This is a genomic window from Rhodococcus pyridinivorans (assembly GCF_900105195.1).
Classification (GTDB): domain Bacteria; phylum Actinomycetota; class Actinomycetes; order Mycobacteriales; family Mycobacteriaceae; genus Rhodococcus; species Rhodococcus pyridinivorans.
In genome coordinates this window covers 4,361,278-4,474,339 of sequence record NZ_FNRX01000002.1, presented here as the reverse complement: position 1 = coordinate 4,474,339, position 113,062 = coordinate 4,361,278, and the positions used below count along the sequence as shown (strand labels likewise).

At 68.5% G+C, this 113,062-nt stretch carries 113 protein-coding genes and 2 tRNA genes (1 of these 115 cut by a window edge); 69 read left to right on the top strand and 46 right to left on the bottom strand.

The features are described 5' to 3' along the window. Positions 1–582: the beginning of a hypothetical protein gene (locus tag BLV31_RS21200; protein WP_064060191.1), read on the bottom strand. It extends 810 nt beyond the left edge of the window; 582 of the gene's 1,392 nt are visible here — the first part of the coding sequence; its start codon is at positions 580–582; its stop codon lies beyond the left edge, outside the window. A 197-nt stretch (positions 583–779) separates the two neighbouring features. On the opposite strand from BLV31_RS21200, the gene BLV31_RS21195 reads away from it, so the two are divergent. From BLV31_RS21195 to BLV31_RS21185, 3 genes are all read left to right on the top strand, one after another. Beyond that, positions 780–1,229 carry a DUF6325 family protein gene (locus tag BLV31_RS21195; RefSeq protein WP_033096760.1) on the top strand — a complete coding sequence of 150 codons (450 nt, stop codon included), beginning with the start codon at positions 780–782 and terminating at the stop codon, positions 1,227–1,229. A 32-nt stretch (positions 1,230–1,261) separates the two neighbouring features. Then, positions 1,262–1,564, top strand: coding sequence for an SHOCT domain-containing protein (locus BLV31_RS21190; protein ID WP_033096945.1), 303 nt, complete (start codon positions 1,262–1,264; stop codon positions 1,562–1,564). Between the two features lie 74 nt (positions 1,565–1,638). Next, positions 1,639–1,845, top strand: a complete 207-nt coding sequence (locus BLV31_RS21185; protein ID WP_033096759.1) for a hypothetical protein — start codon at positions 1,639–1,641, stop codon at positions 1,843–1,845. A gap of 80 nt (positions 1,846–1,925) precedes the next feature. Here the strand turns inward: BLV31_RS21185 and BLV31_RS21180 are convergent, their stop codons facing one another. After that, complete coding sequence (locus BLV31_RS21180; protein WP_248846175.1) at positions 1,926–3,377, bottom strand: MFS transporter; 1,452 nt, start codon at positions 3,375–3,377, stop codon at positions 1,926–1,928. Positions 3,378–3,498: 121 nt separating this feature from the next. Between BLV31_RS21180 and BLV31_RS21175 the strand changes: the two genes are divergently transcribed. Both BLV31_RS21175 and BLV31_RS21170 read left to right on the top strand, forming a co-directional pair. Next, positions 3,499–5,301 carry a glycoside hydrolase family 15 protein gene (locus BLV31_RS21175; RefSeq protein ID WP_033096758.1) on the top strand — a complete coding sequence of 601 codons (1,803 nt, stop codon included), beginning with the start codon at positions 3,499–3,501 and terminating at the stop codon, positions 5,299–5,301. Between the two features lie 312 nt (positions 5,302–5,613). Continuing rightward, positions 5,614–5,814, top strand: a complete 201-nt coding sequence (locus BLV31_RS21170; RefSeq protein ID WP_033096757.1) for a cold-shock protein — start codon at positions 5,614–5,616, stop codon at positions 5,812–5,814. Positions 5,815–6,436: 622 nt separating this feature from the next. On the opposite strand, the gene BLV31_RS21160 is transcribed toward BLV31_RS21170, so the two are convergent. Then, a complete protein-coding gene (locus BLV31_RS21160) occupies positions 6,437–6,766 on the bottom strand; it encodes a hypothetical protein (protein WP_033096756.1) in 330 nt (109 codons plus the stop codon). A gap of 124 nt (positions 6,767–6,890) precedes the next feature. Between BLV31_RS21160 and BLV31_RS21155 the strand changes: the two genes are divergently transcribed. The 8 genes from BLV31_RS21155 (at position 6,891) to BLV31_RS21120 (ending at position 15,199) form a co-directional block, all read left to right on the top strand. Beyond that, positions 6,891–9,269, top strand: coding sequence for an ATP-dependent DNA ligase (locus tag BLV31_RS21155; protein ID WP_064060190.1), 2,379 nt, complete (start codon positions 6,891–6,893; stop codon positions 9,267–9,269). Between the two features lie 43 nt (positions 9,270–9,312). Beyond that, positions 9,313–9,990, top strand: coding sequence for a response regulator transcription factor (locus tag BLV31_RS21150; RefSeq protein ID WP_006551596.1), 678 nt, complete (start codon positions 9,313–9,315; stop codon positions 9,988–9,990). Further along, on the top strand, positions 9,974–11,197 hold the full coding sequence (locus BLV31_RS21145; protein ID WP_024103133.1) for a sensor histidine kinase: 1,224 nt from the start codon (positions 9,974–9,976) through the stop codon (positions 11,195–11,197). The genes BLV31_RS21150 and BLV31_RS21145 overlap by 17 nt, the downstream gene beginning before the upstream one ends. Further along, on the top strand, positions 11,194–12,216 hold the full coding sequence (locus BLV31_RS21140; protein ID WP_064060189.1) for a DUF8320 family protein: 1,023 nt from the start codon (positions 11,194–11,196) through the stop codon (positions 12,214–12,216). Before BLV31_RS21145 ends, BLV31_RS21140 begins: the two co-directional genes overlap by 4 nt. A 148-nt stretch (positions 12,217–12,364) precedes the next feature. Beyond that, positions 12,365–12,637 (top strand): LuxR C-terminal-related transcriptional regulator, encoded by a 273-nt coding sequence (locus BLV31_RS21135; protein ID WP_016692216.1) that lies wholly within the window; start codon positions 12,365–12,367, stop codon positions 12,635–12,637. Beyond that, positions 12,634–13,848, top strand: coding sequence for an ATP-binding protein (locus tag BLV31_RS21130; protein ID WP_039583976.1), 1,215 nt, complete (start codon positions 12,634–12,636; stop codon positions 13,846–13,848). Before BLV31_RS21135 ends, BLV31_RS21130 begins: the two co-directional genes overlap by 4 nt. After that, complete coding sequence (locus tag BLV31_RS21125) at positions 13,845–14,858, top strand: DUF8320 family protein (RefSeq protein WP_081263360.1); 1,014 nt, start codon at positions 13,845–13,847, stop codon at positions 14,856–14,858. Before BLV31_RS21130 ends, BLV31_RS21125 begins: the two co-directional genes overlap by 4 nt. An 11-nt stretch (positions 14,859–14,869) precedes the next feature. Next, on the top strand, positions 14,870–15,199 hold the full coding sequence (locus BLV31_RS21120) for a YnfA family protein (protein WP_006551592.1): 330 nt from the start codon (positions 14,870–14,872) through the stop codon (positions 15,197–15,199). A 42-nt stretch (positions 15,200–15,241) separates the two neighbouring features. Here the strand turns inward: BLV31_RS21120 and BLV31_RS21115 are convergent, their stop codons facing one another. The 3 genes from BLV31_RS21115 to BLV31_RS21105 form a co-directional block, all read right to left on the bottom strand. After that, positions 15,242–15,694, bottom strand: coding sequence for a hypothetical protein (locus tag BLV31_RS21115; protein WP_064060187.1), 453 nt, complete (start codon positions 15,692–15,694; stop codon positions 15,242–15,244). A gap of 94 nt (positions 15,695–15,788) precedes the next feature. Beyond that, a complete protein-coding gene (locus BLV31_RS21110) occupies positions 15,789–16,562 on the bottom strand; it encodes an amidohydrolase family protein (RefSeq protein ID WP_064060186.1) in 774 nt (257 codons plus the stop codon). 55 nt (positions 16,563–16,617) lie between these two features. Beyond that, positions 16,618–17,601 (bottom strand): helix-turn-helix transcriptional regulator, encoded by a 984-nt coding sequence (locus tag BLV31_RS21105; protein WP_064060185.1) that lies wholly within the window; start codon positions 17,599–17,601, stop codon positions 16,618–16,620. Between the two features lie 99 nt (positions 17,602–17,700). Between BLV31_RS21105 and BLV31_RS21100 the strand changes: the two genes are divergently transcribed. Beyond that, positions 17,701–18,072: a VOC family protein gene (locus BLV31_RS21100; protein ID WP_230826417.1), complete on the top strand. Its 372-nt coding sequence runs from the start codon at positions 17,701–17,703 to the stop codon at positions 18,070–18,072. Between the two features lie 21 nt (positions 18,073–18,093). On the opposite strand, the gene BLV31_RS21095 is transcribed toward BLV31_RS21100, so the two are convergent. Both BLV31_RS21095 and BLV31_RS21090 read right to left on the bottom strand, forming a co-directional pair. Further along, positions 18,094–18,909, bottom strand: a complete 816-nt coding sequence (locus BLV31_RS21095) for a DUF5602 domain-containing protein (protein ID WP_006551587.1) — start codon at positions 18,907–18,909, stop codon at positions 18,094–18,096. A 170-nt stretch (positions 18,910–19,079) separates the two neighbouring features. Next, positions 19,080–19,152: transfer RNA gene (locus BLV31_RS21090), tRNA-Arg, on the bottom strand. A 236-nt stretch (positions 19,153–19,388) separates the two neighbouring features. Between BLV31_RS21090 and BLV31_RS21085 the strand changes: the two genes are divergently transcribed. Both BLV31_RS21085 and BLV31_RS21080 read left to right on the top strand, forming a co-directional pair. Then, positions 19,389–20,210 carry a M23 family metallopeptidase gene (locus BLV31_RS21085; RefSeq protein ID WP_006551574.1) on the top strand — a complete coding sequence of 274 codons (822 nt, stop codon included), beginning with the start codon at positions 19,389–19,391 and terminating at the stop codon, positions 20,208–20,210. A 145-nt stretch (positions 20,211–20,355) separates the two neighbouring features. Further along, positions 20,356–21,864 (top strand): glutamate-cysteine ligase family protein, encoded by a 1,509-nt coding sequence (locus BLV31_RS21080; RefSeq protein ID WP_039957993.1) that lies wholly within the window; start codon positions 20,356–20,358, stop codon positions 21,862–21,864. A 5-nt stretch (positions 21,865–21,869) separates the two neighbouring features. Here BLV31_RS21080 and BLV31_RS21075 read toward each other — a convergent pair whose 3' ends face one another. The 3 genes from BLV31_RS21075 to BLV31_RS21065 form a co-directional block, all read right to left on the bottom strand. Next, positions 21,870–24,182 (bottom strand): M28 family peptidase, encoded by a 2,313-nt coding sequence (locus tag BLV31_RS21075; protein ID WP_072740561.1) that lies wholly within the window; start codon positions 24,180–24,182, stop codon positions 21,870–21,872. A gap of 74 nt (positions 24,183–24,256) precedes the next feature. Further along, positions 24,257–25,480 carry a globin domain-containing protein gene (locus tag BLV31_RS21070; RefSeq protein ID WP_019289865.1) on the bottom strand — a complete coding sequence of 408 codons (1,224 nt, stop codon included), beginning with the start codon at positions 25,478–25,480 and terminating at the stop codon, positions 24,257–24,259. A gap of 54 nt (positions 25,481–25,534) precedes the next feature. Then, positions 25,535–25,978: an RrF2 family transcriptional regulator gene (locus tag BLV31_RS21065; protein ID WP_006551570.1), complete on the bottom strand. Its 444-nt coding sequence runs from the start codon at positions 25,976–25,978 to the stop codon at positions 25,535–25,537. A 146-nt stretch (positions 25,979–26,124) separates the two neighbouring features. Between BLV31_RS21065 and BLV31_RS21060 the strand changes: the two genes are divergently transcribed. The 3 genes from BLV31_RS21060 to BLV31_RS21050 all read left to right on the top strand — a co-directional run bounded on the left by BLV31_RS21060 (position 26,125) and on the right by BLV31_RS21050 (position 29,084). Further along, positions 26,125–27,033 (top strand): universal stress protein, encoded by a 909-nt coding sequence (locus tag BLV31_RS21060; protein WP_006551569.1) that lies wholly within the window; start codon positions 26,125–26,127, stop codon positions 27,031–27,033. 73 nt (positions 27,034–27,106) lie between these two features. Beyond that, on the top strand, positions 27,107–28,147 hold the full coding sequence (locus BLV31_RS21055; RefSeq protein ID WP_006551568.1) for an LLM class F420-dependent oxidoreductase: 1,041 nt from the start codon (positions 27,107–27,109) through the stop codon (positions 28,145–28,147). 25 nt (positions 28,148–28,172) lie between these two features. Then, positions 28,173–29,084 carry a universal stress protein gene (locus BLV31_RS21050; protein WP_006551567.1) on the top strand — a complete coding sequence of 304 codons (912 nt, stop codon included), beginning with the start codon at positions 28,173–28,175 and terminating at the stop codon, positions 29,082–29,084. A gap of 27 nt (positions 29,085–29,111) precedes the next feature. On the opposite strand, the gene BLV31_RS21045 is transcribed toward BLV31_RS21050, so the two are convergent. Both BLV31_RS21045 and BLV31_RS21040 read right to left on the bottom strand, forming a co-directional pair. Beyond that, positions 29,112–29,381, bottom strand: coding sequence for a hypothetical protein (locus BLV31_RS21045; protein WP_006551566.1), 270 nt, complete (start codon positions 29,379–29,381; stop codon positions 29,112–29,114). Positions 29,382–29,398: 17 nt separating this feature from the next. After that, positions 29,399–30,322 carry a nitroreductase family protein gene (locus tag BLV31_RS21040; protein WP_039583966.1) on the bottom strand — a complete coding sequence of 308 codons (924 nt, stop codon included), beginning with the start codon at positions 30,320–30,322 and terminating at the stop codon, positions 29,399–29,401. A 184-nt stretch (positions 30,323–30,506) separates the two neighbouring features. On the opposite strand from BLV31_RS21040, the gene BLV31_RS21035 reads away from it, so the two are divergent. Next, positions 30,507–31,154 carry a response regulator transcription factor gene (locus BLV31_RS21035; protein ID WP_033096942.1) on the top strand — a complete coding sequence of 216 codons (648 nt, stop codon included), beginning with the start codon at positions 30,507–30,509 and terminating at the stop codon, positions 31,152–31,154. Positions 31,155–31,179: 25 nt separating this feature from the next. Here BLV31_RS21035 and BLV31_RS21030 read toward each other — a convergent pair whose 3' ends face one another. Genes BLV31_RS21030 through BLV31_RS21010 form a run of 5 tightly spaced genes read right to left on the bottom strand, consistent with a single transcriptional unit; the run spans position 31,180 to position 35,899 of the window. Continuing rightward, positions 31,180–32,838, bottom strand: coding sequence for a sensor histidine kinase (locus tag BLV31_RS21030; RefSeq protein ID WP_006551563.1), 1,659 nt, complete (start codon positions 32,836–32,838; stop codon positions 31,180–31,182). After that, entirely contained in the window at positions 32,835–33,482 is a 648-nt protein-coding gene (locus tag BLV31_RS21025; protein ID WP_019289864.1) for an alpha/beta hydrolase family protein, read from the bottom strand. Before BLV31_RS21025 ends, BLV31_RS21030 begins: the two co-directional genes overlap by 4 nt. Then, positions 33,479–33,973 (bottom strand): hypothetical protein, encoded by a 495-nt coding sequence (locus BLV31_RS21020; RefSeq protein WP_039583964.1) that lies wholly within the window; start codon positions 33,971–33,973, stop codon positions 33,479–33,481. The genes BLV31_RS21025 and BLV31_RS21020 overlap by 4 nt, the downstream gene beginning before the upstream one ends. Further along, the gene (locus BLV31_RS21015; protein WP_064060182.1) at positions 33,970–35,022 is read right to left on the bottom strand and encodes a tellurite resistance/C4-dicarboxylate transporter family protein; all 1,053 of its coding nucleotides are present in this window, start codon (positions 35,020–35,022) and stop codon (positions 33,970–33,972) included. The genes BLV31_RS21020 and BLV31_RS21015 overlap by 4 nt, the downstream gene beginning before the upstream one ends. A gap of 10 nt (positions 35,023–35,032) precedes the next feature. Further along, positions 35,033–35,899: an Fpg/Nei family DNA glycosylase gene (locus BLV31_RS21010; protein WP_006551556.1), complete on the bottom strand. Its 867-nt coding sequence runs from the start codon at positions 35,897–35,899 to the stop codon at positions 35,033–35,035. Between the two features lie 73 nt (positions 35,900–35,972). Between BLV31_RS21010 and BLV31_RS21005 the strand changes: the two genes are divergently transcribed. From BLV31_RS21005 to BLV31_RS20995, 3 genes are read left to right on the top strand one after another with little or no spacing between them, the layout of a single operon-like run. Continuing rightward, positions 35,973–36,773, top strand: coding sequence for a thymidylate synthase (locus tag BLV31_RS21005; protein WP_039583962.1), 801 nt, complete (start codon positions 35,973–35,975; stop codon positions 36,771–36,773). Then, complete coding sequence (locus BLV31_RS21000; protein WP_033096739.1) at positions 36,773–37,258, top strand: dihydrofolate reductase; 486 nt, start codon at positions 36,773–36,775, stop codon at positions 37,256–37,258. The genes BLV31_RS21005 and BLV31_RS21000 overlap by 1 nt, the downstream gene beginning before the upstream one ends. A 35-nt stretch (positions 37,259–37,293) precedes the next feature. Then, complete coding sequence (locus BLV31_RS20995; protein WP_006551553.1) at positions 37,294–37,620, top strand: cupin domain-containing protein; 327 nt, start codon at positions 37,294–37,296, stop codon at positions 37,618–37,620. A gap of 58 nt (positions 37,621–37,678) precedes the next feature. Here BLV31_RS20995 and BLV31_RS20990 read toward each other — a convergent pair whose 3' ends face one another. Beyond that, entirely contained in the window at positions 37,679–39,205 is a 1,527-nt protein-coding gene (locus tag BLV31_RS20990) for a carboxylesterase/lipase family protein (RefSeq protein WP_033096738.1), read from the bottom strand. Between the two features lie 55 nt (positions 39,206–39,260). After that, on the bottom strand, positions 39,261–40,484 hold the full coding sequence (locus BLV31_RS20985; RefSeq protein WP_064060181.1) for a hypothetical protein: 1,224 nt from the start codon (positions 40,482–40,484) through the stop codon (positions 39,261–39,263). A 59-nt stretch (positions 40,485–40,543) separates the two neighbouring features. Between BLV31_RS20985 and BLV31_RS20980 the strand changes: the two genes are divergently transcribed. The 3 genes from BLV31_RS20980 (at position 40,544) to BLV31_RS20970 (ending at position 43,722) form a co-directional block, all read left to right on the top strand. Then, positions 40,544–41,206 (top strand): TetR/AcrR family transcriptional regulator, encoded by a 663-nt coding sequence (locus BLV31_RS20980; protein WP_024103164.1) that lies wholly within the window; start codon positions 40,544–40,546, stop codon positions 41,204–41,206. A gap of 4 nt (positions 41,207–41,210) precedes the next feature. Continuing rightward, positions 41,211–42,833 (top strand): acyl-CoA dehydrogenase family protein, encoded by a 1,623-nt coding sequence (locus tag BLV31_RS20975; protein ID WP_019289855.1) that lies wholly within the window; start codon positions 41,211–41,213, stop codon positions 42,831–42,833. A 97-nt stretch (positions 42,834–42,930) separates the two neighbouring features. Continuing rightward, on the top strand, positions 42,931–43,722 hold the full coding sequence (locus BLV31_RS20970) for an FAD:protein FMN transferase (protein WP_033096735.1): 792 nt from the start codon (positions 42,931–42,933) through the stop codon (positions 43,720–43,722). 19 nt (positions 43,723–43,741) lie between these two features. Here the strand turns inward: BLV31_RS20970 and pgi are convergent, their stop codons facing one another. Next, a complete protein-coding gene (pgi, locus tag BLV31_RS20965; protein WP_074853068.1) occupies positions 43,742–45,379 on the bottom strand; it encodes a glucose-6-phosphate isomerase in 1,638 nt (545 codons plus the stop codon). Between the two features lie 119 nt (positions 45,380–45,498). On the opposite strand from pgi, the gene BLV31_RS20960 reads away from it, so the two are divergent. Beyond that, positions 45,499–46,950 carry an NAD-dependent succinate-semialdehyde dehydrogenase gene (locus BLV31_RS20960; protein WP_006553757.1) on the top strand — a complete coding sequence of 484 codons (1,452 nt, stop codon included), beginning with the start codon at positions 45,499–45,501 and terminating at the stop codon, positions 46,948–46,950. Positions 46,951–47,054: 104 nt separating this feature from the next. Here BLV31_RS20960 and BLV31_RS20955 read toward each other — a convergent pair whose 3' ends face one another. Continuing rightward, a complete protein-coding gene (locus BLV31_RS20955) occupies positions 47,055–47,390 on the bottom strand; it encodes a chorismate mutase (RefSeq protein ID WP_006553758.1) in 336 nt (111 codons plus the stop codon). A 234-nt stretch (positions 47,391–47,624) separates the two neighbouring features. Between BLV31_RS20955 and pcrA the strand changes: the two genes are divergently transcribed. Continuing rightward, a complete protein-coding gene (gene pcrA, locus BLV31_RS20950) occupies positions 47,625–50,003 on the top strand; it encodes a DNA helicase PcrA (RefSeq protein ID WP_064062116.1) in 2,379 nt (792 codons plus the stop codon). A gap of 110 nt (positions 50,004–50,113) precedes the next feature. On the opposite strand, the gene BLV31_RS20945 is transcribed toward pcrA, so the two are convergent. Then, the gene (locus tag BLV31_RS20945) at positions 50,114–51,103 is read right to left on the bottom strand and encodes a M23 family metallopeptidase (protein WP_006553760.1); all 990 of its coding nucleotides are present in this window, start codon (positions 51,101–51,103) and stop codon (positions 50,114–50,116) included. 442 nt (positions 51,104–51,545) lie between these two features. Here BLV31_RS20945 and sucC point away from each other — a divergent pair, with 442 nt between their 5' ends. Together sucC and sucD are read left to right on the top strand one after the other, a co-directional pair. After that, on the top strand, positions 51,546–52,715 hold the full coding sequence (gene sucC / locus BLV31_RS20940; protein WP_006553761.1) for an ADP-forming succinate--CoA ligase subunit beta: 1,170 nt from the start codon (positions 51,546–51,548) through the stop codon (positions 52,713–52,715). 16 nt (positions 52,716–52,731) lie between these two features. Then, the gene (sucD, locus tag BLV31_RS20935) at positions 52,732–53,634 is read left to right on the top strand and encodes a succinate--CoA ligase subunit alpha (RefSeq protein ID WP_006553762.1); all 903 of its coding nucleotides are present in this window, start codon (positions 52,732–52,734) and stop codon (positions 53,632–53,634) included. 68 nt (positions 53,635–53,702) lie between these two features. Here the strand turns inward: sucD and BLV31_RS20930 are convergent, their stop codons facing one another. After that, on the bottom strand, positions 53,703–54,326 hold the full coding sequence (locus tag BLV31_RS20930) for an IMPACT family protein (protein ID WP_064062115.1): 624 nt from the start codon (positions 54,324–54,326) through the stop codon (positions 53,703–53,705). A gap of 83 nt (positions 54,327–54,409) precedes the next feature. On the opposite strand from BLV31_RS20930, the gene BLV31_RS20925 reads away from it, so the two are divergent. The 4 genes from BLV31_RS20925 to purH are packed head-to-tail and all read left to right on the top strand — an operon-like array spanning position 54,410 to position 59,422. Next, positions 54,410–55,519 (top strand): DUF5336 domain-containing protein, encoded by a 1,110-nt coding sequence (locus tag BLV31_RS20925; RefSeq protein ID WP_064062114.1) that lies wholly within the window; start codon positions 54,410–54,412, stop codon positions 55,517–55,519. A 49-nt stretch (positions 55,520–55,568) separates the two neighbouring features. Continuing rightward, positions 55,569–57,170, top strand: a complete 1,602-nt coding sequence (locus BLV31_RS20920; RefSeq protein ID WP_064062113.1) for a cell division protein PerM — start codon at positions 55,569–55,571, stop codon at positions 57,168–57,170. A 55-nt stretch (positions 57,171–57,225) separates the two neighbouring features. Then, positions 57,226–57,873, top strand: a complete 648-nt coding sequence (purN, locus tag BLV31_RS20915) for a phosphoribosylglycinamide formyltransferase (protein WP_230826464.1) — start codon at positions 57,226–57,228, stop codon at positions 57,871–57,873. After that, positions 57,860–59,422 carry a bifunctional phosphoribosylaminoimidazolecarboxamide formyltransferase/IMP cyclohydrolase gene (gene purH, locus BLV31_RS20910; RefSeq protein ID WP_006553767.1) on the top strand — a complete coding sequence of 521 codons (1,563 nt, stop codon included), beginning with the start codon at positions 57,860–57,862 and terminating at the stop codon, positions 59,420–59,422. Before purN ends, purH begins: the two co-directional genes overlap by 14 nt. A gap of 39 nt (positions 59,423–59,461) precedes the next feature. Here the strand turns inward: purH and BLV31_RS20905 are convergent, their stop codons facing one another. The 3 genes from BLV31_RS20905 to BLV31_RS20895 form a co-directional block, all read right to left on the bottom strand. Then, positions 59,462–59,704 (bottom strand): hypothetical protein, encoded by a 243-nt coding sequence (locus tag BLV31_RS20905; protein WP_064061768.1) that lies wholly within the window; start codon positions 59,702–59,704, stop codon positions 59,462–59,464. A 309-nt stretch (positions 59,705–60,013) separates the two neighbouring features. Then, positions 60,014–60,979 (bottom strand): alpha/beta hydrolase, encoded by a 966-nt coding sequence (locus BLV31_RS20900; RefSeq protein ID WP_064061769.1) that lies wholly within the window; start codon positions 60,977–60,979, stop codon positions 60,014–60,016. Positions 60,980–60,991: 12 nt separating this feature from the next. Then, positions 60,992–61,621: a DUF4126 domain-containing protein gene (locus tag BLV31_RS20895; RefSeq protein WP_006553770.1), complete on the bottom strand. Its 630-nt coding sequence runs from the start codon at positions 61,619–61,621 to the stop codon at positions 60,992–60,994. A gap of 72 nt (positions 61,622–61,693) precedes the next feature. On the opposite strand from BLV31_RS20895, the gene BLV31_RS20890 reads away from it, so the two are divergent. Then, positions 61,694–63,082 carry an ATP-binding protein gene (locus BLV31_RS20890; RefSeq protein ID WP_024103175.1) on the top strand — a complete coding sequence of 463 codons (1,389 nt, stop codon included), beginning with the start codon at positions 61,694–61,696 and terminating at the stop codon, positions 63,080–63,082. Then, positions 63,079–65,016 carry a vWA domain-containing protein gene (locus BLV31_RS20885; RefSeq protein WP_064061770.1) on the top strand — a complete coding sequence of 646 codons (1,938 nt, stop codon included), beginning with the start codon at positions 63,079–63,081 and terminating at the stop codon, positions 65,014–65,016. Before BLV31_RS20890 ends, BLV31_RS20885 begins: the two co-directional genes overlap by 4 nt. 27 nt (positions 65,017–65,043) lie before the next feature. Here the strand turns inward: BLV31_RS20885 and BLV31_RS20880 are convergent, their stop codons facing one another. From BLV31_RS20880 to rpmB, 7 genes are all read right to left on the bottom strand, one after another. Continuing rightward, on the bottom strand, positions 65,044–66,216 hold the full coding sequence (locus BLV31_RS20880; RefSeq protein ID WP_064061771.1) for an MFS transporter: 1,173 nt from the start codon (positions 66,214–66,216) through the stop codon (positions 65,044–65,046). Between the two features lie 3 nt (positions 66,217–66,219). After that, on the bottom strand, positions 66,220–66,642 hold the full coding sequence (locus tag BLV31_RS20875) for a hypothetical protein (protein WP_019288797.1): 423 nt from the start codon (positions 66,640–66,642) through the stop codon (positions 66,220–66,222). 32 nt (positions 66,643–66,674) lie between these two features. Beyond that, positions 66,675–67,601 (bottom strand): AEC family transporter, encoded by a 927-nt coding sequence (locus BLV31_RS20870; protein WP_064061772.1) that lies wholly within the window; start codon positions 67,599–67,601, stop codon positions 66,675–66,677. 173 nt (positions 67,602–67,774) lie between these two features. Continuing rightward, a complete protein-coding gene (rpsR, locus tag BLV31_RS20865; protein WP_006553776.1) occupies positions 67,775–68,032 on the bottom strand; it encodes a 30S ribosomal protein S18 in 258 nt (85 codons plus the stop codon). A gap of 10 nt (positions 68,033–68,042) precedes the next feature. Next, entirely contained in the window at positions 68,043–68,348 is a 306-nt protein-coding gene (gene rpsN, locus BLV31_RS20860) for a 30S ribosomal protein S14 (protein WP_064061773.1), read from the bottom strand. A gap of 2 nt (positions 68,349–68,350) precedes the next feature. Continuing rightward, positions 68,351–68,518 (bottom strand): 50S ribosomal protein L33, encoded by a 168-nt coding sequence (rpmG, locus tag BLV31_RS20855; protein ID WP_006553778.1) that lies wholly within the window; start codon positions 68,516–68,518, stop codon positions 68,351–68,353. Continuing rightward, positions 68,518–68,754: a 50S ribosomal protein L28 gene (rpmB, locus tag BLV31_RS20850; RefSeq protein ID WP_006553779.1), complete on the bottom strand. Its 237-nt coding sequence runs from the start codon at positions 68,752–68,754 to the stop codon at positions 68,518–68,520. Before rpmB ends, rpmG begins: the two co-directional genes overlap by 1 nt. 101 nt (positions 68,755–68,855) lie before the next feature. Between rpmB and mrf the strand changes: the two genes are divergently transcribed. From mrf to BLV31_RS20800, 10 genes are all read left to right on the top strand, one after another. Then, positions 68,856–70,073, top strand: coding sequence for a ribosome hibernation factor-recruiting GTPase MRF (mrf, locus tag BLV31_RS20845; protein ID WP_064061774.1), 1,218 nt, complete (start codon positions 68,856–68,858; stop codon positions 70,071–70,073). Further along, on the top strand, positions 70,070–70,321 hold the full coding sequence (locus tag BLV31_RS20840) for a type B 50S ribosomal protein L31 (protein ID WP_064061775.1): 252 nt from the start codon (positions 70,070–70,072) through the stop codon (positions 70,319–70,321). The genes mrf and BLV31_RS20840 overlap by 4 nt, the downstream gene beginning before the upstream one ends. A 32-nt stretch (positions 70,322–70,353) precedes the next feature. Next, positions 70,354–70,527 (top strand): 50S ribosomal protein L32, encoded by a 174-nt coding sequence (rpmF, locus tag BLV31_RS20835; RefSeq protein WP_006553782.1) that lies wholly within the window; start codon positions 70,354–70,356, stop codon positions 70,525–70,527. 69 nt (positions 70,528–70,596) lie between these two features. After that, positions 70,597–71,286, top strand: coding sequence for a response regulator transcription factor (locus BLV31_RS20830; RefSeq protein ID WP_006553783.1), 690 nt, complete (start codon positions 70,597–70,599; stop codon positions 71,284–71,286). 8 nt (positions 71,287–71,294) lie between these two features. Continuing rightward, on the top strand, positions 71,295–72,698 hold the full coding sequence (locus BLV31_RS20825) for a HAMP domain-containing sensor histidine kinase (RefSeq protein ID WP_050993447.1): 1,404 nt from the start codon (positions 71,295–71,297) through the stop codon (positions 72,696–72,698). 167 nt (positions 72,699–72,865) lie between these two features. Beyond that, on the top strand, positions 72,866–74,080 hold the full coding sequence (locus BLV31_RS20820; protein WP_174556320.1) for a S1C family serine protease: 1,215 nt from the start codon (positions 72,866–72,868) through the stop codon (positions 74,078–74,080). 74 nt (positions 74,081–74,154) lie between these two features. After that, positions 74,155–74,652, top strand: a complete 498-nt coding sequence (locus BLV31_RS20815) for a MogA/MoaB family molybdenum cofactor biosynthesis protein (protein ID WP_006553786.1) — start codon at positions 74,155–74,157, stop codon at positions 74,650–74,652. A 7-nt stretch (positions 74,653–74,659) separates the two neighbouring features. Then, a complete protein-coding gene (locus BLV31_RS20810) occupies positions 74,660–74,869 on the top strand; it encodes a hypothetical protein (RefSeq protein WP_064061777.1) in 210 nt (69 codons plus the stop codon). Positions 74,870–75,443: 574 nt separating this feature from the next. Continuing rightward, positions 75,444–76,253, top strand: coding sequence for an MspA family porin (locus BLV31_RS20805; protein WP_064061778.1), 810 nt, complete (start codon positions 75,444–75,446; stop codon positions 76,251–76,253). Positions 76,254–76,306: 53 nt separating this feature from the next. Then, on the top strand, positions 76,307–76,945 hold the full coding sequence (locus BLV31_RS20800) for an MspA family porin (protein WP_064061779.1): 639 nt from the start codon (positions 76,307–76,309) through the stop codon (positions 76,943–76,945). Positions 76,946–77,034: 89 nt separating this feature from the next. Here the strand turns inward: BLV31_RS20800 and mscL (BLV31_RS20795) are convergent, their stop codons facing one another. From mscL (BLV31_RS20795) to BLV31_RS20780, 4 genes are all read right to left on the bottom strand, one after another. Then, positions 77,035–77,466, bottom strand: coding sequence for a large-conductance mechanosensitive channel protein MscL (mscL, locus tag BLV31_RS20795; RefSeq protein WP_006553790.1), 432 nt, complete (start codon positions 77,464–77,466; stop codon positions 77,035–77,037). A 125-nt stretch (positions 77,467–77,591) separates the two neighbouring features. Then, entirely contained in the window at positions 77,592–78,317 is a 726-nt protein-coding gene (locus BLV31_RS20790) for an SAF domain-containing protein (RefSeq protein WP_064061780.1), read from the bottom strand. A gap of 103 nt (positions 78,318–78,420) precedes the next feature. Beyond that, positions 78,421–78,708, bottom strand: a complete 288-nt coding sequence (locus tag BLV31_RS20785) for an FmdB family zinc ribbon protein (protein ID WP_006553792.1) — start codon at positions 78,706–78,708, stop codon at positions 78,421–78,423. Between the two features lie 84 nt (positions 78,709–78,792). Beyond that, positions 78,793–79,395, bottom strand: coding sequence for a 5-formyltetrahydrofolate cyclo-ligase (locus tag BLV31_RS20780; protein ID WP_024103191.1), 603 nt, complete (start codon positions 79,393–79,395; stop codon positions 78,793–78,795). A gap of 61 nt (positions 79,396–79,456) precedes the next feature. Between BLV31_RS20780 and BLV31_RS20775 the strand changes: the two genes are divergently transcribed. From BLV31_RS20775 to BLV31_RS20750, 7 genes are all read left to right on the top strand, one after another. After that, positions 79,457–80,368: a UTP--glucose-1-phosphate uridylyltransferase gene (locus BLV31_RS20775; RefSeq protein ID WP_006553794.1), complete on the top strand. Its 912-nt coding sequence runs from the start codon at positions 79,457–79,459 to the stop codon at positions 80,366–80,368. A 31-nt stretch (positions 80,369–80,399) separates the two neighbouring features. Next, positions 80,400–81,653 (top strand): molybdotransferase-like divisome protein Glp, encoded by a 1,254-nt coding sequence (gene glp, locus BLV31_RS20770; protein WP_019288788.1) that lies wholly within the window; start codon positions 80,400–80,402, stop codon positions 81,651–81,653. Then, positions 81,653–82,288 carry a GNAT family N-acetyltransferase gene (locus tag BLV31_RS20765; RefSeq protein ID WP_019288787.1) on the top strand — a complete coding sequence of 212 codons (636 nt, stop codon included), beginning with the start codon at positions 81,653–81,655 and terminating at the stop codon, positions 82,286–82,288. The genes glp and BLV31_RS20765 overlap by 1 nt, the downstream gene beginning before the upstream one ends. A gap of 256 nt (positions 82,289–82,544) precedes the next feature. Continuing rightward, entirely contained in the window at positions 82,545–83,363 is an 819-nt protein-coding gene (gene sepX, locus BLV31_RS20760) for a divisome protein SepX/GlpR (protein WP_064061781.1), read from the top strand. Between the two features lie 163 nt (positions 83,364–83,526). Further along, positions 83,527–83,599, top strand: a tRNA-Ala gene (locus BLV31_RS20755). A 101-nt stretch (positions 83,600–83,700) separates the two neighbouring features. Continuing rightward, a complete protein-coding gene (locus tag BLV31_RS25140; RefSeq protein ID WP_153811617.1) occupies positions 83,701–83,844 on the top strand; it encodes a hypothetical protein in 144 nt (47 codons plus the stop codon). Positions 83,845–84,004: 160 nt separating this feature from the next. After that, on the top strand, positions 84,005–84,853 hold the full coding sequence (locus tag BLV31_RS20750; RefSeq protein WP_064061782.1) for an SDR family oxidoreductase: 849 nt from the start codon (positions 84,005–84,007) through the stop codon (positions 84,851–84,853). Between the two features lie 61 nt (positions 84,854–84,914). Here BLV31_RS20750 and BLV31_RS20745 read toward each other — a convergent pair whose 3' ends face one another. Further along, positions 84,915–85,382, bottom strand: a complete 468-nt coding sequence (locus tag BLV31_RS20745; protein WP_006553798.1) for a heme-binding beta-barrel domain-containing protein — start codon at positions 85,380–85,382, stop codon at positions 84,915–84,917. A 100-nt stretch (positions 85,383–85,482) separates the two neighbouring features. On the opposite strand from BLV31_RS20745, the gene arcA reads away from it, so the two are divergent. Continuing rightward, positions 85,483–86,694: an arginine deiminase gene (arcA, locus tag BLV31_RS20740; protein ID WP_006553799.1), complete on the top strand. Its 1,212-nt coding sequence runs from the start codon at positions 85,483–85,485 to the stop codon at positions 86,692–86,694. A gap of 7 nt (positions 86,695–86,701) precedes the next feature. Here arcA and arsC read toward each other — a convergent pair whose 3' ends face one another. Then, complete coding sequence (gene arsC / locus BLV31_RS20735) at positions 86,702–87,049, bottom strand: arsenate reductase (glutaredoxin) (RefSeq protein ID WP_006553800.1); 348 nt, start codon at positions 87,047–87,049, stop codon at positions 86,702–86,704. A 151-nt stretch (positions 87,050–87,200) separates the two neighbouring features. Between arsC and mscL (BLV31_RS20730) the strand changes: the two genes are divergently transcribed. The 5 genes from mscL (BLV31_RS20730) to BLV31_RS20710 all read left to right on the top strand — a co-directional run bounded on the left by mscL (BLV31_RS20730) (position 87,201) and on the right by BLV31_RS20710 (position 91,082). Further along, positions 87,201–87,650: a large conductance mechanosensitive channel protein MscL gene (gene mscL / locus BLV31_RS20730; protein ID WP_006553801.1), complete on the top strand. Its 450-nt coding sequence runs from the start codon at positions 87,201–87,203 to the stop codon at positions 87,648–87,650. 12 nt (positions 87,651–87,662) lie between these two features. Beyond that, positions 87,663–88,025: a GntR family transcriptional regulator gene (locus BLV31_RS20725; RefSeq protein ID WP_006553802.1), complete on the top strand. Its 363-nt coding sequence runs from the start codon at positions 87,663–87,665 to the stop codon at positions 88,023–88,025. Between the two features lie 114 nt (positions 88,026–88,139). Further along, positions 88,140–89,750, top strand: a complete 1,611-nt coding sequence (locus tag BLV31_RS20720) for a BCCT family transporter (RefSeq protein WP_006553803.1) — start codon at positions 88,140–88,142, stop codon at positions 89,748–89,750. Then, the gene (locus BLV31_RS20715) at positions 89,747–90,193 is read left to right on the top strand and encodes a hypothetical protein (protein WP_019288786.1); all 447 of its coding nucleotides are present in this window, start codon (positions 89,747–89,749) and stop codon (positions 90,191–90,193) included. Before BLV31_RS20720 ends, BLV31_RS20715 begins: the two co-directional genes overlap by 4 nt. Before the next feature lie 88 nt (positions 90,194–90,281). Then, a complete protein-coding gene (locus BLV31_RS20710; RefSeq protein ID WP_064061785.1) occupies positions 90,282–91,082 on the top strand; it encodes a T3SS (YopN, CesT) and YbjN peptide-binding chaperone 1 in 801 nt (266 codons plus the stop codon). 31 nt (positions 91,083–91,113) lie between these two features. Here BLV31_RS20710 and BLV31_RS20705 read toward each other — a convergent pair whose 3' ends face one another. Continuing rightward, the gene (locus BLV31_RS20705) at positions 91,114–92,691 is read right to left on the bottom strand and encodes a dolichyl-phosphate-mannose--protein mannosyltransferase (RefSeq protein WP_064061783.1); all 1,578 of its coding nucleotides are present in this window, start codon (positions 92,689–92,691) and stop codon (positions 91,114–91,116) included. Positions 92,692–92,714: 23 nt separating this feature from the next. Between BLV31_RS20705 and rsmI the strand changes: the two genes are divergently transcribed. From rsmI to BLV31_RS20690, 3 genes are all read left to right on the top strand, one after another. Continuing rightward, positions 92,715–93,602 carry a 16S rRNA (cytidine(1402)-2'-O)-methyltransferase gene (gene rsmI, locus BLV31_RS20700; RefSeq protein ID WP_051424886.1) on the top strand — a complete coding sequence of 296 codons (888 nt, stop codon included), beginning with the start codon at positions 92,715–92,717 and terminating at the stop codon, positions 93,600–93,602. Positions 93,603–93,854: 252 nt separating this feature from the next. Further along, entirely contained in the window at positions 93,855–95,258 is a 1,404-nt protein-coding gene (locus tag BLV31_RS20695) for an alanine/glycine:cation symporter family protein (protein ID WP_041803560.1), read from the top strand. 286 nt (positions 95,259–95,544) lie between these two features. Then, positions 95,545–99,519, top strand: a complete 3,975-nt coding sequence (locus BLV31_RS20690; RefSeq protein WP_064061784.1) for an nSTAND1 domain-containing NTPase — start codon at positions 95,545–95,547, stop codon at positions 99,517–99,519. Here BLV31_RS20690 and BLV31_RS20685 read toward each other — a convergent pair. The 5 genes from BLV31_RS20685 to metG all read right to left on the bottom strand — a co-directional run bounded on the left by BLV31_RS20685 (position 99,483) and on the right by metG (position 105,818). Next, entirely contained in the window at positions 99,483–100,835 is a 1,353-nt protein-coding gene (locus BLV31_RS20685; RefSeq protein ID WP_071934493.1) for an aminodeoxychorismate synthase component I, read from the bottom strand. The two genes, BLV31_RS20690 and BLV31_RS20685, sit on opposite strands and share 37 nt — an antisense overlap. Positions 100,836–100,847: 12 nt before the next feature. Further along, a complete protein-coding gene (locus tag BLV31_RS20680) occupies positions 100,848–101,729 on the bottom strand; it encodes an RNA polymerase sigma-70 factor (protein WP_024103206.1) in 882 nt (293 codons plus the stop codon). Continuing rightward, positions 101,726–102,877, bottom strand: coding sequence for an NAD(P)/FAD-dependent oxidoreductase (locus BLV31_RS20675; protein WP_081263403.1), 1,152 nt, complete (start codon positions 102,875–102,877; stop codon positions 101,726–101,728). Before BLV31_RS20675 ends, BLV31_RS20680 begins: the two co-directional genes overlap by 4 nt. 134 nt (positions 102,878–103,011) lie before the next feature. Continuing rightward, complete coding sequence (locus tag BLV31_RS20670; protein WP_051121661.1) at positions 103,012–104,151, bottom strand: DUF2786 domain-containing protein; 1,140 nt, start codon at positions 104,149–104,151, stop codon at positions 103,012–103,014. A gap of 86 nt (positions 104,152–104,237) precedes the next feature. Next, positions 104,238–105,818 (bottom strand): methionine--tRNA ligase, encoded by a 1,581-nt coding sequence (gene metG / locus BLV31_RS20665; protein WP_006553813.1) that lies wholly within the window; start codon positions 105,816–105,818, stop codon positions 104,238–104,240. 22 nt (positions 105,819–105,840) lie between these two features. Between metG and BLV31_RS20660 the strand changes: the two genes are divergently transcribed. The 7 genes from BLV31_RS20660 to BLV31_RS20630 all read left to right on the top strand — a co-directional run bounded on the left by BLV31_RS20660 (position 105,841) and on the right by BLV31_RS20630 (position 113,032). Continuing rightward, the gene (locus tag BLV31_RS20660) at positions 105,841–106,671 is read left to right on the top strand and encodes a TatD family hydrolase (RefSeq protein WP_064060577.1); all 831 of its coding nucleotides are present in this window, start codon (positions 105,841–105,843) and stop codon (positions 106,669–106,671) included. Between the two features lie 40 nt (positions 106,672–106,711). Next, positions 106,712–107,788: a maleylacetate reductase gene (locus BLV31_RS20655; RefSeq protein ID WP_019288775.1), complete on the top strand. Its 1,077-nt coding sequence runs from the start codon at positions 106,712–106,714 to the stop codon at positions 107,786–107,788. A gap of 79 nt (positions 107,789–107,867) precedes the next feature. Further along, the gene (locus tag BLV31_RS20650; protein WP_019288774.1) at positions 107,868–108,296 is read left to right on the top strand and encodes a DoxX family protein; all 429 of its coding nucleotides are present in this window, start codon (positions 107,868–107,870) and stop codon (positions 108,294–108,296) included. 141 nt (positions 108,297–108,437) lie between these two features. Beyond that, positions 108,438–110,117 carry a sulfatase family protein gene (locus tag BLV31_RS20645; RefSeq protein ID WP_024103212.1) on the top strand — a complete coding sequence of 560 codons (1,680 nt, stop codon included), beginning with the start codon at positions 108,438–108,440 and terminating at the stop codon, positions 110,115–110,117. A 392-nt stretch (positions 110,118–110,509) separates the two neighbouring features. Further along, positions 110,510–111,637 (top strand): resuscitation-promoting factor, encoded by a 1,128-nt coding sequence (locus BLV31_RS20640; protein ID WP_064060578.1) that lies wholly within the window; start codon positions 110,510–110,512, stop codon positions 111,635–111,637. Positions 111,638–111,690: 53 nt separating this feature from the next. Beyond that, positions 111,691–112,599 carry a 16S rRNA (adenine(1518)-N(6)/adenine(1519)-N(6))-dimethyltransferase RsmA gene (gene rsmA / locus BLV31_RS20635; protein WP_006553819.1) on the top strand — a complete coding sequence of 303 codons (909 nt, stop codon included), beginning with the start codon at positions 111,691–111,693 and terminating at the stop codon, positions 112,597–112,599. A 226-nt stretch (positions 112,600–112,825) separates the two neighbouring features. Then, complete coding sequence (locus BLV31_RS20630) at positions 112,826–113,032, top strand: cold-shock protein (protein ID WP_006553820.1); 207 nt, start codon at positions 112,826–112,828, stop codon at positions 113,030–113,032. Positions 113,033–113,062: the final 30 nt, after the last annotated feature.

Here is a 113,062-nt window from a genome sequence, read left to right as displayed (position 1 = left end):
GACCAATGCGTTGTGGGCGGCGCGGTGGGCCTGGATCCACAGATCCTCGAACTGCTCGCTCTGCACGAGCGACAACACCGTCTCGTTGACGAAGTTTCGTGCCTGCCCGGTGATCACCGGTGCCAGTCCCTCGACGGCGCGGTCGACGCGCGGCGCGTTCTCCGTGGCCGGAACGGCATCGGTGAGAGCAACGAGAGCGTCGGTCGTCAGACCTTCGACGTCGACGCGTGTGAAGATCTCGTCGGTAACGGAATTCGCGATCTGTGTCTGGACGGCGGGATTCGAGCCCAGTGGGGCGACGGTGGTCACGTACCGGTCGGTGTCGAGGATCTCGCTGCGCACGAACCGTGCGGTGATCGAGAGGACGGCCAGAACCGCGACCAGCACGGTGAGCAGCGCAACCGCAGCCCAGCGCCATCCGTGTCTCGCGGGCCGCGGCTCGGGAACGGGCTCGACCCCGACAGCGGCTCGCTCCCGAAGCGTGGCGACCTCCGCACGCAACCGGTCGAGTTCGGCGCGTTCGTCGTCGCTCAGCCGGCCCGGTCGGGGCTCTTCACCGCCCGCGCCGATGTTCGTGGTCATCCCGGCATCGCCCCCTTTCGGGGCCGGATCCAGTATGCGCCGCTGCGGATCGCTCCGGCAGGAATTCGAACCGTATTCCCTTCAGAAGTGGCCGTCGGGCGGTCATACTCGACGGGAGGGGGATCTGTTCTCGACGACACCGACGGAAGTCGGCTCCCGGCTTCCGTGAACGATCTTTCATCGAAACGAGGCTCCAGGTGACCGATTCGGATATAGACGAGATGGGCCCGGTCGACTATCTCGTCATCGAATTCCCTGCCGACCGACCACCGAACGGCTCTGCGCTACCGCTGCTGCTCGACCTCGTCGAGCGAGGCATCATCCGGGTGCTCGATCTCGCGTTCGTCCGCAAGGACACCGACGGTTCGGTCACCGGGATCGACATCTCCGAGGTCGGACTCGAAGGAGAAGTCGACGTGACGTTGTTCGCGGAGGCGTCGTCGGGCCTGCTCGGCGACACAGATTTCGACGAAGCGGGGGCGGCGCTCGAGCCGGGCTGCTCGGCGGCCGTGCTCGTCTACGAGAACACCTGGGCTGCTCCGCTGGCGCGGGCACTGCGTCGCAACGGCGCCGAACTCGTCGCGTCCGGGCGTATCCCGGTTCAGAGCATCCTGGCTTCGCTGGAGAAGCTCGACGTCGAAATGTGATTCCAGCGAACGAAATACAGGAGGAGATCGACATGCCAGGATTACTCCGTGGGGTGGCTCGCACCGCAGTGGTAGCGGGGACGGCGACGGCCGTCTCCAACCGCGTCTCCCGTCGGCAGGGAGAGCGATGGGCATCGCAGGGGCAGGCCGTCTACGGTCGTCCGGCGCAGTACGCGCCCGAACCCGAACCCGTGCCCACGCCTCCTCCGGCCGCCCCACCTCCGGGTGGAACGGACCGCATCGCCGCGCTGAAGGACCTCGCCGAACTGAAGGCCCAGGGCGTGCTCACCGAGGCCGAGTTCGAGAGGGAGAAGGCGCGAATTCTCGCATCCTGAAATACGAGTGCGGCATCCGGTGCGAGTGACTACGACCGTTCCGACGCGACGATCGATGCGATGGGACCGGGCTCGTGGGCGACTGGAGGTGCACGGTACACCGGATCGGCGAGCCGGCCGACCGTCTGGCGAGGCTGTCGTTGGTGCTCGCGGACGAACTCACCTCGGCGGAGGTACGGGATCGTGCGCGTGCGCTCGCCCGTGAGCTCTTCGGGCACGACGTGGACGTCGGGGAGGTCGAGCCGGAGAACTGGTCGACCCGTCGGCCGCCGTCGACCTGAGATCGTAACGGTGACGCACTGCATCTGTTGAAAGAGAGCGTATTCCGTGTGTCTCGGGCCCTCTCCTCGCGACACGGTCGTCACTGGGCTCCGGAGGCGGAAGGCGTGGCACTCGAGGTCGCGGGAAGGAGCGCGGACGCGACGAGTCCGACGAGCCCGATGCACGCCAGCACGATCATCGCGGCCGCATACGACCGGTCCGGCGTGGCGAGGCCGACGACGAGGACGGTGCCTGCCACGGCGGTGCCCAGGGACGAACCCAGATTGGACACGCACCGCGACAAGCCGGAGATCTCACCCTGCTGTTCCTCTGGGAACGCCGACTGCACGACGTTCACGGACGGAGTGAGCATCGCACCCAGTCCGACGCCGATGAGCAACAGGCCCGGGGCGAACGCCCATGCGCTGGTCCATGCACGGACCAGCAGGAGCAGCACCACGATGCCGCCGAGGGTGACGACGAAGCCGCTCATGATGAGGGCACGCTGTGAATGCCGGGCGGCCAATCGTTCCGCCAGCAATGAGGCACCGAGAATGCCGGCGGTGGCGGCGGTGAAGATGATGCCCGTCTCGATTGCGTTGTAGCCGCGGACCACCTGCAGGAATGCCGAGACGACGAACGCGACGCCCATCAGCAGCAGCCACTGGATGTTCTGGGTGACGAGCGCGAGATTCGATGTGCGATTACGGAACAGGTCGGTCGAGAGGAGTGGCACTCTGCCGGACCGTTCGAAGCGTCGTACGTGCAGGAAGAACCCGACGACGAGCAGGATTCCGATACCGATGAGGCCGGCGGACACCGAGAGTGCGTTGTCCGCCTGGAGAATCCCCATGACGATACAGACGAGACCCGCGGCGGACAGGACGGCACCGATCCCGTCGAAGGGTGTGGTCGGATCCGGGGGCAGGGGATCCTCGAGCCCTCGGCTCAGAACGACGATGGCGGCGACGATCAGTGCCTGGAAGACGAAGGCAGCCCGCCAGTCGATCGCGGTGGTGATCAATCCACCGATCAACGGCCCCGCTGCGGCGCCGATCCCACCCATGCCGGTGATCACGCCGAAGGCCCGTGCCCGGGACTTCATGTCGGTGAAGAGCATCGTCGTGAGGATGTACACGGGTGGGATGAGCAGTGCGGTGCCGATTCCTTCGAAGATCGAGTTGCCCAGGATCAGGATTCCCAGACCCGGTGCTGCCGCACTCAGGAGGGCTCCCACGCCGTACAGGACGAGCCCGGCGACGAAACATCGCTTGCGACCCCATCGATCCGTCAGCTTCCCACCCGGAATCATGAACGCCGCCATGACCAGAAGGAACACGGTGATCGCGGTCTGGACGCCTTGCACCGTGGTGTCCAGATCGACGCTGATGTCGTTGATCATCACGTTCATGTTCGAACCTGCGAAGCTGCAGATGAACTGAGCGAGGGCGAGCGGGAGCAACATTCGCCGGACGGGGGCGGACGGTCTCGCCACCGGATTGTCGGTCATCTCGTACTTCCCGTCGCGAAGGACGTCGCCGAAACTCTGCACGTCATGATCCACCGCGGTGGTGCACAGTGGCGTCGACGAGTCGAAACCGTGACCTTGACCTCGCATCCGAGACCAGAGGAGGATCGAAGGACTCGACTCCTCTTCTAGCGGGGGTACCGCCATGCTTCTCGAGGACTACGGCTTCATCGGTGACCTGCAGACCTCCGCGCTCGTCGGCCGGAACGGCTCGATCGACTGGCTGTGCATGCCCGCCTTCGACTCCGGATCGTGTTTCGCAACTCTGCTCGGCGGCCCGGAGCACGGACGCTGGCTCGTCGCGCCCGAGGCGGAACCCGCGGCGGTGAACCGCCGCTACGCCGACGGCACCCTGGTGCTCGAGACCGACTTCGAGACCGCGGACGGTGCCGTCCGCCTGATCGACTTCATGCCTCGCCGGGGGTCGGGTCCGCCTCGGTTGGTCCGCATCGTCCAGGGTCTGCGCGGTCGGGTGCCGATGCGGATGCATCTGTCCTTGCGTCCCGACTATGCGGCCGTCACTCCATGGGTCGAGGCGGTGGCCGACGGTGCCGTCGCGACGGCCGGCCCGGATGCCTTCCATCTGTGCACGACGGTACCGTTGGAGATCCGTGCCGGGACCGTCGAATCCGAGTTCGTCGCCGTGGAGAGCGGCCGATACCGATTCGCTCTGGACCGGTACGCATCCTTCGAACCGGCCCCCGTCGTCGAGGATGCCGAATCCGCGCTCGCGCGCACCGTGGAGTGGTGGCGCGAGTGGACCGGCCGGTGCACCTACAAGGGGGCGTATCGCGACGAGGTGATCCGGTCTCTGATCGTCCTCAAAGGGATGACCGACGAGACGACCGGCGCGATCGTGGCGGCCCCGACCACTTCCCTGCCCGAAGCTCTCGGCGGGGTACGCAATTGGGACTACAGATACTGCTGGCTGCGCGACTCGGTGCTGGCACTCGAGGCGCTGCTCGCCGGCGGATACACCTCCGAGGCCCTGGCCTTCCGTGACTTCCTGCTCCGGGTGGGGACGGGTGATCCGGCCGATATCCAGATCATGTACGGGATCAGGGGCGAACGCCGGCTGACCGAGTTCGAGGTGGATCATCTGCCCGGTTATGAAGAGTCGGCACCTGTGCGGGTCGGTAACGCCGCTGCCGAACAGTTCCAACTCGATGTGTACGGCGAAGTCCTCAGCGTGGCGTACAAGGGGGCCGAGGCGCTCGGCAGGATCGAGGCGCACATGTGGCCCCGATGGCAGGCGGTGATCGAGCACGTCGAGAAGATCTGGCGGGATCCTGACGACGGGATCTGGGAAACACGCGGTCCCCGCCGGGATTTCACGCAGTCCAAGGTGATGGCCTGGGTCGTCTTCGATCGCGCCGTCCGGATCGCGGAGGGATTCGGCCTCGACGCTCCGCTCGAGCGGTGGAAGCGGGCTCGCGACGAGATCCACCACGAGATCTGCGAACGTGGATACGACCCCGTCCGCGGCACGTTCACGCAGTACTACGGCTCCACGGAACTCGACGCCAGCGTGCTGCTCATACCGCTCGTCGGCTTCCTCCCGCCGACCGACGACCGGGTCACCTCCACGATCGACGCGATCCGGAACGAACTCGGTCGCGACGGCTTCGTATCCAGGTATTCCACGACGCACACCGACGACGGGCTTCCCGGCGACGAAGGGCAGTTCCTCGCCTGCTCGTTCTGGCTGGTGAGCGCTCTGGCGCTCAACGGCCGGGTCGACGAGGCCCGCGCATTGTTCGAGAGGTTGCTCGGACTCACCAATGACCTCGGACTGCTCGCCGAAGAGTACGACGTGCCGGCGGGACGGCAGGTCGGCAACTTCCCCCAGGCATTCAGTCACCTCACCCTCGTCGGCGCGGCCTGTGCGATCACTGTCGCCGAACGGGCACAGGCAGTGGATCCGGTCGACGGAGCACCGGCCGTATGACCCGACGTCATCCGAATGTCATGTGTCCGTAAGCTCTTCACACAAATGCGTGCGTGCTGTATGTATCCTGTCGGCACCCACAGCCCGGATACGCCCCCACGATCGTCGGTGTCTGTCCATCGAACGAACTACATTGGCACGCCGTGAAATCGGTAGAAATCGTACGAATGTCGCCGATTCGGCGTGGACACTTCCCCGGACCCGCCGGGCACGTTTCAATGACAGGTGCAGAGGGGCTGTCGGGAGCGCAGGGGATACGCTTCCGCGTCGCTGCTCCGTCGGGACAACGCGAACGGTGGCAGGGGAGCGACAATGGAACATGGTGTTGTGCTGTGGTTCGACGCCGGTCTGGGTCACGGGTTCATCCGTGACGACGACGGTACGGAGATCCTGGTGCACTACTCACAGATAGATGGGAGCGGCTACCGCTTCCTGACCGGTGGCCAACAGGTCCGTTTCGAGATCGGTTACGGGATCTTCGGTCGACATGCGGTCAACGTGCAGGTGTGCTGACATACGGGACGTTCGGATGGTGGGATCGGGAGATGGACACACGGGAGAACGAGTGGGCGGAGGAGACCCACCTCGCTGCTGCAGCTCCGACCGAGGAGCAGATGTGGGCCTCGCGGGCCAAGATCTGCAGGCCGCCGACCCGAACGATGAGACGGTCGCGTCGATCGCTGCGCGGTGGGGCTTCTCCTCGCCCGGACGATTCGCGACGCAGTACCGGTCCGTCTACGGCCGGGCGCCTCGTGGGACCCGGTCGGGCAGGCTGTGGTCCGATCGAACTACTGCCGATCCTGTAGAAAACGAATAGACTGCACCGGAAGCGAACGATGCGTTCGCTGTCGACTCTGTCGGCGGGGCGCGAGACTTCCGACGCAGGGGGTCGGATCTGCCGACCTGCCCCGTCGGCAGTGCCTCGAGTACGCACAATCGGTCCCGGTGAGGGCATTTCGGCGTATGCTCAGGACATCGGTGATCGCCTGTCACCCCCTGCGCGGACGATCGCCGGCGCCGGGTGGATCAGAGGTAGGCCACTCGGGCGATGCCGAACCCTGTCGCCCATTTCCCCCTGCTCGGGTGGCAGGGTTTCGGCGCGCCGCAGGTCGTTCGGCGCGCGGGCGTCATCACTTCAGCGGTCGGAATCCGGCCCCGTTCCTCGTGATTCGCCGGGATCGTCGTCGCCGTCGTCCACTTCGGGGAGGGACGCGGGGAGTTCGGCTGCATAGGGTGCACGGGGTGGGGCGATCTCGTCGAGGCGTTCGTTGATCGCATGGGTGATCAGATCGTGTTGCACACGGGAGAGCGGAAGCAGGCCGTCGAGATACGCCTCGATCTCCATCTTCCCCACCTCGCCGCCGAGCGCGAAGTGGCGGAGCCACAACTCCTCGACACCGGGTTCGGAAGCGCGGAGCGCAGCGAGGAGTTGCCGGCGATGCTCGCCGTCGGGGAAATAGTTCATCGCCGCGTCAGACCGACTCTCCGAACCTACCTCCTTTCGAAGCTCGGCGTTCCCGGACGTGCAGTCCCGATCGTCACCCTTCGACACCGCACCCGAACGCGTCCGAATTGGCAGAATTCGAGATATGCCGACCCGGACGATCGACGGTCACCGCATCACCCTGACGAACCTCGACAAGGTGCTGTATCCGCGCACCGGGACGACGAAGGGCGAGGTCGTCGAGTATTACGAAGCCGTCGCCGAGGCGATGCTTCCCCATATCGTCGGCCGGGCCGCGACCCGCAACCGGTGGCCGAACGGTGTCGGCGAACAGTCCTTCTTCGAGAAGAACCTCCCCGACCACGCACCGGCCTGGCTCGACCGTCGCACCCTGCATCACAAGGACCGGCGGGTCACCTACCCGCTGTTCGATTCCGCCGCCGGGCTCGTCTGGCTCGGGCAACAGGCAGCCCTCGAACTCCACGTGCACCAGTGGCGTTTCGACGGAGAGAAGGCCGGACCCGCGACCCGCATCGTCTTCGACCTCGACCCGGGGCCCGGCGTGGGCCTGGCCGAGTGTGCGGAGGTCGCGCGCCATGTGCGCGACACCGTCGCCGAACTCGGGTGGTCGGCCTATCCGGTCACCAGCGGCAGCAAGGGCATCCACCTGTACGTCCCGCTCGATCGGATGCTGTCGTCGTCGGGGGCGTCGAAGGTCGCGAAGCAGGTCGCGCGCAATCTCGAGACCACCCTTCCCGACCTGGTGACCGCGACGATGGCGAAATCGGCGCGCGAGGGCAAGGTCTTCGTCGACTGGAGCCAGAACAACAGTTCCAAGACGACGGTCGCGCCGTACTCGCTGCGCGGTCGCGACGAGCCGTGGGTAGCGGCGCCGCGCAGCTGGGACGAACTCGACGACCCCGACCTCGCGCAACTGCAGTTCCGGGAGGTCCTCGCCCGCATCGAGGAGTTCGGGGACCTGCTCGCCGGTCTCGACCCGCCCCTCGGCAAGGCCGGGTCCGGAGATTCCGGAGATAAGGCCGGGTCCGGCGGTAAGGCCGGGTCTGGAGACGCCCTGGACACCTACCGCGGCAAGCGCGACGCGTCGCGCACCCCGGAACCGGTACCCGACCGCGTCCCCGAGGACGGCCCCGGCAACAGGTTCGTCATCCAGGAGCACCACGCGCGTCGCCTGCACTACGACCTGCGCCTCGAACGCGACGGTGTGCTGGCCTCGTGGGCCGTACCGAAGAACCTGCCGGACACCTCGGGGCGCAACAATCTCGCGGTACGGACCGAGGATCACCCGATCGAGTACCTCACCTTCCACGGGACGATCCCGAAGGGCGAATACGGCGCCGGCAGCATGACCGTGTGGGACACCGGCACCTACGACACCGAGAAGTGGCGGGACGACGAGGTGATCGTGCGGTTCCACGGCGACCGGATCGAGGGACGGTACGCGCTGATCCGCACCGAGAAGAACCAGTGGCTGGCGCACCGCATGAAGGACCAGTCGTCGCCGAGCACCGAGTCGTCCGATGCCGATCCGGCCTCCCTCGTCGGATCGTCGGGGTCCAAGGCCTTCCCGCGCGATCTCGCGCCCATGCTCGCGACCTCCGGTGACGTCTCGGGTCTCGACGCCGAAGACTGGGCGTTCGAAGGCAAATGGGACGGATACCGCGCCATCGCGGAGATCGAGGACGGCACCGTCAGGCTCCGCAGCCGATCCGGTCGCGATGTCACCGGCGACTACCGGAAGCTCGTCGAACTCGCGACGATCCTCGACGGTCGCCGGGCGGTGCTCGACGGGGAGATCGTCGCCGTCGACCGCTCCGGGGTGACGAGCTTCTCGATGCTGCAGCGGGGCGTGAACTACGAGTACCGCGTGTTCGACGTGCTGTATCTCGACGGGGTGTCGCTGCTGCGCAAGACCTACGACGATCGCCGACGGGTCCTCGAGGCGCTCGCCGCTGCCACGGACGGACTGATCGTCCCGGATCTGCTCTCGGGTGACGGCTCGAAGGCTCTCGCGCGCAGCCGCGCGAAGAACTGGGAGGGCGTGGTCGCCAAACGCCGGGACTCCGTGTATCTGCCGGGTAAGCGCGGCGCCGGATGGATCAAATCGAAGAACTGGCTCACCCAGACCGTCGTGCTCGGCGGATACCGCCGTGGCAACGGCAACCGTGCCTCGACCTTCGGCTCCCTGCTGCTCGGCGTCTACGACGACGACGGTGAGTTCGTGTACGTCGGCAAGGTCGGCACCGGTTTCGACGACGAGACGCTCCTGTCGGTGGCGAAGGCTGTGAAAGGGCGCACGAGCCGCACGAACCCGTTCGCGAACGAAGTGCCGGCCGCCGAACGCCGCGATGCGGTGTGGTTGCGGCCCGAACTCGTGGGGGAGGTGCGGTTCGGAGGATGGACGGAAGGAGACCGGGTGCGGCACGCGAGCTGGCGTGGTCTGCGCGACGATGTGGACGCGTCGAGTGTGGTGCGAGAAGAGGAAACAGGCGCTGACTGCTAACGTTCGTTCGAAGTCGGGTGATCGGGCATTAGGGGAGGCATCAATGGCCGAGGGCTCGCGTGGCGTCGTCCGTCGGATCGGTTTGGTCGAGGATCACGAGTCGGTCGCGCTCGGGTTCGCAGCGATGCTCGCCGATCAACCCGATCTCGAGCTCGCAGGTACCGCCACCACCGTCTCGGGTCTGCTCGAGCAGGTCACCGACCTCGACCTCGCCGTTCTCGACCTGCGCCTGTCCGACGGATCCTCCCCGAAGAGCAACGTCGAGCAGCTGCGCGCGGCGGGCCTCGAGACCCTGGTCTTCACCGGCGCCGAGAACCCGTATCTGCTGCGTTCGGCCGCCCGCGCCGGTGTGCTCGGGGTGGTGCGGAAATCCGAGCCCGCTGCCGTGGTGATCGAGGCGATCCGCGTGGCCGCCGCCGGAGGGCAGGTCGCCAGCACCGAGTGGGCCGCGGCGATCGACGGTGATCCCGAACTCGACGACGTCGGCCTGAGTCCGCGGCAGCTCGAAGTGCTCGAACTGTATGCATCGGGGGAGAAGCTCGACCGGGTAGCCCGGCTGACGGGCCTCGCTCCGCAGACCGTCAACGACTACCTGCAGCGGATCCGCCAGAAGTACGCGGAGGCAGGTCGTCCCGCACCCACGAAGACGGATCTGTACAAACGTGCCGTCGAGGACGGGTGGCTGCCGATGCCCGAACGGTCGGATGTCCGCCGTCGCTGACGAGCCGGCCGGGGACACCGGGGAGAAGTCGCACGATCGCAGCACGGCGGCTGCCGACCGACTTCTCCGGATGTTCGCGCGATTCGTCGCGATCGGATATCTCTGCTACTTCGCGTTGCTCGTGCCGGAGATCCTCGAAGTGTCGGCACTCGTCGCGTGGTGGTGGACTCCCACTGCGGCCGTCCTCATGTTCGGATCCGGGGTCGCGCTCGGCTTCGCCTCGTTCCGCGGCACGGTGTGGATGCAGCGGACCGCGACCGTCAATGCGCTCGCCTACGTCGTGATGGTCGCATTGTGGTTCGTGGCGTGGAACGGGACGCAGATCCCGCAGGACCAGTCGTTGTGGTTCACCGCCTTTCCCGGCCTCGCGTCGCTCGCGGCGGCGGTCGCGTGGAGACCCCGGCGGGCGTTCGTCCACATGATCCTCGTGGTTCTGCTCGCGCAGTGCGCGAATCACCTCGCCCGCGACGCCCCCTTCGGATACTTCCTGGCACCCGACCTGGCGTTCGCGTTCGTCTTCTGCACGGTCTTCCTCGCGGCCGCGGTGGTGGGACTCGGCACCGGCCGCACCCTCGACGAGACCATCGCTGCCACCCAGGCCACGGCGGCCGCCGCGGCCGCAGCGGAAGCACGGAACGCCGAGCGCGCACGGTTCGATGCCCTGGTCCACGACCGCGTGATGTCCACCCTGCTGGCGGTGTCACGCAACGCACCCCGAGAGTCGCTCGTCGAGCAGGCCGAACGAGCGGTCGCCGAACTCGACGAGTTGCGGCGCGGCACCGATCGGGAGTCGGCGCTCGATGCCGCCGCGGTCGTGGCGCGGCTCCGATCGGCGGCGACCGAGGCCGACGAGGATGTCGTCTTCACCGGCCGTGTCGCCCCGGGATCCGGCGACGTTGCGTTCCCACCCGAACCCGCGCGCGCGACCGCCGCTGCCCTCGCCGAGGCGGTACGCAACAGCGTGCGGCATGCCGGAAAGGACGCGTCCCGCACGGTCGAGGTCGACGTGGCACCGAGATGGATCTCCGTGCAGGTCGTGGACGACGGCAGAGGCTTCGAACCCGAGGCCGTCGACCCGCACCGGCTCGGTCTGGAAGTGAGCATCCGAGGACGTATGCGCCGGGTGTCCGGGGGCCGGGCGGTCGTGCAGTCCGCTCCCGGCGCCGGGACCCGGGTGTTGTTGTACTGGCGGGATCCGGCCGCATGAACACTGCGAATTCGACCGTCTCCGATCTGCTGCGGATGCACAGCAAGCCCGCGCGGGCCTTCGCCGTCCTGTACGCGGTGACCTGCGTGGTGCTCGCCCTGAACACCGCGCCCCATGCGGAGGTCCGCTGGCCCCTCGCGATCGCCGTGATCGTGTGTGTGGCCGCCGCCTACGCGCTCGTCGCAGTCGAGGGGGACCCACTACCGGTGCGACCCGCACTGGCGATGACGTTCTCGGGCGCGATCGCATCGGCGTCGGTGCTGTGGGTGGTGCCCGCCGATCCGGCACCGCACCCCATCGAGTTGTGGCCGTTCGGGATGTCCACGACGATCCTCGTGTTCATGTGCGTGCGGGGACGCACGGGGTTCGCCTGGTGCGGGATGCTCCTCATGCTCGTCGTCGCCGCGCTGTGGTCGCATCTCACGGGCCCCGGGATGGGCTACGGACTGGGGCTGACGATCACGAGCGCGGGACCTGTGCTCATGGGCACCGTCTGCGCCTACACGATCCGCCCGCTCGCGCGGTCGATCTACCTGCTGCGCGCCCGGTCGATGCAGCGGATCGCGGCGGAGTCCGCGGCCGCCGCGGCTCTGGAGGAACGTGACGTCCGCCTCGGAAGCCTCGACGCGTCGGCGCGTCCGTTGCTCGAGCGGATCGTCTCGGGCGAACCCCTCGACGAGAACGAACGGATCGAGTGCGGACTCGTCGAGGCACGACTGCGCGACGGTCTGCGTGCGCCCGTACTCCAGGTACCCGAGGTCGACCGGGCCGCCGCTACGGCCCGCCGGCGCGGCGTCGAGATCGTTATGCTCGACGACCACGCCATGGACTCGGCATCTCCCGAGGTTCGGCGCGCCGTCTACCGGGAGGTGGTGGACGCGCTCGATTCGGTGAGAGAAGGGTCGGTGACCGTGCGTGTGTTGCCGCCGGCCCGCGCGGCGATGGTGACGATGCTCGTGAAGGGCGAGGATGTGCGCCGAATCGAGATCGGACACGACGGCCGGCGCACCGGTAATTAGACGAAACACCGATGCCCATATTTTCTTGGGCAGAGAAAAATCTGTCTGGGTAGTTGTCGGTTTCAACCGTTAAGTTGTAGGCACTCGAAACGGAGTTCGTCGGGGGACTCGGTTCGATCCCATGTATTCATCTCGGTAGGGACGCGCTATGACGACGATGCTCGAACATTCCCCGGCACAGAAGCCTGCGCCTCAGAAGCCCGCACTCTCGGCTCGCGAGATCGAGATCCTGCGGGCCTGGCTGCTCTGCGAGTCCAAGTCCGAGGCGGCTGCGAGCCTGTTCGTCACCGCAGCCACGGTCAGCACCCACATCGTCCGCATCCGTGAGAAGTACGCCCGCGTCGGGCGTACGGCGACCACGAAGACGGCACTGCTCGCCCGCGCTCTGCAGGACGGTGTGGTCTCCATCGACGAGCTGTGACCCGTCGGCCTGCCACCACACAGGGTGGACACACGACGGATCCGACGAGCGCGGCCGACCGGATCCACCGGGTCTTCGGTCGGTTCATCAGCGCGGGCTACGTGTTCTACCTGCTGTTCGTCGTCCCCACAGCGGTGTCGCAGGCCCACCTCACGGCATGGTGGTGGTTGCCGACGGCACTGCTCGCGATCTTCGGCACCGGGATCGCGCTCGGGGTGGCGACCTTCCTGAGCGATGTCCGGTGGGTCGGACGACTCGCAGCCGCCAACGCCGTCGCCTTCCTGGTCGCGGCGGTCCTGTGGTTCCCGGCCTGGACGGGTGAGGTTTCCACGAACACGGCCTGGCAGGCGCTCTTCCCCGGAGTGGCAGGACTGTCCGCGGCGGCAGCGTGGCGGCCGCGGACGGCGCTCGCCTACCTCACGGTGGTGGTGCTCGTCGTGCAGACCACCAACTATCTGCTGGTGAACACCACGACGGGATACCGCTTCGTCCCGGAACTCGCGTTCGCGCTCATGTTCTGCGGGGTCTTCGCCGCCGCGGCGATCGTCGCCTTCCGCACGGGCGACGTCCTCGATTCCACCGTCGCGGCCACGGAGAAATCCGTCGTCGCAGCAGCGGCGGCCGCGGCCAGGACGGTCGAACGCGAGCGGTTCGACGCACTCGTCCACGACCGGGTGATGTCCACCCTGCTCGCCTCGGGTCGCGGCGCATCCGACGGTCCCGTCGCGGCCCAGGCCCGTCGTGCGCTGGAGATGTTCGACTCCCTGCGGCGCGGCGACGACACCGAGAGCAGCTTCGACGCCGACCGGGTGGCAGCCCAGTTCCGCTCGGCAGCCTCCGAGGTCGACGAGGACGTCGAGTTCACGACCACGACGAGCACCGATGCCGGACCGCACTACCCGGCCGACGTGATCAGAGCGGTCGCAGCCGCACTGGCCGAGGCCGTGCGGAACAGCGTGCGCCACGCCGGCCCGGGCACGCAGCGGGCCGTGCACGTCGACCTCGGGCCCGGATCGGTCCGGGTGGTCGTCCGCGACGACGGCCACGGATTCGACCCCGCCCAGATTGACCCCTACCGGATGGGCATCCGCGCGAGCATCCACGGACGCATGCGCGGCATGGCCGGGGGCGACTCGGAGATCACCTCGGGTCCCGCGGGCACGACGGTGACGCTGCACTGGTGCGATCCGGCCGAGCGTCGCGCGCCGTGACCGCCGAACCCACCCGCGACGTGCGCGACCTGCTGGGGATGCGCACCACGGCCGCACGTGCGCTCGTGAGCCTCTACGCCCTGGTCTGCCTCGTGCTGGCGGCGTTCGGGGCCGAGCACACGTCCGCGAGCTGGCCTCCCGCCCTCGCCGTGCTCGTGTGCACGTTCGCGGCATTCACCCTCATCACCGTTCCGGGCGACCCGCTGCCGATGCCGGCGACGATCTTGCTCGCCGCCACCGGGACGGTCTCCTCGGCGCTCGTGTTCTCGGTGCTGCCGGTGCCGTCTCCGGGAGGCATCGCGACCTGGCCGCTCGGGATGTCCACGGTCGTCTTCACCTTCATGTGCGTGCGCGGACGCACCCTCGCGGCGTGGATCGGGTTGGCCTGCATGATCGCGACCGCGACCTTCTGGACCTACGCCACCGGGCAGGGGATCGGCCCCGGCCTGTCGCTGTCGGTCGTCAACGCAGCGCCGGTCCTCATGTCCACCTTCTTCGCCTTCACCCTGCGACCCCTCGCCGGATCCATCTACCTGCTGCGGGCGATGTCGTTGCAACGCAGCGCGGAACAGGCCGCCTCGGCTGCAGCCCTCGAGGAGCGCGACGCGCAGCTCGACCGGCTCGACTCCCTGGCCCGGCCCCTGCTCGAACGCATCGCGACCGGGGAGCTGCTCGACGCGGGGGAGCGACGCGCCGGTGTGCTGCTCGAAGCGCGTCTGCGGGACGGCCTTCGAGCGCCGGCCCTGCAGGATCCGCAGGTCGTCGAGGCGGCCGACGCCGCGCGCCGACGTGGCGTGGACGTGGTGATGCTCGACGATCACGGCCTGGACGGGGTACACCCCGACGAACAGGCCCGCCTCCGCTGCGCGGTCGCCGACGAACTCGACTCGGTGTCACACGGTTCCGTCACGGTGCGGGTCCTGCCTCCGGGACGCCGGGCCCTCGTGACGATCCTCGTGCGGGGGGACTCCGTGCGCCGCATCGAGCTGGGCAAGGCGTCGCAGGGTTAGAGTCACACCTCGTGACCGTGCTGAAGTCGTTGCTGCTGTTCGCCGTTGCCGCCCTGTTCGAGATCGGCGGCGCGTGGCTGGTGTGGCAGGGCGTGCGTGAGCACCGCGGCTGGATCTGGATGGGCCTGGGCGTGATCGCTCTCGGCGCTTACGGTTTCGTCGCCACGCTCCAGCCCGACGCGAACTTCGGTCGCATCCTCGCGGCGTACGGCGGTGTGTTCGTGGCGGGTTCCCTGGTGTGGGGCATGGTGATGGACGGCTTCCGGCCGGATCGGTGGGATGTCGCGGGCGCGCTCGTGTGCCTTGCCGGCGTCGCCATCATCATGTATTCGCCCAGGTGAGGAGGCATCCGGCACCCAGGTGCCGGATGCCTCGTCCGGGCGTCACGGCACCATGACGCTGCCGACTGCGGGGGTCGAGTTGCACAGCGGTCCACTGCCGAGATTCACCGAACCGAAGACCGTCGCCACGACCTCGCCCGGACCGGTGTCGACCAGGGTCGACAGGTTCGGGTACGCACCGACCAGATCGACGATGCCGGTGCGGCCGTTGTTGCGGTTGAGCCATGCGACGCTGACCTGCCCCGCTGCCGGGACCGGCCACAGGGCCTCCCGTGTGGAGAACAGGACGTGGCCACCGGGGATGCCCTCGTCCGGTCCGGGTTGCGCCGTGACCGAGGTGAACGACGCCAGGCTGCCCTGGTTGATGCAGCCGATGGTGATCGCCGTGCCCAGAGGCTGAGGGGGTGCAGCGGTGGCCACACCGGTGAATGCGATTGCGGCGGCGACGGGTGCCGCCAGGGCGAGAACTCGACGTGGAATTCGCAGTGCAGGCATGGTGCTGCTCCTCGGAAAGGGAAGGTCACGTCCGGGAGCCGACCGCAGCGAGGAATACCGCGGCGCGTCCCGCGCACCGATGACGTGCGTGAGTCTATCGAGACACCGAAGACCCAGGAGCGGTTTCGGTCTCGATCCGATACAGCTCGGAAGCATTGCGGCGCAGTACCGCGTCGGAGAGCTCGTCGCCGAGGACGTCCTCGACGAGGGTGATGTCGCTGTCCCGGAACGGTCGCGGTGCGCGGGTCGACGGCAGGTCGGTGCCGAACACGAGTGCCCCGGGATTCACATCGGCAACGGCGCGAAGCGCGTCGGCCACCGGGAGATCGACGCGCCCGAACCCTGTTGCCTTCACGTGGATACCGCTCTCCACCAGCCGCAACAGTGACGGCAAGCCGTCCTGCGACAGGCCCAGGTGGTCGACGGAGACGGCGGGCAGTGCCGCGATCGTGGTGTGCAGCTCGGCCAGATCGCGCGAATCGACGTACAACTCGGCGTGCCAGCCGACGAGATCGTGGACCCGCCGGGCGAGTCGGTCGAGGTCGGACAGCGTGGCCGATCCGCCACGGCGGACGTTGAATCGCACGGCCCGCACTCCCGCCGCGTCGAGCCGGGTGATCTCGTCGTCCGAGGCGGTGGCCGGAAGTTGTACGACGCCGACGAAAGTGGGCCCGAGCCGGTCGAGCGCGTCGAGGAGATAGCCGTGGTCGAAAGCCTGGAACGACCCCGACACCACCGTGCCTCCGGTGACACCCAGATGCGCGACCCGCGCGAGATAGTCGTCGACGGTGAACGGTTCGGGCAGATAGCCGTCGTTCTCGACGAGGGGGAAACGCGGATCGATGATGTGCAGGTGGGCGTCGAACATCTCCCCACGATAGGAAGCCCGGTCCGAGCGGAACAGGGTTCGGATCAGCGGGAGTTCACTCGCGGCGGCGATGCGCGGTGTGACGGCGGAGGAGGGATTCGGCCAGTTCCGCCACGAGGTTCCGTGCCTCGGGTGGCCCGACGATCTCGATGTGCTCACCGAACTGCAGCAGTTGCCGCACACCGTCGATCGAGTCGTAGGCCACCGTGATCCGCGAGACGTCCGGTCGCGGCCCTGCGGTGCTCCCGCGCAGGCGGGCACCGAGGATGCGCCGGGCGAGATCGAGGCGGTTCGCCGCGAGATCGGCGGTGACGACGACGTCCTCGCGTCGTTCGAGTGCGTCGCCGAGTTCGCGTGCCAGCGCGGGCAGGGTGCGGCCGGGGGACAGGCGGCGCGGCCGGTCGAGCACTGTCCACGCACTCAGGCGGGTCAGTGCGAACAGTCGTGGTCGCCCCTCGTCGTCCGCCACGAGATACCAACGGCCGGCGCGGGAGAGCACACCGTAGGGATCGACGACGATCTCGCGTTCGCCGCGGTGCCCGCTCGACCGGTACGTGATGGCGAGTTGCCGTCCGCGCCGCAGGTCGCGGGTGAGGGCAGCGACGTCGGCCCGGTCCTCGGTGGCGAACCATCCCCGATTGTCGACGGTGACCACCTCGGTCAGTGGCAGCAGGTCGTTCTCGCGTGCGGTGGAGGGCGTGCGCCGGGCGCGTGCGGTGAGCTTGTGGACGGCGTCCCGCGCGGCGGCGTCGACACCGAGTTGGCGGGCCCGGCCCATGTCGACACCCAGGGCGCGCAGGACATCCACCTCGGACGCGTTGAGCCGGTTCAGGTCGGTCTGCCGGCCGGGGAGCATCACGATGCCGCCGTATCTGCCGCGTTCGGCGACCACCGGAAGGTCCGCAGCAGCAAGCGTTTCCACATCGCGCAACACGGTGCGCTCGGAGACGCCGAACTCCTCCGCGAGTTCGGCGGCCGTGACCCGGCTGCGGGCCTGCAGGACGGCCAGCATGCTCAGCAACCGCTGCGGCCGGTTCATCGGATGCGCGATCTCCTTTCGAAAACACGACAGGAACTGTCGGGTTTCAGTGTCACGGTAGTCCTCGAAGTCTTCACCGCCTACCGGAAGGAGGGACCGATGACCGTGTCGTCGCCCAACCTGTTCCTGATCTACGTGACCGACGTCGAACGCGCGACCCGCTTCTACAGCGACCTGTTCGCCATGACCCCGCAGATGACGACCCCGCGCTACGTCTCCTTCGAAGTGGCGCCGGGAGTGCTGTTCGCACTGTGGTCGGGTCGCGCGGAGACCGTGGATGCGACCGCTCCGCGGTTCTCCGAGGTGGGCGTGATGGTGCCGGGCTCGACCGCCGCCGTCGATGCGATCCACGACGAGTGGGCCGGTAAGGGGGTGACGGTCGTGGAGGCGCCGCACGACGAGGTGTTCGGGCGGACGTTCGTGGTCTCGGACCCGGACGGGAACCTCATCCGCGTCTCCCCGCTGGACTGAGCCTCCGCTCGACCGACCGGCCTACGACGCCTCGCGCATCGTGAGCCCACCGAGTTCGACCGTGTACGTCTGCGACGCCTCGTCCCACCACACGGAGTAGGTGGTGGGGTAGAGGCCCTCGCGTTGGTACGCCTCGGGCAGTCGGAGTTCCTCGTGGTGCGCCGGCCGCGTCGCGAGCCACTCCCGGCTCAGCATGGGTTCGATGAACGCCTGCCGTCCGTCCCACGTGCCGTAGAGCACGGTCTCGGTGAGGTGGTGTCCCGCTGCCGGATCGTGCTCCGCCTCGGTGGTGTCCACCCAGTGCAGTCCCATGCCCGCGACGGTCGACGTCAGCGGATCCCCGGACGGTGCGTACCCCTCCGGCACGTAACGCGGGTCGGGCACGCGGGCCGCGGCCGGGATGTAGCCGGGGGCGAAGGGATGGATCGACTCCACCGTGGGCCGATCCAGGAGATAGAAGTGGACGTCGAAGTGCGGGACGTCGAAGCCGTGCTGGGGGTCGTGGCCGTGCGAGTTCCAGTCGACCGTGACGTGGTCGAACGCGGTGGCGGCCGCCTCCTCGGGCAACTCGAGCACGTAGGCCTCGGTGACCGGCAGCAGCGCACCGGGCAGGTCGTCGAGGGCCGCCGCATCGAGTCGCACCCCGATGGTGGCCGGCGTGCCCGCCTCGTCGACGGTGACGTACGTGCGGGCGTTGCCCGCCCCGACGGGATGAGCGGGTCCTTCGACCAGGCCGGAGACTCCCCCGGCTCCTGCGGGAGCAGGAGTGACGAACAATCCGAGGACCGCCGCCGAGACGATCACGGCGAGATGTCGGGCACGAGGCCGAATGTCCATGCGGGGTCCTCGATTTCCGTCGTCGTCGAGCGGCATCGTTGTGGATGCTAACTGTCGCGCGAACGGTGGAGGGCCGACTAGATCGAACCGTGATGCGTGGACGGGACGGTGCCCGTGACGTTCCGGGGGTGGGGTCCGGGAGTGCTCGCGGAGCCGGCGGACCCGATGTGTGCCCCCGGCAGGATTCGAACCTGCGACACCCGCTTTAGGAGAGCGGTGCTCTATCCCCTGAGCTACGGAGGCGTCCGGCCGGGCGAAGCCGACCTTGGCGCGTTGTGAGTGTAGCCGCCGGGCGCGTGCCGTAACCAAGCGCCCGTTCTCGAGGCTCTCGAGGCCGGGCGTACGACCTGCAGGTTCCCGCCGATTGAGATCGAGGAAAGGTAACACTGGCCTTTCCCTATACCGTTTTGTTACCTTGGGTCGCCAGGAGCGGCCGGGGGGATACCCGGTCGAAGTCGGGACGAAACAAGGGACACACTGTGGGACGCCATCAGCGCACACGCGAAGACGAAGCATTCGACCTCGAGACGATTCGTGTGCCGTCCTCCGGCAAGGGCCGTCACCGCGTCGAGCCCACCGGTACGTCCGCTCCGGTCAAGGCCGCCACCGTCGCCGCTGCCACGGGTGCCTTCTTCGCCGTCGGCTCGCAGATCGGCGCCGGCACCGCTGCCGCGCATCCCGGCCACGACCACGTCCAGGCCGAGGCCCCCGCGCCCAGCCTGCCCTTCGAGCTCCCCGCGGGCCTGCTGCCCGAGGGTGTCGAGATCCCGGCCATCCCCGGCATCACCACCCCGGCCGAGCAGGGCGCACCCGAGCTTCCGGCCGAGGTCACCGGCTTCCTCGATCAGTTCTCGGGTCCCAGCTGGCTCGACCAGCTCAACCCGGCTTCTCCCTCCGCCGTCCAGCCCGTCTCCGGCACCCTCACCTCCGACTGGGGTCCGCGCTGGGGCGCCCACCACGGCGGCATCGACATCGCAGCCCCGATCGGAACGCCCATCAAGTCCGCGGCCAACGGCACGGTCCTCGACGCCGGACCGGCTTCCGGCTTCGGCCAGTGGGTCCGCGTCCTCAACGACGACGGCACCACCGCCGTCTACGGTCACGTGAGCACCTACCAGGTCTCGGCCGGTCAGCGTGTCAACGCCGGCCAGCAGATCGCCACAGTCGGCAACGAGGGCTGGTCCACCGGACCGCACCTGCACTTCGAGGTCTGGGACACCGAAGGCACCAAGATCAACCCCAACGCGTGGCTGAGCGATCGCGGCGTCGTCACCGACTGGGGCGGCTACCGCGCCGTCTGATCCCACCGCAGTGTTCGATCCCACCGCAGTGTTCGATCCCACCGCAGTGTTCGATCCCACCCGACGGCACGCCGTCGATCCCACCCGCAGCGTGAGCGCGCGCTAGGCTTGGCTCGACAGACCGCGCGCCGACCCGGGGGTTCCATTGGGAGCTGAGATATCCGCACGTTCGTTCACCGGGGAAGACCGGCGGATGTTCCGGAGCAAGGTTCGCGACTGCATGAAGGCGCTCGAGCGGATGCTTCGAGAGGACGTCTTCGTCGACGTGCACTCGTCACCCGAACCGCATCTCGGCATGGAGATCGAGTTCAACCTCGTCCGCGACGACATGTCGCCCGCGATGTCGAACCTCGAGGTGCTCCAGGCGATCGACGATCACGCGGTCTTCCAGACCGAACTCGGCCAGTTCAACGTCGAGATGAACGTCGAGCCGCGACGTCTCACCGGCGACGAACCCTTCGAACTCGAAGAGTCGCTGCGGTCGTCGCTGCGGCGCGCCGACGAGCGGATGCACCTGCACGACGCGCAGCTGGTCATGATCGGCATGCTGCCCACGCTCGAACTCGACGATCTCGAACGGGGCCGGATCACCGCCAATCCCCGCTACGAAGCGCTCAACGAGCAGATCTTCGCGGCGCGCGGCGAGGACATCGAACTCGATCTCGACGGTGTGCCGTTGCCCGGCAGCGATGTCGTGGAAACCCTTCGCGCAGACATGAATTCGGTGGTTCCCGAGGCGGCCTGCACGTCCCTGCAGCTGCACCTGCGGATCGCCCCCGAAGATTTCGCGACGCACTGGAACGCCGCCCAGTGCCTGGCCGGAGCGCAGGTCGCGCTCGCGGCGAACTCGCCCTTCCTCGCCGGCAAGGCGCTGTGGCACGAGAGCCGGATCCCGTTGTTCGCGCAGGCCACTGACACGCGTCCGCTCGAACTGCGGAACCAGGGCGTCCGTCCCCGCGTGTGGTTCGGTGAGCGGTGGATCGACTCCGTCCTCGACCTGTTCGAGGAGAACTCCCACTACTTCACGGCTCTCCTTCCGGAGGTCTCGGACGTCGATCCGATGGCCGAACTCGACGCCGGCCGGATTCCCGAACTGCGCGAACTGCAGATGCACAATGGCACCATCTACCGGTGGAACCGGCCCGTCTACGACATCAGCGACGGCCATCCGCACCTGCGCGTCGAGAACCGTGTGCTCCCTGCAGGACCGACCGTCCTCGACACCATGGCCAACGCCGCCTTCTACTACGGGACGCTGCGCGCCCTCACCGACGCCGACGAGCCGCTCTGGCGCGACCTCAGCTTCGACGCCGCCGAGCGGAACCTCGTGCTCGGTGCGAAGTTCGGTCTCGACGCGAAGCTGTACTGGCCGCGCACCGGATGGGTCGGCGCCGACGAACTCGTGCTGCGGTGCCTGTTGCCGCTTGCGCACCAGGGCCTCGAGGCATACGGACTGTCGGCGGCGGTCCGCGACCGCTATCTCGGCATCGTCGAGGGGCGTGCACTGACTCGGCAGACCGGGGCAGCGTGGCAACGACGGCAGGTGGCCCGACGCGAGGCTGCCGGCGAGAACCGTCGCACCGCCCTGCTCGGGATGATGAAGGACTACGTGCAGAACATGGCCTCGGGTACTCCCGCTCACGAGTGGGAGTGACGGCCCTACAGTTGTAGGGTCCGCGTCACGGCCACCGTCGGCTGGACGACGACGCGATCCGCGGGTGGCTCGAAGCCGGCTACTTCGCCGAGATCGTCACCGAGATCGGCGACGCGGACGCCTAGGCGGCTCTCGAGCATGCTCAACGTCAGCTCGACCTCGATCCCGTCGGCACCGGGAGCCCAGAACAGGAAACCGAAGTCGTCGGACGGTTCGGCGCGGAAGCCGTCCACCGTCGCGCCGTGGACGTGGGCGGTGGTGTTGTCGATCCACAACCCGACAGCCTGGGCGTTCCTCGGTGAGCTCAACCGCAGTCGTATCTTCCGGGCGCTTCCGCCGGTCGTGTCCTCGAGGATCTCGACCTCGGGCGCCTCGAGGTCGGCGACCGGAGCGGGCCCGTGGTACATCGGCCGGTGCTCCCGCCACGGGAAGGCGGTGGGGAGCGATTCGGGACCGGTGGTGAGCAGCCCTTCGCTCCAGTCGGATCTCGGGCCGTCCGGCGATCCCCACACCGCGGCACCCCGATCGGCGTCGAGCGAGTACCAAAGGTATTCCTGCCGGGGATCGGTCGCCCCGTCCCGGTTGAGGTAGCCGGCGAGCAGCGTGCCCACCACGACGATCGCGATCGTGCCGGTCGCGGAGACGACGAGCCCGCGGCTGGTCGACGCGAACGGCTCGCACAGCGGGAGTACCGCGGCGAACGTGAATGCGACGAACAGACCGGTCACCGGTGCCCCGTAGAGGAGTCCGGCGTCGAACGACACCAGCACGGCGGGCAGGCCGAAGATCAGCGAGCCGAGCGCGCCGAGGGCGATCGCGACGAGCGGCCACACCGTGTCGTCCTGCGGGAGAAGCAGCGCCACCAGCAGACCCAGCGCCGTCGGCAGGACGAGTACGAGCATTGTCAGCGGCACACCGGCGAAGGGGATACCGGCGAGAGCGAGCACCGCGACGAGCGTGAACGCTCCGCACGTGAGCGCGGCGGCCGGACGGCCGCGACCCCACCACGATCGCGCGACCAGCAGTACACCGAGGGCCGCGACGACCGCCGCGAACTGGAAGACACCCGGCCGGTAGGGCTCGTCGGCGACCGGCGCGGCCATGCCCGGATCGACGGTCTGCACGATCCACCACGGCAGCCACGCTGCGCCCGCCGCGAGGACGGCGGCGAGCAGCGACACGGCCACGGCAGCGCCGGCCTGCCAGGCCGACGTCTGGCCGCGGCGCACCCGCAGCACGACGATCGCCCCCACGACGCCTGCCAGCACGATCGCCCCGACGACCTCGGCCCACCGCGGCAGGTGGAGCAGTCCCCAGGGCGCGGTCGTCACGACCTGGTCGCCGCCGTCGTCGACCGTCGTGAGATCGGATCCGGCGAGGGTGCAGGCCGTCGCGAGGGAGGTGTCGCCCATGTGCTGCAGCGACGTCCGGCTGAGACGGTCGGGGGTGTCGAGAGGGCTGTGGTAGTACGCCGATCCCGCGGAGATCGCGGTGTCGAGGGCGTGGTGGCCGTGCTCGGCGAAGCGGCGGAAATCGGTGTCGTTCGGCAGCGCCTCGAAGATCAGTTCGGTGAGGGAGTCCGCGTTCGCTCCCGGTGCCCCCGCCAGACTGTTGATCAGGACGCCGTTCGGTGAGGTGATCCGGAAGGTCGTCGGTGTACCGGCGTTCCCGCGGGCCTCGTGGTTGAGCACGACGACCGGACCGGCCCGCACGGACTCCGTGCCCACGAACCGGTGGGCGCCGAGCAGACCGTTCTCCTCACCGTCGGTGAGCAGGACGACGACGTCGTTCCGCGAGGGAGGACCGGACTCGATGGCACGGGCGACCTCGAGGACCGTGCCGACGCCGATCCCGTCGTCGCTCGCGCCGGGGGAGCCCCGGACCGTGTCGTAGTGCGCGGCGAGCACGACGGTGCCGGTGGGATCGGTACCGGCTCGGGTCGCCACGATGTTCTGCACGCGGGCACCGCGCTGGGTCGCCTCACCGGACCGCGCCATCCATCCCACGCCGGAGTCGACGCGGGTGGACCACCCGAGATCCTCGAGGACGGCGACGAGATGGTCGCGGGCGGCGGCGTGGGCGGTCGACCCGGGCGGTCGTGGGCCGGTGGCGATCGCGTCGATGTGTTCACCGGCGCGGGCGGCGCTGAAGACATCGGCGGGTGCATCGGTTCCGAGCGGCTCGTCGGACCCGGGGAACAGCGCAACGAGGCCCGCCATGAGAAGGACTCCGATCAGCGCGAGGACACTGCTACCCAGTGCCTGGAATCGGCTACGCGGGGACGGGGCCGGGTGGCGAACAGCCGCGGCGGAGTCCATGGGTGCAGCCTAGCCGCGAATGCAGCGGTGCCCCGGCAGACTCAGCCGGGGCACCGCGATCGGATCGGGTCGGATCAGGAGGCAGGCGCCCAGCTGTCGGGTCCGAACACCTCGTAGTGGATGTTCTCGGCCGGGACGTTGCGCTCGATCAGGGCCTCGCGCAGCGAGAGCATGAACGGCAGCGGGCCGCACAGGTAGGCCTGGGTCTTCGGATCGAGCGGCAGATCGGAGATGTCGGCACGTCCGACGCGGACCGTCTCGAGCGGCCGGCGGTTGCCGAGGTCCTCGTACCAGCGGTACAGCTGGGCCGACGGGATCTTCTCGGCAAGGGTCTCGAGCTCGCGGCGGTGGGCGTGGCTCGCGACCGACCGGTCGGCGTGCAGGACCGCGACGGGACGCTCGTCGCCGACGCCGGCGAGATGATCGAGCATGCCGATCATCGGGGTGCATCCGATGCCGGCGGACGCCAACAGGATCGGGGTGTCGTCCTCGGTGAGTACTAGATCGCCGAAGGGAGTGGTGACTTCCAGCTCGTCGCCCTCGAAGACGTTGTTGTACAGGAAGTTCGACACCTCACCGGCGGGAAGCACGGTGCCGTCGGGTGCGGTGGTCTCCAGGACCCGCTTGACGGTGATACGCCAGTCGCCCTTCGCGGGTGCGCTCGACAGGCTGTACTGACGGATCTGGCGGGCGCCGTCGGGGAGGCGGACGCCGACCGAGAGGTACTGGCCCGGACGGAAGGTGGGCAGCGGGGAACCGTCGAGCGAGGTGAGCACGAACGAGACGGTGTCGGCGGACTGGTGGACGCGGTCGGCGACGCGGACGGTGCGCCAGACGTCGCCGGCCTCGACACCTGCGGCCCGGTACAGATCGGCCTCCATCGAGATGAGGGTATTGGCCATCAGCCAGTACAGCTCGTCCCACGCCTTCGCGACTTCCGGAGTCACTGCCTCTCCGAGGATTTCGACGATCGCCTCGAAGAGGTGCTTGTGGACGATCCAGTACTCGTCGGGCTTGATGCCGAGCGAGGCGTGCTTGTGGGCGATGCGGGACAGGATCGCCTCGACACGGGCGGGATCGGGATCGAGCTGGAGCGTCGCGAAGGCCGCGATCGATCCGGCGAGTGCCTTCTGCTGCTCACCCTGCTTCTGGTTGCCGCGGTTGAACAGATCGCGTTCGAGCTCGGGATGGGCGGCGAACATCTTGCTATAGAACAACGGGGTGATGTCGCCGATGGCGGCTCCCACCGCCGGGAGGGTCGCGGCGATGACGTCCTTGGATTCGGGTGAGAGCGGCATGGTGTGTCTCCTCGTGTGTGTCGTGACGGGCTGCACCGGCAGCCTCGCCGTGGGTCAGCGGCCGGTGGGTGGTTCGAGGGTGAGCAGGACCGGACCGGCGTCAGGGGTCGCCAGGTCGGCGATCGTGACGTCGTCGAGAGCGGCGTAGAAGGCGTCCTGTGCGGTACGCAGCTTCGAGCGCAGGGTGCAGCCGTGACGCAGGGGGCACGGCTTCGCTCCTTCGCACTCGACGACTTCTTCTTCACCTTCGAGGGCTCGGGTGAGCCATCCGAGGCTCGCCGTGCGGCCGAGTTCGGTGACGGTCAGGCCTCCGCCGCGTCCGCGGCGGGTGGCCACCACCCCGAGCTCGCCGAGTCGGGCGACGACCTTCGTCGTATGTGCGTACGACAGATCGAGCTGGTTTGCAATCGTTCTGGTACCGGGCATACTCCCCGCCGGGCCGGCGACGAGATGCATCACAACTCTCAGTCCGAGATCGGTGAACCGGGTGAGTTGCATGGCCCTACGCTAGTAAATTCGCATTCGCGATGACAATTTTATGTGACGCACATCGCTGTCGATGGAATGCATTGCCACCGAAGGAATCCCGATGTGATGACCAAAGTCCGTATCCGGACGTACCGGATCCGACTAGCCTCACGGACGTGAAACCTCTCGGTGAAGCACCCCGCGACCACAACCACGTAACCGTCGGTGCCGACGGTTCCCCGGCCTCCGAGCGGGCGGTGAGGTGGGCTGCCGCCACCGCGGCCGGCCGGAAGATCCCACTGCATCTCGTCCACGCGGTGGACTTCGCACCCTCGGGTTGGACGAAACTTCCCTTCTTCCGCCCCTCGCAGGTCTTCGAATGGAGCGAGGCCGAGGCTCAGGCACTCCTGAAGGAGGCTGCAGAGACCGCCGAGGCGGTGGCGCCGGACCTCGAGATCACCGCCGAGCTCGCCCTCACCGGAAGCGCCAAGTGGCTCGTCGAACTGTCCCGCACGTCGCGCATGATCGTCCTCGGGGCCACCGGCAGCACCAAGATGGGGGAGGCCTTCCTCGGTTCCACCCCGGTCTCCGTCGCCGGTCATGCCGAATGCCCGGTCGTCGTGGTGCGAGGACCGGAAGGGCCCGTCCCCGACGAGCGACCCGTCGTCGTCGGCGTGGACGGCAGCCCCGCGAGCCGCCAAGCGGTCGATCTGGCGTTCGAGGAGGCATCCTGGCGCAGGGTCGACCTCGTCGCCGTCCACGTCTGGAGCGACCTGAAAGTCGGGGAGATCGACGAGTCGCCCCTCGACTTCGATCCCCGCGCGTTCGAGGAGTACGAGCACTCCCTGCTGTCCGAGTGCCTCGCGGGCTACGGCGAGCGCTATCCGGACGTGACGGTCCACCGGAAGGTCTACGTCGACGGCCCCCGCGCCCATCTGCAGTCCTGGAGCGAGAAAGCCCAGCTCGTCGTGGTAGGGACTCGCGGCAGGGGAGGCTTCAAGGGGATGGTGCTCGGTTCTACCGGAAACGCGCTCATGCGCGAGGCGCGCTGCCCGGTGATGGTGGTGCGACCGGTCACCTCCTGACGGCGGTAGTGTGCGGGGCACATGGACGATCGCGCCCCCGAACGGGGGTGTGCAGCAGGGACGAAGGTGGCGCATGCGCATCGGGATGGGACTGAACTACAGCGGAGGTTTCGCGGAGACCGCGGCGGAGGTGGCCGACCTGGAGAAGGCCGGCCTCGACATCGTGTTCGTACCCGAGGCCTATTCGTTCGATGCGGTGAGTCAGCTCGGCTATCTGGCGGCGAAGACCTCCCGGGTCGAACTCGCCTCCGGCATCCTCCAGTTGTTCACCCGGACACCGACGCTCACCGCCATGACGGCGGCCGGTCTGGACTTCGTCTCCGACGGCCGATTCGTGCTCGGTGTCGGCGCGTCGGGCCCTCAGGTCATCGAAGGTTTCCACGGCGTTCCCTACAACGCGCCGCTGGGTCGCACCCGCGAGATCGTCGACATCTGCCGGCAGGTGTGGCGCCGCGAGAAGGTGGACCACCAGGGCAAGTACTACCAGATCCCGCTGCCCGAAGACCGCGGCACCGGACTCGGCAAGCCGCTGAAAATCATCAACAAGCCTGTGCGCGAACGTATCCCGATCATCATCGCGTCGCTCGGCCCGAAGAACGTCGAGATGACCGCCGAGATCGCCGAGGGCTGGCAGCCGCTGTTCTATTACCCGGAGAAGGCCGCCGACGTGTGGGGCGAATCGATCGCGAAGGGCAAGGCCAAGCGCGATCCCGCACTCGGCGACCTGCAGATCTACGCGCAGACCCCGCTCGCCATCGGCGACGACGTCGACCACATGCTCGACTGGGTCCGGCCCATGGTCGCGCTGTACGTCGGCGGCATGGGCGCCAAGGGCAAGAACTTCTACAACGACCTCGCGATCCGCTACGGCTACGCGAAGGAAGCCGAGACCATCCAGGAGCTCTACCTGGCCGGCAAGAAGGAGGAGGCGGCCGCGGCGGTGCCCGTCGAACTGCTCCGCTCGATCTCCCTGATCGGTTCGGAGGGCTTCGTGCGGGAGCGAGTCGCTGCCTTCGCGGAGGCCGGGGTCACCACCCTCAACGTCACCCCCTTCGCGGCCGACACCGCAGGTCGTGTGCGACTGATCGAACAGCTGCGGCAGATCTGCGGCTGACCCACCGAGAAAGGTTCCTCGTGCGATGACCGAGAACAAGCCGATCGTCGTGGCCGTCGACGGATCCGACGCGTCCACGACCGCGGTGCACTGGGCGGCACGGACGGCTGCGATCCGCGGCCTGCCGTTGCGCATCGTCACCGTCGTGCACATCCCCGCCTTCTACTACTCCGAGCCCTACCTCGCGCAGAGCTTCCACGAGGAGATGAAGGCGACGGCCCGCGACCGGCTCGACAACGCGGCCGTGCTCGCCCGGCAGATCATCGACGAGAACCGTCACGGGAACGTCGAGATCACCACCGAACAGCTCGAAGGCAAGGTCGTTCCCACGCTCATCGCACAGGCCGAGCACGCCGACCGGCTCGTCGTCGGCTCGCGCGGCCTCGGCGAGGTGAAGGGCCTGCTCGCCGGTTCGGTCTCCACGGCGGTCGTCTCGCACGCGATGGCGCCCGTCGTCGTGGTGCGGGGCCGCACCTTCGACGGTGCGCCGCCGACAAAGGGGCCCGTCGTCGTCGGTGTCGACGGCTCGGTCTCGTGCCGCGACGCGGTGGAGGTCGCGTTCGAGGAGGCATCCGCACGCGGCGCGACGCTCGTCGCGGTGAACGTGTGGAGCGACGTGAGCGTCCAGCCCTCGCTCGGCGCCGTCCCGGAGGACCCGCACTGGAGCCGGATCCAGACCGGTGAGGAGATCGTGCTCGCCGAACGTCTCGCCGGATACCAGGAGCGGTACCCGGACGTCACCGTCGAACGTGTCGTCGCCCGCGACCGGCCGGTGCGAGTGCTCAGCGAATACGCCGAGGCCGCACAGCTTCTCGTGGTCGGAACCCGCGGACGCGGCGGCTTCAAGGGGTTGCTGCTCGGCTCCACGAGCAATGCGCTGATCCAGACCGCGGACTGCCCGGTCCTCGTCGTCCGGTCGAAGCAGACCGAGGACTGATCCCGGACGAGGGAGCGATGCGGGGCGTCACCCGAAGTCGTCGACGCCCCGCTCGCGCAGTTCCCTCCACGCGTCGGCCGGATGCACGCCGCGGCTGATCGCGCCGTTCTCGATGAGCACCCCGAGCATCTGCGAGAGTACGAACGCGACGTCCTCGACGCGCCCGCACTCGTAACGGGCGGACAGCCACCCGGAGACGTTGCCGGCCTTGGCGGCCTGTGCCATGTCCAGGGCCGTGCGGAACAACTCGCGGGTCGGATCGTCGATCGGATCCTCGGTCGGTGCGCTCATCGTCACCTCGATCTCTCTTCTCGTCAGAAACCCACGCGCAGGATCACCAGCGGCACGACCGGCAGGTCGAGCATCTCTGCCAGGCGCGAACCGGCGTCCTCGACCCGCAGCGGATGCGTCACGACCGACGCCGACAATCGCGCATCGATGGCCGCGAGCCAGCACCGCTCCACCGCCGCGCCCACCCGGACCAGATCCGCCGGCGAGGTGGACGGGGCGGAGAACAGCAGCACCGATTCGCGCGCGATCGCCGCCGCCAGCGCATCGACGTCGGGGATCCCCGACGTGACCATGGCCTCGCCGGCCGCGCCGTGTTCGTCGAGGGTCGCGCTCCAGGTGGTGACCACCTCGGCGTTGCCGCGCGGCTGCCAGTGGGAGGTCCACGAGAACATCTCCCGCTGGTAGTGCGGGTGACGCCGGCGGGCCTCCGCCGCATAGGCGAGCACCTGCGCCAGGGCGACGGCCTCGTCGGCGGCGAGCAGACGCACGTCGACGTCGGGTATCTCCCCGGCCGCGGCGACGACGTCTGCGAGCGTCGCCGTCGGCACCGGGATGTCGGTGAACGATTCGCGATGGCTGCGCCGATGCGAGATGGCGGCGTACAACCGCAGGTCGCGGCTACTCGGGGTACCCGAGCCGAGCGTCTCGATCCGGGCGATGAGCTCCGGACGTTGCGGATCGGGCAGCACCGAGGTGCGCGATCGGTTGCCGAGGACCCGGATCGCGAGCTCGAGATTCGCGAGGGCCGTGCCACACGAGATCAACCGGTCGACGCGCAGCGGGTCCGGTCCCGGCTCGGCGAACTCGAGGCGTTCCTCCAGTTCGGCGCTGTGATCGGGCAGTCGCAGATTCCACGGTTGCGTGTCGTGTACCGAGGGTGCCTCCACCACCGCACGCGCAATGATCTCGGTGTCACCGAGCGACCAGGTTCCGGCATCGACAGTCACGACATCCTCCGCGTCGGCTCGTTCGCCCTACATGTCCACCTCTGCCCTTCCAGCGTCTCCCGAGCGGCGCCCGCGGGGCAGGGGGAGAAGGTCCCCAGATGGGTGTCGAACGGCCCCGAGGACGTGGGTATCGCGGTACACCTGGGACAATGACGGGACAGCATGTCAACGAAAGGTGCCCGAGATGACCCGCGTGTTCCTCGTCGACGATCACGAGATCGTGCGGCGCGGCCTGGTGGATCTGCTGAGCAGCGTGCCCGACTTCACCGTCGTCGGTGAGGCCGCCTCGGTGGGCGAGGCCCTGGCCCGCGTGCCCGAGAGCGGCGCCGACGTCGCGGTGCTCGACGTGCGGCTTCCCGACGGCAACGGTGTCGAACTGTGCCGCGAGCTGCGTACCCGCATGCCGGGTCTGCGCGCCCTGATGCTCACCTCCTACGCCGACGACGAGGCACTCTTCGACGCGATCATGGCAGGCGCCTCCGGGTTCGTGCTCAAGCAGATCCTCGGCACCGACCTCGTCTCGGCGATCCGCACCGTCGGCGAGGGCGGCTCGTTGCTGGACAGCCGCGCCACCGCCGCCCTCATGGAGCGGATCCGGGCGTCGCGCACGGCCGATCCGCTGGCCGAGCTGTCGGAGCAAGAACGCGCCGTCTTCGAACTCATCGGTGAGGGCCTGACCAACCGGGAAATCGCCGAACGGCTGTTCCTCGCGGAGAAGACTGTGAAGAACTACGTCTCGCGGCTGCTGGCGAAGCTCGGCATGCAGCGCCGCACGCAGGCCGCGGTGCTCGCCACCGAGCTGCGCAACGAGCGCGGCAAGCCGACGTCCTAGTCCGACGCGGGCGGGACCCGTTCCGTCAGAGCGGGACCGCCCACAGCACCCGGGTGCCGCGCGGGTGGGCCGGACCGATCTCGCACGACCCGCCGCACTGCACGGCGCGCCGCTCGAGGTTCGCCAGCCCGCTGCGGCGAGGCATGTCGGGCAGACCCGTGCCGTCGTCGAGGATCTCGATCCGGAAATCGTCCTGAACCGAGACCGACACCGAGATGTTGTCGGACTGGGAATGGCGCAGCGCGTTGCTCAGCCCCTCGCGGAGCACAGCCTCGGCATGCGGGTGGATGCGCATCGGCACCAGCGTGTCGATGGGTCCGACGAACTGCACGTTGGGCGCCACCGAGGAGTGGATGCTCAGGTCGCCCACCACGTCCAGCAGTCTCCGGCGCAGACTGTTCGACGCCGCCGCGCCGGTGGTGTGCAGATCGAAGATGGTCGTGCGGATCTCGCGCACCGTCCGGTCGAGCTGTTCGATCGCGTGGCGGATCACCTCCACGACGCGTTCGGTACCCGCACCGTCCGCGGTCGCGCTCTGCAAGCTCATACCCGTGGCGAACAGGCGCTGGATGACGTTGTCGTGCAGGTCCTGTGCGATGCGATCGCGATCGGCCAGCACGTCGAGCAACCGCTTCTTGCGTTGCTGTTCGGCGAATTCGAGGGCCACGGCCGCGAGGTTCGCCATGGATTCGAAGCGGGCCACGTCCTCGTCGTCCCACGGTTCGGTACCGGCCTCGCGGGTCGCGACGAGCACACCCGTGACCGTCGACGTCGCCGACAGCGGCAGCACCACCGCGTGTCCTTCGTCGCCCTGCTCCATCGGTGGCAGTCCCTCGAGGGTATCGAGGTGCATCGGCTGCCTGCTCTTGAGCGCTTTCAGCACAGGCGATCCGGTGAGATCGAAACGCTTGTCCTTCCCGCACGGCGCTGCGGGGGACGCGGCCTGCAGGCGGCCGTGGTGGCCGTCGACGAGCATCACATAGGCGCCCGCACACCGGGCGAGTTCGCGGACCTGGCCGGTGAGCATCGACAGCGTCTCGTCCACCGACCCACCCATCAGCAGCCGGGAGTTGATGGATGCCATTGCGGTAAGCCATCTCTCGCGGTCGAGGGAGCCCTCGAACAGGCGCGCGTTCTCGACGGCCACACCGGCGGACATCGCGAGCACCTTGAGGATCACCTCGTCCTCTTCGGTGAACTCGGGTGCGCCCAGTTTCTCGGTGAGGTAGATGCTGCCGAAAACCTTGCCGCGCACCATGATCGGAGTTCCGAGGAAGCTCTTCATGGGCGGATGGTTGGGCGGGAAACCGATGGAGGCGGAATGCTTCGACAGGTCGCCGAGACGGACCGGCCGGGGATCGTTGATGAGCAGACCCAGGATGCCCCGGCCCTCGGGCAGATGGCCCATCACCTCGCGCTGCGTCGGATTGATCCCGACGTACACGAACTCCGACAGACCACCGTCGGCGGCGCGCACGCCGAGCGCGCCGTAGCGGGCGTCGAGAAGGGCGGTCGCGGCGGAGACGATGCGCTGGAGCATGGAGTCGAGTTCGAGACCCGACCCCACCACGAGCACCGCTTCGAGCAGTCCGCGCAGGGTCGTCGGGGCGTCGACGGAATCGTCGAGCCGGTCGCGGAGCTCGGCGAGCAGCGTGTCGATGGCGACGTCGGTGGGTTCGATCATGACTTCTTCTCTTCCAGCAGGTGCAGCGCGGCGGACACGGCGGATTCCGAGGGATCCGTCTTCGCGCGGCTCAGGTCGTGTGCGGCCCCGGTGACCTCGATGAGAGTCGTGGCCGCGGGCAGGAGATCGAGTGCCTCCCGCAGTTCGTCGAAGGTACCGAAGGGGTCGCGGTCGCCGTGGACGAACACCGTGGGCACCGATATCTTCGGCAGGTGCTCGGTGCGCAGCTTCTCCGGCTTGCCCGGGGGATGGAGGGGATAGGACAGCAGGACGAGGGCGTCGGCGATGCCGGGTTCGTCGGCCGCGAGCATCGACGTCTGCCGGCCGCCGTAGGAGACGCCGCCGAGCAGTAAGGGCCCGGACACGCGGTCGCGCAGCTCCGCGGCCGCGGCGGACACACCCTCGCGGTCCTCCGCGGCGCGGGACGGCTGCGGGGGTCCCTTGGGCTTGCGACGGCGAAACGGCAGGTCGTAGCGCAGGGCGAGGAAGCCGGCATCGGCGAACCGGGAGCACATCAGCTGCAGGATCCGGGCGTCGCAGTTGCCGCCGGCGCCGTGCGTCAACGCGACGGCACCCCGCGGACTGCCCTCGGGAAGATGCAGGTGACCGGCCACGGTGCCGGTGTCCAGCGGTTCGACATTCACACCGATACGGTAACCGCCGCGTCGGCGACGGCACCGGTGACGAAGCCGTAGACGCTCTTGTGGAGGACGTCGATCGCCAGCTCGGAACGGGGCCACGTTTGCGGGGGTGCTCCCACGCCGGTCGCGTTCTCGAGGATCTGGTCGTTGGTCAGACGGACGACGGTGAACTTCGACGATGCGAGCGGCCCCCGCAGGCCCACCTCGGCCATGACCGAACGCAGGACGCCGAGGGCGATATCCTGCCCGAAGTGCATCGCCCAGTTCAGGGCGGTCGAGCGCTGTCCGGCCGATTCCGAGGCGCCCGTCAACCGTGCGAGTACGCGGCCCGGCACGTGGGAGTTCGGTCGCCCGGTGACGGCCTGCTCGATCTTCTCCCCGATGGTCATGGCGGCCACGCCGGCCGCACCGGCGACCAGGCCTGTGGCCCTGGCTGTCGTGCTCGCCGTCCGCTGGTACGGCGGGATGGGGCGGGCCCGAGCACGGGCGGTCACCGTCGGTCGCGCTCGACCGGCCGTATGAGCCGTACCCACATGCGGTGCAGCATCGCGGCGAACACCGCGACCCAGGCCGCCACCGCGACCCACAATTCGGCGGCGCCGATCGCGCCGACCAGTGGCAGATCGTCGGCGCGACCCAGATACATCCCCGCGATCGCGTACATGCCGAGCGGGAAGACGATCGACCACAGGGACGAGTCGTAGTCCAGCCGCACCCGGTGGACGCGGTGTCGCCACCAACCGGCCGCGACGAGCGGGGGGAGCAGCCACGTCGCGAAGACCCAGATGACGACGGCGAGGCCCGCGATCAGTCCGCGGGTCGCGTCGACCATCGGTGCGTCGTCCATCTCGACGATCCGTGAACCCGCCACGACGGTGATCGAGCACGCTCCCATCGACACCCAGTAAGGGGCGGTCAGGTCGGTGGGTCGCAACGGGTACTGCAACATCCGCACCGCGACGAAGACACCGGCCGCCGCGTACAGGAACAGCCCGACGCCCCAGGTGAACACCGCGAGGGCGGCGAGGAGCCGGTCCAGTTCGCGGTAGACCGGTTGGAGCGTGGCCGCGGCGATGGCCACCGACTCGCTGGCGACGACCCAGATGAACCACGTTCCGTTCGCCTTCGCGAGGACGGGACGCTCCGCCGTGCCGAGCACGGCGGTCCACGGGACGACATATCCGAGCACCAGCCACGTCGCCGCCGCGCCCACGAGTAGTACGGCCGCGGTGGAATGCCAGCCGTCCATCATCAGGCGTACGCCGAGCACGTTGCTGCCCGCGACGAAGGTGAAGAAGCCGAACGCCCGTCCGGAATCGGCGAGATCGGCGCGGACCTCGTCGCGGAACGCGAAGAACCGCCACACCGACAGGGCCACCAGCGTCGCGTATCCGATCGCGGACACGATCAGCAGCACGGCCGATGCGAGGTGGAAACCGCGGAGGTGGAGTCCGGTGGACACGATTCCGCCGGCCATGACGAAGGCGAAGTAACCCGGCGCGAGGATGCGGACTTCTTCGCGGAGACGGGAAGGGGCCTGCACTGCGTGCCCGCTACTTCAGCAGGCGGGACATCCGCCGGTCGGCGAGGACCTTCCCTCCGGTCTGGCAGGTCGGGCAGTACTGGAACGAACGGTCGGTGTAGGAGACCTCGCGGACGGTGTCGCCGCACACCGGGCACGGCTCACCGGTGCGGCCGTGCACGCGCAGCCCCGACCGTTTCTCGCCCTTGAGGCGCGCCGCGTCCTGCCCGACCGAGCGCGTGACGGCATCGGTCAGCACCGACCGCATCGCCCCGTACAGCGCGGTCACCTCGTCGTCGGTCAGCCGTCCGGCGGTCGCGAACGGTGACTGCTGCGCGACGTGCAGGATCTCGTCGGAGTAGGCGTTGCCGATGCCCGCGAGAATCTTCTGGTCGATCAGCAACGTCTTGAGGCGCGAGGTGCTGTCGGTCAGGAGCTCGGCGAACTCGTCGCGGGTGAGGGCGAGCGCGTCGGGGCCGAGGCGGGCGATGCCGGGCACCTGCTGCGGATCGTCGACAATCCAGACCGCGAGGCGCTTCTTCGTGCCGGCCTCGGTGAGATCGAAGGCCGGTGTCGTCGCGTCGGGGGCGAACAGGTGCACGCGGAGGGCGAGCGGACCGCGACCGAGTTTCGGGGGAGTCTGCGACGGTTCGTCGAGCCAGCGCAACCAGCCGCCGCGCGACAGGTGCGTGATCAGGTGCAGCCCCGAGCAGTCGATCGCGAGGAACTTGCCGAAGCGCACCGCTCCGGTGATGTCGCGTCCCTGCAGCGCCGTGATCGGCGGGTCGGCCGTCTGCAGTACGTTCAGCGCCGCGACGTCGATGCGTCCGATGACGCTGCCGACCGCGTGCTCGCGCAGGAACACCGCAAGTGCTTCCACCTCGGGGAGCTCGGGCATGGGAACAGGCTACGGTCGCCGGGCCGTTCGCGGGTGGCGACGGACACCTTCGACCCACCGATAGACTGCGCTCGTGACTGTGTCGACGCCCTACGAAGACCTGATGCGCCTGATCCTCGAGACCGGCGCGGAGAAGGCGGACCGTACCGGAACCGGCACGCGGAGCCTGTTCGGCCATCAGATGCGCTTCGATCTGTCCGAGGGCTTCCCGCTGATCACCACGAAGAAGGTGCACCTGAAGTCCATCGTCTACGAGTTGCTGTGGTTCCTGCGCGGCGACTCCAACGTCAAGTGGCTGCAGGAGCACGGCGTGACGATCTGGGACGAGTGGGCCGCACCCGACGGCGATCTGGGCCCGGTCTACGGCGTGCAGTGGCGCTCGTGGCCGACCCCCGACGGGCAGCACATCGACCAGATCGGCCAGGTGATCGAGACCCTGCGCACCGACCCCGATTCGCGGCGCATCCTCGTCTCGGCGTGGAACGTGGCCGAGCTCGACAAGATGGCGCTCATGCCGTGCCACGCCTTCTTCCAGTTCTACGTGGCCGACGGCAAGCTCAGCTGCCAGCTCTACCAGCGCAGCGCCGACATGTTCCTCGGCGTGCCGTTCAACATCGCCAGCTACGCGCTGCTCACCCACATGGTCGCGCAGCAGACCGGACTCGAGCCGGGAGAGTTCATCTGGACCGGCGGCGACTGCCACATCTACTCGAACCACATCGAGCAGGTCACGGAGCAGCTCACCCGTGATCCGTATCCCTACCCGACGTTGAAGCTGCACCCGCGCGACTCGATCTTCGACTACCGCTACGAGGACGTCGAGGTGGTCGGCTACCGGCACCACCCGGCGATCAAGGCGCCGGTGGCCGTCTGATGGGGGATGTCACCCTCGTCTGGGCTCAGGCACGTGGTGGTGTGATCGGCCGGGAGAACACCATCCCGTGGCACATCCCCGAGGACATGGCGTTCTTCAAGGACGCGACGATGGGAAAGCCGGTGATCATGGGCCGGCTCACCTGGGATTCACTGCCGCCGAGGTTCCGGCCGCTACCGGGACGCCGGAACATCGTCGTCACCCGCAACGTCGAGTGGTCGGCCCAGGGCGCCGAGACCGCGACGAGCCTCGAGGACGCACTGACACTCGCCCGTGAGGACGAGGTCGTCGTCATGGGTGGGGGCCAGATCTACGCGCAGGCGATGCCGTTCGCGAAGCAGCTGCTCGTGACCGAGGTCGACCTCGACGTCGCAGGAGATGCGACCGCACCTCCGATCGGCGCCGAGTGGGTGGCGGATCCCGGAGAATGGCTGACGTCCACCAAGGGAATCAGGTTCCGCTGGATCCGGTACGCCCGAAGCTGAGTTCTCGCGGCGGCATCTGAGCGATACTGCGGTACATGGACAAGCTCTCCTTGACCGCCATGGCACGGCAGCAGCTCAAACTCGCAGCGACGTCCAGCAGCGGACGCAGCTCCCAGACGGTTTTCGGTGGGCATACCAAGCACCTGCGGCAGACCGTCGTCGCGTTGCTGGCGGGGCACGAACTCGGCGAGCACGACAGCCCGGGCGAGGCGACCCTGCAGGTGCTGTCGGGTCAGCTCCAGCTCGTCGCCGGCAACGACGTGTGGAAGGGTTCGGCGGGCGACATGATCATCATCCCGCCGGTCCGGCACAGCGTCAGCGCCATCGAGGACGTCGCCTTCCTGCTCACCGTCGCCAAGTAGCGTCGCTCACTGCACGCGCCGAGTAGCGACGCTCATTGCGCGCGTCGAGAAGCGGCGCTTACTGAACAGGTGCCGGAGCGGCGTACCCGCGGTAGCCCTCCCACGCGAGGCGGCGCTCGCGACGCGGATCGTGCTCGATGCGCGTGACCTCGTCGAAAATCACTGTCGCGCGGTCCTTCTCGTCGTAGGGTGGCCACGACGGCAGTGGTTCACCGTGCCGGGCCACGTTCAGCCACTGGCGCTGCATCGCCCCGGCGGCCGTCCGCAGGCCGCGTCGCCCACCGAGTGCCGTGAGCGCCCGGCCGAGCGGTTCGTCGGTCTGGTCGAAGACCGCGAGCAACTCCACCGCGTGCGTCGCGTCGAAGCCCGTCCAGCGCAGCACTCGCGGCGCGAGATCGAAGCGGTACATGAAGGTCGGCGCGAAACGCGAATGTGCCTGCGCGAACTGCACGGACGGATACCAGAAGGTGAGGTCGCCGCCGAGATCGATCGCGGCACGCTCGTCCGGATATCCCGGATAGATCCCCGTGATGCGATCCTTCGCCTCGGGATCTGTCGCGGCGAACAGTGCGTCGATCCGCCGAGGGTTCGTCGGCAGCGCGTCGAGGAACTTCGGGAACAGTGCACCTTCGCGGTCGTTCGTCCCGAGCACGAGCGGAACGGGATGCGCCGCGCCCGTCTCGTACGCCTCGAGCGGTTGGAGCGGAACGAAATCGCCGTCGACGACCGGGCCGAAGGGATGCAGACCGGGAGTCGCGCGCAGTACCTGCGCCCCGAGGCGCGATCCCACCCGCCCGAGTTCGACGGGGGAGGTGTCGAGCAGCGCCTGCGCGGCGGTATCCGGATCGGCACCGAGCAGTTCGACGAACTTCCGGCCCCATTCGGCCGAGCGGTCGGAGGTGACGACGAGATTCGGCGCCGGGCTCTGTGCGATCGCGGCGGAGAACAGTCCGCGCGCGGCGGGTGTCGCGAGCAGGGTCGTCACCGAGGTGCCGCCGGCGGACTCGCCGAAGATCGTCACGTTGTCGGGGTCGCCGCCGAAGGCCGCGATGTTGCGCTGGACCCATTCGAGCGCCGCCACCTGGTCGCGCAGACCGAGATTGGAATCGAATCGGACCGAATCGGTGGAGAAGGACCCGAAGTCGAGATAGCCGAGCGCTCCGAGACGGTAGTTGATCGACACGTAGACTACGTCGCCGCGTCGGACCAGCGACTCGCCGCCGTAGACCGACAGGGCACTCGTGCCGAGGGTGAAGGCGCCGCCGTGGATGAACACCATGACCGGTCGCGGTGCATGGACCCGACCGGCGGGGGCGAGCACGTTGAGGGTCAGGCAGTCCTCGTCGGGACGCACTCGCACCCCGCGACGACCGGTCTCGGCGTAGCGCGGACGCTGCGGGGCGGCATTTCCGAACTGCGTCGCATCGCGCACTCCCGTCCAGGGCTCGACCGGTTGCGGCGCCCGCAGCCGCAGCGGGCCCACCGGGGGAGCGGCGTAGGGAATGCCGCGCCAGGCGAGGAGGCCGTCGAGCCGGGTGCCGCGGACGGTTCCGTCGGCGAATGTGACGTGGGTCTCGGGCGTCATGCTCCGCACTGTACGTGACGGGGCGTCACGGTAGCCGCCGTGTCCACCGTCGACGTCACCAGAAGTGGGGCTCGAGGCCTCGGCCCGCGAGCTCTGCCCGTACGTAGGTGTGCAGCGTCGCGGTGTCGGGGAAGCGCTCCTCGTCGAGGGCGACGAACGCGAGTGTGTACCGCTCGTCGGTGTGGCAGGCGTAGACCGACAGGCGGGTCGTGGTGCGGGCCGGCCGGGTGTCGAGTCCCGGGTGCATAGCGCGCATCGCGATCCCGGTGGTGCGGTACGGGCCCAGCGTGGTGAGCTCGCGGGGCACCGCGCCGATGTTGGAACACAACAGGTCCCGCTCACCGGCACCGCGCGCGACGCGGGCGGCGATCCGGTCGGGGAGGAGTTGCAGGATCTCGGCCGGCATGTTGTGCGGCGCGCCCTCCCGCGGCTGCGAATAGGCGTGCGCGGCGCGGGCCCGGATGGAGGCGAGCGTGTCGCCGTCGTCGACGGTGATCCCCACCATCGACACGCCGTTGGAGACGGTTCCCTCCTTCCGGTCGTCGACCGGAACGGAGATGCGCACGGGGAACGGGATGCGGGCGCGCCGGGCGACACCGGCGGACACGGCGAGCAGCAGGGCGTTCGGGCTGCCGTCCTCCGCGGCCGCGACGGCCTTCCACTGCGCCGCGTCGACGTCGACGAGCGCGGTGCGCGGTCGCGAGTGCACCGACTGCGGCGCGGTCGGTTTCTCCGTGCGAGGTGTGTACTTCACGCGGCGCAGCCCGCTGCCGACCTTCCGGAACAACTGCATCGCATCGCGTAGGTCGGATTGGCGACCGGGGTCGGGTCGTCGCGGCCGGTCGGCGAGCGCGTCGGCGACCGCGCGGACGAATCCCCGCGCGTCGGTCAGGACGTGCGAGCACACGATCGACAGTGCGGTGCCGCCGCTCGTGAGTCGGGTCGCGGCGACCGCCCAGCCGGGACCGAGCTCGGGATCGACGTCCACGTTCGCGTGCTCGTCGGCCCAGGCGAGGAGCTCGTCGTCGGGGATGGGGGTCGCGGGATAGCGCAGTGGATGGACGTGCGTGTTGGGTTCGAAGCGGGGGCGTGCACCGGGAACCCGGGGACGGACCACACGGCGACCGAGCGGGCCTTCGGACAGCACGTCGTGCAGGGACAGCAACAGGGTCGCGTCCACGGTCTCGTCGGTGCGCCACAGACCCTGCATCACCGACGGCAGGCCGGTTCCTTTGTGGCGGTGGAGGAACATCTCGTCCACGACGCTCAGGCGATTCACAGTCCCGACCGTAGCGCCGACCGTTGACCGAAGCACTGAACCGAGGTTCAATCCTTGGTGTGGCGTACCGGCGGACACCCGCAGTGCAGGAGCGACTCGACGCGCAGCGCGAGGCGATCGCCGCTGCCGCCGTGACTCTGCTCAGCGAACGCGGATACAGCGGACTGTCCGTCTCGGCGGTCGCCGAACGGGCCGGCGTCGCCACCGGCAGCGTCTACCGGCACTACGTCGACAAGTCCGATCTCATGGTGCGGATCTTCCGGGAACTGTGCGAGCGGGAGGTCGAGGCCGTGACGTCCGCGGCCGCAACCGGATCCGGTGCCGACCGGGTGACCGCGGTGGTCGACACCTTCTCCCGCCGTGCGCTGCGCAATCCCACCCTCGCCTACGCCCTGCTCGCCGAACCGGTCGACGCCGCGGTCGACGCCGAACGACTCGTGTTGCGCCGCGCCTTCGCAGCGGCCTTCGCGAACGCCGTGCGCCACGGCGTCGAGACCGGTGAATTCCCCGAACAGGACGTCGAGCTCACCGCCGCGGCGCTCGTCGGGGCTGTCGGTGAGGTGCTCACCGGTCGCCTCCCCGGCGCGGCCGACGGTCGCCTTCGAGACAGTGCGGCCGACGGTCGCCTTCGAGACAGCGCGGCCGGATCCACCGTCCCCGACCTCGTCGTCCTCGTACTGCGAGCGGCGGGGCATCTGCCTTCCGGAACGACTCAGGAGTGAAGCCGTGAATTTCCCCGCCACCCACGAAGTGTTCAACCAGGTACCGGACCTCGAGCCCTACGGGGCCGCCGACGACCCCGCCCTCCTCGAAGGACTGCGCCGCGAAGGGGCGAGTTGGGCCGAGGACGAGGTCCGCGAACTCGGCGCCCTCGCCGGCACCGCCCGTGCCCAGGACTGGGGGCGGCTCGCCAACGAGTATCCGCCCGTGCTGCACACCCACGACCGCTACGGCCACCGCGTCGACGAGGTCGAGTTCCATCCGCACTGGCACGACCTGATGACCGTCGCCGTCGAGAACGGCCTGCACGCGGCACCCTGGCGCGACCCGCGTCCCGGCGCGCACGTTGCCCGTGCCGCGAAGTTCTACGTGTGGGGGCATACCGATGCCGGGCACATGTGCCCGATCTCGATGACCTACGCCGCGATCCCGGCGCTGCGCCACAACGCCGAACTTGCCGAGCGCTACGAGCCGCTGCTGGCCGCGCCGCACTACGACTTCGGGCTGCGCGAACCCTCCACGAAACGTGGCCTGATCGCCGGGATGTCGATGACCGAGAAGCAGGGCGGTTCCGACGTCCGCGCCAACACCACCACCGCGACCCCCAACGCCGACGGTTCGTACACGATCGTCGGGCACAAGTGGTTCACGTCCGCGCCGATGTCCGACCTGTTCCTCACGCTCGCGCAGACCGAGCACGGACCGTCGTGCTTCCTGCTCCCGCGGGTCCTGCCCGACGGCACCCGCAACGCCATCCGCATCCAGCGGCTGAAGGACAAGCTCGGCAACAAGTCGAACGCCTCCTCCGAGATCGAGTACGAGAACGCGATCGGCTGGCTCGTCGGCCCGGAAGGTCGCGGCATCAACACCATCATCGAGATGGTGAACATGACGCGACTCGACTGTGTCATCGGCTCGGCCGTGAACATGCGGATCGCGACGTTGCGCGCGGTTCACCATGCCCGTCACCGGAAGGCGTTCGGCGCGTTGCTCGTCGACCAGCCGCTCATGCGCAACGTCCTCTCCGATCTCGTCGTCGAGTCCGATGCCGCGACGACGATGATGATGCGTCTGGCCGGGGCGACCGACCGCGCCGCCGGGGACGAGCAGGAGGCCGCCCTGCGCCGCATCGCGCTGGCCGTCACCAAGTACTGGGTGTGCAAGCGGGCACCCGCGGTCGCCGCCGAAGCCCTCGAATGCCTCGGCGGCAACGGCTACGCCGAGGAATCGGGCATGCCGCGGCTCTATCGCGAGTCGCCGCTCATGTCGATCTGGGAAGGATCCGGCAACGTCGCGGCACTCGACGCGCTGCGTGCAATGGCGCGGCAACCCGACACCGTCGAGGCGTTCTTCACCGAGGTCAGGCTTGCGGAAGGTGCCGATCCGCGGCTCGATTCGGCCATCGCCCGGATCGGCAAGGAACTCGCCGACCTCGAGGACGCCGAGTACCGGGCACGGCGGGTCGTGGAGCTCATGGCCCTGGCCCTGCAGGGCGCGCAGCTCGTCCGGCACGGACATCCCGCCGTTGCGGAGGCGTTCTGCCGCAGTCGGCTCGACGACGACTGGGGCATCGCGATGGGCACACTGCCGACCGGCGTGGACACCGCCGCGATCCTCGACCGGGTCTGACGAGGGCGGGTCCGATCCTGCGGCGCTGTCACCCGTCTCAGGTCGAGGGCATACTGGAATACGTCCTGCGAGGAATCGACTACGGGTGGAGCCCGTCATGATCGGCAGCAACGAATGGTGGGAGTGGGGTCGGCAGATCGCACTCGCGGTGACCGAGCCGCATGCACTGCACCGTGCCCGCATGATCGTGCGCGGCGTCGTCGCCGAATCCGAGGCGGTGAGCGACAGCCGCCGGGGCGACGCCGAGATCCACTCCGTCAACCTCGCGCAGGGCACTCCGGTCACGATGAGCCCCCGACTGGCATCGATGGTGCGGTCGGCGCTGTGGGCGGCCCGCATGACGGGCGGGACCATCACCCCGGTCGACTCCGACGACGCCTCCGTCGATGCCGGAGCCATCCCGCCGATCCATCCCATCCCCACCTACCGCGACGTGCAGATCGACGGAGACATCGTGCTCGCTCCTTTCGGGGTGAGTCTCGAACTCGGCGCGACGGCCGTGGCCGACACCGTCGACTACTCCGCGGCGCTCGTCGCGAATCTGCTCGAATGCGGGGCGCTCGTGCGCATCGGCGACGTGATGGCCACCGCGGGGCACGCGCCTGCCGGGGGATGGCAGGTGCCGCTCCCGGACCGGGGCTCGGTCGAACTGCCGGCCGGATCGGCGATGGCGTCGCACACCAGCGACGTCGCCGACCCCGAGCGGTGGCGTCTCGTCAGCGTCATCGCTCCCGACGCGGTGTGGGCTCATGCGGCCGCGGCGACGGCGTTGCAGCGGGGCATCGGAGCCCTGTCGTGGCTCGAACAGTACGACCTGCCGGCGCGTCTCGTCGACACGCACGGACGGGTCCGGACCACCACGGCCTGGTCCGATCCGAAGGCTGCTTGATCTCTCGAGCAGGATGCGATCAGGCTCCGTCGCGCAGGGTGCGGTAGACCTCGATCAGGTGGTCGGTGGACGCGTCGCCGGTGTCGGGGATCTCGTCGCCGGCGAGCACCGTCTGCAGGGCGGTGGCCTGGGTCTTGCCGAGTTCGACGCCCCACTGGTCGAACGAGTCGATCCCCCACACGACGCCTTGGACGAAGGTCTGATGTTCGTAGAAGGCGATGATCTGCCCGACCACCGACGGGGTCAGTTCCGGGGCGAGGATCGTCGTCGACGGCCGATCCCCGGGCATCACCTTGTGCGCCACCAACGCCTCGTCGACGCCGTCGGCGCGGACCTCGTCGGCATCACGCCCGAAGGCCAACACTTTGGCCTGGGCGAACATGTTCGCCAGCAACAACACCTGCATGCTGGTCTGCCCGTCGCGGGCGGGCAGGTCGTCGCCGCTACGGGCGAGGCCGAGAAAGTCGACGGGGACGATCTCGGTGCCCTGGTGCAACAGCTGGAAGAAGGCGTGCTGACCGTTGGTACCGGGCTCACCCCAGAACACCTCCCCGGTCGGACACACCACCGGTGTGCCGTCGGCGCGCACGGATTTGCCGTTCGATTCCATGGTCAGCTGCTGCAGATAGGCCGGCAGCCGCGCCAGATCCTGCGCATAGGGCACCACCGCGCGCGACCGATAACCGAGGATGCTCGCATTCCACACCCCGATCACCCCCGCCAGCAACGGTGCGTTCCGGGCCGGGGCGGTGGTGGCGAAGTGGGTGTCGATGGTGTGCATGCCGGCGAGGAACTCGGCGAACCGCTCGCGTCCGATGGCGCACATCACCGCCAGCCCGATCGCCGAGCCGACCGAATAACGGCCGCCGACCCAGTCCCAGAATTCGAACATGTTCGCCGGGTCGATGCCGAACTCGACCACCCGCTCGGTGTGCGTCGACACCGCGACGAAATGCTTCGCCACCGCATCTTCCCCGAGGGCGTCGACGAGCCAGCGGCGGGCGGCGGTGGCGTTGGAGAGGGTTTCGAGGGTGGAAAACGTCTTCGACGCGACGATGAACACGGTCGTCGCCGGGTCCAGGTCGGCCAGTGCCGCGGTCAGATCGGCGGGGTCGACGTTGGAGACGAACCGCGTCGCCGGCCCGTCGTGGAAGCGCCGCAGTGCGCGGGTGACCATCGCCGGGCCGAGATCGGAGCCGCCGATGCCGATGTTGACCACCGTGGTGATCTGCTGCCCGGTGGCGCCGCGCCAGTCGCCGCTGCGGAGGCGGTCGGTGAACTCGCCCATCCGGTCGAGCACGGCATGGACATCGGCGACGACATCGACCCCGTCGACGATCAACTGCGCATCGCGGGGCAGACGCAGGGCGGTGTGCAGCACCGCCCGATCCTCGGTGACGTTGATGTGCGCACCCGAGAGCATCGCCTCCCGAGCCGCGGCGATCCCCGCGGTGTCGGCGAGCTCGAGCAGGGCCTGCACGACCGGGGTGTCGAGGCGTTGTTTGCTGAAATCGATCACCAGATCCCCGGCAGGGACCGTCAACGCCGAGACCCTGTCGGGTTCGGTGGTGAACAACTGCCGCAGCGACACCGATTCGAGCCGGTCGCGATGGTCTTCCAGAGCTTTCCACGGTGCCGTTGCGGTTACGTCGCTCATGTCGTCGACAGTAGTGCGCCCCGACACGGTGCGCCCGGTGTGCAACTGGGCCCCGGTGTGTGACGAAGGGATCCCTCGGTTTCCCACAGCGAGCGACCGCGACGCGCATGATGGGGCATATGGATGCTGCAGAACTGATTCGGTCCGTCCCCACCGACCTGTTCCTCGGCGGTGAGTGGGTGGCGGCCGAGAACGGAGCCACCTTCGGAGTCCACGATCCCGCGACCGGTGACGAACTCACCCGTGTCGCCGATGCCGCGCCCGGTGATGCCTTGCGGGCCCTCGACGCGGCCGTCGCGGCCGGTCCGGAATGGGCTGCGACCCCGCCGCGAGAACGCGCCGAACTGTTGCGGACGGTGTGGCGGAAGATCACCGAACGCGCCGACGACTTCGCGCTGCTCATGACACTCGAGATGGGTAAGGCACTACCGGAGAGCCGATCGGAGGTGACCTACGGCGCCGAATTTCTGCGATGGTTCTCCGAGGAGGCGGTCCGCATCGCCGGTCGCTACACGCCCGCCCCTGCCGGCACCGGTCGCGTTCTCGTGACGAAACAACCCGTCGGTCCCTGCCTGGCCATCACACCGTGGAACTTCCCGCTCGCGATGGGAACCCGCAAGATCGGTCCCGCCCTCGCGGCGGGATGCACGATCATCGTCAAGCCCGCGTCCGAGACGCCCCTCACGATCCAGCTGCTCGCGCAGCTCTTCGACGAGGCAGGACTACCCAAGGGTGTCCTGTCGGTGCTCCCGTCTTCACATGCCGGTGAGGTCACCGGGCCGCTCCTCGAGGATCCCCGGCTGCGCAAGCTCACCTTCACCGGCTCCACCGAGGTCGGGCGCATGCTCGCCGAGAAGGCCGGTCGTTCGCTGCTGCGCACCTCGCTCGAGCTCGGAGGCAACGCGCCGTTCGTCGTCTTCGAGGACGCCGACCTCGACGCCGCGGTCGAGGGCGCGGTGGCAGCCAAGCTGCGCAACGGGGGAGAGGCCTGCACGGCCGCGAACCGCTTCCACGTCCACAACTCGGTGCGCGACGCCTTCGTCGCCAAGCTCACCGAACGCATGGCGTCGTACAAGCTCGGGCCGGGAACGGACCCCGACGCGACGCTGGGCCCCCTGGTCAACGAGAACCAGAAGAAGACCGTGATCGAACTCGTGCAGGACGCGGTGTCGGCGGGTGCCTCGGTGCGCCTGGGCGGTGAACCCGCGGACGGACCGGGATGGTTCTACCCGGCCACCGTGCTCGACGACGTGCCGAAGCAGGCCCGCATCCTGCAGGAAGAGGTCTTCGGGCCGGTCGCGGCCGTCACCGGCTTCGACACCGAGGAGGAAGCCCTCGCAGCGGCGAACGATACCCGCTACGGGCTCGCTGCCTACATCTTCACGCGCGACCTCGACCGGGCCCTGCGCGTGTCGCATGCGCTCGAAACGGGCATCGTCGGTGTGAACCGCGGTGTCGTCTCGGATGTCGCGGCCCCCTTCGGCGGAATCAAGGATTCCGGGCTGGGACGCGAGGGCGGTACCGAAGGCATCGAGGAATTCCTCGAAACCAAGTACATCGCCCTGCAGTAGGGAACTCGGCGATGGTCGGGACGGCCTCGCCGTCAGTGACGCGGACGGCCACGCCGTCAGTGACGCGGACGGCCACGCCGTCAGTGACGCGGACGGCCACGCCGTTAGTGGCCCAGGCGGCCACGCCCGAGGCGGAGCAGCAGCATCGCCAGGGTGTGGCCTTCCTGGCCCAACTCGCTGAACCGCTCGAGGACCTTCATCTCGCGGCTGTGCACGAGACGGGTACCGCCGGACGCCATGCGGGTACGCCCGATCATGCGGGAGACCTCGGTGCGGCGCTTGACCGCGGCCAGGATCTCGGCGTCGAGACGATCGATCTCCTTGCGGAGCTCCTCGATCTCGGCCTCGGTGGGCACTGCGGTGTCGTCGGTCGCGGCCGGTGTTCCGGCGTTCGCCTGGTCCGGCTCGCCGGAAAGGGAAGAATCGATGTGCGTGCTCATGTCGTCTCCTCGCATCTGCTCTGAAGGATCGCCCGTATGGGAGCGGCTGTTACCGGTATCGGGTCGGGCCGGCAGTCGGGAATCGACAGCGACAACCGGAACTCGATCCGAGCCTGCAAAGGACAGAAGACATGGTCTCCAGTTTGCCACTCACCATGTAGGCCCTGCCACTCGGCTTGATCGACTGTGTGGTCCGGATCCGTTGTCCGAACGGTCCGGTAGTTTGGTGAAACGATGAACACTCCCGTCGCGCTCGCAAACTCCCGCCCCGGATCCGATGCTCTTCTCGAAGGGCTCAATCCGCAGCAGCGGGAAGCGGTCACGCACGAAGGAGCCCCGTTGCTGATCGTCGCGGGCGCGGGCTCCGGCAAGACTGCGGTGCTCACGCGTCGCATCGCCTATCTGCTGGCCGAGCGCGGCGTCGTCCCTGGTCAGGTGCTCGCCATCACGTTCACCAACAAGGCCGCCGCCGAGATGCGCGAGCGGGTGGCGGCTCTGGTGGGGCCGCGCGCGAATGCGATGTGGGTCTCGACCTTCCACTCGAGCTGCGTCCGGATCCTGCGCGCGCAGGCGGGTCTGCTGCAGGGCATGAATTCGAATTTCACGATCTACGACGCCGACGATTCCCGTCGTCTGCTCACGATGATCGCGAAGGATCTCGAACTCGACAGCAAGAAGTACTCCGCCCGGCTGCTGTCCACACAGATCTCGAACCTGAAGAACGAATTGATCGGGCCGGAAGAAGCCGTCCACGAGGCGGAGACCGATTCGGCGGCCACCGAACTCACCCGCGTCGTCGCTCGGGTCTACGCGCACTACCAGCAGCGCCTGCGCACGGCGAACGCCTTCGACTTCGACGACCTCATCGGCGAGACGGTGGCGCTGCTGCAGGCTCATCCGCAGGTCGCCGAGTACTACCGGCGCCGGTTCCGTCACGTCCTGGTCGACGAGTACCAGGACACCAACCACGCGCAGTACGTGCTGGTGCGCACCCTCGTGGGCGATCCGGAGGAGGAATCCGCCGTCCCCCCGAGCGAACTGTGCGTGGTGGGCGACGCCGACCAGTCGATCTACGCCTTCCGCGGCGCCACGATCCGCAACATCGAGGAGTTCGAGCGCGACTATCCGCAGGCGCGCACGATCCTGCTCGAACAGAATTACCGCTCCACCCAGAACATCTTGTCGGCGGCCAATTCCGTCATCTCCAAGAACACGGGTCGCCGCGAGAAGCGGCTGTGGACCGATTCGGGTGAGGGCGAACTCATCACCGGCTACGTCGCCGACAACGAGCACGACGAGGCGCGGTTCGTCGCCGCCGAGATCGACCGGCTCGTCGACGGCGGCGACACCACCTACTCCGACATCGCGGTGTTCTACCGCACCAACAATGCCTCCCGCGCGTTCGAGGACGTCTTCATCCGGCACGGTGTGCCCTACAAGGTCGTCGGCGGTGTGCGGTTCTACGAGCGCAAGGAGGTGCGCGACGTCGTTGCGTACCTGAAGGTGCTCGACAACCCCGACGACACGGTGAGCCTGCGCCGCATCCTCAACACCCCTCGCCGCGGTATCGGCGATCGTGCCGAGGCGTGCGTGGCGGTGCACGCCGAGCGGCTCGGTGTGAGCTTCGGGCAGGCCCTCGCCGACGCCGCGGCCGGCAAGGTCGCGCTGCTGAACACGCGGGCGCAGAAGGCGATCGCCGGTTTCGTCGAGATGATGGACGGCCTGCGGGCGATGCTCGTCGCGAGCGACGCCGACGGCAACGACATGGTGGACATCGGCGACGTCGTCGAGGCGATCCTCGATCGCACCGGATACAGCGCCGAGTTGTCGGCGAGCGACGACCCGCAGGACGGCGCCCGTCTCGACAACCTCCACGAACTCGTCAGCGTGGCAAGGGAATTCAGTGCCGACGTCCGTAACGCGGCCGGGATCGTCGACGACGAACGTGAAGAGGGGGATCCCGAACCGGGATCGCTCGCGGCGTTCCTCGAGAAGGTCTCGCTCGTCGCCGACGCCGACCAGATCCCGGAGAACGAGGCCGGTGTGGTCACGCTGATGACGTTGCACACCGCGAAGGGCCTCGAGTTCCCGGTTGTGTTCGTCACCGGTTGGGAGGACGGCCAGTTCCCGCACATGCGTGCCCTCGGCGATCCGGCCGAGCTGTCCGAGGAACGGCGACTCGCGTATGTCGGCATCACGCGCGCCCGGCGTCGTCTCTATCTCACGCGGGCCGTGTTGCGTTCGTCCTGGGGGCAGCCGCTCACCAATCCGGAATCTCGTTTCCTGCAAGAGATTCCGCAGCACCTCATCGACTGGCGACGCCTCGAGCCCACGCCCGCCCGTGGTCAGGCGATCGGCTCGGGCACTGGTTCACGGTTCGGTGCGGGCGAGCGGCGCGGATCCTCGGGAACACCGAGTTTCGGTGCGGCGCGCGGACGCAACAACCACTTGGTGCTCGACGTCGGCGACCGCGTCAGCCATGACAAGTACGGTCTCGGAACGGTTCTCGAAACTCGGGGCTCGGGCCCCACGGCCACCGTCGTGATCGACTTCGGCAGTGCCGGCAAGGTGCGGTTGATGCTCGTCGGCGGTGTGCCGATGATCAAACTGTGATGCCCTGAAAGCCTGTGTCAGGCGCGGATTCGCACGAAAGAGCGGGTCCGCACCGAAGCGGGAAAGAGGGCGGAACGTGACGCACGCCGAACGTGCGGCGGCGAGGTCGGTCAGTCGCGCTGGATGCCGAGGGCGATACCCCGGGTGGCGAGCCACGGGACGGGATCGATCTTGTCGACGCCGTTGAGGTGCACCTCGAAGTGCAGGTGCGGGCCGGTGGAGAAGCCGCGGTTGCCCATGGTGGCGATCTGGTCGCCGGCCATGACGTGTTGACCCACGGTCACCAGGGACTGGTCGATGTGCCCGTACACGGTGATGGTGCCGTCGGCGTGGAGGAGGCGGACCCACATGCCGAAGCCGGAAGCCGGGCCGGAATCGATGACCTCACCGTCGGCGACCGCGAGGATCGGGGTGCCGATGGGGCCTGCGATGTCGACGCCGGCGTGGAGGGTGCCCCAGCGTGCGCCGAAGTTCGAGGTGAACGACCCCGCGGCGGGGAGGACGAACAGCGGGCGACGGGCCGCGGCCTCGCGCGCAGCGCGTTCCTCGCTGAATCGCTGGCCCTTGGCCAGGAGATTCGAGAACTGCGACAGGTCGTTCGGGTCGGCGATGTTGAGCACCTGCGGGGCCTGCGACGGCTCGGCGTCGGCGCTCGGCGCGAACTGTGCGGCCTGCGGCACTGCGGTGGCCGTGATGATCGAGGAATCGGCTTCGCCGGCGGCGAGAGCGACCTCGGAGTGCTCGGTGTTCTGTCCCGGACCACCATTGGCTGCGGCCTGGCCCGCGGCGACCACGGCGCCTGCGGCGACCGCGAAGACTGCGGCGCGGCCCTTGAGGGCAGTGGGGGGAGTGGGAAGTCGATGGGCTCCACCGCGGGATGCGGGAGCGGTGACGTCGGTGCTCTCGTCGCGACGATCCTGCGCGAAGCGGTCGTCGCGGACGGCGTGGCCGAAGGAGTCGGAGTAGTAGGTGGGCTCGGAACCGGGGCCGGTGTTACGGAAGTCCATCGTGGCGGCTTCCCAGGCATTCCAGTCTTCGGGTGCCGATTCGGGACGGCGGGTTCGGCTCTCGGCACTCGGGTTACCAGAGCGCATCGCCATCCTCCGTTCGTGACCTCATCGTTACTTCGACCAGGCGACGGTAACGAAGTGATCGCGGGGGTGGCAAGCCGTAGTTCGTCCGGCGGACGTTATGTGAGTGGCATCACAGTGCAAACCGGGGCAAATTGGGACATGCCCCAGCGGCCGGAGTTCCAAACACTGTTTTCCGACACGTCACGAGTCTGTTGCATCGCGGCAGCGTGGGATCCGGTGTCGGGGAGCGAGTGGGTACCTGTCATTCTGAACCGAGTGCTCCGCTCGAACGTGGCGCCCGCCACGTCCCGGGAGGGGAACTGTGAAGTCGTTCCCGGACCTACGCGCGCGTGACCTGTGCCACATGGGACTGCCGCGCGTGATCCGCGGCCCGGCCGAGAAACTAGAGTCCGAAACGACCCGCTCGATACCCCGGAGCGGGCGTGAACGCAGACGAGACGGTGAGCAGATGGATCTCTTCGAATATCAGGCGAAGGAACTCTTCGCCAAGCATGACGTGCCGACGTCGGCCGGCCGTGTTACCGACACTGTCGCCGGTGCCCGCGAGATCGCGGAGGAAATCGGCAAGCCGGTCATGGTCAAGGCCCAGGTCAAGGTCGGCGGCCGCGGCAAGGCCGGTGGCGTGAAGTACGCCGCCACCGCAGACGACGCGCAGACCCACGCCGAGAACATCCTCGGGCTCGACATCAAGGGTCACATCGTCAAGAAGCTCCTGGTCGCCGAGGCCAGCGACATCGCGGAGGAGTACTACATCTCCTTCCTGCTCGACCGCACCAACCGCACCTACCTGGCGATGTGCTCGGTCGAGGGCGGCATGGAGATCGAAGAGGTCGCCGCCACCAAGCCGGAGCGCCTCGCCAAGGTCCCCGTCGACGCCGTCAAGGGTGTCGACCTCGCGTTCGCGCGCGAGATCGCCGAGAAGGGCCACCTGCCCGCCGAGGTCCTCGACGCCGCAGCCGTGACCATCCAGAAGCTGTGGGAGGTCTTCGTCAAGGAAGACGCTCTTCTCGTGGAGGTCAACCCCCTCGTCCGTACCCCGGACGACCAGATCCTCGCCCTCGACGGCAAGGTCACCCTGGATGCCAACGCCGACTTCCGTCAGCCCGGCCACGCCGAGTTCGAGGACAAGGACGCCACGGATCCCCTCGAGCTCAAGGCCAAGGAGAACGACCTCAACTACGTCAAGCTCGACGGCGAGGTCGGAATCATCGGTAACGGCGCCGGCCTGGTCATGTCGACCCTCGACGTCGTCGCCTACGCAGGCGAGAAGCACGGCGGCGTCAAGCCCGCCAACTTCCTCGACATCGGTGGCGGCGCCTCTGCGGCCGTCATGGCTGCCGGTCTCGACGTCATCCTGAACGACGCTCAGGTCAAGAGCGTGTTCGTCAACGTCTTCGGTGGCATCACCGCGTGCGACGCGGTCGCGAACGGCATCGTCAAGGCCCTCGAGATCCTCGGCGACGAGGCCAACAAGCCGCTGGTCGTCCGCCTCGACGGCAACAACGTCGACGAAGGTCGCCGCATCCTCGCCGAGGCCAACCACCCGCTGGTCACGGTCGTCGCCACCATGGACGAGGCTGCCGACAAGGCGGCCGAACTCGCCTTCGCAGCGAAGTAAAGGGACACACAGAACAATGGCAATCTTCCTTACCAAGGATTCCAAGGTCATCGTCCAGGGCATCACCGGCGGCGAGGGCACCAAGCACACCGCGCTCATGCTCAAGGCCGGCACCCAGGTCGTCGGCGGCGTGAACGCCCGCAAGGCCGGCACGACGGTCTCGCACACCGACAAGGACGGCAACCCGGTCGAGCTCCCCGTCTTCGGCTCCGTCGCCGAGGCCATGAAGGAGACCGGCGCCGACGTCTCGATCGCGTTCGTTCCCCCGGCCTTCTCGAAGGACGCCATCGTCGAGGCCATCGACGCGGAGATCCCGCTGCTCGTGGTCATCACCGAGGGCATCCCGGTGCAGGACTCCGCCTACGCTTGGGCGTACAACGTCCAGAAGGGCAACAAGACCCGCATCATCGGCCCCAACTGCCCCGGCATCATCACCCCGGGTGAGGCGCTCGTCGGCATCACCCCGGCGAACATCGCCGGCAAGGGTCCGGTCGGCCTCGTCTCGAAGTCGGGCACCCTGACCTACCAGATGATGTTCGAGCTGCGCGAGTACGGCTTCTCGACCGCCATCGGCATCGGCGGCGACCCGGTCATCGGCACCACCCACATCGATGCCATCGAGGCGTTCGAGAAGGACCCGGAGACCAAGGTCATCGTCATGATCGGCGAGATCGGCGGCGACGCCGAGGAGCGCGCGGCCGATTACATCAAGGCCAACGTGACCAAGCCCGTCGTCGGCTACGTCGCAGGCTTCACCGCTCCCGAGGGCAAGACCATGGGCCACGCCGGCGCCATCGTCTCGGGCTCCTCGGGCACCGCTCAGGCCAAGAAGGACGCTCTCGAGGCGGCTGGCGTGAAGGTCGGCAAGACGCCGTCCGAGACCGCTGCGCTCGCTCGCGAGATCCTGCAGTCGCTCTGACAGCAGCGTCGCCTTCCGTGCGCGCCTTCCGGTGGCGTTCCGCCATCGGGAGGCGCGCACGCGCCGTTTCAGGAGTCGATCCAGTCGACTCCCGCGGGTTCGAGTTCGCCCGCCCCGGACGTCAGTGACGCCACCCAGCCCTCCAGTTCGCTCCGCGCGCGCCCCGCGACGGTGAGGACCACCCGGTCCGCATAGGTCACGTCGAGCACTGCGACCCCGCGGCCGCGCAGTTCCGCCTCCACGCGACCCGCTTCGCCGTGATCGATCGCGAGGGTGAACTTCTCCTGCTGCCTGCGCTCGACGAGGGGCGCCTCGTCCAAGGCCGTCGCGACCGCACCCGAGTACGCGCGCACCAGCCCGCCCGCGCCGAGCTTGATCCCTCCGAACCATCGGGTTACCACCACCGCGACGTTCACCAGATCCCGGTGGTGCAGGACCTGCAGCATCGGGATGCCGGCCGTGCCGCCCGGCTCCCCGTCGTCGCTCGACCGCTCGGCACGCGCCGACGGGTCGTCACCCACCACGAACGCCCAGCAGTGGTGTCGGGCATCGGGATACAGTCGGCGTTGTTCGTCGACGAAGGCGAGCGCGGCGTCGGCCGTGTCGACACGACGAACCGCGGCGAGGAAACGCGAGTGCTTCACCTCCGTCTCGACCACGACGTCGGGGCCCGGGGCGAGAGTGTGCGGCATGGACCCCATTCTCTCGGGTAGTCCCTAGGCTGTTGACTGCAGGACGAGTGACCGACACACACCGATCGACGGCAGGAGAATCGATGACATTCCCCGCAGGCGCATCCGCCCAGAGCAAGGTGGTGCCGTTGTTGCTGCCACTCGCGGTGGCCGTGCTCGGTGCCGTGAACTTCCTCCTCGGCCTCACGCCCTTCGTGAACATCACCTTCGGCTCGCAGGTGGCGCTCACGTCCTTCGATTTCGGCTTCGCCGTCGTGCCGCTGGCCTTCCTGCTCTTCGGCGGTGTGAGCGCGGCGCTGTCGCTGCTCCCCGGCCAGGACCTGCGTGCGGTGGCCGTCGCGGCGTCGGGCGTCGGTTTCGTGACATCCCTGTTCCAGCTCTTCCATCTGCCCGAGGACACCGGGATCGCGTGGGGCGGCGTGACGATCCTCGTCCTCGGTTTCCTGCAGTTCGCGCTGGCGCTCGTCGCATTGCTGTTCGGCCTCGGCATCCTCGTGTCCGGCCGGTCGGGTGAGCGGAGTTCCTTCGGGTCGCCGCAGAGCGCCGGGCAGTACCAGGGATTCGGGACCGGTGCGGGAACAGGTCAGCCCCAGGGCTCCGGTTCGCCGCAGATTTACGGTCCGCAGGGATACGGCCAGCCCTACGGCTCGCAGCAGGGAGCCGTCGGGCAGTCCCAGTTCGGTGCGCCGCATCCCGGACACCAGGCGTATCCCGGACAGCAGACGTCGGGGGAGTACTCCGGCGCGCAGCAGTATTCGGGGTCGCAGCAGTACGGCGGGTCCCAGCAGTATCCGGGCGCCCAGCAGTACGGCGGGCAGCAGTACAGCGGAGCCCAGCAGTTCCCCGGTTCCCAGCAGTTCCCGGGCGCTCAGCAGTTCCCGGGCGCTCAGCAGTTCCCGGGCGCTCAGCAGTACGGCGGGGGAGCACAGTATTCCGGTGCCCAGCAGTACGGCGCCGGCCAGCAGTACACGGGTGCGCAGCCGACCCAGCAGTACCCGGTCCAGGAACCGCACGGCGCTCAGGACTCGACGGACCACACCGACACCCGGGCGGACGGCCCAGCCACCCGGGCGGACGGCACAGTGTCCGATGACGACACGACGGGCACGGAACGTCGCGAGGAGACCGGGACCACTGCGACCGGCGACCAGGACGCCACGCAGGCCTTCCGCGCACCGGACGACCAGCGGTGATCGGCGCGCCTGACACCACGATCGCCGTGTCGGTGACACTCTCGAACCGATGACTTCGACGCTCGGCCGGTCCACCCGGCACGTTCCAACCGACGACGACAGCCTGGACCCGGAGCGGTTTCGCATCCTGCTCGGCACCGCGGCCCGCGTTCCGGCGGTGACGCTCGCCGTCGTGGCCACCATCGTGGTGACGACGATGGTCGTCGCCAACAGCGACCTCACCGGCATCTACGCTGCGATCGCCGGCACGTGGCTCGCACTGCACCAGGTGACGCTCACGATCGACGGCACGTCGCTCGGTGTGCTGCCGTTGCTGCCCACCGCGGTCCTGGTGTGGCAGGCGGCGCGCGGGTGTGCGTCCGCGGCCGACGCGCTCGTCGAGAACAGTGGGTACGCCCTCGACCGTCAGGATGTCTCGCGCATCACCGTCGCCGTCCTCGCCGGCCCGCTACTGGTGACCGCGGCGTCGCTGATCGTGCTGCAGGATGCGGCGAGCGTGCTGCCGGTGACGCCTCCGAATGCAGCTGCCGCGCTCGCGTGGGTCACCGCCATCTACCTGGCCGCGGCTCTCATCGGTATCGGCTCCCGTGTGTGGAAGCCGCTGGTGCGCTACTACTCGGCTCCCGATTGGCTCGTGCTCGCCTTCCGTCCGGCACTGCGGGTGCTGCTGGGGATGTTCGCCCTCGGTGGGGTGGCGGTCGTCGCCGGACTGTTGTGGTCGTGGAACGTCGTCGGTGAACTGCTCGCGCGCGGGGATCACTGGACCGGCGTGCTGGGGCTGACGGTGATGTCGATCCTGTACCTGCCCAACGTCATCATCGGTGCCGCGGCCGTTCTGGCGGGCAGCACCGTGCACTTCGGCGACATCCACCTGAGCCTGTTCGAGGCGACGGGCGGTGACCTCCCGGCGCTGCCGGTGCTCGCGGCGGTCCCCTCGGGTCCGGCCGCAGCGTTCTGGCCGGTGCTGCTCGCCGTTCCGGCGACGGTCGGTGCGCTGCTCGGACGTTTCGCCGCGCAGCGAACCCTGCAGGCGAAGGCCGACGGTGCCCCGGTGGGCAGCGCCGACGCTTCATGGACGGTGCTCGCTGCCGCAGCGGGCGCCGGACTCGTCACGGCGCTGGCGACCTGGGTCGCGGGCGGCCCGCTCGGCGTCTTCGGCACGGTCGGCGCCAACTGGTGGCTCGCCGGCATCCTCGTCTTCGCCTGGTCGGGCCTGCTCGGCATCATCACGGCGCAGCTGCTCGTGTGGCGCGAAGGACGATTGGCCGCGGTGGCACTGCGCGCCGACACCGAGGTGGACGAGGAGACCTCGGAGGATGCGGCGGACGCGGCCGAGGCCGACGACGCCGCTGATGCAGGAGCCGACGGAGAACTCGAGGCGGCCGAGAGCGAGACCTCGGCACTCGAAGCTCCTGTGGCCGAGGACACCACCGCCGCCGAGCGCGAGGTCGCAGAAGTCGACGGGGACGAAGCCGCTGCAGTCGACGAGGGCGAGGCTGCCGAGGACGACGCGGAGAGCCTCGAAGAGGATGCGGACGCCGACGACGTCATCGACGCCGAGGTGGTCGAGGTCGTCGACGAGGATGACGCCGAGGACGACGACGAGCCCGACAAGGAGGTCGCGAACAAGGCCGAAAAGGGCGCCGACTAGGCTCTCCTACGGCCGGTCGATCGGCCGACCCACCTCGACTTCACAGGAGTGGACCCTGACTGCCTCGCGTGACCAGCTGCCGCCCACCGCGCCGGCGCGGCTCGTCGTCCTCGCTTCGGGCACGGGCAGCCTCTTGCGTTCGCTGCTCGACGCCACCCGGACCGACGGATATCCCGCGACAGTCGTCGCTGTCGGTGTCGACCGCGAATGCCCCGCCGAAGGGCACGCCGCCGACGAAGGGATCCCCTCGTTCCGCGTCGCGTTGCGCGACTTCGAGGACCGCACCGCGTGGGACCGCGCGCTGACCGACGCGGTCGCCGCCCACGAACCCGACCTCGTGGTGTCCGCAGGCTTCATGAAGATCCTGGGTTCGGCGTTCCTGGAACGGTTCGCCGGCCGCATCATCAACACTCATCCCGCGCTGCTGCCGTCGTTCCCCGGCGCGCACGCCGTCGCCGACGCCCTGGCCTACGGCGTCAAGGTCACCGGTTCGACGGTGCATCTCGTCGACGGGGGAGTCGACACCGGACCGATCCTCGCGCAGGAATCCGTGCAGGTGCTCGACGACGACGACGAGGACACCCTGCACGAGCGCATCAAGGTTGTGGAGCGGCGGCTGCTGGCCGAGATGGTCGCCGCCGTCGCCACCCGTGGAGTTGTTTCCGATGGACGAAAGGCCGTGATCCCCGGTGACCGAACGTAAGACTGTGCGCCGCGCGCTGGTCAGCGTGTACGACAAGAGCGGGCTGGTGGAGCTGGCGACAGGGCTCCACGCGGCAGGTGTCGAGCTGGTCTCGACCGGCTCCACGGCCAAGACCATCGCCGACGCAGGCGTGCCGGTGACGAAGGTCGAGGAACTGACCGGCTTCCCCGAGTGCCTCGAGGGCCGGGTGAAGACCCTGCACCCGCGCGTGCACGCCGGCATCCTCGCCGACACCCGCAAGCAGGACCACCTCGATCAGATCGCCGATCTGGGCATCGAGGCGTTCGAACTCGTCGTCGTGAACCTCTACCCGTTCACGCAGACGGTCGCCTCGGGTGCGAGCCCCGACGAGTGCGTCGAGCAGATCGACATCGGTGGCCCGTCGATGGTGCGTGCCGCGGCGAAGAACCACCCGTCGGTCGCGGTCGTCGTCGACCCGGCCGCCTACGGTGACGTGCTCGCCGCCGTCGAGGGTGGCGGTTTCACCCTCGAGCAGCGAAAGCGTCTTGCCGCGCAGGCGTTCCAGCACACCGCCGCCTACGACGTCGCGGTGGCGAGCTGGATGAACAGCGATTACGCGGCGCCCGAGGGCGACGAGTCGCAGTTCCCGGCGTGGACCGGCGCTACCTGGACCCGCGCGAATGTCCTTCGCTACGGCGAGAACCCGCACCAGGCCGCGGCCCTGTACGTGAACGAGGCCGGTGAGCCGGGGCTCGCGCAGGCCGAGCAGTTCCACGGCAAGGAGATGTCCTACAACAACTACCAGGACGCCGACGCCGCCTGGCGCGCCGCGCACGACCACAGCGAGCCGTGCGTCGCGATCATCAAGCACGCCAATCCGTGTGGCATCGCGATCGCCGACGACATCGCCACCGCGCACCGCAACGCGCACGAGTGCGATCCGGTCTCGGCCTTCGGTGGCGTCATCGCCGCCAACCGTGAGGTGAGCGTCGAGATGGCGGAGCAGGTCGCCGAGATCTTCACCGAGGTGATCATCGCCCCGTCGTACGCCGACGGGGCTGTCGACGTGCTCTCCCGCAAGAAGAACATCCGCATCCTGCGCGCCGATTCGCCGAAGTCGGCTCCGGTCGAGATCCGTCAGATCTCCGGCGGGCTGCTCCTGCAGGAGCGCGACGTGCTCACCGCGGACGGCGACTCCACCACCAACTGGCAGCTCGCGTGCGGCGAGGCAGCCGACGAGGCCACGCTGCGCGATCTCGAATTCGCCTGGCGCGCATGCCGTGCAGTGAAGTCCAACGCGATCCTGCTGGCCTCGGGCGGCGCGACCGTCGGTGTCGGCATGGGTCAGGTCAACCGCGTCGACTCGGCGCGACTCGCCGTCACCCGTGCGGGTGATCGTGTCGCCGGGTCGGTGGCCGCGTCGGATGCCTTCTTCCCGTTCGCCGACGGTCTACAGGTGCTGACCGAGGCCGGCGTGAAGGCGATCGTGCAGCCGGGTGGCTCGGTGCGCGACAACGAGGTCATCGAGGCCGCTCGCGAGGCCGGCGTGACGCTGTACCTCACCGGCGCGCGGCACTTCGCGCACTAGTCACGAACACACACGCGCGGCACCCACGCGCATCGTCGCTCAGGCGGCGTGCGCGTGGGTGCCGTTGTCGTGCGCGGTGGGTTCGACGGTGCGCTTGCCGCGCCCCTCGGAGATGACGAGCTTGGCAGCGCCGCGGTCGAGCAGCTCGCGGATGAGATCCGCGGAGGCGGCGCCGCTCTCGGTACCGCCGACCCGGCTCAGGTCGATGGTGATGGCGTGACCGGTGAGGTCTTCGGGCAGTTCGGTCGACACGGTGCCGCCGGATTCGATTCTCAGTTTCATGGTGCTTCTCCTGTCGAGGTGATCTTGTACGGGTCGCGGTCGGGGATAGAGAAAGGGCACCCGGGGCGTATGTGCCCCGAGTGCCCGAGAACGAGTCGTCGTGTGACTTCTATTCTCGGGATCGCTCCGCCGCGAAGTGGAAGAAGAAGTGAGAAAACGGTACGGAACAACCGGCTACGTACATGTGCTTGTATCGCATCGGACCGTACCTTTCTCATGTGAACCAGTTGGTTAACGGATGACCATACACGAACAACGCGGAATGGACATTTGTTATTTCCGCGTCGTCCGTGCGTGGGGGTGGGCCGATCAGCCCCTCAGCTTGTCGAGCCACGCCTCGAAACCGGACGTGAACTCGTCGGAGAAGGGCAGGTCGGCGACGTAGTCGGCGCCCGTCGACTGCTGGTCGCCGATGTCCTTGAGTACGTGGTTGGTGCGCGTCATGCGCAGCGACGTCAGACGGGTGTGGACGAGTGCCGCGTCGAGCGCGTCGACGTCCTCGACCCGCACCTGGATGTCCTTGGACGAGACCGCGGTGAGCACCGGCAGGTCGCCGGCGACCTGTGCGGCGAGCATCCGCGGATCGAGCGCGTCCTCCTCGGCGAGTGCCTTCGCGTTGGTGGGGACGAGCCCGGCGTTGCGCAGCGGCTCGGGGAGAGTGTCGCTGAGGGTGCCGTCGGCGCGGAGCGACTCGACCGCGCCGGTGAGCGCGACCCGCAGTTCATCGGCGATCTGGACGGGAAGTTGTCCCGCGGCGACGACGGCGTCGAGCTGTGCGTCGATCTGGGCGGTCAGCAGGTCGAGCAGGCGCACGGCGAGCGGTTCGAGCAGTCCGAGTCCGGCGATCGAGTTGTTGTCCTGGGCGAGCGACAGCGCGATCAGCGCGCCCTCGCTGTGCCCGACGACGTAGAGCCGCTCCGGGTCGACCCCGCGCTGCGAACCGAGGAAGGCGAGCGCATCGGCGGCGCTGTCGATGAATGTCGAGAAACCGAGATCGGCGACGTCCTCGACGCTGTACGGGCCGAGCGCGGTCACACCGCTGCCGAGCTTGTCGTAGCGCAGACTCGCGAATCCCTTGCGTTCGAGCACGTCGGCGAGATGCCGCAGGGTGCCGATCGATCCGGGGAGCAGTGCGCTGTCGCCGTTGCGGTCGGTGGGACCGCTGCCGGCGAGCAGCAGCACGGCGGGCACCGGACCCCTCATGGAGACGGGTACCCGCAGGCTGCCGTGCAGGGTCACGTCGCCGCTGGAAAAGGTGATCTCGGTGTCCGACATGTCATGTGTCTATCAGAAGTCGCCGGACCGGCCCGTGTCGAGGGCGCCGCGGTGTGGCGTCGGTTTCGTGCGTGACGAACGGGCCCGGCGTACCCGACGGTAGCCCCGTACGCCGAGCCATCCGAACAGCGCCAGCAGCGGGACGACGAGCAGGGGAGCGAGCAGCGCGATCAGCGACGTGACGAACGAGGCGACGCTCTCGACGATCGACAGCACCGGGTTGCCGAAACCGGCGGTGGTCGCGGTACTCGCGACCCGCGTGCCCGTCTGCGCCGTGCTCACCGCCAGGGCGGTCGGGGCGCCGATGACGATGCCCGCGAGTGCCGCCATCGCGGGATCGAGACTCGCGAAGGCCGCCCACGCCGCAAGCGCACCCGCGACCGGCCGGGTCACCGTGCCGAGGGCGGACAGTGCGTTGTCCACGAGCGGCACGAGGTCGGCGACGACCTCCACGGCGGTGGCGATCGTCAGGGCGACGAGCGCCGAGGTGGACCCGAGCCACTGCATCGATTCGTTGAGGACGACCCCGAAGAGTTCGAAGTGGACCGCGGCCGACAGGAGCAGCAGCGGCAGGAAGGTGCGCAGCCCGGTGGCGGCCGCGAGCCCCAGCCCGAGCAGGGCCGCCAGGATCCAGGTGTCCATGCGGCGAGTGTAGGCGGACCGGTCGCGGGATCGCGGATGCCGAAACGGCGGTTCGGTCGTACCTTGGGTGAGGTGACGTCACCCACACCGCGCCCCTCCACGGTCGGCGAGCTCCGCGCCTCCGGCCACGTGCAACGGTCCGTCAAGGACGAGATCCGGCACAACCTGCTCGCTGCGCTGCGCGACGGTACCGATCCGTGGCCCGGCATCCTCGGTTTCGAGGACACCGTCGTCCCGCAGCTCGAACGCGCCCTCATCGCCGGTCACGACGTGGTCCTGCTCGGCGAACGCGGTCAGGGCAAGACCCGCCTGCTACGTACCCTGCCGCTGCTGCTCGACGAATGGACCCCGGTCATCGCCGGTTCGGAGCTCGGCGAGCATCCTTACGAGCCCATCACCCCGGCGTCGATCCGCCGGGCCGCCGAACTCGGCGACGACCTGCCCGTCGCGTGGCGGCACCGCAGCGAGCGGTACGCCGAGAAGCTCGCGACGCCCGACACTTCGGTCGCCGACCTCGTCGGCGACGTCGACCCCGTGAAGGTCGCCGAGGGCCGCAGCCTCGGTGATCCGGAGACGATCCACTTCGGTCTCGTGCCCCGCGCGCACCGCGGCATCGTCGCCGTCAACGAACTGCCCGACCTGGCCGAACGCATCCAGGTGTCGCTGCTCAACGTCATGGAGGAACGCGACATCCAGGTGCGCGGTTACACGTTGCGCCTGCCCCTCGACGTGTTGCTCGTGGCGAGTGCGAACCCCGAGGACTACACGAATCGCGGCCGCATCATCACTCCGCTCAAGGACCGCTTCGGAGCGGAGATCCGCACGCACTACCCGACGCGACTCGAGGACGAGATCGCCGTCATCGAGCAGGAGGCGCATCTGCAGGCCCGCGTCCCCGACTATCTGCTCGAGATCCTGGCACGGTTCACCCGGCTGCTGCGCGAATCGACGTCCGTCGACCAGCGTTCGGGTGTCTCTGCACGGTTCGCCGTCGCCGGCGCCGAGACCGTCTCGGCCGCGGCCCTGCATCGCGGTGCGGTCCTCGGCGAGGACGATCCGGTCGCGCGTCCCGTCGATCTCGGCACCGTCGTGGAGGTGCTCCGAGGCAAGGTCGAGTTCGAATCCGGCGAGGAGGGAAGGGAATTCGAGATCCTCGATCATCTCCTCCGGCGCGCGACGGCCGAAACGGCCCGCTCGCGACTCGCGGGCGTCGATCTCGGGCCGCTCGTCTCCGCCGTCGAGCAGGGCGAGCCGGTGGTCACCGGTGAGCGGATCACCGCGAAGGTGCTGCTCGACGAACTCCCCGAACTGCCTGTGCTCGATGCCGTCGCCGAACGGCTCGGTGCCACCGACACCGGAAGTCGCGCTGCGGCAGTGGAACTCGCCCTCGAAGGTCTGTATCTGGCACGGCGCATCGCCAAGGACACCGGCGACGACGGCTCGGCGGTGTACTCCCGATGAGCAGGTCCGCCCGCTACGGTCCGTATACCGGGGGCGATCCGCTCGCCCCACCGGTGGACCTGCGCGACGCGCTCGCCGCGATCGGCGACGACGTCATGGCCGGCGCCTCACCCAAGCGCGCCCTGCGGGAGTTGCTGCGCCGCGGTCACGACGGTATGCGTGGCCTCGACAAGCTTGCCGCGCAGGCGAATCGGCGTCGACGGCAGCTGCTCGACCGCACCAACCTCGACGGCACCCTCCAGGAGGTGCGCGAGCTTCTCGATCGCGCCGTGCTCGAGGAACGCAAAGAACTGGCCAGGGCCCTCGACGACGACGCGCGGTTCGCCGAGATGCGGATCGAGGAACTGCCGCCGTCGACGGCGCAGGCCGTGCAGGAACTCGCCGACTACGACTGGCGCAGCGCGCAGGCCCGACAGGATTACGAGAAGATCCGCGACCTGCTCGGCCGGGAGATGCTCGACCAGCGCTTCTCCGGGATGAAGCAGGCGCTCGAGGGGGCCACCGACGAGGACCGGCAACGCATCTCGGAGATGCTCGAGGACCTCAACCACCTGCTCGACAAGCACTCCCGCGGTGAGGACACCGAGGAGGACTTCGAGCAGTTCATGGCCCAGCACGGCGAGTTCTTCCCGGAGAACCCGCAGAACGTCGAGGAACTGCTCGACTCCCTCGCACAGCGGGCCGCGGCGGCGCAGCGGCTGCGCAACTCCCTCACCCCCGAGCAGCGCGACGAACTCGACGCTCTCGCACAGCAGGCGTTCGGATCCCCGGATCTGATGAGCCAGCTCGACCGTCTCGACGGCCACCTGCGGGCCGCGCGTCCCGGCGAGGACTGGACCGGCTCCGAGCAGGTGCGCGGCGAACAGGGCATGGGTCTCGGCGAGGCCACCTCGGCGCTGCAGGAGTTGTCCGAACTCGACCAGCTCGCCGAGCAGCTGTCGCAGCAGTACGCCGGGGCGTCCCTCGACGACATCGACCTCGACGCGCTCGCCCGTCATCTCGGACCCGAGGCCGCGGCCGATGCACGCACCCTCGCCGAACTCGAGAAAGAACTGCAGCGACAGGGCTTCTTCGACCGCGGTGCCGACGGGCAGTGGCGACTGTCGCCCAAGGCCATGCGCCGGCTCGGCGAAGCGGCGCTGCGCGACGTCGTCAACCGCATCTCGTCGCGCACCGGGCAACGCGAGTCGCGGCGGGCGGGTGTGCTCGGCGAACCGACCGGCGCGTCGAAGGCATGGGAGTTCGGCGACACCGAACCGTGGGACGTCGTACGGACCCTCACCAACGCGACCCTGCGCAGTCCCGGTCTGCCGGTGCGGATGTCGGTGCAGGACGTCGAGGTGATCGAGACCGAGCAGCGGACGCAGGCGGCGGTCGCGCTGCTCGTCGACACGTCGTTCTCGATGGTCATGGACGGTCGCTGGGTGCCGATGAAACGCACGGCCCTCGCGCTCAACCATCTCGTGTCCACGCGCTTCCGCGGGGATGCGCTGCAGCTCATCGCGTTCGGCCGGCACGCCCGTGTGGTGTCGGCGCCCGAACTCGCCGGGCTCGACGGCGTCTACGAGCAGGGCACCAATCTGCACCACGCCCTGATGCTCGCGGGTCGTCACCTGCGTCGACATCCCAACGCGCAGCCGGTGGTCTTCGTCGTCACCGATGGTGAACCCACCGCTCACCTCGAACCGGACGGCTTCGCGGCCTTCGACTACCCGCCGAGCGCACGCACTCTGGGGCTGACGGTGCGCGAACTCGACCACATCGCGCGGCTCGGCGCCCAGGTCACGATCTTCCGGCTCGGCAGCGATCCGGGGCTCGCGCGGGTCGTCGACGTGCTGGCGCGTCGCGTCGGGGGACGAGTGGTCGCGCCCGATGTCGACGGTCTCGGGGCGGCGGTCGTCGCCGACTACGTGCGGGCCCGTCGGCGGTCGTAGGAACTCGGCGCGAGGCGCCCCGGGAACTCAGTGGCGCACCGACCGCCACGTGGTCGTCGCGGCGGCGGACAGCAGGGCGGCGGTCACCCAGAAGATCGACGCGACACCGGCGACCCCGGCGATCGCGCCGGCCACCATGGGCACCGCGACCTGCCCGAGACGGTTGCCGGTCAATCGCACCGCCAGCGCCGACGCGCGGTCGGCCGGTGCGACGAGTTCGACCACCCACGTCATCGTCAGGGGTTGGCCGACGCCCCAGAGCATTCCGCACACGGCGAGCAACGCGCCGATGACCCAGGGATTCGGCACGAGCGGCAGCAGCGCGACCGGCACGATGGTCCCGGCGGTCGCGGAGACGAGCAGCCACCTGCGCGGAATCCGGCGCAACGCCCACGGCAGCAGAGCACGCGAGACGATCGACGCCATGGTGCGAGCGGTGAGCAGGATCGACACCAGGAGCACACCGAACCCGAACTGCTCACCGAGCAACGGCAGGTAGGCCACGACCAGGTCGACCGAGGCGAGGACCACCAGGCTCGACAGCATTGCGGGCTTCATGCCCTTCGTCGCGAGCATCGACAGGATCGACTGCGGCGCGCCGTCCTCCGCGGTGCGACCGGAGCCGGGCGGCTCGCGGAGCCCCAGCACCAGCGGCAGGGAGAGCAGCGAAAACACCGTCATGACCAGCAACGCTCCAGTGGTCTCGACGGAGCCGTTGCCGTCGCCGGTGGTCGCGGCGATCACGCCGGCGACGGGCACACCGACGGCCTGACCGACCGACACACCCAGCGTGAGACCGGCGAACCCGCGATCCAGTTGCCCCGGCGGCGACAGGATCGACACGAATGCCTGCCCCGACACCGTGACGAGCAACTGTCCGAGACCGAGCACGACGTTGCCGGCGGCGAGCACGAACAATCCCGAACTGAGAGCGATCAACCCGGCACCGACCGTGGTGACGACGATGCCCGAACGCAGAATGGCGGTCGTGTGCCCGCGGTCCACGACACGTCCCATCCGCACCGCCGCGATCAGCGGAACGATGGCGTAGAGCGCGGTGACGGCACCGATGGTCGTCGCGTCACCGCCCAGCGCGAGAATCCGGTAGGAGACCAGGACACGGATCGACTGGAATGCCGCGTGCAGCAGGGCCGTGGACAAGCACAGATACAGCAGCCAGTGACGCGGAGGATGCGGCATATGTCAGGCGCCGGCGGTCACGACCCGGTCGCCGAGCGGCGACTGCAAGGAGACCTCGAGGGCGCCGACGACGGCGACCATGATGCACATGCGGTCCTGCATCTCCGGCAGCGTGCCGCCGAGGAGCGTCACCGTCACCGTGTCGTCCGTTTCGGTGACGGTCGCGTCGACGCCGAAGCACTCGGGGGTGCCCGTCTCGAAGTGCAGGGCGATCCGGTCGTCGCTCACCCGCGACCACGACAGGATCGTCAGCGGATGCGCATCGACGATGTCGGGTCGCGCCGAGAACGCCGTCGCCCCTGCCGGAACCGGTTCCTCGGGCAGCGCGGGGACGTCCGGTGTACCCGAACTTGATCCGCAGGCCGCGATGAGCAGGCACATCGCGAGGACGGTGATTCCCCGGCAAGCACGGACGACGGAACGCATGGTTCCCACGGTATTCCCGTGTCGCGTGTTCATCACGCCAGCAGGGCGGCGGTCACGCCGATCGCAGGGATGGAGGCGAGGGTGGTGACGAGGGCGGCGTCGCGGGCGAGCACCGTGCCGCGACCGTAAGCGCTCGCGTAGACGAACACGTTCTGCGCGGTGGGAAGCGCGGCGACCACCACGACGGCGAACAGCGCATGGCCGTCGAGGCCGAACACGAAACGCCCCATCAGATACGCGAGCACCGGCTGGGCGAGGATCTTGAGCACCGAGGCGAGCGCGATGTCGCGGCGCGGGCTCGTCCCCTTCTCGAGCACCCGGACGCCCTGCAGCGACAATCCGAACGCGAGCAGCGCACCGGGCACCGACGCGCCGCCGAGCAGATGGAACGGCTGCAGCAACGCCTCGGGAGGCGTCCACCCGCTGATCGCGATGGCGAGTCCGGCCGCGGCGGCCAGGACGATGGGGTTCTTGAACGGCGCGAGCAGGGTGTCGAGGAGCGAGACCCCGGCGCGCATCGTCGACAGGTCGAGCATCGTCAGCGCGATGGGGGAGAGCACGACGATCTGGAACAACAACAGGGGCGCGACGAACGACGCGTCGCCGAGCACGAAGACCGCAATGGGGATGCCGAGGTTCGCGGAGTTGACGTAGCCGGCGCACAGCGCGCCGATGGTCGCCTCGGGAACCGCACGTCGCAGCCAGAGCTTCGCGACGACGAAGTGCACGATCGCGACGGCGAACGCCGTGGCCGCTGCGATGTAGAGATTGGGCGAGAAGATCACCGACAGGTCGGACGTCGCGAGCACGTCGAACAGCAGCGCGGGGGTGGCGACGAAGAAGACGAGCCGGCTGAGCACCGTCTGCGCCTCGTGCCCGAGGGTGCCCAGGCGCCCCAGCGTGAAGCCGATGGCGATGATCACGAAGATGACACTGAACCCCGCGATCACACCCGACACGGTTGCCTAGTCTAAGGACCCCGGAGTGTCGTCCCGCCATCGGACCGCAGCGAGCGTCGAGACCGGTGTTGTTTGTGATTCTCGGCCGATCTTCGAAAACAACACCGGTCTCGGGTGCACATACGACGACGCCGCCCCTCCCGATGGGGAGAGGCGGCGTCGGAAGCTACGACCTACTTGCTGCTGACGTAGGGGAGCAAGGCCATCTCGCGGGCGTTCTTCACCGCGACGGCCACCTGACGCTGCTGCTGCGGGGTCAGGCCCGTGACGCGACGGCTGCGGATCTTGCCGCGGTCGGAGATGAAGGTGCGGAGCAGATTGACGTCCTTGTAGTCGACGTACTCGATCTTCGCCGCGAAGAGGGGGTTCTTCTTGGGCTTGCGTCCCTCTACGGCACGCGACTTCTTCGACGGTCCTCGCTTGACTGCCATATCTCGCTCCTCACCAGCTCGACTTGTGGACGCCGGGTAGTTCCCCGCGGTGGGCGAGTTCACGCACACGCACTCGTGAGAGCCCGAACTTTCGCAGGTGGCCGCGCGGGCGGCCGTCCGCAGCGTCTCGATTGCGCAATCGTACCGGACTGGCGTCGCGGGGTAGACGCTGCAGTGCCCGCTGGGCTTCGCTGCGCTCTTCGGGCGAGGACGACGGTCGGCGCACGACCTCCTTCAGTTCCTCGCGGCGCTCGGCGTACCGGGCCACGATCGCCTTCCGTTGCTCGTTGCGTGCGATCTTCGATTTCTTCGCCACGACTACTTCTCCTCGCGGAAGTCGACGTGTCTGCGCAGCACGGGGTCGTACTTGCGCAGGACGAGACGGTCGGGATCGTTCCGGCGGTTCTTCCGGGTGACGTAGGTGTAGCCGGTCCCGGCGGTCGAGCGAAGCTTGACGACGGGCCGGATCTCGCTGCGTGCTGCCATCAGAACTTCTCCCCGCGGGCACGCAGACGTGCGACAACGCTCTCGATGCCGTCGCGGTCGACGATCTTGATGCCCTTGGTGGACAGGTTCAGCGCGACCCGGCGTCCGAGCGAGGGTACGAAATAGGTTCTGCGCTGGATGTTCGGGTTCCACCGCCGGCTGGTGCGGACATGGGAGTGCGATACGGATCTCCCGAAACCGGGTCGCCGTCCGGTGAGTTGGCACGTGGCCGACACGTCGGCTCCTTTCGTAGGTAACGACAATCATTTTCGACAAAGTGCGCCGCCAACTGTACGCTTCGACATCGTTAATGACAATCGTTATCGAAAGGAATGCTGTGGACATCAGGACGCCGCTCGTCATCGTCTGCGGATGGCGCGGACGGACTGCGCAGGCCGCGCGGTCACTACTGCGTCCGGGCACCGCGGTCGTCCACCATGACCTGTCCGGTCTCGACCAGGGCGTACTCCGCCGCTCCGTGCTCACCGTCGAGGATGAACGCACCGAAATCCTCGAACTCGCGCACGGGTGCGTCTCCTGCACACTGCGCGAGGATCTGGTGCCGCTTCTGCGCCGCATGCGCGACTACAGCAGCGTCGACCGGATCGTGCTGCACCTCGACCCGCAACTCGAACCCGAGGCATTGTGCTGGGCAGTCGAACATGTCGTGGTGAGCGGGATCGTCGGTCGTGTCGACGGACCCGCGTCCCTCGATGTCCGGGTGGACGGCGTCGTGACCTGCCTCGACGCCGCGACCTGGCTCGAGGACGCGACGGGCGACGACGAACTGAACGAGCGTGTCGACGACGACCGCACCCTGGCGCAGGTCGTCGTCGGCCAGGTCGAGTTCGCCGATGCGCTGGTGGTGCTCCCCGGAGCGGACGGCTGGCAGCAGGCGCGCCTGCACGCGGTGCTCACCCGACTCGCCCCGGACGCGCCGATCGCGTGGGCGGGGGAACCGGACGTCGAGCGGCTCCTCCGGGAGATACCCGCCACCGCCCGTCGGGGGGCGATCGACGGGGCGCACTCGCCTCTCCTACGAGGTCAACCGCCTCTCGACGACGACTGCGGAATCCGCCTCGTCGAGTTCTCCGCCGACCGGCCGTTCCATCCGGAACGTCTCCACCACGCGATCGACGTGCTGCTCGACGGCGTCGTGCGCGCCCGCGGACGACTGTGGGTCGCCACCCAACCCGACAATGCGCTGCTCGTCGAATCAGCCGGTGGAGGACTGCGGGTCGCTCACGCGGGGCCATGGCTCGCGTCGATGACTCCCGATCAGCAGCGCGAGATCCCGGCGGAACGCCGCGCGATGGCGTCGCTGCGCTGGGACGAACGCTACGGCGACCGGGACACGAGCATCGTCGTCCTCGTCCACGACGCCGACTCGGAACTCATCGACCGCACGCTGCGCGCGGCGGTCGTGACAGACGACGAGTTCGCCCGCCCCGATCTGTGGCCGACCTGGCGCGACCCCTTCGGCCGATTCCACGAAGACCCTTGTGACGACCTCCCGGCAGACCGCCGCGACAACGAGAGAGAAGGACACCGATGAAATCAGGCCTGCATCCCGACTACCACCCCGTGGTCTTCCAGGACGCCAACACCGGCGCCACCTTCCTGACCCGCTCCACCGCGACATCCGAACGCACGACCGTCTGGTCGGACGGCGTTACCTACCCGCTGATCGTCGTCGACGTCACGAGCGACTCGCATCCGTTCTGGACGGGCGCCGCCCGCCTGCTCGACACCGCCGGTCGCGTCGAGAAGTTCGAACGCAAGTACGGCCGGCGCCGACCCTGATCCCGCACGTCCCGACATCGAAGGAGAACCACATGGCAGTCCCCAAACGCAGGAAGTCCCGCTCCAACACCCGTCACCGCCGGTCGCAGTGGACGGCGAAGGTCCCCGATCTCGTGCCGATCACGGTCGACGGAACGACCGTGAAGGTGCCCCGCAGGCTCGTCGAGGCCGTGCACAGGGGTGAGGTCGACCCGCGGACCGACTGAGTCGTAGAGCCCGCCGGCCACCGCGGGTTCTCAGCGCGCTCTCAGTAGGCGCAGGCCACAATGGTGATCATGCGCATTCTGGTGGTCGACGACGACCGTGCAGTGCGGGAGTCGCTGCGCCGGTCACTGAGCTTCAACGGATACACGGTCGACCTCGCGACGGACGGGCAGGACGCCCTCGAACAGGTCGCGACGTCGCGTCCGGATGCGATGGTGCTCGACGTCATGATGCCGCGCGTCGACGGCCTCGAAGTGTGCCGCCGGCTCCGCAGCACCGGCGACGACCTGCCGATCCTCGTCCTCACGGCGCGCGACTCCGTCTCGGAGCGGGTCGCGGGTCTCGACGCGGGGGCCGACGACTACCTGCCGAAACCGTTCGCGCTCGAGGAACTGCTCGCGCGACTGCGGGCGCTGCTGCGTCGTGCCGCGCCCGACCCGGACTCGTCCGCCGACGAGGTGCTGCGGTTCGCCGACCTCAGCCTCGACCCTGCGACCCGCGAGGTCACTCGCGGCGACCGGCCGATCAGCCTCACCCGCACCGAGTTCTCCCTGATGGAGATGCTCATGGCAAACCCGAGGAGGGTCCTCACGCGCAGCCGCATCCTCGAGGAGGTGTGGGGTTACGACTTCCCGACCTCCGGCAACGCCCTCGAGGTCTACGTGGGGTATCTGCGACGCAAGACCGAGGCCGGTGGGGAACCGCGCCTGATCCACACGGTGCGCGGCGTCGGGTACGTGCTGCGCGAGACCCCGCCGTGAGCGACCTGATGCGACCACCTCTTCTCCTGACCCGCTCGGTGCCGCTGCGCATCCGCGTCACGCTTCTCGCGGCCGGCGCAGTGGCGCTCGCCGTCGCCGTCACCTCCATCGCGGCCTACGCCGTGGTCTCGCGGGCGTTGTACTCGGAGGTCGACACCCAGTTGCGGGCGCGGGCCGCCGCGCTCGTCGAGTCGAGCACCCTCATCACCTACGACCCGCGCTACATCGGTGGGGCCCAGCTCTACAGCTCCGACATCAGCGTTGCCCTGATCTACCCGGATCTCGGCAGGTACGTGCCGCCGGGCTCGTCGGTGCCCATCGGCGAACCCGAACTGGCGGTGGCCGAGGGCGACCGGGAGTCGTCGCTGCGCACCGTCGCCCAGCAGCGCGTACTGGCCCAGCGCATGCCCGACGGCAGCACGGTCGTGATCGCGCAGCGACTGCGTCCCACCGTCGAGATCCTCAACCGCCTGGCGAGTGTGCTGTTCATCGTCGGCGGGTGCGGGGTGGTGCTCGCCGCCGCCGTCGGCGCGACCGTCGGCCGCACCGGTCTGCGTCCCGTCGCCCGGCTCACCGCCGCCGCCGAGCGGGTCGCGCGCACCGACGACCTGCGGCCCATCCGGGTGACCGGGCACGACGAGCTCGCCCGCCTCACCGAGAGCTTCAACATGATGCTGCGTGCGCTCGCCGAGTCGCGAGAACGGCAGAGCCGGCTGGTCGCCGACGCCGGCCACGAACTGAAGACACCACTGACCTCGCTGCGCACCAACATGGAACTGCTCATCGCCGCGAGCCGTCCCGGTGCACCGAGCCTGCCCGACGAGGACATGGCCGAGCTGCGGGCCGACGTCATCGGCCAGATCGAGGAGTTGTCGACGCTCGTCGGCGATCTCGTCGACCTCGCTCGTGAGGATGCGCCGGAGACGGTCTTCGAGGTCGTCGACGTCGCCGAGGTGGTGGACCGCAGCCTCGAACGTGCGCGTCGACGGCGTACCGACATCGAGTTCCGGGCCACCACCGAGCAGTGGTTCGTCTTCGGCGACCAGGCCGGACTCACCCGCGCCGTGGTCAACGTCCTCGACAACGCGGCCAAGTGGAGCCCGGCGGGGGAAGACGTCGTCGTGAACATGCGGCAGATCGCCAGCGGTCTGATGGAGCTGACCGTCGACGACGCCGGCCCGGGGATCCCGGAGGAGGAACGCGAACTGGTGTTCGAACGGTTCTACCGGGCGACGACCGCGCGGTCGATGCCGGGATCCGGTCTGGGACTGGCCATCGTGCGACAGATGGTCACGAAGCACGGCGGGACGATCGCCGTCGAACGGTCGAATCGGGGCGGCGCGCTGATCCGCATCGTGCTGCCCGGCACACCGGCCCTCGACGGAGAGACACACCCCACCGAGATCGAATGAATTCGACAGCAGAATCGCGGGTACTTCTGATGCGACTCTCAGCTGCCCGGTCCATGCTGGACGAAGAAGCGCGGAGGTGCTCGACGCACCCCGCATCATCGGCCACCGCACGCCGACGTCGACCCGTATGCGTCCGGTGGCCCCGGCGGACGAAGGTGAAGTGACGAATGAGTGAGGACCCCACCCGCGGCGCGGGAGCACCGCAACCGCAACCCCATCCGTACGGCCCCGGCGGATACACCGGCCCCTACCCGCAGACACCCCAGCAGTCGGCACCTCCGCCACCGACCGCAGGATCCGGCCGGATGCCGGGTCGCTCCGCCCTCGCCGTGGGGGCCATCGCGCTCGCGCTGGTGAGCGGCGGCATCGGTGGCGCGGTCGGCGCGTGGTCGGTGCGCGATTCGTCCGGACCGGTCGTCAACTCCCTCGACGCTCCGAAGCCCGATACCCAGTCGGTCGCCGCTGCCCCCGAGGGCAGCGTGCAGGCCGTCGCCGACAAGGTCGTGCCGAGCGTCGTGCGGATCGAGGTCGCAGGACGCACCGGCGCGGGTGAAGGGTCGGGCGTGGTCCTGTCGTCGGACGGATTGATCCTCACCAACAACCACGTCGTGGCGGGTGGAGGTCAGGGGGCGCAACTGACGGTCTTCTTCTCGGACGGGTCCACCGCGCCGGCGACGGTCGTCGGTGCGGATGCGGTGTCGGACATCGCTGTCATCCGGACCGAAGGGCGCACCGATCTCACTCCCATCGAACTCGGTAGTTCGGAGAATCTCGCGGTAGGCCAGGAGGTCGTGGCCGTCGGATCACCGCTCGGACTGCAGAGCACCGTGACGGCGGGCATCGTGTCCGCACTCAACCGGCCCGTGTCCACGAGCGGGGACAACGCCAATCAGGCGTCGGTCATCGACGCGATCCAGACCGACGCGGCGATCAACCCCGGCAACTCCGGCGGTGCGCTGGTCGACATGGAAGGCCGCCTCGTCGGCATCAACACCGCGATCGCCACGGCCGGCGGACAGTCGGGTTCGATCGGCCTCGGTTTCGCGATCCCCGTCGAACAGGCCCGGCGTGTCGCGCAGGAACTCGTCGACACGGGTAAGGCGACGCACGCGATCATCGGTGTCCAGGTTCCGTCCCGGGACGACGCCTACGGTGCGCGCGTCGTGGAGGTCGTGCCCGACGGGCCGGCCGACCGAGCCGGAATCCCCGACAACGCGATCATCGTCCGGATCGACGATCGGGTCGTGACCGACGGCGACTCGCTCATCGCCGCGATCCGCTCCCGCGCGCCGGGGGACACCGTGAAGATCACCTACAAGACGCCCGACGGCAACGAGACCACAGTCGACGTGGTGACTGCGTCGGATTCGGCCGGACGATGAGGAACGACATGGACATAGCTCACATTCCGGTACAAGAGCCGCATGCTTTCGAGCCGCAAACTACCGTGGACCTCATGGAACTCGAAGCTCCCAGAAAAGGCCGCGCACTCGTCGTCGTCGTCGACGATCGCGTCTCCCACGGCGACAGTCCGGACTCCGCGGGCCCGCTCGTCACGGAGCTTCTCGTCGAAGGTGGCTTCGCCGTCGACGGTGTCGTCACGGTCGCTGCCGACGAGGTCGAGATCCGAAATGCACTCAATACCGCAGTGATCGGCGGCGTCGACCTGGTGATCTCCGTCGGTGGCACCGGTGTCACCCCGCGCGATGTGACTCCCGACGCGACCGAGGACGTACTCGATCATGAGATCCGCGGCATCGCCGAGGCGCTGCGTTCGTCGGGCCTGGCGTCGGGCGCCGTCGACGCCGGCCTCTCCCGCGGTCTCGTGGGAGTCTCCGGATCGACGCTCGTGGTGAACCTCGCGTCGTCGCGTCCCGCCATCCGCGACGGGATGGCGACGTTGTTGCCTCTCGCCGCACACGTCATCGAAGAGTTGTCCTGGATGGAGGAGTGACGACGCCGTGTCCGACGACCGTGATCACTCGCACGACGAGGTGACCGGCGAGCAGCAGCAGAGCCGTGCCCGGATCGACCGGGCACGGCTGGCGCGCATCTTCGGGGATGTACTTCCCGAGACGACACGCGACGAACGCGGCGAGAACGACTCCGGCGGTGGCGACTCGGATGAATGGCTGCGCAGGCAGGTGCCTCCGCACCATTCCGGTGGGTGATCTGTATCACTGATGTCGAGTTGCGCTCAACCGGATTCCAACCCGTTGTCGACCGCAACGAAACGTCGCCGCAACGGTCCGTTCATCTCCATCTGGTCCGCGCGATCTTTTGAATCTGTGTTTCCAGTCACAGAAGGCATTTCGTCCTGCACTCCGGGTGCACTAAATATGTGGCTTCTACCTGCGCCGATGTGGCGGTGGACGGGTCATGTACGTGTAATCCCGGGTTACATATTCCACCCCGAAAAGCGTCCGGTTTGCCCGCTTCGGTGAATCGCTGGGCGTGTGGCCTGCACCGCGCCTATACCGGAGCGTTACGAAAGCTAGGCGTTGCTCCAGAAATGGTCACGGTCTAATCTCCCTCTCAGGTTCAAACCGGTCGAGCCCAGGCTTCACGGCCTGGGCTCGGTCACGAATCGGTAAAGCAAAACCGTGCGGACGATGGACGTACCGACACACCGACGGGTGATCCGCCGGTGTGTTCGCTGTGGACAGCGGCCCGCGGGCGACAGGGCGACCACTTGTTGTCGGACGCGGTGCGCAACCCGGCACGCAGAGAACGGATGAGGCATTCATGAAGATTCAGACGCGACGTGGCTTCCGGGCCACCCGCAACGCCACGGTGGCAGCAGCTGCTGTGGCCGGTCTGGTTCTCGGATCGGCCGGCGCCGCAGGTGCCGAGGTCAACGACCAGAACCGGATCGTCTCCAACGGCCACGAGGTCATCGTCACGCAGGAGGACACCTTCATCAACGGTGTGCCCCCGATCGGTGGCAGCCCGCTGAGCCGTGAGTGGTTCCACAACGGCCGCGGAATCGCCAACATCGTCGGTCCCGAGGCGGCGGACTTCGAGGGTTCGACCTTCCAGTTCGGCTACCAGGTCGCGTGGACGGCATCCGTCGACGGGGCAATCGGCTTCAATTGGACTTCTCCTGAGCTTGGCACTGACCTCGGTTATGGCTATTCGGACACGGTCGAGGAAGTCTGGCTGACGAACCCTGCTGGCGAATACGTCGACTACTCGGGCGTCGTCGTGGACGAAGAGAAGCGAGTCCAGGCCACCGTCGACGGCACTAAGGACGGCAAGAAGCTCTGGACCGTTATCGAGGATGGTGGCGAGTATGAGCACCAGTCCACCGACATCGGCGTGGGCAGCATTCTGCCTCAGGTTACTGCTGGCATCGAACTGAGTCAGGCTCCTGGCATCGAAGAAATCGTCGTGGCTGAGGGTGAGTTCGACGGCGATTACAAGGAAGTCCAGATCGCCAATGTCCACGGTGCTGCGACCGGCGTCATCGGTCCGGTCTCCGTCCGTCCGTTCGTCCGCGTGATCACCGACAACGGCGACAACGTCACCACCTACGGCCAGGTCTGGACCCTCTAGTCCTGCTCCGCGCCATCCCGCAAGAAATCCCCACCACCACAAACGGAGTAATCATGGGAATCAAGTCGCGTGGCTTCAAGGCCGCTCGTAACGCCACCGTCGCCGGTGCCGCCGTCCTCGGTCTGGTGCTCGGTGCCTCGGGCGCCGCTTCGGCCGAGGTCAACGACCAGAACCGCATCGTCTCCGACGGCCTCGAGGTCGTCGTGACCCAGGAAGACACCTTCATCCAGGGTGTTCCGGCCCTCGGTGGCAGCCCGTTCAACCGCGAGTTCTTCCACAACGGCCGCGGCACCGCCAACCTTCTCGGTGAGGGCGCTGCCGACGCCGAGGGCACCACCTTCCAGTTCGGCTACCAGTTCGCCTGGGCAGGCAGCATCGACGGTGCCATCGGTGTCACCTACTCCACCCCGCAGCTCGAGGTCGGACTGAGTGCCAAGGACGGCGCATCCGCCACGGTCACCGACATCCTTCCGCAGGCCTACGCCGAGCTCGAGCTGACCCCGGCTCCGGGCATCGAGGAGCTCGTCGTCGCCGAGGGCGAGTTCGACGGTGATTTCAAGACCGTTCAGTTCTCCAACGTCCACGGCACGGCCTCCGGCGTCCTCGGCGCCGTCCAGGTCCGTCCGTTCGTCCGCGCCATCACGGCCAACGGCGACAACGTCACCACCTACGGCGCTCCCTGGACCGTCTAAGTAGACGTCCGGCTCAGGCCGAACACAGCACGACAAGACCGGGCTCGCTCGAATCTCGAGCGGGCCCGGTCTTTTTCGTCGTCGACCACCTACTCGATTCCCGGGTTGGGTTTGGCGTGAGCGCCCTGAGTAGCCTGGCCGGCCTGTGCCTCGAGGATGTCGCGGATCTGGATGAGCAGGTCCTCGGCGCTGGCCTGCTTGTCCTCCGGTTCGGTGACGAACTTCTTCTTCGCCGCGTTGGCGGGGACGATGAGCACGAAATACACGACCGCGGCGATGATGATGAAGTTGATGATCGCGGAGATCACCGCGCCGATGTTCACGAAGGTCTCCGGGTTGCCGCTCACGATCTCGAAGCCCCAGCCCATCTCGTTGTCGCCGCCCACCGCGCTGATGAGCGGCTCGATGATGTTCGCGGTGAACGCTGTGACGATAGCGGTGAATGCCGCACCGACCACGACCGCGACGGCGAGATCGAGGACGTTGCCCCTGAGTATGAAGTCCTTGAAGCCCTTCAGCATGGTGTGCTCCTTCTCGCGGCCTGTCCGCCGGAGCCGCTCACATGAGGTAGGTCACACGGACGTTCACACGATAAACCGCGAGGTCGGTTACGGGTGGCGATTGCGCTGGGGAAACGAGCGGATGCTCAGTGCAGTGTGACGGTCAGAGCGCTGACGAGTGACGCCGCTGCGACCGCCGTGGCAGGTTCGGGCTCCAGCGCGACCAGCACGACCCGCTCGTTCCGATCCCGCGCCGGCCTGTCGGATTCGGCCAGCACCACCACCGCACCCCGGGCGAGGACGTGGGCGCCGGGCAGGGGTCCCTCTTCGGTCTCCGTCACCGTCAGGACATCGACGCGGTCGCCCTCACGGAGCAGTTCGCTCACCCCGGCATCGGCGAGGCGGATGGGCACTACGCGGGCCTCGGTGGAGCCGGTGGCGACTGCGGCGAGACGAGGACCGAGAAGGCGGGTGTCCACGAGGGGTTCACCGGCCGGCACAGGGCCGGCGAGAGTGTGGCCCACGGCGTCGTCGATGTCGTGCAGGGTCCCGGCGACCACAGTGGACCGATCGCGCTCCACGTGAGCGACGTCGTCGGCCGTGAGGGTGTGCCCGGGCGCGAGATCGTGAGCCGCGACAACGACACCCACACGATCGGTGTCGGGGTCGCCGCGCAGCGCGAGGATCACCGCGAGGACGGCGAGGAGTCCGGCCGCGATCCGGCGGGCCCGGACGATGCGCAACCAGCCGGGGCGGAGGAGTTCGACGAACCGGTCGGGGAAGGTGGGCTGCAGCGAGGCACCCGCAGAGGAGCGCGAGTGGTGCGGATGCGCGCGCTCACGCTGGAGGAACGAGAAAGGGCCGACGGGCATGCCCCGAACCTAGAAGGTGGGGATGCTCTGTCGGCCCCGATGAACCCTCGGAGACGGCGGTCTGTGGATGACTCGACCGCCTGTGGACAAAGGAGTCCGGAGGTCAGCTCGCGGCGGCCGCCGGAGCCGAGGACGTGCTGCTCGACGACGAGCTGCTGTCGCTCGACGAGGAGCTGGTCGAGCTCGTCGACGCGGATTCGCTCGCGGTGCTGCCGCTGCGGGAGTCGGTGCGGTAGAAGCCGCTGCCCTTGAACACGATGCCGACCGAGTTGAAGAGCTTGCGCAGCTTGCCCTCGCACTGCGGGCATTCGGTCAGGGAGTCGTCACTGAAGGACTGCACGATGTCGAACTTGTTGTCGCAGGCCGTGCAGGCATATGAGTAGGTGGGCACCGGTTGATCCTCCGCCAGTTCGTCGAACCGCAGTATTCGTCGTACTGCAGTTTTGGCACTCTACCGCCGACAGTGCCAACAGCGCTAGGGAGTGTGTTGTTCCGCACGGTCGCCGCTACCGAGCCGGACCAGCCCTTTCCCGGGTGTCAGCGCCCATCCCATACGGATGTCGTGGGGGTCCTCGGGGAGTTCGTCGACGAGCTCTTCATCGCGGACCACCGCGATGATCACGGCCTCGGGTGAGGCGAGGTGCAAGGTGCGGTCGTAGAAGCCGGCGCCGCGGCCGAGCCGCACGCCCCGCGCGTCCACCGCCAGGGCCGGGACGAGCACCGTGTGAGCCTTCGCCACCGCCTCGGGCGGGAAGATCTCACCACCCGGCTCGCGCAGCCCGAAATCGGCCGCCATCAGCGTCTTCTCGCCCATGTAGCGGGCCCACGACAACGGTTCGCCGGTGCGGGTCACCGGGACGAGCACCGTCGTTCCGGCCTCGGTCAGAGCGTCGAGGAGCGCGATCGATCCGGGCTCCGAACCCACGGGCACATATGCGCACACCATCGACCCCGCCGGGGCCAGCGTCGAGGCCACCGTGGCGAGCGCGGTGTCCTCGATTCTGCGCCTCGCAGCACTCAGCTCGCGCCGAGCTGTAAGAATGCGGTCACGCCAGACCGCTTTCGGGGGTGGGGGCATGTCTGCGCCTTACGATCGCCGAACCACCGTCCTCGGTGGCCGAAGTTTAGGGTGGGAGTCTATGACGAACAGTACGACCGGAGGCACGCGGCATTTCAAGACCGCGGTTGTCCCCGCAGCAGGTATGGGGACGCGGTTCCTTCCCGCGACCAAGACGGTTCCGAAGGAACTCCTGCCGGTGGTCGACACGCCCGGCATCGAGCTCGTGGCGGGTGAAGCCGCGGAGTCGGGCGCCGAACGCCTTCTCATCGTGACGGCGCCGGGCAAGGACGGCGTGGTCGCGCACTTCGTCGAGGATCTCGTCCTCGAGTCCAAGCTCGAGGAGAAGGGCAAGTACGAGCTCCTCGCCAAGGTCCGCAAGGCCCAGGGGCTGCTCGAGGTCGAGTCCGTGGTCCAGGAGAAGCCGCTCGGCCTCGGTCACGCCGTGGCGTGTGCCGAAGAGGCGCTCGATCCCGACGAGGACGCGATCGCCGTGCTGCTGCCCGACGACCTCGTGCTGCCGGTCGGCGTGCTCGAGACGATGCAGCGCGTCCGCGCCAAGCGTGGCGGTTCTGTGCTGTGCGCGATCGACGTGCCCAAGGAACAGGTCAGCGCGTACGGCGTCTTCGACGTCGAGGTCGTGCCGGACGCCGCCAACCCCGACGTGCTCAAGGTACTCGGCATGGTCGAGAAGCCGGCCGTAGAGGACGCACCGTCGACCTTCGCCGCCGCCGGCCGATACCTGCTCGACCGGGCGATCTTCGACGCACTGCGTCGCATCGAGCCCGGAGCCGGGGGAGAACTGCAGCTCACCGACGCAATCGCCCTGCTCATCTCCGAGGGCCACCCCGTTCACGTGGTGGTGCACCGCGGCACCCGACACGACCTCGGAAATCCCGGGGGCTATCTGCGCGCTGCGGTTGACTCGGCGTTGAACACGGAAGAGTACGGGCCCTCGCTGCGCGAGTGGCTCATCGAGCGCTTGAAGCGCTGACTGCAGGACGGGCTGGAGGACGAGAAGCGGTATGCGGTCGGTTGAGGATCAGCAGGCCAGGGTCACGGCGGCGGCAGTCGCACCCCGGCCGGTCCGGGTGGCCATTTCCGAGGCGCAGGGTCTGCTGTGCGCGGAGGAAGTGGTCACCGAGCGACCCCTACCCGGATTCGACCAGGCGGCGATCGATGGCTACGCCGTGCGCAGCGTCGACCTCCAAGCCCCGGCCGAGACCGACGGCGGGTCCGCGCCCGCCGAGGTGACGCTGCCGGTCGTGGGCGAGGTGCGTGCCGGTTCGCGTCAGCCGATCCGTCTCCAGCCCCGTCAGGCGGTGCGCGTCGACACCGGTGCGCCGCTGCCGACGCTCGCCGACGCGGTGCTGCCACTCGACAACACCGACGGCGGTGCCGCGCGCATCAAGGTGCTCGAACCGGTGCGGTCCGGCGACTACGTGCGCCGCACCGGCGACGACGTCCAGCCCGGCGACATCGCAGTGCGGGCCGGGACGATCATCGGGGCCGCCCAGGTAGGTCTGCTCGCCGCGGTCGGCCGCGACAAGGTGCTCGTCCATCCGCGCCCGCGACTGTCGGTCATCTCCGTCGGCGGCGAACTCGTCGACGTCGACCGCACCCCGGGGCCGGGACAGGTCTACGACGTCAACTCCTACGCGCTGGCCGCGGCCGCGCGTGACGCCGGAGCCGACGTCAACCGGGTCGGGATCGCCAGTACCGACCCGAAGCGGCTGCGCGAGGTCGTCGAGGGTCAGCTGATCCGCGCCGAGATCGTCGTGATCGCCGGGGCCGTGGGCGGCGGCGCGCTCGAGGAGGTCCGCGAGGCGCTGTCCGATCTCGGCGAGATGGGCGTCGAGCGGATCGCGATGCATCCGGGCTCGGTCCAGGGCTTCGGACGTCTCGGCCGCGACGAGGTGCCGACCTTCCTGCTGCCCGCCAATCCGGTGAGCGCGCTCGTCGTCTTCGAGGTGATGGTCCGGCCGCTGATCCGCATCGCGCTCGGCCGTCGCCAGCCGATGCGCCGCGTGGTCTCGGCACGCACGGTCGCCCCCATCACCTCGATCCCCGATCGCAAGGGTTTCCTGCGCGGCCGGCTCATGCGCGACGAAACGACGGGCGACTATCTCGTGCAGGCGCTCGGCGGCGCCGCGGGTTCGTCGTCGCATCTGCTCGCCACCCTCGCCGAGGCGAACTGTCTCGTCATCGTCGATCCCGAGGTCTCCGAAATCCGCACGGGAGACCCGGTGGACGTGGCGTTCCTCGGGCAGCGTGGTTGATGTCCCGTCATCCCGGCTGGCCGGCGGAGCTCGGGCCGCTGCGGGTGGCAGGGGGCGTGGTGACCGTTCGATCGATCCGACTGCGCGACGCCGCGGCGTGGAGCCGTCTGCGTCTGCGAGATCGCGCGCATCTCGAGCCGTGGGAGCCGACCGGTGAGGCGCCGTGGGACATGCGGCACCACATCTCGGTGTGGCCCGGGCTCTACCGGAGTCTGCGCTCGGAGGCCCACAAGGGCCTGATGCTGCCGATGGCCATCGAGCTGGACGGCAGATTCTGCGGGCAGCTGACGGTGGGCAACATCGTGCGCGGAGCGTTGCGCTCGGCCTGGATCGGCTATTGGGTGGAGAAGGAGGTCAACGGCCTCGGTGTCGCGACCGCCGCCGTCGCCCTGGGCCTCGACCACTGCTTCGGCCCGGTCGGGCTGCACCGCGTCGAGGCCACCGTGCGCCCGGAGAACGAGGCCAGTCGCGCGGTGCTGCGCAAGGTCGGCTTCCGCGAGGAAGGTCTGCTGAAGCGCTACCTCGACGTCCAGGGCCGGTTCCGCGACCATCTGCTGGTCGCGATGACGGTCGAGGAGGTGCCGGGCTCGGTCTCGGATCGCCTCGTCCGTGCCGGTCGCGCGACCTGGTCCTGATCGCTTTCCGTCTCGAGTCGGGTTCGTCCGCTATGTAACGCAGGTTACTCGCAACTCGAGTAACAATCCCCAGCGCGTGTGGGATCTCTGTGATTAGAGTGAAGAAAGTGTCAATTGGTTTCGCGTGACTCGAGTGACGTCTGTTGTCGATCGAGTCGGCGTTTCTGTACAGGTAAACGCGGTGATGCCGTTAGCCTCATGTAGGTCGGTGGCGTCGACGGGCTGGTAGGGCGACGACTGGAGGGAGGACCACCGGATGCCGAACTCGCTTCTGTGGATCGGGCTCGTTGCCGTGTGGTTGTTCGTTCTGGTTCCCATGCTGGTCACGAAGCGTCCTCGAATCCGGCAGACGACCGACGCCGCGCTCGCAACTCGAGTTCTGCACCGCGGAGACGACGAGCCGATCACCCCTCGAGGGCCGGCCGCCGGGCACCGCAGCGATCCTCATTGGCGTCCGAGTCGTGACCGCACGCACCGCACCCCCGCGGAGGACCGCATGAACACTGAACTCGACGACAGGCCGGAGATCGATTCCGACGAGGCCGACGTCCACCACGAAGCAGCACCCGATCGTGAGCCCGTGCGCACACACGCACCGCAACGCCGGGGCCGCGGCGGATTCGACCCGCACGCCGATGCGGTCGCCAGCGCCGCACGATACGAATTCCGGCAGCGGGCCGTCCTCGGCCTGCTGATCGCCGCGATCATGACCTCGGCGCTCGCCCTGATCGTCTCGTCGGTCATGTGGTGGCTCGCCGGTCTCGCGGCCGTGGCCCTCGTCGCCTATCTGTTCTACCTGCGGCGCCAGGTGCATCTCGAGCAGGAGATCCGGCGGCGTCGCCTCGCGCGACTGCAACGGTCCCGCGCGGGGGCCCGCGGCGGCCACGACGACGTTCCGCAGAGCCTGCGTCGCCCGGGGGCCGTGGTCCTCGAGGTCGACGACGAGGATCCGGAGTTCGAGCACCTCGATCGCTACGAGGACGACTACGGCATCGACCACGGCTACGACGTCCGAGCGAGCGACGGCGACGACGAGTCCGGCGACTACGTCGTTCCCCGCGCAGTGGGGGAATGATCGTCCTGCGACGCTTACGGCGGGGCCCGCACCGAATCTGTGCGGGCCCCGACCCGTCTTCGGAGCAGGCCGTGAAATCGCCCGTCACCTGCGCCGACACTCCGATTTCGTGATGGACGGGGTGGTTTGCTAGAGTTTGCGAGTCGGTTCCCTCGGAACCTACGGGGCTGTGGCGCAGTTGGTAGCGCGCTTCGTTCGCATCGAAGAGGTCAGGGGTTCGATTCCCCTCAGCTCCACCCCTGAAAGCCCCGCCCTCGGCGGGGCTTTCGTCGTATGCAGGGCCATTCGCTGGCGGGTCCACGCCGAACCCGGCAGACTGTGTGTCATGGACCACAGGATGAGTGACGACGAGTTGCGTCGGGCGATCCGGGTACTGCGCGAGCGCGCCGACCTCGCGCGCAGCGAGAATCGCCACGACGATGTCGAGATGATCGAGCGCACGATTCGGCAATACCAGGAGGAGATGGCCCAGCGGCTCTGAGTTTCCATCCGCCGGAGCCCAACACTCCGGCTCACAGGTCGCTTCGCTCGGACACACAAGTCGCTTCGCTCGGACACACAAGTCGCTTCGCTCCGGCGCATCCGGTTCGTCCGTGGCGCGCCGGAGCGTCGAGTCGTCACGGCGAGGCTAGGGTGTCGCCATGGCGATCACCGACCTGCGCGGAACCAAATTCCTTGTGACCGGCGCGGCCAGCGGAATCGGCCGCGCCCTGGCCCATGCGGCCTCCGATCGCGGGGCCCGGCTGGTGCTCACCGACCTGCAGGAGGAGGCCCTCGACGAGGTCGTCCGCAGCGTTCGTGAACGCGGCGGCACCGTGCTGCACTCGGCCGCCCTCGACATCTCCGACTACGAGGCCGTCACCGCCTTCGCCCGCGACGTGCACGAGGCGTGCGGGTCGCTCGACATCGTCGCCAACGTCGCCGGAGTGTCGGTGTGGGGCACCGTCGACCGGCTGCAGCACGAGCACTGGAAGCTCATGGTGGACGTCAACCTCATGGGGCCCATCCACGTCATCGAGAACTTCGTGCCGGCCATGATCGAGGCCGGTCGCGGCGGGCACATCGTCAACGTCTCCTCGGCCGCCGGGCTGCTCGCCCTGCCGTGGCACGCCGCCTACAGCGCAAGCAAGTTCGGTCTGCGGGGAGTGTCGGAGGTGCTGCGGTTCGACCTCAAGCGCGACGGCATCGGTGTCTCGCTGGTCGTCCCGGGGGCCGTGCGTACACCGCTCGTCGACACCGTGCAGATCGTCGGCGTCGACCGTGATCGTCCCGAGGTCCGCAAACTCACCCAACGGTTCGTCCGCCACGCCGCGACTCCCGAGAAGGTGGCCGAGCGCATCGTCACCGGCATCCTGAAGAACCGCTTCATCGTCTACACGTCCTTCGACACCCGGTTCGGTTACTGGTGGGCGCGTAAGTTCGCGCCGCCCTACAACCTCGTCATGCAGGCCGCCAACGACTACTTCCGTCGCGTCGTCGGCACCAAATGAAATTCGGCGCGACATGATTCAGTGGATCCGACACCGCTCGGCGGGGCCGGAACCACCTGAATCATTCCGGCGCGCGGTGCAGCTCGGCGTGCAAATGATGCGTCAGAGGGGTGTCGGCGTGGGCCATCCAGAAGTCGTAGACCAGCACGTCGCCGTCGACCTCGAAACGCCGCCGGACCTCGTGCACGGGCTTGGCGTCGGGTGAGCGCTCCAGGGTGAGGGTGGTGAAGTCCAGCACGCCGCCCTCCGGCCGGGCCCGCTGGATCTCGACGAACCCGGTGGGCTGCGAGACGAGCAGTTCGACGTCGTCGCCGCTGCGGCGCAGGTAGCCGTTCTCGGTGTGCAACGGGCGTCCCTCCGTGCGGTGCCGCGTACGGCTGACGTACATCAGGAAGGGCTTTCCGGGAATGGTGGCGAACTCGATCGTCTCGTCGTACGCGAAGTCGTCGATCGTGCGGTAGTGGCCGTCGCCACCTCCGGTCCAGCGCCCGGCGAACGGTGCCAGGCACCCGAGCGGGTCGTCGGCCATGAAATCTCCCTCGTGTTCTCGGTGTGTTCTTCGCAATCGTTGCCGCCGTACTCGACGCGCCTGACCCGGATGCCGCCGTCCTGCGCGATACCGTGAGCATATGAGTCATCGCTGGGGTGTCGAGTCCGAAGTCGGTGAACTCCGCGCCGTGATGCTGCACCGGCCCGGTGCCGAACTCGAACGCCTCACGCCCCGCAACAACGACCAGCTGCTCTTCGACGCCCTGCCGTGGGTGGCGCGCGCCCAGGAGGAACACGACGCCTTCGTCGAGCTGCTGCGCAGCCGCGGGGTGGAGGTGTTCCTGCTGGCCGACCTGCTCACCGAGACACTCGAGGCCAGTGGCGCCGCGCGGGTGCAAAGCGTGTCGTCGGCCGTCGACGCACAGCGTCTCGGTTATGCCCTCGCGGAGGAGTTGACGGGCCATCTGCGTGCCCTGCCCGCTGCCGAGCTCGCCCGGATCCTCATCGCGGGCATGACCTTCGACGAACTGCCCGCGGTGGGCAACGGCGCTGCCCCGTCCCTCGTGCGGCTGATGCACCACGGTTCCGATTTCGCGATCGCACCGCTGCCGAACCTGCTCTTCACGCGCGATTCGTCCTTCTGGATCGGCTCGCGCGTGGCGATCCCCAATCTTGCGCTGCCCGCGCGCCGGCGCGAGACCAGCCTCACCGACCTCATCTACGCCTTTCACCCGCAATTCCTCCACGTGCGACGCGCGTACGAATCGCACACCGCGCCCGTCGAGGGTGGCGACGTGTTGCTCCTCGCGCCCGGCGTCGTCGCCGTGGGGGTGGGGGAGAGGACGAGTCCCGCCGGTGCGGAAGCGTTGGCGCGCAGTGTCTTCGACGACGAGCTCGCGCACACCGTGTTGGCGGTCCCGATCGAGCAGCGCCGGGCGTCGATGCACCTCGACACCGTGTGCACGATGGTCGACGTCGACGCGGTGGTGATGTACCCGGCGATCCGGGACAGCCTCCAGGCGTTCGCCATCCACCGCGAGAACGGCGCGGTGCAGATCTCGGGGCCGCGCCCCTTCCTCGAGGCCGCCGCCGACGCGATGGGGATCGAGAAACTGCGTGTCATCGACACCGGTCTGGATTCCGTTGTCGCCGAGCGTGAGCAGTGGGACGACGGGAACAACACGCTGGCCGTGGCGCCCGGCGTCGTCGTCGCCTACGAACGCAATGTCGAGACGAACACCCGCCTCGAGGATTCGGGGATCGAGGTACTGCGGATCGCCGGGTCGGAACTCGGTTCCGGCCGCGGCGGTCCACGATGCATGTCGTGCCCGCTCTCGCGGGCGGTCCTGTAACTCCTCGTCAGAGGATCTCGCGCACCTTGTCGACCGGACGCGCGAGCACGGTGCCCTTGTCGGTGACGACCAGCGGACGCTCGATGAGGATCGGATTCGCGACCATCGCATCGAGCAGTTCGTCCTCGGACGCCTCGGCCAGGTTCAGCTCCTTGTAGAGCGATTCCTTCTTCCGGATCGCTCGACTCGGTGTGAGACCTGCCGCATCGAGCAGCGCCTGCAGTTCGTCTCGGGAGGGCGGAGTCTCGAGATATTTGATGACCGTGGGTTCGAGTCCGTTCTCCTTCAGCAACGCCAGAGTGTTGCGTGACGTGCTGCAGCGCGGGTTGTGATAGATCGTCGCCGTGGTTGCCATGGCCCGATTCTGCCCCGGCGCAATCCGTAACCCGCTGCCACCCGCCGCCGTGTTGCCCGATTCGTCCCTGTTGAAGCCGGTGGGCAGCGTTACTACGATCTCCGCGCACTGAAGTTTTTCGAATTCTCACCAGAAAAGGGCACGGAGCACGATGCTCAAAGGTTTCAAGGATTTCCTGCTGCGCGGAAATGTCGTCGAACTCGCCGTCGCAGTGGTCGTCGGCGCGGCGTTCACGTCCATCGTCACGGCGTTCACCGATCACATCGTGAACCCGCTGGTCGCTGCTGTGGGTGGCGACAATGAGATGGGCTTCGGCTTCCGCCTGCTCTCGTCGAACGACGCGACCTTCGTCAACCTGGGCGCCGTCATCTCCGCGGCGATCAACTTCTTGATCATCGCGGCCGTCGTCTACTTCGTGCTCATCGTGCCGGTCAACGCGGCCAAGGCCCGCTTCGCGCCGGAGAAGGAGCCCGAGGACGAGCCGCTGAGCGAGACCGATCTGCTCATCCAGATCCGCGACCTGCTCGAGACCGGGAGTTACAACCACGCCCCTGCCGAGGTGCCCTCGGCCGAAGCGCCCGTCAAGGTCACCGAGCGCTGATAACCTGCGAGAATGTTCGACCTCGCCATCGATCCAGACTCGCCTGTCCCGCCGTTCGAGCAACTGCGGCGACGCATCGTCGACCTGGTCCACGATGGTGAGCTGATCGCTGGTACCAAGCTGCCCACCGTCCGGGGCCTCGCCGACACCCTCGGCATCGCTCCGAACACGGTCGCCAAGACCTACCGGGAACTCGAGAAGGTGGGTGTGCTCGAGGCCCGGGGGCGGGCGGGGACGTTCGTCGCCGACACGGGCGATCCCACCCGCACGCGGGCCCAGCGATCCACCAACGAGTACGTAACCGAGGTGAGGGCACTCGGGATGTCCGACGAGGAGATCCTCGAGTTCGTCTCGGCCGCCCTGCGCGCGGGTTGACCTGCCGATCTTCCGGTTCGTGCAGAGAATGCACGGCGCGTCCGGAATGTGATGATTTTCTCGGGTTCGACGATTCCGCTCCGCAGGCGCCCGAAACTTGCAAGGTTTGTTCGCATGAATGTCCCTGGTGATCGGCCCGGGTCCGAGGAGATCGACGAGGTCTCGGGCGCCCGTGCTTCTGAAGTAGCCGCGTCCGCGGCGCATCCGCCGCAGACCGACAAAGTGGTCTTCGGAGTCGCTGCCGCGCTGGTCGCGGCGATCGTGGTGTGGGGCCTGGCCGCCACCGACAATTTCGGGACCGTTACCGGGAACATCCTCGACTGGATCGTCGTCGAGTTCGGTTGGTTGTTCGTGCTCACGGCGAGCGGATTCGTGTTCTTCGCGCTCTGGCTGGCGGTGAGCCGATACGGCCGCATTCCGCTCGGCAAGGACGACGAGAAGCCGGAGTTCCGCACCGTCAGCTGGATCTCGATGATGTTCGCCGCCGGCATGGGCATCGGCTTGATGTTCTTCGGTGTCGCCGAACCGCTCTCGCACTTCGTCGAGCCGCCACCGGGCAGCACCGGCGGCACCGGCGTCGCGATGGCGACCTCGATGTTCCACTGGAGCCTGCATCCCTGGGCGATCTACGCCGTGGTGGGTCTGGCCATCGCCTACGGCACCTTCCGCAGGGGTCGCAAGCAGCTCATCAGCTCGGCGTTCATCCCGCTGCTGGGACGCCGGGCCGAAGGTCCGCTCGGCAAGGTCATCGACATCCTCGCCCTGTTCGCGACCCTGTTCGGCACCGCGGCGTCGCTCGGCCTGGGCGCGCTGCAGATCGGCTCGGGCTTCGAGGTCACCGGCTGGCTCGAGACGGCCGGAGTGATGCTGCTCGTCGCGATCGTCGCACTGCTCACGCTCGCGTTCATCGCCTCCGCGGTCACGGGTGTCGCCAAGGGCATCCAATATCTGTCGAACATCAACATGGTGCTCGCCGCGATCCTGGCGATCTTCGTGTTCGTGCTCGGACCCACCGTCTTCATCCTCAACCTCGTGCCCACCACCCTCGGTGCCTACGCCGCGGAGTTCGCCCGCATGTCGGCGCGCACGGCCGCCTCCAACGAGGCCGCAGGTGAGTGGCTGTCGAGCTGGACGATCTTCTACTGGGCGTGGTGGGTCTCGTGGGCGCCCTTCGTCGGCATGTTCCTCGCCCGCATCAGCCGCGGCCGCACCATCCGCGAGTTCATCGTCGGTGTCATCCTCGTCCCGAGCCTCGTCAGCCTCATCTGGTTCTCGGTGTTCGGCGGCGCCGGTATCGGACAGCAGCTGGACGGCCTGGACATCGCGGGTGCCGACAGCGTCGAAGGACAGCTGTTCGGGGTGCTCGGCAACCTCCCGCTCACCGGCATCGCCACGGTCGTCGCGATGCTCCTCATCGCCATCTTCTTCATCTCCGGAGCGGACTCCGCGTCGATGGTGATGGGCAGCCTCAGTCAACGCGGCACCCTCGCGCCGAATCGCGGCGTCGTGGTCTTCTGGGGCGGACTCACCGGCGGTGTCGCGGCCCTGCTGCTGTGGAGCGGCGGCGAGGAAGCCCTCAACGCCCTGCAGACGATGACGATCATCGCGGCAGCTCCCTTCCTCCTCGTGATGATCGGTCTGTGCGTGTCGCTGTACCGGGATCTGCAGCGCGACCCCCTGATCACGGGCGGGCGCAGGAAACGGACACTGCGCAAGGTCGAATGACCGAGCGGTCCCACATCGAGGACGTCGAGTTCCTGCTCGACGTCCTCGATGCGCGTCCGGGCACGTCCGTCCTCGCGATCGACGCCGGGCCCGCCTCCGCCGTGGTCGCCGAGAACGTCGGTCCCCACGGCCGCGTGCGCGTGGCACCCTCGGTGACCCGCGCCCACGAGTTCGCGCAGCGGGAGAAGTTCGACCGCATCTACGCACTCGACATCCCCGACCTCCGCGAGGACACCGCCGCCGCGGCCGCCCTCGCGCCGCTGCTGACCGACGACGGACAACTGTGGGTGATCGACGGGGCAGGACCGGGGGAGGACACCGGAACCGTCTCGATGACCGTGAGCACCGTTCTCGCACGGGCAGGATTCGCGATCGTCGACATCCTCGAACGCGGATCGCGAGTCGCGGTGTGGGCGGCGGCCGGACGACGGCATCACGGGTGACACACGACGCCGCGTGCCTGCGGTGAGTTGTCGCCCACCCCGAGTACGGTGTCGCCTGCCCGGCAGTTGCTCTTCGAGAGGAGTGCGCGTGACCGACACCGACCGATTCGACGAGGCCCTCGACCGCGATTGGTCCCGTTACGCCTCGCAACTGGCCCGGCGCATCTCCGAACTCGCCGGACCCGACGCCTTCGAACTGCACGCCGAGACCGCCTCGGGGCCCGCGGCCTGCGTGCGGGTGCTCGCGAGCGCCGGGGGATACGCCACGATCGAGGTCACCGGATCCGAGCCGGTCACCAGGCCCGTGTCCGAGGCCGACACGCTCGCCCGGCACATCGTGTCGGTGCTGCGCGGTCGCGGGAAGGTGCCGCATCCGGCCTTCTTGCAGGCACACCCGCCCTCAGCCCTCGGCGACCTCCGCGAACGCGTGAGCGATGCGCTCGCGCACGCCCTCGGCCGCCCTGTGCCGGTCGACGCCGACGGCGACTTCGTCGTCGTCCTCGACTCCCATGTGGTCTTCGTCGTGATCGACGACGACGGCAGCATCCGGCTGTGGGCACCGCTGCTGCACGCGATCCCCGAGGACGACACCCCGGGAGCCACGCCCACCGGCGGTCGCACCCACGCGCTCGCCGAGCTCACCGAACTGAACCGGACGTGGCCGCACATCAAGGTGGTGCTCGTCGAGGACCGGCTTGTCGCCACCGTCGACCTGCTCGGCGATCCGTTCGTGCCCCGCCACCTGTCCGAGCTGCTCCAACGACTCAAGGGCTTCCTCACGGTCGTCGACGAGCGATTCGCGCGCCGCTTCGACGGCATCCGCTACGGCTCCGACAGGGACCGCGACGTCGAGCTGGCCGAGGGCAGCGTGCTCGACGAACCCAACTGAGCTCTCCTCGGGACGAGCGACTGCGCTCCGCTCAGCGCCAGCTGGGGAGCCACAGCTGGTCGTTCCAGTGCTCCGGGGTGATCGGCAGCGCCGTGAGAATCGGCCACAACCACACGAAGTTCGCGATGACGAGCCCGACATACAGGCACACCACGAGCAGCCCGGTCGTCCGTCGTTCCGTCGAGGCGTGCGGCGACCCGAGGATGTCGCCGAGCACCAGCGCGACACCCATCACCAGGAACGGCGCCATCGGCACCGCGTAGAAGTAGTACATCTGCCGGTCGAGGCTCGCGAACCACGGGAGGATCCCCGCGCCGTATCCGGTGAGCACCGCGGCCCACCGCCAGTCGCGGCGGACGAGCAGCTGCCACAGTCCCCATCCGAGCACCGGCACCGACACCCACCACAGCGCCGGCGTTCCGATCAGCATCACGGCCTTGACGCACTGCTCGGCGTCGCATCCGCTGATCCGCTCGCCGTCGGCGAAGTAGTACAGCATCGGACGCAGGCCCATCGGCCACGTCCACGGCTTCGACTCCCAGGGATGCTGGTTGCCGGCCGAGTTCGTCAGGCCGGAGTGGAACTCCAGGACGCTCGCGCTGTAGTACCAGAGTGACCGCAGCGCGTCGGGCACGAACGAGAACATCCCGTCGTGGCCGATCCGCGAGCCGACCGCGTGACGGTAGACGCCGGTCTCGCTCGCGAACCACGCCCAGTAGGTCGACAGGTACACCCCGAGCGGGACGAGCACGAGGGCATACAGCGCCGGACCGATGTCGCGCAGCGCCGTCCCCACCCAGGGGCGCTGCACCCGGTACGCGCGACGCGTCGCGAGGTCGAAGGCCACGGACATCAGCCCGAAGAACGCGATGAAGTACAGGCCCGACCACTTGGTGCCCACCGCGAGACCCAGCAGGATGCCCGCACCGAAGCGCCACCAGCGCACACCGAAGCGCGGACCCCACACACTGTCGAGAACACGGCCCTCGGCATGGACCCGGGCCATCCGGGCACGCACGTCGTCGCGGTCGACGATCAGGCAACCGAAGGCGCCGACGACGAAGACCGCCTGGAAGATGTCGAGCATGCCGAGGCGGGACGACACGAAGGTCACCCCGTCGACGACGAGCAGCAGACCGGCGATCGCGCCGAGCATCGTCGAGCGGGTCAGCCGCCGCACGATCCGCACGACCAGCAGGACGAGCACGACGCCGGCCGCAGCGGCCGAGAAACGCCAACCCCACGCGGTGTATCCGAACAGTGCCTCGCCGAGCGCGATCATCTGTTTGCCGACGGGCGGATGCACGACGAGCCCGTAGCCGGGATTGTCCTCGATCCAGCCGCCGGTGAGCACCTGCCAGCCCTGCGGGGCGTAGTGCTTCTCGTCGAACACCGGCGTCTTCGCATCGGTGGGGTAGTTGAGCATCGTGAACCGCGTGATCGCGGCGAGCGCCGTGACGAAGGCGGTGACGATCCAGCCGCGCGCCCGATCTCCCGGAAGGGGCTCGGGTCCGGGCACCAACGGGCCGGGACCGATGAGGCGACGATCCTGCGCTGCCGACGGACCACGGCCGGGGGCCTGTGAAGGGCTGCGGTCCGTCACGGTCACGTTCCGATCGTAGGCTGAGCCGTATGCAGGCAGCCAAACCGGTCCACGGCGCGAATCCGGGAGAGGGCCGGCTCGTGCTGGCCGCCACTCCGATGGGAGATATCGGTGACGCCTCGGCGCGTCTCCGCGACGCTCTCGGCACCGCCGACGTCATCGCCGCCGAGGACACCCGGCGCACCAAGGCACTCGCCGCGGCGCTCGGCGTCACCATCACCGGGCGGGTCGTGAGCTTCTACGATCAGGTCGAGGTGTCGCGACTGCCGGGCCTGGTCACCGACATCGAGGAGGGCCGCACCGTCCTGCTCGTCACCGACGCGGGCATGCCGTCGGTGAGCGATCCCGGCTATCGGCTCGTCGCGGCGTGCGTCGAGGCCGGTCTGCCGGTGACCTGCCTGCCCGGTCCGTCCGCCGTGACCACCGCCCTCGCCCTGTCGGGCCTGCCGGTCGAGCGGTTCTGCTTCGACGGGTTCCCACCCCGCAAGCCGGGCCAGCGACGCGCGTATTTCGGCACGCTCGTCCAGGAGCCTCGCGCCGTGGTGTTCTTCGAGGCACCGCACCGGCTCGCGGCCTGTCTGGCCGACGCCGTCGACGTGCTCGGCGGTGACCGTCGCGCCGCCGTCTGCCGCGAACTCACCAAGACCTACGAGGAAGTGCGCCGCGGCACGCTCGCCGAACTCGCCGAGTGGGCCGTCGAGGGCGCGCGCGGTGAGATCACCGTGGTGCTCGAAGGGGCGGTTGCCGTGGCCACCGACCCCGTCGACCTCGTCGACGAGGTGGAACGGAAGGTCGAGGACGGGATGCGGCTGAAGGACGCCTGCGCCGTCGTCGCCGAAGCGGCGTCGACCTCGTCCGGTGCGACGGTCTCGAAGCGCGAACTGTACGACGCGGTGCTGGAAGCGCGTCGCGACTGACGCGGTGCTGGAATCGCGTCGCGAGTGACGCGGTGCTGGAATCGCGTCGCGACTGACGCGGTGCTGGAATCGCGTCGCGACTGACGCGGCCTGCCGCCCACCGATCGAGAAGAACGCATATCGGACGCGCCGCGGGGTCCGGGGACACTGCGTGCCACGGAAGCTTAGACTCTGCCGGGTCCCGAGCGCAGACGTCACCGGCACCGGCCGGTCGGACGCTGTCGGGGGCTTCGGACGATCAGGAGGACGCGGATGGATTCGGTGAACGATTTCCTCGTCGAGGTGGGCGGGGTGGTGTGGGGGCCGTACCTGCTCATCCCGCTGCTGTTGGGCACGGGCCTCGTGCTCACGATTCGGCTGAAGGGCATCCAGTTCCGCAAGCTGTGGCCCGCACTGCGGCTGGGTCTGATCACCCGCCACGACGAAGGCGCCACCGAAGGCGACATCTCCCAGTACCAGGCACTGACCACCGCGCTCGCCGCGACGGTGGGCGTGGGCAACATCGCCGGTGTCGGCACCGCGATCTACTTCGGCGGGCCCGGCGCGCTGTTCTGGATGTGGGTCACCGGCCTGGTCGGCATGGCCAGCAAGTACTCCGAGGCGTTCCTCGGCGTGAAGTACCGCACGACCGACGCCAAGGGTGAGCAGAGCGGTGGTCCGCAGTACTACCTCGCCCGCGCCATCCCCAACAAGGCCGGTCTCGTCCTGAGTCTGCTGTTCGCGGTGTTCGCCGTGCTCGCCAGCTTCGGCATCGGCAACATGACCCAGGCCAACACCGTCGCTACCCAGCTCGACGGCACCTTCGGTGTGCCGACCTGGCTCAGTGGCATCGTGATGACCGTGCTCGCCGCGGCAGTCCTGCTCGGCGGCATCAAGTCCATCGGCAGGGTCACCGCCGGCTTCGTGCCCGCGATGATCCTCCTCTACGTCGGCGCCGGCATCATCGTCCTCGCGGTCAACTTCACGCAGATCCCCGATGCCTTCGCGCTCATCTTCACCGATGCCTTCACCGGCACGGCGGCCACCGGTGGCTTCATCGGATCGGTCTTCATGATCGCTCTGCGTTACGGCGTGGCGCGCGGCATCTTCTCGAACGAGTCGGGCATGGGCAGCGCGGCGATCGCCGCCGCGGCCGCCCAGACCACCCACCCGGTGCGTCAGGGCCTGGTGTCGATGACCCAGACGTTCATCGACACGATCATCGTCGTCACCTTCACCGGTCTGGTCATCGTCACGACCGGAGCCTGGGAGTCCGGCGAGCAGGGCGCCGCGATGACATCGGCCGGCTTCGCCGACGGCCTCGGTGGGGACTGGGGTCACTGGATCGTTGCCATCTCGGTCGTCTTCTTCGCCTTCTCGACGATCCTCGGCTGGTCGTACTACGGCGAGCGGTGCGTCGAGCGTCTCGTCGGTCGCCGCGGCGTGGTGCCCTACCGCGCGATCTTCGTGATCGTGGTGTTCATCGGTGCCACCACCCAGCTCGAGGTGGTCTGGAACTTCTCGGACGTGATGAACGGCCTCATGGCCCTGCCGAACCTGATCGGCCTGCTGGTGCTGTCGGGTCTGATCGCGCGGGAGACGAAGGCCTACCTGGATCGCGATCCGTATCTGTTGAACGGCCCCGTCGCGACGGACGATCCCGACGTCGTGAAGTAGGCCGGGGATACGCGAAGGGCCCCGCGTGATGCGGGGCCGAACGTATGTGGAGCATGCCTCCACGCCGACCCGGAACTACCCCTCGTCAGTCCCTATCGGCGTGGAGGCCCCCGCCCCACACTGCAAGGCCGAACCTTGCGTGGTCACCACTCTTCCCCGTGTTTGATGGGGACGAAGAATACCGACCGGCGCGGAACCGGTATCATCCCTGCTCAGACGTGGTGAGGAATTTTTCCGCAGCGGATGTTTGCAGGCGGGGAACGGGAGCACGAAGGGCGCGGAACGGATGTCAGAGACCGGCGGAAAGCCTGGTTCGGCGCAGCGTCAGTTCTTCGCCGACCAGTTGCGCATGCTGTTCGCCGCAGCCGGTCGTCCCGCCCTCAAGAAGGTCGTCTCGGATGCCGCGACCGTCGCCCGGGCGGTGGGCAGCGACCGGACCGTCTCCGTACAGCGGGTCAGCGACTGGCGCAGCGGCAACCGGATGCCGGCCAACTTCGAGTCGGTGCATCCGGTGCTCGTGGTCCTCATCCGCGCGGCGCGGGAGCTCAACGCCGAACCGCCGGCCCCCGGTCTGTACTCCCTGAAGCAGTGGGAGAACTGGTGGAAGGCCGCGCGCGGCCAGGCGAACGCTCCGCGCACCAAGGAATCGGCATCGGTATCGGTGCCGCCCGGGATCCGCCCTTACAAGGGACTCGCCTCCTACCGTCAGAACGACGCCCGGTTGTTCTTCGGGCGCGCCCAGAGTGTGCGGACCCTCGCCGACGTGGTGACGGCCTCCCACGGGCAGGGCCCGGTCGTGGTGACCGGTGCCTCCGGCGTCGGCAAGTCCTCGCTCGTACAGGCCGGTCTCATTCCCCAGCTGTGTTCCGCGCCGGACTGCCACCCGGTGGTCCTCACCCCCGGCACCGACCCGGTGGCACGACTCGTCGACGCGCTCCCCGAACTGACCGACGTCGGCGACCCCGCCGACCACACCGCCGTCCACGCGGCCCTGCGTGCCGCGACCTCCCGTACGTCGTCGTCCTTGCTGCTGATCGTGGTCGACCAGATCGAGGAACTGTTCACCCAGTGCAGCGACGTCGCTCTGCGCACCGAGTTCCTCACCCTGATCGAGACGGCGTCGACCGGTTCGGACGGCGACGCGCCCGCACTCGTCGTCGCGACGATGAGGTCGGACTTCTACGACCAGGCAGTGGGCACTCCCGTGCTCGCCCGGGCCCTCGAACGGCGGACCAAGACCGTCCAGCCCCTCGACCGCGACGATCTCGTCGAGGTCATCACCGCGCCCGCCAAACTCGTGGGTGTCCGCCTCGAACCAGGTCTCGTCGACCTCATCCTCCACGACCTCACCGGACTGGCCGACGGTGAGATCAGCGGCACCGAGCTTCCCCTGCTGTCCCACCTGCTCGACTCCCTGTGGGACAAGCGCAGCGGGGGCACGCTCACCGTCGCCGCCTACCGCGCGACCGGCGGGGTCCGCGGATCCGTCGCCGCCGGCGCCGAACGAGCGTGGGAGAGTCTCGCCGACGATTCCGACCGTGCCCGTGCCCGCTCGATGCTCGTCCACCTGGTGTACGTCACCACGACCGGCACGGACGTCAAGATCGCGCGGTCGCTGAACGAACTGCTCGCGGTCGGCGGGGAGGATCGCGACGCGTCGAAGCGCGTCCTCGACCATTTCGTGTCGGCACGTGTGCTCGTCGTCGACGCCGACTATGTCGAACTCATCCACGATGCGGTGATCGACGCGTGGCCCCGACTCAAGTCCTGGATCCAGCAGGACCGCGCCGGTGCCGCCCTGCGACAGCAGATCGAGGCCGACGCGTCGACCTGGCTCGGCTCCGGACGCAACCGCGAGCTGCTCTACCAGCGCGGACGCATGGACGTCGTGTCCGAGCAGAATCCGCACCTCGCCATGGCGGGCACTCCCGAGGGCCGGCGCGGGCCGGTCGCGCTCAGCCCCACCGCGGTGGCCTTCCTCGACGCCTCCCGCCGGCAGATCGCCCGCGAGACCCGGACCCGGCGGGTCGGCATCACCGCGATGGCGCTGTCCACGATCATCGCGTTCGTCATGACCGGACTGGCCTGGGACGCGAAGAGCCGGGCCGAGACGGCACGGAGCACCGCGCAGTTCCAGCAGATCGTCGCGCTGTCCGACTCCCTGCGGGACAAGGACTCCACGATCTCGGCGAACCTGGCGCTCGTCGCGGCCGAACTCCAGCCCGACAGCCCGGTCGCGTACTCGAGGCTCATCGCCAGCCAGGCCGTGCCCCTCGCCTACACACTGAGCGGACACACCGGGCCGGTCTACGGCGTCGTCGTCTCCCCCGACGGGGCCACCCTCGCGTCGGCGAGCGATGACGGCACCGTCCGCCTGTGGGCACTCGACGGCGACGAACCGTCCGCCGTGGGCGAGCCGTTGCGGTTGTCGTCGAAGTACATGGCGTCCGTCTCGTTCAGCCCCGACGGCCGTTTCCTCGCGATCGGGGCAGGTGACGGTGGTGTGTGGATCTACGACGCGTCCGATCGTGCCGCGCCGCACGTGGTGCTCGACCGGCAGGTCTACGCCGACGGCGCCGTGCACAACGTGCGGTACTCACCCAACGGGCGGGTGCTCGCCGTGCCCTACGACGACGGGCACGTCGCACTCGTCGACACCTCGGATCCCGGATCGGGCCGGTTCCCCGTCACCTTGGTCGACGAGCACGACGGTGGTGTGCGGACGGTGGCCTTCCGTCCCGGTGGGCAGGTCCTCGCCACGTCGAGCGACGACCGCACCGTCCGGCTATGGGACGTGAGCACGCCCTCGCGGCCGGTGCCGCTCGGTGAGCCGCTCACCGGTTTCGGCGACGTGGCCCATTCGGTGAGCTTCAACGGCGACGGCACGATCCTCGCGGCGAGCAGCGACGACGGTGTGCTGCACCTGTTCGACACCACCGATCCGCGCGCGGCCCGCCCGCTGGGGGTGCCGACGAACGCCCACACCGGCGGTGTCTGGAACATCGCGTTCCTCCCCGACGGACGCACACTGGCGAGCGCGTCCTGGGACGGCACCGCGAAACTGTGGGACGTCGACCCGTCGACACGAACCCTCGACGAGATCGGCCCGCCGCTGACCGGGCACGGAGGCGGTGTCCCGACGCTCGCGGTGAGCCCGACCGGGACCACCGTCGTCACCGGCGGACAGGATTCCAACGTCCGGGTGTGGACGATGCCGCAGACCCGGATGGCGGTCGCCGACGGAGCGCTGACCAGGCCGGCGATCGATCGTGCCGGAGCCCTCGTCGCGACCGGCAGCTACGGACCGGATGTCACGCTCTGGCGGGTCGGTCAGGGCGGCGACTGGAACCGCGCCGGTGGGATCGCGTTGCCGCGCCCGCTCGGCGGTGCGTACGTGTGCGCGCTCTCGCCCTCGGGCACGATCCTGGCCACGGCACCGACCTCCGGCGGCAGCGTGCAATTGTGGGACGTGCGCGATCCGGCAACACCGAAGCCGTTCGGCGATCCGGTGCCGCTCGACACGAGGTTCACCTCCGCCCTGGCGTTCGGACCCGACGGCACGACCCTCGTGACCGGCGCCGACGACTCCACGGTGCAGTTGTGGGACATCGCGGATCCCGCCGAACCGGTGCCGTGGGGCCAGCCGCTGACGGGACCGAAGAATCTCGTGCGCAGTGCTGCCATCAGCCCCGACGGCCGAAGTCTCGTGGTCACGAGCGCCGACAGCGAGATCTACGCCTGGAACGTGACCGATCCGCGCTCCCCGACACGGGTGAACGTCTCGGACGGGCACGCAACCGGCGTGAACACCGTGGCCTTCGACGGGTCGAGCGACGTGCTGGTGACCGGCGGGGACGACCACGACGTGGTGGTCTGGGACCGCACCGAGTCCGGTGACTTCGTCGCCCGCGAGACCCGGTTGAGCGGCCACACCGGCACGGTCTACTCCGTCTCCATCACCCTCGACGGCACCCGCGCGGTCAGCGGCAGCGACGACGGCACTGTCCGTCTGTGGGACGTCGCCGACCCGGGCGGCATGCACGAGATCGGTGGCCCGGTCACCGACATGGGAACGGGACGATGGCAGGTGACCTTCGCGCCCGACAGCACCATCGTCGCCGCCGGTGGCGACGGTCTGCTCCGCACATGGGGGCTCGACGCCGATGCCGTCGTAGCCCGCATCTGCCGTTCCACCTCGGTGCGACTCGAGGAGGTCCTCGACCGTTACGAGTTGCCGTCGCCTCCCGACGAGGTGTGCTGAACGGCTGCCCGCGCGTCGCCGAGCGCGAGGATGCTGGCGGCCTTGTCGAGGCATTCCTGCCATTCCGCGTCGGGATCGGAGTCGATGGTGATGCCGCCTCCCACACCGAGCGCGCACACGCCGTTGCCGCTGTCGTCGTGCCCGAACTCGACGGTGCGGATCGCGACGTTCAGTTCGGTGCCGGCGATCGGACTCGACATGCCGACGGTGCCGCAGTAGACACCTCGCGCGGAACCCTCCCACCTGGTGAGCAGCGTCCGGGCGCGGAGTTTCGGGCAGCCCGTCACCGATGCGGGCGGGAACGCCGCGTCGAGCACATCGGCGACCGTCACACCCGGTCGCCGCTCCGCCGCGACGGTGGACACCAGATGCCACACGCCGGGTGCGGGACGCACCGTCAGAAGATCCTCGACCCGCACCGAACCGGTCTCGGCGACGCGGCCGAGATCGTTGCGGACGAGATCGACGATCATCACGTTCTCGGCGACGTCCTTGACCGATGCCCGTAGCCCGGCGGGGTCGGCGGAGAGGGGGAGGGTGCCCTTGATCGGACTCGACCGCAGCGTGTCGCCGTGGAGGGAGACGAACAGTTCGGGCGAGAGCGACGCGACCGCACCCCACGATCCCTGCAGGTAGGCGGCGCGCGGAGGGTCAGTCCGGGAGATCCCGTCGGCGAAGAACGCCAGCGGATCGCCGTCCCATCTGCCCGTGAACCGCGTGCACACGCACGCCTGGTACACCTCGCCGGCGCGGATCGCGTCGAGACAGTGTTCGACGCCGCGGCGGTGCTCGTCGCGAGGCGGTGGTGTCCAGTCGATGTGCCAGTCCGTGGCGTTCGTCGACTCTGTGGCGTTCGTCGGCGGGGCGGCGGTCGACGGTGAATCGAGGACTGCCGCGGCGAGATCGTCGGGGCAGGGTGCGGTACCGAGGGTCTCGTACCACCAGCACCCGTCGGCGTCGAGACGCAGGACAGTGTCGGTCCACCCGCTCGCGGCGAGGGGCAGCGCGGGTCGGTCCGGGATGCGATCCGGGTAGGCGAGATAACCGATGCGCCCGCCTCCGATGAGCGGCCGGTCGTCACTCCGCTGGAAGCGCCGATCGGCACCGCCGGGCCCGGGAGCGTCCGCGGGGAGGGAGAAGACCTCTGCCGGTGGGACGGATTCGACGGACACGGACGGGACGAGCACGGCCGCCGCCCCGAACCATTCACCCGACAGTGCCGCCGGGGCGGGGATCGCGAGGATCCTGGCGCGTTCTGCGAGTGCACCGAGCACGCGATCGACGGTGCCGCCGCGGCCGAGTCGTTCCATCCGCATGGCGTCAGCTTGTCATGTCTGGTCGGAAGCATCGGGACGAGCCCGGAGATGCGTGAGCTTGTCGGGATTGCGGACCACGTAGACGCCGGTGATCAGGTGGTCGTCGATCTCGAGGTGCAGCACCATGTCGAGGACACCTGCCGAGTAGACGAGGAAACCGGGCATCGAGTTCACCACGGCCGGCTCGATGGTCATGTCGGGCAGCGGATGCCGGACCAGTCCGAGGAACAGGCCGGCGACCTTCGCGGAGCCGAAGACCGGAACTCGGGCCGCAGTGACCTTGCCGCCACCGTCGGCGAGGTACCGCACGTCGGGAGCCAGCAGCGACAGCAGTCCGTCGAGGTCGCCGGTGGTGGCCGCGGTGAGGAACGCCGCGACCACCCGGTCGGTCTCGTCGCCCGCGGGAGTGAAGCGTCGCTGCCGGGCATGGACGTGCTCGCGGGCGCGGTGCGCGATCTGCCGGACGGCACTCTCGGTACGGTCGACCGTCTCGGCGATGCGCCCGTACTCGAAACCGAACACCTCGCGCATCACGAAAACCGCGCGTTCGACGGGCGTCAATGTCTCGAGCACCAACAGCATCGCGGTCGACACCGACTCGGCGAGTTCGACCTCGGCGGCTGCGTCGGGGGCGGTGAGCATCGGCTCGGGCAACCACGGCCCGACGTAGTCCTCCCGGCGGCGTTGCGCCGAGCGCAGCGAGTTCAGCGCCTGACGCGTCACGATCTGCGCCGCGTAGGCCCGCGGATTGTCGACGCTGCCGGTGTCGGTGCGGGCCCAGCGGATGTAACTCTCCTGCAGGACGTCCTCGCTGTCGGCGACACTGCCGGTGATCTCGTAGGCGATCGAGAACAGCAGTCCCCGATGCTCGGTGAAGACGTCGTCGCCGGTCATACGTGAGCCTTCTCGCGTGCGGCGGTGTCCGGTCCGCGTCGGGACGGCAGGGCACGTCCGCGCGCCTGGAGTTGCATGGTGTGGATGGTCCCACGAACGACGGCTTCCTTCACCGGTGCTGCGAGCCGACCGCGCAGGGCCCACCTCGACGGGGTGTCGTCGCGTGCCGACAACTGCACGACGCCGCGATCGCGGCCGAGAGAGATGCAGGTCGTGACGAAACCGAGCGAGAGCGGTGCCGGCTCGCGTCCCTGCAACAACTGCCACACCGTGTCGGCGCCGTGGATGCCGAGCGGCATCGCCGCCTGGCAGCTCATGCGCAGGTGGTCATTGCCGTCCACCACCACTGCGTCGCCCACGCCGACGATCGGCGAGCCGTCGACCGCCTGCAGGGTGTCGCGCACCCGGAGACGACCGTCGTCGTCGACCGGCAGGCCGCTGCGACGGGCCAGGTCGGGCACGGAGAAACCGGCCGTGCGGACCACGAGGGTCGCGGGGATTTCGGAGCCGTCGTCGAGGACGACCGAGCCGTCGTCGATGTGGGCGACCCGCGTTCCCGACCGGACCTGAACGCCCAGTTCGTCGAGCCGGTGGCGGATGTAACGCTGCGTGTTCACAGGAAGGGCCGCTCCCGGATCGCCGACGAGGACGAGGGTGTGCCGCGGATGCGACTGTGCGAGTTCGGTGACGGTCTCGAGACCGGTGAGCCCGCCACCGATCACGACGACGGAGGCGTGATCGTCCGCCTCGAGGAGCGCGTCGCGCAGGGCAGTGGCGGAGTCGAGGTCGGCGACGGAGAACGCCTTCTCCGCACCGGGGATCGCGCCGGAGCCCGTGGTGCTGCCGACGGCGTAGACCACCGCGTCGCATGGCAGGACCGTGCCGTCGGCGAGGGACACCGCGTAGGGCTCGATCCGTACGGCCGTGCCGACGTGCAGCGTCACCCGCGGGTGCAGGAGATCGGACAGTTCGTGTGTGGCGGTTCCGGATCCGGCCGCCACCTGGTGGAGCCGGACGCGTTCGACGAAGACCGGTCGCGGGTTCACGACGGTGACCGCCACCTCGGGGTGTTCGGCGAGCAAGCGGTTCGCAGCCATCACTCCGGCGTAGCCCGCCCCTACGACCACCACATGGAATTGCGTCGTCATCGCTCTGTTCCCTTCGCTTGTCGGAAGTGGTGTCACCGATAGGACACCGCTCGTGGCAGGGATGTGACACGGCGCCACCGCCAATTCCTGTGACGCCCGTCTCCTGCTGTCGACCTCGTCGGTGATCGATCCGGTCAGCGACCGACCGTGCGGAATTCCGTTGTCAGCGAGGCGGTCTCGGCCGCATCCCGACCGGCGTGGAAGCCGTCGGCGTCGACCCCGCGGCTACGCGAGTCGCGGGTGACGGGGAACAACCGCCGGAACTCGGTGTCGACGGCGTCGGAGCGTCTGGCGAGGATGGGTGCGAGTTTCGTGATGGGCATCTGCGCGTCGGCGGCGGCGTGGGCGGTGGCCCGGACGTCCGCCTCGCGGAGACGTTCGCCGATCCGGTGCGCGTAGCCGGTGAGGAAGGCGCGGCGGAAGGAGGTCGCGGACGATCCGCGCCGCCCCGCCGTTCCGGCCGCCTGCACGGCCCGTCCGGCCTGCACGAGCAGCGAGGTGTACAGCATCTCGGCCTGCTGCAGGTCGGTGGCGGTACCGACGATCGTCGCGATCTGCACCCGGGTGAACCACACCGTGCGCACGCGGTTCGCGTCGCCGATGGCGGTGAGGAGCAGGACCTTCTCGCGGATGTACGGGCTGTCGAGGTGGATGCGCCGGCCGACGACCGGGTCTGTGCCGGAGTCGGGTCCGGCCAGCAGCGCCGCACCCACGGCGTGACGCGAGACGAGTTCCTGCGCCTTCGCGGTGAGCGCTTCGGCCTCGTCGGGGAAGTCGGTGGACTCGGCCTTCGACAGCAGTGCCCGGATGCGTTCGAGGATCCGGGTGTCGGGCGGGGCGGGCGCAGACGGGTCGCCGGACCGGACGGACGGCCATCGCGACGGCGGGGGTGTGAGGATCGCGAAGGACGGCAGGTACTTCCAGGTGAAGGCGAGCCCTTCGATCTCGAAGCGGGTGACGTCGGGGAACGCGCGGAACAGACCGTCGGCCAGGGTCGGGGCTCCGGCGGCGTGGGCCGGACGCGGGTGCCGGCGGGTGATCTCGTCGAGCTGCCGTACCCACTCGACGGGGGCGCGTTCGGCCGCGCGCCGGATCTGCGCGTCGAACAGCATCGTGGCCGCCGTCAGTGCGACATCGGAGGGACCACCCGAGCGGGCCGTCACGTGGAGCACGTCGGCGGGCTGCCATCCCCGCTCGTAGGCACCGCCCAGCTCGGCGAGCAGGGAGTGCTCGTTCAGGCCATCGGATCGAACATGTGTTCTATCGCTGCGCATGCGCCGCAGTGTTGCGCACGGCACCGACAGGTTTGCGCGGCGACGGAGAACACGCAGGTGAAGCTCTCCGTCGCCGGATCGGACGCTCAGTCCTCGTCGACGTAGCGCGGGAACACCGGTGCCGGGGCGGGCAGGGTCGTGCCCGGAGCCAGGCGGGTCGCGACGGCGTCGAACTGCCGTGCCTCGGGTGTCTGACCGAGGAGATCGAGGATGTTCGCGGCGGCATCGGGCATCACCGGCTGGACGAGCAGACCCACGATCCGAACGACCTCGAGCGTGACGTACAGGACCGTCGCCATCCGCTCGGGATCGGTCTTGCGCAGCACCCACGGCTGCTGCGCCGAGAAGTAACGGTTGGTCTCGCCGAGGACGTGCCAGATCGCTTCGAGACCGAGGTGCAGGGCCTGCGCGTCGAACTCGGCGCGCACCTTCGCGAGCAGCGCGTCGGCCTGGGCGAGCATCGCCTCGTCGTCGGCGGTGAACTCGCCCGGCGTGGGCACGGTGCCCTCGAGATTCTTCGCGACCATCGTCAGGGAGCGCTGCGCGAGGTTGCCGAGGTCGTTGGCGAGATCGGCGTTGATGCGGGTGACGATCGCCTCGTGGCTGTAGCTGCCGTCCTGGCCGTAGGAGATCTCGCGGAGCAGGAAGAAGCGCAGCTGGTCGAGGCCGTACCGGTCGACCATCTCGAGCGGGTCGACGACGTTGCCGACCGACTTCGACATCTTCTCGCCCTTGTTGAACAGGAAGCCGTGGACGAAGACCCGCTTCGGCAGTTCGAGCCCCGCCGACATGAGGAAGGCCGGCCAGTAGACGGTGTGGAACCGCGTGATGTCCTTGCCGATGATGTGCAGGTCGGCGGGCCAGTAGCGGCGGTAGGACTCCGATTCGGTGTCGGGGAAGCCGGCGCCGGTGAGGTAGTTGGTCAGCGCGTCGACCCACACGTACATGACGTGATCGGGGTGATCGGGGACCGGCACACCCCAGTCGAAGGTGGTGCGGGAGATCGACAGGTCCTTCAGGCCGCCGGAGACGAAGCTGACGATCTCGTTGCGGCGGGTGGCCGGGGCGATGAAGTCGGGCTGCTTCTCGTAGAGCTCGAGCAGCTTGTCCTGATAAGCCGACAGCCGGAAGAAGTAGGTGGACTCCTCGGTCCACTCCACGGGGGTGCCGGTGTCGGTGGAGATCCGCGAGCCGTCTTCGAGCAGGGTGGTCTCGCCGTCGGTGTAGAACGCCTCGTCGCGGACCGAGTACCACCCCGCGTAGGTGTCGAGGTAGATGTCGCCCGAGTCGACCATGCGCTGCCAGATCGCCTTGCTCGCCTCGAGGTGATCGGCGTCCGTGGTGCGGATGAACCGGTCGTACGAGATGTTCAGCCGCTTGTCCATGGCCTCGAACACGTCCGAGTTGCGGGACGCGAGTTCGGTGACCGGGATGCCTTCCTTCGCGGCGGTCTGCTGCATCTTCAGGCCGTGCTCGTCGGTGCCGGTCAGGAAGCGCACGTCGAAGCCGTCGAGACGCTTGAACCGCGCGATCGCGTCGGTCGAGATGTACTCGTAGGCGTGCCCGATGTGCGGGGCGCCGTTCGGGTACGCGATCGCGGTCGTGACGTAGAACGGCGGGCGGGTGGGATCGCCGGCAGCCGGGCGGGAGGAATCAGGCGCAGTCATGGTGGCCAGTAGTTTATAGGGCGTGAGCGCAGCCCGTCCCGCCCCCGAAGCCCCGCAGCCGTTGAGTCCCCTCGTCGACGCCCACACGCACCTCGACGCGTGCGGTGCCGAGGACGCCGCGACGACCTCCGCGATCGTCGATCGTGCCGCCGCGGTGGGGGTCGGACGCATCGTCACCGTCGCCGACGATCTCGAGGCGGCGCGTTTCGCCGTGCGGGCTGCGCACTGGGACGACCGCGTCCACGCGGCCGTCGCCATCCATCCCACCCGCGCGAACAGTCTCGACGACGCTACCCGCGCCGAGATCGAGAAACTCGCCGCCGACCCGCGCTGCGTCGCGGTGGGGGAGACCGGCCTCGACCTCTACTGGCCCGGCAAGCTCGACGGGTGCGCCGAACCGGCCGAGCAGGAGGAGGGCTTCCGCTGGCACATCGACCTCGCGAAGCGACTCGGCAAGCCGCTGATGATCCACAACCGCGAGGCCGACGCCGACCTGCTGCGTGTCCTGCACGACGAGGGCGCACCCGAGAAGGTGATCTTCCACTGCTTCTCGTCGGATGCCGGCATGGCCCGCCGCTGCGTCGACGCCGGATACCTGCTGAGCTTCTCGGGCACCGTGAGTTTCAAGAACGCGAAGGCCCTGCGTGAAGCGGCGCCGCTCGTGCCCCGCGAGCTGGTGCTGGTGGAGACCGACGCGCCGTTCCTGACCCCGCATCCCTTCCGGGGCGCGCCGAACGAGTCGTACTGCCTGCCGTACACCGTGCGCGCGCTCGCCGAGGTGCGGGGCGAGGACGCCGAGGAACTGGCGGCGGCCACCACCGCGAACGCCGAGCGGGTGTACGGACTTTCGTAAAGGGCACGCGCGTCCCCACTCCCGTCGTGAGAATACGGGCATGCGCTCCTTCGTCTACAACTCTCATCCGGTACGTGTGATCTTCGGCCCCGGTACCGCCTCGCGGGTCGCGGACGAAGTACGTCGACTCGATCGTTCCCGCGTTTTGCTGCTCGCCGGCGAGCACGTGCGGCACCAGGCGGAACTGGTCGAGAAGTATCTCGGCGATCTGCAGGTCGCGCGTTTCGACGGCGCGGTGATGCACACGCCGGTCGAGGTGACCGAACGGGTCCTCGGCCGGGTCACCGAGCACGACGTCGATGCGGTCGTCGCGGTGGGTGGCGGCTCGACCACAGGACTGGCCAAGGCACTGGCACTCCGCACGGGGATCGATCAGGTGATCCTGCCGACGACCTACGCCGGGTCGGAGGTGACGCCCGTTCTCGGTGAGACCGCCGACGGGGTGAAAACCACGCGTTCGTCGCCCGACATCCTTCCCGAGACCGTGATCTACGACGTCGAGTTCACCACCTCGATGCCCATTCCGTTGGCGGTGACCAGCGCGATCAACGCGATGGCCCACGCGGTCGAGGCCCTCTACTCCGAACAGGCCAATCCGATCGTCGACGCCCTCGCGCTCGAGGCCGTGGCCGCGATCGCCCGGGGTATCCCGGCGCTCGGTGCGGATTCGGCCGATCCCGAGGGGCGTTCGGATCTGCTGCTCGCGGCGTGGCTCTCCGGAACCTGTCTCGCCTCGGCAGGAATGGGGCTGCACCACAAGCTCTGTCACGTGCTGGGCGGCTCGTTCGACCTGCCGCATGCCGCCACGCACACCGTCGTGCTGCCCCACGCGCTCGCCTACAACGAACCGTCGGTACCGCACGTCATGGTGCGGGTCGCGCAGGCGCTCGGCACGGATTCGGCGTCCGCGGGCGTCTACGACCTCGTGGCGGCGGCCGGTGGGCCGACGAGTCTCGAGGAACTGGGGTTCCGGGAGTCCGATCTGGACGAGGCGGCACGACTGGCGACGGCGAAGCCGTATCCGAATCCCCGGGAGGTCACGGAGGTGGGCGTGCGACGGTTGCTGGGGGAGGCGTTCGCCGGTACCCGTCCGGAACCGGCGCAGAAGTCTGGTTGAAGCTACAACCAAGGGCTGCTACTTTAGTTGTCGCTTCAACTAAGTGGGGCTCTCCGGCCTCCTACCCGAAAGGCTCGACATGAAGACCCCTCTCGTCCGCGACCTCGGCATCCTCGTGGCCCGACTCGTACTCGGCGTCATCTTCCTCGCGCACGGACTGCAGAAGTTCAATTCGTGGGGATACGAAGGCACCAAGGCCGGCTTCGAAGGAATGGGCGTGCCCGCCCCGGCCGTCTCGGCGTTCGTCGCCACCTGGATCGAGATCCTCGGCGGTCTCGCGCTCATCCTCGGTGTGCTCGTCCCCGTCTTCGGCGTCCTGCTGTTCCTGCTCATGCTCGGCGCGTTCTTCATCGTGCACGTGGAGAACGGAATCTACGTCGGCGACGGTGGTTTCGAACTCGTGGCCGCGCTCGGCGCAGGGGCCCTCCTACTCGCCGCGGTCGGTGCGGGAGCGTTCAGCGTCGACCGATTCCTCGCGCGGAAGGTTCCGCTCCTGCGCACGGCCTGACCTGCGGTTTCGCGGCGCTGTGGACGATTTCCCCCGATCGTCCTCAGCGCCTCTTCCGTCCGATGACGCGCGCTCAACGCATATGTCTTGTTATTCTCCTGCACGACATACGCGTTCACGGATCTCTCCGACAGGACCGATATGACCGTGCAGCAGGCTGTTCCGCGTCGCGACACCACGTGGAATGTCAATCGACGGACCTTCCTCGTGGGCGCGGGTGCGCTCCTCGCTGCCGGCCTCGTGGGCGCCGGATCATCTGCGGCACAGCCTCGGACACCGCAGCGTCCCAACATCCTCATCATCATGACCGACCAGGAGCGCCAGCCGATGCACTGGCCGGCCGACTGGGCGCGCAACAACCTGCCCAACCGGCAGCGTCTGGCCGACACCGGGCTGACCTTCACGCGGTCGTTCTGCAACGCCGCGATGTGCTCGCCCAGTCGCAGCACGTTCTTCACCGGCCTCTATCCCGCCCAGCACGGGGTGGTGAGCACCCTCACCGAGGGTGGCACGCTCTCGCCCACCGAACCCGTGCTGCCGGTGGACGGCCAGAACATGGCGAAGATGCTGCTCTCCGCCGGATACGACGTCCACTACCGCGGCAAATGGCACATGAGCAAGGGCGCCGACGGCGGCGACCCGTCGCCCGACGACATCGCGCGGTACGGCTTCGCGGGGTGGGAGCCCCCGGAGGCGGGGCAGGACACAGCACCCGAGAACTTCGGGGGTGGCTGCGCCGACCGCGACGGCAAGATCGCCTCCGACGCCGCCGAATTCCTGCGGTCGCGCAGCGCCTCCGACGACAGGCCGTTCGCGCTCATCGTGTCGTTCGCCAATCCTCACGACATCCTCTCGTACCCGAAGACTTGGGATCAGGTCGACGGTGACTGCAACAACTACGGGGCCTTCGCACCCGAAGCCTTCGAGCAGGGAATCGACCTGCCGCCCACCATCGACGAGGACCTGCTCCGCAACTTCAAGCCCACCGCCCAGGCCGAACTGCTCCTGCTGCTCGCAGGTGCGCTCGGTCCGCTCGTCGGTCCCGAAGCGGCACGGCAGTACGTCAACCTGTACGCCTACATGCACAAGGTCGTCGACCAGCACATCGGGACGGTTCTCGATGCGCTGGAATCGGTTTCGGGCATGCGCGAACGCACCGTCGTCTTCCGGGTGGCCGACCACGGTGAGATGGGGCTCTCCCACGGCGGACTCCGCCAGAAGGCCTTCAACGCCTACGAGGAGACGCTCAATGTCCCTCTCGTGGTGAGCAATCCGGTGATGTTCCCGAGGCCGGTCTCCACCGACGCGCTCGCGTCGCTGATCGACGTCATGCCCACCCTCGCGACGATGGCCGCCGTGCCCGACCGTTCGGCGTGGACGTTCAAGGGCGTCGACCTCACGCCCGTCATCGAGGGCGCGTCGTCCGGTGGCACGCCGCCACAGGTGCAGGACACCGTCCTGTTCACCTTCGACGACGAGAACGCCGCCGCGGCCAACGGGCAGACGACGGTGAAGCAGCCCAACCACATTCGTGCTGTCCGGCAGGACAGGTGGAAGTACGCGATGTACTTCGATCCGTCGGGACGCGCGCTGCCGCAGTTCGAGCTCTACGACCTGCACGACGATCCGCTCGAGACGCGCAACCGCGCGAACCCGCTCGATCTCGCGAACTTCGACCCGGTGCAGGTCGCGACCATGCACGCCGTCCTGATGGACGTGATGGCCCGCACGGGCACCACCCCGGCTGTGACGATTCCGCAGTTCCCCGTACCGAGCGGATCCGCCGATCTCCCGATTCCCAGCGGGTCGGCCGGACGCTGACGAAGCCGATCACCGGCAACCGCGACCATCGGTAGGCGGTCCCGGAAACCGCTGCGCCCGCGAAGCCGGCCGCTCCGTCCGAGCCTGTGGGCATCGGCACCTCGAACGCCCCCGCATGGGGCAGGGCACAGCTGCGCGCGATCCTCGGCTACCTCACGGAGTCCATGTCCTTGCCGCCCGAATCGCGAGGAAGTTCTTCTTCCGAGTGTCGATCGAAAATGGCGATTTCGGACACTGGAAAATGATCGAGCTAGTATCGATCCGATATCTGTGACGTGCGCCGTGATCTGACAGAAATTATGATCTGTGCAGGTAAAGGCGATGAAGTTGCGATAACAATGCCGTCTCGTTACCGTGCTGTGATCACAGTTGTCGTCCGTCTGGAAATAATCGTGTCACCTTTCACCAAGATCAATCGCCTCAAGTCGCCGGTGTTCTACTCGGTGGTCGCCGCCGTCTTCGTCACCCTCGGTGCCGGTGGCGCCACTGCTGTGGTTCAGCACAAGGACGTCGTCCTCGACGTCGACGGTGAGCAGCGTGCCTTCGGCACGATGAACTCCAACGTCGGCGACATCCTGGCCGCAGCCGGCTACACCGTCGACGAGAACGACGTCGTGGCCCCGGCCGTGGACTCGTCCGTCTCCGACGGCGACACCATCGTCCTGCGACAGGCTCGCGAGCTGCGCCTCACCGTCGACGGTGAGGAGCGCTCGGTGTGGACCACCGCGCTGACCGTCGACGAGGCGCTCGACCAGTTCCGCCTCTCCGACGACGCCTACGTCTCCGCCTCCCGTTCGCACCGCCTCCCGCTCGACGGTGCCGATCTCGAGGTCGTCAACCCCAAGACGGTGCGCTTCGCCGACAACGGCGCGCCCGCCGCCGAGGTGCGCGTCGCAGCGCCGACGGTCGCCGAGTTCCTCGAGGCCCAGGGCGCGAAGCTCGAGCAGGCCGACAGCGTCACCCCTGCCCTCGACGCGGAACTCGCGGAGGGCATGGAGGTCGTGGTCACCCGCGACCGGACCGAGTCGCGGACCGAGAACCTGCCGATCGCCCCGCCGGAGAACCGCGTGGACGATCCGAACATGCTCGAGGGTGAGGCCGCCGTGAGCGACCCGGGTGCTCCGGGCGAGCGGTCGGTGACCTTCGACGTTCACACCCTCAACGGTGTCGAGGTCGGACGCGCCGAGACCGCTTCGAAGGTCCTCGTCGAGCCGCGGCCCGTCGTGGTCCGCGTCGGCACCAAGCCGAAGCCCGCCGTGCCGGCCTCCGGTCGCGGCTCCACCTGGGACGCTCTCGCGCAGTGCGAGGCGACCGGCAACTGGGCGATCAACACCGGCAACGGTTTCTACGGTGGCCTGCAGTTCACGCAGCAGACGTGGGCCGGCTTCGGCGGCACCCAGTACGCGCCGCGTGCCGATCTCGCGACGCGCGAGCAGCAGATCGCCGTCGCGGAGAAGGTCCAGGCGGCCCAGGGCTGGGGCGCCTGGCCATCCTGCACCAGCAAGCTCGGTCTGCGCTGACCGGCGCGGGTGTGCGCGGTGTGACCTGCTCCCGAGTGCGCTAGGTTCACCACGTGTCAGCAGACGATCCCGAAACCACTCCGAGGGCCACTCCGGCTTCTCCGCGCGGCCTCGCCGCGCTGCTCGGGCCCGCCGAGGTCCGCGCACTCGCGGAGGAGTTCGGGGTGCGCCCGACGAAGCAGCTCGGCCAGAACTTCGTGCACGACGCGAACACGGTGCGCCGCATCGTCAACGTCGCCGGGGTCGGCCCTGAGGATGTCGTGCTCGAGGTCGGGCCGGGCCTGGGTTCGCTCACCCTCGCCCTGCTCGACGTCGTCGACCGTGTGGTCGCTGTCGAGCTCGATCCCGTTCTCGCGCAGCGTATTCCCGTTACCGTGCGGGAGCGGGCCCCGCAGCTCGCCGACCGCTTCGACGTCGTGCACATGGACGCGATGAAGGTGCTGCCGAAGGATCTTCCCGTCACGCCCACCGCGCTGGTCGCGAACCTGCCCTACAACGTCGCGGTGCCGGTGCTGCTGCACCTTTTCTCTGAATTCCCTACTCTGCGAACCGCTCTCGTGATGGTGCAGGCCGAGGTCGCCGATCGGCTCGCAGCAGAACCGGGCGGTAAGATCTACGGCGTACCCAGCGTGAAGGCGCGGTTCTTCGGCGACGTCCGCAGGGCCGGCGCCGTCGGGCGTGCGGTCTTCTGGCCCGTTCCCCAGGTGGAATCGGGCCTCGTGCGTGTCGACCGCTATGCGGAGCCACCGTGGCCCACCGACGCCCGGACACGCGCCCGGGTCTTCGCCGTCGTCGACGCGGCCTTCGCTCAACGGCGAAAGACGTTGCGCGCAGCGTTGAGTGGATGGGCAGGTTCGCCCGCGGAGGCCGAGAGGCGCCTGCTGGCGGCCGGTATCGAGCCGTCGACCCGCGGGGAGAAGCTCGACGCCGCAGCCTTCGTGCGGCTCGCAGGGGTGGAGTGATCCCGGTCACTCTTCCTGGCGGTCGGATGCGATGTGTGGTTAAGTTGTCCTCGGTCGTTAGGTAGTGTGTTCGTGGTTTACCCCTCGCACATTTCTGGTTGCGAGCGGATGCGATAGCCACGATGGAATCGTTTCAGCCGTGTAGTGACAGACCCGGGGGCCGAAACCGACTCCCGACGAGACAGAACGTCTACATCCGTTCTGCCTGCAAGTGAAGGACAGCAACATGGCTGAAGGTACTGTGAAGTGGTTCAACGGCGAAAAGGGCTTCGGCTTCATCGCTCCCTCGGACGGCTCCGCTGACGTCTTCGTGCACTTCTCCGAGATCCAGGGCCGCGGCTTCCGCACCCTCGAGGAGAACCAGCGCGTGAGCTTCGAGATCGGCCAGGGCCAGAAGGGCCCGCAGGCCACCGGCGTGAACGTCATCGGCTGATACCGATAATTCTCCGAATCCGGGCCGGCA

Coding starts and splice junctions, on each gene's coding strand:
- sepX (WP_064061781.1), top strand. CDS start 82,545: ATGCCGAACTCGCTTCTGTGGATCGGGCTCGTTGCCGTGTGGTTGTTC.
- BLV31_RS20920 (WP_064062113.1), top strand. CDS start 55,569: ATGACTTCGACGCTCGGCCGGTCCACCCGGCACGTTCCAACCGACGAC.
- rpmG (WP_006553778.1), bottom strand. CDS start 68,518: ATGGCAGCACGCAGCGAGATCCGGCCCGTCGTCAAGCTTCGCTCGACC.
- BLV31_RS20930 (WP_064062115.1), bottom strand. CDS start 54,326: ATGCCGCACACTCTCGCCCCGGGCCCCGACGTCGTGGTCGAGACGGAG.
- BLV31_RS21155 (WP_064060190.1), top strand. CDS start 6,891: ATGCCGACCCGGACGATCGACGGTCACCGCATCACCCTGACGAACCTC.
- BLV31_RS20715 (WP_019288786.1), top strand. CDS start 89,747: ATGACCGAGCGGTCCCACATCGAGGACGTCGAGTTCCTGCTCGACGTC.
- BLV31_RS21000 (WP_033096739.1), top strand. CDS start 36,773: ATGGGGGATGTCACCCTCGTCTGGGCTCAGGCACGTGGTGGTGTGATC.
- glp (WP_019288788.1), top strand. CDS start 80,400: ATGCGGTCGGTTGAGGATCAGCAGGCCAGGGTCACGGCGGCGGCAGTC.
- metG (WP_006553813.1), bottom strand. CDS start 105,818: ATGACTGCGCCTGATTCCTCCCGCCCGGCTGCCGGCGATCCCACCCGC.
- BLV31_RS21175 (WP_033096758.1), top strand. CDS start 3,499: ATGCTTCTCGAGGACTACGGCTTCATCGGTGACCTGCAGACCTCCGCG.
- BLV31_RS21160 (WP_033096756.1), bottom strand. CDS start 6,766: ATGAACTATTTCCCCGACGGCGAGCATCGCCGGCAACTCCTCGCTGCG.
- sucD (WP_006553762.1), top strand. CDS start 52,732: ATGGCAATCTTCCTTACCAAGGATTCCAAGGTCATCGTCCAGGGCATC.
- BLV31_RS21030 (WP_006551563.1), bottom strand. CDS start 32,838: ATGATCGAACCCACCGACGTCGCCATCGACACGCTGCTCGCCGAGCTC.
- BLV31_RS20695 (WP_041803560.1), top strand. CDS start 93,855: ATGGATTCGGTGAACGATTTCCTCGTCGAGGTGGGCGGGGTGGTGTGG.
- BLV31_RS20680 (WP_024103206.1), bottom strand. CDS start 101,729: ATGACCGGCGACGACGTCTTCACCGAGCATCGGGGACTGCTGTTCTCG.
- BLV31_RS20690 (WP_064061784.1), top strand. CDS start 95,545: ATGTCAGAGACCGGCGGAAAGCCTGGTTCGGCGCAGCGTCAGTTCTTC.
- BLV31_RS20945 (WP_006553760.1), bottom strand. CDS start 51,103: ATGGCGATGCGCTCTGGTAACCCGAGTGCCGAGAGCCGAACCCGCCGT.
- BLV31_RS21135 (WP_016692216.1), top strand. CDS start 12,365: ATGACGACGATGCTCGAACATTCCCCGGCACAGAAGCCTGCGCCTCAG.
- sucC (WP_006553761.1), top strand. CDS start 51,546: ATGGATCTCTTCGAATATCAGGCGAAGGAACTCTTCGCCAAGCATGAC.
- BLV31_RS21055 (WP_006551568.1), top strand. CDS start 27,107: ATGCGCATCGGGATGGGACTGAACTACAGCGGAGGTTTCGCGGAGACC.
- BLV31_RS20885 (WP_064061770.1), top strand. CDS start 63,079: ATGAGCAGGTCCGCCCGCTACGGTCCGTATACCGGGGGCGATCCGCTC.
- BLV31_RS20650 (WP_019288774.1), top strand. CDS start 107,868: ATGAAGACCCCTCTCGTCCGCGACCTCGGCATCCTCGTGGCCCGACTC.
- BLV31_RS20765 (WP_019288787.1), top strand. CDS start 81,653: ATGTCCCGTCATCCCGGCTGGCCGGCGGAGCTCGGGCCGCTGCGGGTG.
- BLV31_RS20775 (WP_006553794.1), top strand. CDS start 79,457: ATGACGAACAGTACGACCGGAGGCACGCGGCATTTCAAGACCGCGGTT.
- BLV31_RS21110 (WP_064060186.1), bottom strand. CDS start 16,562: ATGTTCGACGCCCACCTGCACATCATCGATCCGCGTTTCCCCCTCGTC.
- arcA (WP_006553799.1), top strand. CDS start 85,483: ATGAGTCATCGCTGGGGTGTCGAGTCCGAAGTCGGTGAACTCCGCGCC.
- BLV31_RS21050 (WP_006551567.1), top strand. CDS start 28,173: ATGACCGAGAACAAGCCGATCGTCGTGGCCGTCGACGGATCCGACGCG.
- BLV31_RS20630 (WP_006553820.1), top strand. CDS start 112,826: ATGGCTGAAGGTACTGTGAAGTGGTTCAACGGCGAAAAGGGCTTCGGC.
- mscL (WP_006553790.1), bottom strand. CDS start 77,466: ATGCTGAAGGGCTTCAAGGACTTCATACTCAGGGGCAACGTCCTCGAT.
- BLV31_RS20880 (WP_064061771.1), bottom strand. CDS start 66,216: ATGCCGCATCCTCCGCGTCACTGGCTGCTGTATCTGTGCTTGTCCACG.
- BLV31_RS20830 (WP_006553783.1), top strand. CDS start 70,597: ATGCGCATTCTGGTGGTCGACGACGACCGTGCAGTGCGGGAGTCGCTG.
- BLV31_RS20970 (WP_033096735.1), top strand. CDS start 42,931: ATGATCGGCAGCAACGAATGGTGGGAGTGGGGTCGGCAGATCGCACTC.
- BLV31_RS20815 (WP_006553786.1), top strand. CDS start 74,155: ATGGAACTCGAAGCTCCCAGAAAAGGCCGCGCACTCGTCGTCGTCGTC.
- BLV31_RS20820 (WP_174556320.1), top strand. CDS start 72,866: ATGAGTGAGGACCCCACCCGCGGCGCGGGAGCACCGCAACCGCAACCC.
- BLV31_RS21150 (WP_006551596.1), top strand. CDS start 9,313: ATGGCCGAGGGCTCGCGTGGCGTCGTCCGTCGGATCGGTTTGGTCGAG.
- BLV31_RS20670 (WP_051121661.1), bottom strand. CDS start 104,151: ATGCGCAGCGATAGAACACATGTTCGATCCGATGGCCTGAACGAGCAC.
- rpmF (WP_006553782.1), top strand. CDS start 70,354: ATGGCAGTCCCCAAACGCAGGAAGTCCCGCTCCAACACCCGTCACCGC.
- BLV31_RS21095 (WP_006551587.1), bottom strand. CDS start 18,909: ATGGACATTCGGCCTCGTGCCCGACATCTCGCCGTGATCGTCTCGGCG.
- BLV31_RS21065 (WP_006551570.1), bottom strand. CDS start 25,978: ATGCAACTCACCCGGTTCACCGATCTCGGACTGAGAGTTGTGATGCAT.
- BLV31_RS21010 (WP_006551556.1), bottom strand. CDS start 35,899: ATGCCCGAGCTCCCCGAGGTGGAAGCACTTGCGGTGTTCCTGCGCGAG.
- BLV31_RS20875 (WP_019288797.1), bottom strand. CDS start 66,642: ATGCGTTCCGTCGTCCGTGCTTGCCGGGGAATCACCGTCCTCGCGATG.
- BLV31_RS21075 (WP_072740561.1), bottom strand. CDS start 24,182: ATGGACTCCGCCGCGGCTGTTCGCCACCCGGCCCCGTCCCCGCGTAGC.
- BLV31_RS20805 (WP_064061778.1), top strand. CDS start 75,444: ATGAAGATTCAGACGCGACGTGGCTTCCGGGCCACCCGCAACGCCACG.
- BLV31_RS20955 (WP_006553758.1), bottom strand. CDS start 47,390: ATGAGCACGCACATCGATTCTTCCCTTTCCGGCGAGCCGGACCAGGCG.
- arsC (WP_006553800.1), bottom strand. CDS start 87,049: ATGGCAACCACGGCGACGATCTATCACAACCCGCGCTGCAGCACGTCA.
- rsmI (WP_051424886.1), top strand. CDS start 92,715: ATGCAGGCAGCCAAACCGGTCCACGGCGCGAATCCGGGAGAGGGCCGG.
- BLV31_RS25140 (WP_153811617.1), top strand. CDS start 83,701: ATGAGTGACGACGAGTTGCGTCGGGCGATCCGGGTACTGCGCGAGCGC.
- BLV31_RS20745 (WP_006553798.1), bottom strand. CDS start 85,382: ATGGCCGACGACCCGCTCGGGTGCCTGGCACCGTTCGCCGGGCGCTGG.
- BLV31_RS20990 (WP_033096738.1), bottom strand. CDS start 39,205: ATGACGCCCGAGACCCACGTCACATTCGCCGACGGAACCGTCCGCGGC.
- BLV31_RS21100 (WP_230826417.1), top strand. CDS start 17,701: ATGACCGTGTCGTCGCCCAACCTGTTCCTGATCTACGTGACCGACGTC.
- BLV31_RS20685 (WP_071934493.1), bottom strand. CDS start 100,835: ATGCGGATGGAACGACTCGGCCGCGGCGGCACCGTCGATCGCGTGCTC.
- BLV31_RS20725 (WP_006553802.1), top strand. CDS start 87,663: ATGTTCGACCTCGCCATCGATCCAGACTCGCCTGTCCCGCCGTTCGAG.
- BLV31_RS20825 (WP_050993447.1), top strand. CDS start 71,295: ATGCGACCACCTCTTCTCCTGACCCGCTCGGTGCCGCTGCGCATCCGC.
- BLV31_RS20720 (WP_006553803.1), top strand. CDS start 88,140: ATGAATGTCCCTGGTGATCGGCCCGGGTCCGAGGAGATCGACGAGGTC.
- BLV31_RS21115 (WP_064060187.1), bottom strand. CDS start 15,694: ATGCCTGCACTGCGAATTCCACGTCGAGTTCTCGCCCTGGCGGCACCC.
- BLV31_RS20895 (WP_006553770.1), bottom strand. CDS start 61,621: ATGGACACCTGGATCCTGGCGGCCCTGCTCGGGCTGGGGCTCGCGGCC.
- BLV31_RS20645 (WP_024103212.1), top strand. CDS start 108,438: ATGACCGTGCAGCAGGCTGTTCCGCGTCGCGACACCACGTGGAATGTC.
- BLV31_RS21190 (WP_033096945.1), top strand. CDS start 1,262: ATGCCAGGATTACTCCGTGGGGTGGCTCGCACCGCAGTGGTAGCGGGG.
- BLV31_RS21035 (WP_033096942.1), top strand. CDS start 30,507: ATGACCCGCGTGTTCCTCGTCGACGATCACGAGATCGTGCGGCGCGGC.
- mscL (WP_006553801.1), top strand. CDS start 87,201: ATGCTCAAAGGTTTCAAGGATTTCCTGCTGCGCGGAAATGTCGTCGAA.
- pgi (WP_074853068.1), bottom strand. CDS start 45,379: ATGAGCGACGTAACCGCAACGGCACCGTGGAAAGCTCTGGAAGACCAT.
- BLV31_RS20655 (WP_019288775.1), top strand. CDS start 106,712: ATGCGCTCCTTCGTCTACAACTCTCATCCGGTACGTGTGATCTTCGGC.
- BLV31_RS20800 (WP_064061779.1), top strand. CDS start 76,307: ATGGGAATCAAGTCGCGTGGCTTCAAGGCCGCTCGTAACGCCACCGTC.
- BLV31_RS20900 (WP_064061769.1), bottom strand. CDS start 60,979: ATGTCGGACACCGAGATCACCTTTTCCAGCGGCGACGTGACCCTGCAC.
- BLV31_RS21170 (WP_033096757.1), top strand. CDS start 5,614: ATGGAACATGGTGTTGTGCTGTGGTTCGACGCCGGTCTGGGTCACGGG.
- BLV31_RS21140 (WP_064060189.1), top strand. CDS start 11,194: ATGAACACTGCGAATTCGACCGTCTCCGATCTGCTGCGGATGCACAGC.
- BLV31_RS20995 (WP_006551553.1), top strand. CDS start 37,294: ATGGACAAGCTCTCCTTGACCGCCATGGCACGGCAGCAGCTCAAACTC.
- BLV31_RS20675 (WP_081263403.1), bottom strand. CDS start 102,877: ATGACGACGCAATTCCATGTGGTGGTCGTAGGGGCGGGCTACGCCGGA.
- BLV31_RS20780 (WP_024103191.1), bottom strand. CDS start 79,395: ATGCCCCCACCCCCGAAAGCGGTCTGGCGTGACCGCATTCTTACAGCT.
- BLV31_RS20905 (WP_064061768.1), bottom strand. CDS start 59,704: ATGAAACTGAGAATCGAATCCGGCGGCACCGTGTCGACCGAACTGCCC.
- BLV31_RS20925 (WP_064062114.1), top strand. CDS start 54,410: ATGACATTCCCCGCAGGCGCATCCGCCCAGAGCAAGGTGGTGCCGTTG.
- BLV31_RS21070 (WP_019289865.1), bottom strand. CDS start 25,480: ATGCCGCTCTCACCCGAATCCAAGGACGTCATCGCCGCGACCCTCCCG.
- rpsR (WP_006553776.1), bottom strand. CDS start 68,032: ATGGCAGTCAAGCGAGGACCGTCGAAGAAGTCGCGTGCCGTAGAGGGA.
- BLV31_RS20960 (WP_006553757.1), top strand. CDS start 45,499: ATGGATGCTGCAGAACTGATTCGGTCCGTCCCCACCGACCTGTTCCTC.
- BLV31_RS21145 (WP_024103133.1), top strand. CDS start 9,974: ATGTCCGCCGTCGCTGACGAGCCGGCCGGGGACACCGGGGAGAAGTCG.
- pcrA (WP_064062116.1), top strand. CDS start 47,625: ATGAACACTCCCGTCGCGCTCGCAAACTCCCGCCCCGGATCCGATGCT.
- BLV31_RS20790 (WP_064061780.1), bottom strand. CDS start 78,317: ATGCCCGTCGGCCCTTTCTCGTTCCTCCAGCGTGAGCGCGCGCATCCG.
- BLV31_RS20750 (WP_064061782.1), top strand. CDS start 84,005: ATGGCGATCACCGACCTGCGCGGAACCAAATTCCTTGTGACCGGCGCG.
- BLV31_RS21105 (WP_064060185.1), bottom strand. CDS start 17,601: ATGAACCGGCCGCAGCGGTTGCTGAGCATGCTGGCCGTCCTGCAGGCC.
- BLV31_RS20840 (WP_064061775.1), top strand. CDS start 70,070: ATGAAATCAGGCCTGCATCCCGACTACCACCCCGTGGTCTTCCAGGAC.